Below are 114,126 nucleotides of genomic sequence, written 5' to 3'. Positions count from 1 at the left end.
GCGGCAAGCCGGCGCCGGACGTCTACCTGAGCGTGGCCCGGCGGCTCGGCCTCGACCCGACGCGCTGTGTGGCGGTGGAGGATTCCTCGAACGGGGTCCGTTCGGCGGCTGCCGCCGGCATGACGGTGGTGGCGGTGCCGCACGGGGCGTACCCACTGGATCCGGACGCTCGACGGCTGGCCGTGACGGTGCTGGAGTCGATCGACGAGTTGACTCCGGAGGTCGTCGACCGGCTGGGCTGAACCGCCACCGGGCGGTCCCCGGCCCGCCTACGGTCGGTGACATGAAGGCGATGGTGTACGAGCGCACCGGTGATCCCTCCGTGCTCCAGCTGGTCGATCGGCCGGTGCCGGATCCCGGTCCGGGCGAGGTGCTGGTGCGGGTCGCGGCGTCCGGGGTGAATCCGACGGACTGGAAGTCGCGCCGGCAGGGCCCGTTGCCGGCCGGCTGGCAGACGCCCGGCCAGGACGGCGCCGGGGTGGTCGAGGCGGTCGGCGAGGGGGTCGACCAGGCACTGATCGGCGAGCGGGTGTGGGTCTGGGAGGCCGCCTGGCAGCGGCCCTGGGGGACCGCCGCCGAGTACACCCTGGTCCCGGTCCGCCAGGCGGTACGCCTGGGCGACGCCTCCTTCGAAATGGGTGCCTGCCTGGGCATTCCCTTCCTGACGGCGCACCGCTGCCTGACCGCCGGAGAGTATCTGCCGAACAGCCTGCGCCCGGGTGCGCTCAGCGATCACACGGTGCTGGTGCAGGGCGGGGCCGGTGCCGTGGGCAACGCGGCGATCCAGCTGGCGGCCTGGGCCGACGCCTGCGTGATCGCCACGGTGAGCAGTGCCGAGAAGGCTCAGCTGGCGGCGGCGGCCGGTGCCTCGGCGGTGGTCAACTACCGGGAGCAGGACGTGGTGGAGGAGGTCCACAAGCTCGCGCCCGACGGGGTGCACGCAATCGTGGAGGTCTCGCCCGCGCGCAACGCGGCCACCGACGTACGGCTGCTGCGTCCCGGTGGCGTGGTCTGCGTGTACGCCGACGACGGCGGTGACGAGGTGACGTTGCCGGTCCGACCACTTATGGCACCGAACGCCCGCTGGCAGTTCGTGCTTGTCTACACGATGCCGAAGGCGGCCAAGGCGCAGGCGGTGGTGGACGTCGCGGCGTCCGCCGCGCAGGGCGGGATCCGGGTCGGCGAGGACGCGGGCCTGCCGTTGCACTCCTATCCGTTGTCGGCGACCGCTGCCGCCCATCAGGCGGTGGAGGACTCGGTGGTCGGCAAGGTGCTGCTCAGCGCCGGCGAATAAGCGGTCCGACCTGGGAGTTTTCGCCGTCTGCAGGACAGAGGCGAACAAGTCTCGCAATACTGGCATTGCGGGTCGCCCCGCAAGGAACGGGCGGCCCCGGCGCGGTGCGAACGCCGGGGCCGCCCACCGGAGAGAGGTCTGTGCAGGCCACTACTCCCAATGGCGATGATGCTCCGAAAAACGTTACGGCGTGGCCAGTTCCCGCACATTCAGGTCGCCGTCGGCGTACCGGGAGCGCACCACCTTCTTGTCGAACTTGCCGACGCTTGTCTTCGGCACGGCCTCGATGAAAGCCCACCGCTCCGGCAACTGCCAGCGCGCCACCGACCCGGCCAGGAAGTCGCGCAACTCCTCCGGGGTCGCCGAGGCACCCTCCCGGAGCACCACGGTGGCCAACGGCCGCTCGTCCCACCGCTGGTCCGGTACGCCCACCACGCAGGCCTCCAGCACCGCGGGGTGGGCCATCAGCGCGTTCTCCAGCTCCACCGAGGAGATCCACTCGCCGCCGGACTTGATCACGTCCTTGGCCCGGTCGGTGAGGGTGATGTAGCCGTCCGCCGACAGCGTGCCCACGTCACCGGTACGCAGCCAGCCGTCGCGGAACTTCTCCGGGTCCGGCGCGTCGTCCCCGACGTACCGGGCGGTGATCCACGGCCCACGGACCTCCAACTCACCGACGGAGGTCCCGTCCGCGGGCAGCGGCTCCCCGGCCGGACCCACGATGCGGGCCCGTACCCCCGCCGGCACCCGGCCCTGCGTGTACCGGTACCGCCAGGCGTCGTCGCCGCTCGCCCCGGCCGGTGGGCGCGACACCGAGCCCAGCGGCGACATCTCGGTCATCCCCCAGGCGTGGATCACATCGACGCCGTGCCGCTCGTCGAACGCGTGCATCAGCGACGGCGGACAGGCCGAACCACCGACGATCACCTCCTTGAGCGAGGCGGTATCGACGTCGTGGCCGTCCAGGTAGGCCAGCAGGTCGGTCCAGATGGTCGGCACCGCACCGGCCAGGGTCGGCCGCTCCGCGGCGATCATCTCGGCGATCGGCGCGGCCTGGAGGAAACGGTCCGGCATCACCAGCGACGCGCCGGAGAGGAAGGCCGCGAACGGCAGCCCCCACGACATCGCGTGGAACATCGGGACGATGGCCAGTTCCCGGTCGGTCGGCCCGAGCCCGAACCCCTCCGGCATGCAGATCTGCAACGAGTGCAGGTAGATCGAGCGGTGCGAGTAGGCCACCCCCTTGGGGTTGCCGGTGGTGCCGGAGGTGTAGCAGAGGGCGGCGGCGTCGCGTTCGTCCACCTCGGGCCAGTCGTACACCTCGGGGCGGTCGGCCAGCAGCGCGTCCCAGTGATGTACGGCGATCCGGTCACCCGCCGCCGCCACCAGCGGAGCGGGATCGCCGCCACCGACCACCACCACGTGCCGCACGCTGGTCATGCCACCGAGGGACTTCGCCAGCAGCGGGATCAGCGTCGAGTCGACAAGCACCACCCGGTCCTCGGCGTGGTTGGCGATGTAAGTGACCTGGTCGGGAAAGAGCCGGATGTTCAGCGTGTGCAGCACCGCACCCATGCTGGGCACGGCGAAGTACGCCACCAGGTGCTCGGTGTTGTTCCACATGAAGGTGGCGACCCGCTCGTCGCCGGTCACCCCGCACTCCGCCCGCAGGGCGTGCGCGAGCCGGGCGGCGTCCCGCCCGACGTCGGCGTACGTGCTGCGCCGTGGCTCGGCGCCGGTCCACGTCACCACCTCGGCCGCGCCGTGCACGGTGGCGCCGTGTTCGAGGATCCGGGAGACCTGGAGAGGGGCGTCCATCATCGTGCTACGCATGGGTAACAAGTTAGTGTCGCCGGTCACACGTTGGGAACCCCCGTAAATTGTCCGGGTGAGCATCTCCTGGGCTGATTCGTACGTCGGGCAGCTGCGCGCCCTGGCCGGCGACCGGACGCTGATGTTCGTCGGGGCGCGAGCCGTGGTGCGCGACAACTCGGCCCGCATCCTGCTGATCCGCCGCTCCGACAACGGCCAGTGGGCACTGCCCGCCGGCGCCATGGAGCTGGGCGAGTCGATCGCGGACTGCGCCGTGCGGGAGGTACGCGAGGAGACCGGGCTGCGGGCCCTCCGGGTCAGCGCTTTCGCCCTCTACACCGGCCCGGACCGCACCCACACCAACATGTACGGCCACACCTATCAGATCTTCACCACCGCGTTCCGGGTCGAGGAGTGGGACGGCCGGCTGGCCCGGGTCACCGACGAGACGATCGACGCGGGCTTCTTCCACCGCGAGGCGATGCCCCAGCCGCTCTCGGCCAGCGTCCTGGAGACCCTGGCCGACCTGGACGTCTTCGAGCAGACCAACCGCCTGATCCTGAAGTGACAGGCAGCGCGGTGGCCTCGCCCGAGCGGGCGAGGCCACCGAACGAGCGCTGCCGCAGGATCAGTGCCGACCCTCGGCGAACTCCTCGACGATCTTGGCGCAGAAGGCCGGCAGGTCGTCGGGCTTACGGCTGCTCACCAGCCCGTTGTCGGTCACGACCTCCTCATCGACCCACTCCGCGCCGGCATTGACCAGGTCGGTACGCAGGCTGGGCCAGCTGGTCAGCCGACGCCCCCGCACCACGTCCGCCTCGACAAGCGTCCACGGACCGTGGCAGATCACCCCGACCGGCTTGCCGGCGTCGAAGAACGACCGCACGAACCGGACGGCGTCGGCATCGGTACGCAGGAAGTCCGGGTTGGCCACCCCACCGGGCAGCACCAGCGCGTCGTACCGGGCGGGATCCGCGTCGGCCGCGCTCACATCCACCTCGTACGTGGTGGAGGGGTCCAGGTGCTCGAAGGAGGTGATCTTTCCAGGCTTGATCGACACCAGTTCGGCGGTCGCGCCGGCCTGCTCGACGGCCTGACGCGGCTGGACGTACTCGATCTCCTCCACGCCGTCGGTGGCCAGGAAGGCGACCCGCTTGCCCTGCAACGTCGCTGCCATGACGTTCTCCTCTCCGGGGGTTCGTCCATATCCGTTCCCGACGCCAACGTCACGAAACGCGGCGGGTCGGTGGCCCAGCACACGTCGCCGCCAGCGGGTGCCTGGCCGGCAGGTTTGACCCCGCCGACCGGAGGGGAACCGCCGGCATGGCACGAGCAGCAGCGGAACAGCTCCGGCTCGCCGACGTCGTGCAGAGCTGGCTCGGGCGTCCGGTCCTGGTGATCGGTGACGCCATGCTCGACGAGTGGCGGTTCGCCGACTCCGACCGGTTGTGCCGGGAGGCCCCTGCCCCGGTCCTCACCCTGCGCCGCCGTATCTCGGCGGCGGGCGGCGCCGCCAACACCGCCGTCAACATCGCCACGTTGGGCGGGCGCTCGGTGCTGGTCGCACCCGTGGGGGCCGATGCGGCCGGCGACGAGCTGCACGACTGTCTCGACCGGGCCGGTGTCTGGGACCGCACGGTCAGCCAGCCCGGGCGACCCACCCCGGTCAAGCGCCGGATGCTGGCCGGTGACCAGATCCTGCTGCGGGAGGACTCCGGCGACCCGGACGACCCGCTCAGCGACCTGGGGGTGGACTGCCTGCTCACCGCCCTGGACTGCGCGAGTGCGGAACTGCGGGCCGCCAGCGGGGGCGAGAAGCCGACCCTGGTGGTCTGCGACTACGGTCTGGGCGCGCTGCCCGCGCCGGTCCGCGCCTGGCTGGTCGAGCATCGGGACCGGTACGCCACGGTCGCGCTCGACGCGCACGACCTCGCCGACTGGCGGGGCCTCGCCCCGACCGTGGTGACCCCTAGCTTCGCGGAGGCCACCCGCCTGCTCGCCCGCGCGGGCGTGGTCGGACCGACCACGAACCCAGCCCCCGCCGACCCGGCCGGCACCGCGACGACCGGTGGGCACGAGTTGCACCTGGAGCATCCCGAGGTCGATCCGGCCGACGGCCCGTCCGAGCTGACCGTGGGAACGGCGCCGGGTGAGGCCGGGATGCGGCGTACCGACGGGCCCACCGGGGAGCCCACCCCGGGCGAGAGCCGGGTGGCGATGACCCGCGACGGACTCAGCGTGACCGGCACCGGAGTGACAGTGAACGCCGAGATCGGTGCCGGCGTGGACCGGGCCGTCCTGGCCGAGTCCCGCCTCGCCGAGCTGCGCGCCCACACCGGCGCGGCCGTGGTCGCGGTGACCCTGGACACCGAGGGCGCGGTGGTCGGCGGGATCGACGGCGAACCCGCCCGCAGCCACACCACACCCGTGCCCGCCAGCCACACCGTCGGTGCCGGCGACGCTTATCTGGCGGCGATGACGCTCGCGCTGGCCGCCGACGCTCCACTGTCCACCGCCGCCCAACTGGCCCAGCTCGCCGCGACGAGCACCGTCGCCGGCACCGGCACCTGCGTGTGCCGCCGCGAAGACCTGCTGGCCGCGCTGGGCCGGCCGACACCCGACGACCGGCAGGTGCTTGTCGACACCGGGCACCTGGCGGAGATCGTGGCCGGGCACCGGCGCGCCGGACGCTCGATCGTCTTCACGAACGGCTGCTTCGACGTGTTGCACCGGGGGCACGTGCGCTACCTGGAACAGGCCCGCGCCCTGGGCGACCTGCTGGTGGTGGCGGTCAACTCCGACGGCAGCGTACGCCGGTTGAAGGGTGCGGACCGGCCGGTGAACCCGATCGAGGACCGAGCCGCCCTGCTCGCCGCGCTGACCTGCGTCGATCACGTGGTGGTGTTCGAGGAGGACTCCCCGGCCGCCCTCATCGAAGCCGTCCGGCCGGACGTCTACGTCAAGGGCGGCGACTACCCGCCCGAGCTGGTGCCGGAGGCGCCGCTGGTGCACCGGCTGGGCGGTCAGGTACGCACTCTCGGGTACGTGCCGGACCGCTCCACCTCGGCGATCATCGACCGCATCCGCGCGTACGGCCAGGAGGGCCTGACCGGCGCGGAGGCCGGGCCGACCGCGCCCGCTCCTGAGGTGGAGACCTCCGGAACGACCGGAGCCACCGGTGCGGACGCGCCGCCACTGACCGGCAAGGCGCCGTGAACCGACCCCTCGACGCCGGCGCGCCCGCGCAGTTCCGCGTCGACCGGCTGGTCGACGTGCTCGTCCCGACCCGTAACCGGCCCACCGAACTCGCCGTCACCCTCTCCGGGCTCGCCGCCCAGGAGGGGGTGCCGGGATTCGGCGTGGTGGTCAGCGACCAGTCCGACGGCGACCCCGGGTACGCCCATCCGGCGGCGGCCACCATGGTCCGGGCCCTGCGTCACCGGGGACATCCGGTGCTGCTGACCCGACGGCTGCCCCGGCGAGGGCTCGCCGAACACCGCAGTTTCCTGCTCGCCACCTCCACCGCCCGGTACGTGCTCTTCCTCGACGACGACGTCTGGCTGGAACCGGGAACGCTGCGCCGGCTGGTGACCGCGATCGGCGAGCTGGGCTGCGGTTTCGTCGGCAACGGGGTGCACGGACTGTCCTACCTGGACGACGTCCGGCCGCACACGCACCGGCACTACCGGGAGTGGCCGGGACGACCGGTGCCGGAGCGGATCCGCCCGGGCACGCCCGAGTGGGACCGGGCGCAGATCCATTCGGCGGCGAACCTGCTGCACGTGACGGCGTCGCTGACGCTGGCGGACGACGAATGGCGGGCGTACCAGGTGTCCTGGGTCGGCGGTTGCGTGCTCTACGACCGGGCGAAGCTGGTCGACGCGGGCGGCTTCGACTTCTGGCGTCGGGTGCCGGTGCGGCACCAGGGCGAGGACGTCGCCGCGCAGCTCGCCGTGCTGGCCCGGCACGGCGGCGCCGGTGTCCTGCCCAGCGGCGCCTACCACCTGGAGTCGCCGACCACGGTCACCGAACGCGATGTGGAGGCGTGGGAGGTCGTCCTCGCCGACCCGGACGCCTGAGCCAGCGGATCTCTTCAGCGGAACAGCAGCTCCCGGGCGGCTTCGAGCACCTCGGGGACCGGCACGTCAACGACGAAGGAGTCGCGGTGCGGGCAGTCGCCGTCGCCCGGACGGTGCGGGTAGATGCCGGGGGTGCAGTCCACCCCGCAGACCGGACAGTGCACCGTCCACGAGGTGATCGGCCGATGCCGGCCCCGCAGCACCGGAGCGGTGGTGATCAGGTTGCCGACCCAGAAGATGCCGACGGTGGGGGTACCGACGGCGGCAGCCAGGTGCAGCGGACCGGTGTCGTTGGAGACCACCAGCTCACAGCCGCGGTAACAGCCGGCCAGCCCACCAAGACTGAGCGTGCCCACCTGCGGCCGGACCGGCACACCGGCGGTGGCGACCACCCGGTCGACCACCTCCTGCTCGGCCGGGGTGCCGGTGACCAGCACCTCGTACCCGTCGGTGTGCAGCGTCCGGGCCACCTCCCCGAAACGGTCGGCGGGCCAGCGCCGGCGGGTGTCGGTGGCCCCGGGATGCAGCGCCACCCGGGGACGCTCCGGCTCGCCGAGCACGGCCCGCGCCTCGGCCCGGTCGGCTTCGGTGACCGCCAACGCCGGCGTAATCGTGGTGGTCGGAGCACCCACCAGAGCCACCGCCTCCAGATAGCGGATCACCTCGTGCTGGTAGTAGACGTAGCGCAGCCAGCGGTCCAGCGGCGGCGCGTCCTCGGCCCGCAGGCCGGCGGTGACCCGGGCACCGAGCGCGGCCACCAGCGGGTTGGAGTTGGCACCGCCGCCGTGCAGTTGCATCGCCACGTCGAACCGTTCCGCGCGGGCGGCGGCCAGGAAGTCGACCATGCTGGACTCTGGCTCGCCGTCGGTCGCCGTCCGGATCCCCGGCGCGGGCGGCACCACGATTACCCGGTCGACCGGGCCCGGCCGGTCCCGCCACAGCTGCGCGTGCCAGGGCGCGCCGAGCAACACGATCTCCGCTTGGGGGTACGCGGCCCGCAGCGCCTCCAGCGCGGGTAGCACAAAGATGAAGTCACCGAGCGCGTTGGCGCGCAGCACGGCGATCCGGGCCACGTCGGGCACCCGGTCGGCAGCCTCTTCCAGCACGGCCCGGGCCACGGAACGCGCTACCGACCGGAATCGCCGGTGGCGACGTCCGGCTGGTGCAGTTCCCGGTCCGCCGCCGGGTCGACGCTGCTCGGCACACCGCCGGACGCGCCGGCCGGACGTGGGCCGGTACGACCGACGGTGATGGTGCGTGGCGCGGGCCGGTTCGCCCGGGGCAGCCGTACCCGCAGCAGACCGTGGTCCATCACCGCGTCGATCGCCTCAGGGTCCACTCGCGACGGCAACTGCACGCGGTACTCGAAGCCCCGGGTCTCGAACCCGCCGGGAATGCCATGGTCGGCGTTGACCTCGGCCTCCGTACGCGCCCGTACGCACAGCTCGCGGTCGTCCAGTTCCACCGCGACCTCCTCCGGAGCGACGCCGGGCAGCCGGACGACCACCTCCCAGCCGTCGCTGGTCTCGCCCAGCTCCACCTCGGGCGGACCCGGTCGACCACCGACCAGCCGGCTCAGCTCGGCCCGCAGCGACTGCAACTCGCCCATCGGATCCCAGCCCTGCTGACCGCCCCGCCAGCCGCGTCCCGGCCTGGTCATCGCGCATCTCCCATCCGTTGACTGGCGGCCACCGGCCGCAGGGAACTCGGCGCGTCGAGGCTGGCCTCCCGGTCGACCCCGACCCCGAGCCGGTCGACGAGTTCACCACCGAGCCAGCCGCCGACCCCGAGGATGCCGAGCGCCACCACCTCGATGGCGATCAGTGCCCCGCCCGCGCCGCGCGAGTCGGCGTTGAGCCGTACCACCCAGACGGCGGCGAAGAGCAGGATCACCGCGACGTTCGCGGCGGCGTGGGTCAGCGCCACCCGCTTGGCGCGGGTACCGGAAGGGATGGCCAGCAGGTCGAACGTCCCGGCCGCCGCGGCCAGCAGGCCGCCGATCAGGCCGACGGTGAGGTTCCAGTACGCCACCTCGCCGAGGAAGTCCGGCCCGCCGACCGTGTCGATGACGTCAAAGAGCACGGCCGTGACCAGCAGGGCGAACGGAAACATCACGAGCATCGGATGGACGGGATGCCCCAGGATCTTGAGCCGACTCTCCATCTCCGGGCCTCCACTGCTCTCCGAGGGCGCTCAGTGGGCCGGTACCCCGGTCACCGAGGGACAAACCTCACGGGCGGGCGCGACTAGACTGACCGTGGCGGTTTCCCGCCCGGGTGCCGCCACCACGGTCAACTCCATGGGGAGGCACCCAGTGACGGTGGAGATCACATCCGCAGCCGAATTGACCGAGCTGCTCGGCACCCCGGCACCCCGCGCAGTCGCCAAGGAGCGCACCGAACTGCACGAGCGTGACCGGCAGTGGCTCGCCGCGTCGCCGTTCTGTCTGGTGGCCACCGCCGGAGCGGACGGCACCTGCGACGTCTCACCCAAGGGCGACCCGGCGGGTTTCGCGCATGTGCTGGACGAGCGGACCATCGCCATTCCGGAGCGTCCCGGCAACAAGCGCGCCGACGGCTACCGCAACATCCTGGCGAATCCGCACGTCGGCCTGATCTTCCTCATCCCAGGGCGCACCGACACCCTGCGGATCAACGGCCGGGCGCGGCTGCTCCGTGACGCGCCCTGGTTCGACGCCATGGTGGTCAAGGGGCACCGGCCGGTGCTCGCCGTGGTGGTCGAGATCGAGCAGATCTTCTACCACTGCGCGAAGGCGTTTCTCCGGTCCCAGCTCTGGCAGCCGGAGACCTGGCCAGCGGACCCGCTGCCCAGCCGGGCCCGCCTGATCAAGGAGGTCGAGGCCCCGGCGGACACCCTCGTCGACCTCGAACGCCACTACGGCCCCCAGTACGCCGCAAACCTCTACACCTGACCCGTCCCCGCCGGCTCCCGGCCCGCAACTTCGGTGATGCTGCTGCCTGCGGTCCACAAGACACGACAACATCCGCGAAGTTGCAGGCTGGGTTACCCGGGCGGGTCAGCTGCGGGGGATCACGGTGGTGACGATGACACTGTTGACGACGGTCGCGGTCATGGTCCGGGTCACGGCTTCCGCTGCGGCACCGGCCCCCCAGTTGCCCTGCTCAAGTTCCTTCGCTCGTTTGATCACGGGTGTGGTCCACGGGATGTCGCGGTAGAACTGGGGAAGAGTCCCGCTGCCCGACAGCAGTGCCGCCAGCGCAGCTACCCGGGCCGACGGTTCCGCGCCGTCCACGAGGACCTGCCTGACCTCCTCCAGCAGACGCGCGCGGCGTCCGGTGCCACCGTCGCGCAGCGCAGTCGTACGGAACAGGCCGAGCATCTTCCGATCCTCCCGGGTGATGTCGCCGCGTTCGACGAGCCGTTCCAACACCGGCTTGCGCAGCTCCGGGCCGATCGCGGCGAGCACCGTCTGAACGCCGCGGGGTTTCTCGGAGAGGTAGTCCCACGCCGACCGGAGAAGATCATCCGACGGTGCCTGACCCTCGACGATCTTCACCTTGCGTCGGTCCGCCATCGTCACCCGGTCGGCAAGGGCGAGATCTGCGAGTACGGCCCCGGCGAGGACGTAGAAGAGGATGTTCTCTCCGGCGATGGTGCCCGACCTTGGTTGGAACAGCAGGAGTAGCAGATCCTCGACCAGAGTCGGCGCCGTCTCGGCAGGCGTGCCTGAGGAATTGTCGGGTTGCCGGGTCATCGGTCAGACCTCTCTTGAGATGGCTGGAGGAGTCAAGGTCACTCCTTCGGCGTACGTCTTTCTCGGCGGTGTGCGGTCTGGTCGGATCGGCGTTCGGGGAATCGCCAGGGCGCCCCACAGGGCTTGGCACCTCAGCGGCGGGGCTCCCAGTTGAAGAGACGGGTGGCCAGCACGACGGCGACGACCACCCAGCCCAACGTCGGGGCCAGCAGGAGCAGGGAGTCGGTCACCGCGACGCCACCGTTCCAGGCGTTCATCACCATCTCGGTCGCGGAACCACCGGGCAGCAGCCGCTTGAGCAGGGCGAGGTCCTCGGTGCCGCTGATGCCCACCCAGCTGGCGACACCGATCACACCGAGCATGACGGGCAGGGTGGTGACCTGGGCGTGCTCGGGTGAATTCGTCAGGCCGGCGGTGGCCAGTCCCAGGCCGATCAGCATGGCCACGGTCGCGACGATCGCTACCACCAGCAAGGGAATGTTGGCCGGCCCGCCGGCGACCATGGCCAGCGCGGTCAGGATCGCAGCCACCTGCACCACGGCGATCAACGTGGCGGGCAGCAGGAGGCCGGCGAGAATGCCAGCGTCCCCGATGGCCGTGGAGCGCAGCCGTTTGAGGAAGAGATTCTGCCGCCGGGACGCCAGGGTGGTCACAGTCGTGGCATAGAGCCCGAACGCGGCAACTGTGAACAGCACGATCGCCGCGATGTAGCCGAGACTGCCAAGGGCGGCGAAGGTTTCGTGCTGACGGACGAAGTACGCGGAGACGACCACCGGAATGATGAAGCTGGTGACCAGCACCAGCCGGTTCCGGAAGATCTGGATCAGCTCACTGAAGGCGATGGGGAGCACGGGAAGGTTTCCTCTCGGGAAGCGAGTCAGCCACTTATGGCGCGGAAGACGTTGTCGAGGCGGGTCGGCCCGGCCTCCAGGTCCCGCAGCTCCACGGCGTTGTCCTGCGCCCAGGAGAGCAGGATGTGCAGGTCCTTCTGCAGGCCGAAGGTCTCGATCACGACCTTGCCGTCACCGTCCCTGGTCGCCTGCAACGGCAGCGCCGGGACCGTCGGTGGCAGCGAGAAGCGGATGACCGCCGGCAGGGTCCGGGTCAGTTCGGAGACGGTTCCCTCCCGGTGGAAGGTGCCCTCGTGCATGAGCCCGATCCGGTCGGCGCGCTCCTGTGCCTCCTCCAGGTAGTGCGTGGTGAGCACGATTGTCGCGCCGTTCTCCCGGAGCCGGTCCACGGTCGTCCACAGGTGGTCGCGCGACTGGACGTCCAGGCCGGTGGTCGGCTCGTCCAGAAAGATCAGCTCCGGGGTGCCGTAGACGGCGGTGGCGAAGTCCAGCCGCCGCTTCTCCCCGCCGGAGAGCTGGGAGACCTTCCGGCCGGCCTTGCTGGTGAGATCGACGACGTCGAGCACCCGGTCGACGTCGTCGGTCCGCCGGGTGAGGGTGCCGATCAGCCGGACCGATTCGCGGACCGTGAGGTCCGGGGAGAAACCACTCTCCTGGAGCATGACACCCATCCGGGGACGTACCAGCCGGCGGTCACCCGGTTGGTGCCCGAAGACGCGCACGCTGCCGGAGGTCGGCGTCCGATGCCCCTCGATGGTCTCCAGGGTCGAGGTCTTCCCCGCCCCGTTCGTGCCGAGCAGCGCGTACAGTTCCCCACGCCGGACCTCGAAGGACAGGTCCTTCACGGCGTGGAAGTCGCCGTACCTGACGTTGAGCCGTTCGACTTCGATGACTGGTGTCGTGGACATGCCCCAATGACAGCAGCGGTCGCTCCGATCCATCAGTGGTGCCACGTCACGGGTACATGTGACGTGGTGTCACTGCCGCCGAGCAGGATCGGCAGAATACTGGGCAGGTGACCGCGAGATCGCCGGCCTTCACCAAGACGACGCAGAGGCGGCTGCGCCGGATCAATCTCCTCACGTCACTTCCGCCGGTCGTGTTCGCCGCGGTGATTCTCCTGGCCATCGACGCGCACACCTGGTGGCATCTCATCGTTCTGGCCCCGGGTGCCGTGGCTGCGGTGGTGGCCTTCGAACGCTGGACGGCGGACGACCTCGCCCGGGTCGCCCTGCCCTGCACGATCGTCGGGGCTGTGGTGTGGCCGCTCGGGGTGCTGCTGACCGGCAGCCCCAACGCCTACTGGGGCGTCTGCGCCGTGGGGTCTCTCGCCCTCCGCCAGGTACGACGCCGGGCCCTGGCAGCGGTCGGGCTGTTCAGCTACGTCGCCGCCGTCGGCGCGATGCGGTTCCTGGTGCAGCAGGACGACGTCCGCGGCGTCCTGATCACCTACGTTTTCGTCCCGACCGGACTCACCATCCTGGTGACCGTCCTGACGATCGTCGGCGAGCGCTTCTACGACCTCATCCGGGAACTCGATCACGCCCGGGAACGTGAAGCGGAACTGGCGGTCATCCGCGAACGCGTCCGCTTCGCCAGCGATCTGCACGACATCCAGGGCCACACCCTGCACGTGGTCAAGCTGAAGATCGCGCTGGCCCGGAAGCTGATGCTCCGCGACACCGATCGTGCCGAGAAGGAACTGCGGGAGACGTACGCTCTGGTCAGCGACACCATCGCCCAGACCAAGGAGCTGGCGTACGCCCAACGCCGGCTCAACCTCTCGGCGGAACTCGAAAATGCGAAGAACCTGTTCGAGGCGGCGGGCATCCGGGTCCGGGTGACCCGGGAGGCCGAGGTGGGCCCGCGCAGCAGCGAACTGCTCGGTCAGGTCCTGCGCGAGACCACCACCAACATCCTGCGACACGCACAGGCCACCCAGGTGCAGATCACGCTCTCCGAAGCCGGCATCGCGATCGTCAACGACGGCGTGAGCAGCGATACGCTGCCTGAACTCCGAGGACTGTCCAGCCTCCGACAACGGTTGGCGGCCGACGGCGGCGAACTGACCGTGCAACAGCAGGACGGGCGCTTCCTGACCGCCGCGAGCTTCCCGCCCGCTCGTGCCGATGCCGCCGCCGGCGGCGCTGCGGAGGAGGACCGATGACCACCGCCATCGTGCTCGCTGACGACGAGGCCCTGCTGCGTAAGGCGCTGGCCGCGCTGCTGCCGCTCGAAGGCGACATCGACATCGTTGCCGAGGCGACCGACGGCGAAACCGCCGTCGAGGCCACCCTGCGGCACCGGCCCGACGTGCTCGTCATCGACCTGGAGATGCCGGGCGTGGACGGCCTCGGCGCCATCACGCAGATCCGCCGCGTCCGACCGGAGCAGGTGGTTCTCATGCTGACCCGGCATGCTCGGCCCGGCGTGCTGCGAAAGGCACTGAAGCTCGGCGTCCAGGGCTTCGTCAGCAAGTCGGCCGAGCCGGCCCACATCGCCGCCGTCATCACCGACTTGCACGCGGGCAAACGGTGGATCGACCCGGACGTCTCCGCGCTCGCCATCGTCGACGACTGCCCACTCACCGAGCGCGAACTCGACGTGTTGCGGGTCACCAGCGAGGGCTACTCGGTCGCTGACATCGCCGCCCGGCTCCACCTCGCTCAAGGCACCGTCCGCAACTACCTCTCCAACGCCATGCAGAAGACCCAGACCCACACCCGTCATGAGGCCGCGCGCTACGCCCGCGAACACGACTGGCTGTGACCCGGAACGCCACATTAGGAGATATCGGATGTTGAACCCGGTCCAGACGCAGCGCATCGAAAGCGTTGTCGTGGCAGCCTTCGCCGTCGTGGTCATCGTCGCCGTCGGGTACGCCTGGTGGTGGTTGCTCGCCCTCTTCCTCATCTTCGACCTGTCGATGGTCGGTTATCTGCGCGGTCCGCGGGTGGGTGCCGTCTGCTACAACCTGGTGCACTCGTACGCGCTGCCGGCGCTGCTCGGCGCGGTCGCGGTGGCCTTCGCGGCGTTCCGTGACCCGATCGACTGGCTCGGCATCCTCGCCATCGCGTGGGCGTTCCACATCGCCGTCGATCGCGCCCTCGGTTACGGCCTCAAGACGACCGAGGGGTTCGAGCACACCCACCTCGGCCGGATCGGCAAGGCCAAGCGGTCCGCCAACTGATCAGCTCGGCGGTCGTCCCGCCTCGTCCGCCGCGCACCTTGAGCAGGTGCGCGGCGGATGACGGACCATCAGTCGAAGGTTTGTACAACGCCCGGCTGGACGTGGATGCCGTCGGCGAACTCGACGATGTCCTGCTGGGTCCAGCCCCGGGCGTCCCAGATCTGCACAAGCAGCCAGACGCCGTCGGGCTGCTTGACCAACAGGTTCTTGCAGCCGTGAGTGCCATCGCAGTTATCGAGCACGCCCGGCTTGCCGCCGACGTCAAGCTGCGTACCGGTCGGGGTGGAGTGGTCGCTCCCTGACCGCAGGGTGATGAGGACCTTGTCTATGTAGACGTTTGGGCTCTTGTTCGCCGCGTTCTCCGGGGCGATCGTCAGGGTGGCGGCGTCGCCGCCCTGGATCTCCCAGCCCGCTGGGACTTTGTCGATCGTGAAGCCTTGAGGCTGCTCGCCCTCGTAGGCCACGAGGCGGGTAGCCACGGCTTCGGCCGGCGCGTCGTCGGGAGTGGTGGCGGTCGGGCCGGCCTGGGTGCCGATGGTGACGGCGACGGCCAGCGCGACGACCGCGAAGGCTGAGGTACCGAGCGCGCGGGCGGACCGGCGGCGGCGCAGCGCCCGGCGGCCCCGAGCCAGGTCGGCGTCGGCCTCGGCGACCGACGGCTCGGCGACTGGGCCGGCGATCCGGTCGAGCCGGTCGTGCAGATCCATCATCGGGCGACTCCTGTCAGGGAAGATTCGTCAAGGGCGGCCCGCAACCGGTCCAGGGCGCGGGCGGTCTGGCTTTTCACCGTTCCCTCGGAGCAGCCGAGGGCGTCGGCGGTGTCGGCTACGGAAAGGTCGTAGAAGTAGCGGAAAACCACCGCGGCGCGCATCTTCGGTGGCAGGTCGCGGAGGGCCGCCCGCAGGCCGTCGTCGAGGTCGCCGCCGCTGCCCGGGTCGGCTCGGGAACGGTCCGGAAGTTCCGCGACCGAGCGTTCGTGGCGGCGCCACCACCGCCGGCGTTCGTCGGTGAGCGCGTTGACCAGGGTCCGGCGCAGGTAGCCCTCGATGTTGTCCGCCCGCTGGACCGCCGGCCAGGCGACGTACAGCTTGGTCAGCGTGGACTGGACCAGATCCTCGGCCAGATGTGCGTCGCCACCGGTCAGCAGCGTCGCCGTTCGTACCAGCCCGGAGCGCCGGCTGAGCACGAAGCTGTGGAACTGCTCGTCACGGTCACATTTCACACAGTCTCTCCTTCACTCTCACAGCCCCCTGACGATTCGCGAGCGAACGGGGTTGCATGGCGGAGAGTGAATGCCCCAATGCCTCGGCCGCGCCGAACAGGTCCCCTTCGCGGGTTGTCGACCTGAGAAACGGCGAAGCCCAGGTCGTTGACCTGGGCTTCTTTACCGAGCCGCCTGACGGAATCGAACCGTCGACCTACGCATTACGAGTGCGTCGCTCTGCCGACTGAGCTAAGGCGGCAACGGTGGTCAAGTGTACGGCACGCTCCGCTGTGGGGCCGAGCGGGATTGCTGCCGGGTCGAACGAACCGGGCGTCCGGGGCGTTTCCGGGGTCGTCGGGTCAGCCGGGCCGCACTACGCTGCGGCGAATGACCGACGATCACACCTCTCGCGACGAACCGGGCGATGTCGGGCCCTCGCCCGGCGATCGGATTCAGCCGCAGGGGCCGTACGCCGGGGAGGCCACCGGAGGTCGGGCGGCGCGGCGACCCCGCAGCACCGATCCGCTGGAGCTGGGTTTCACGCCCCGCAAGCCGGTGCCGTGGCTCGCGCCGTTCCTGCTGATCAGCACCGGCCTGCGTACGCTGCTGGCGATGCTGTTCGGGGCCTACCTGGACAAGCGGGAGCTGCAGAAGGCGCTGGACGCGGAGATCTCCCGGCAGGTGGGGCCGGACGGGGGGCTCTGGCTCGACTACGTGGCCGACCTGGGTGACGGGTTCAACGCCACCTACTCGGTGGCCTACCTGCTCGCCCAGCGGGAGATCATCGTGGACGGGCACCGGCTGCCCAGGGCACAGACCCTGGTCATGGGTGGCGACCAGGTCTACCCGTCGGCGGAGTACGCGGCGTACGAGGACCGGTGCAAGGGGCCGTACCAGGCGGCACTGCCGGCCACCCCGGCGGAGCAGCCGACGATCTTCGCGGTGCCCGGCAATCACGACTGGTACGACGGGCTGACCGCTTTCCTGCGGCTGTTCGTCCGTACCCGGGACCGGCACTTCGGCGGCTGGCGTACCGGCCAGTCCCGGTCGTACTTCGCCGCCGAACTGCCGGCGGACTGGTGGCTGCTCGGTCTCGACGACCAGTCCGGCTCGTACGTCGACGACCCGCAGCTCACCTACTTCGACGCGGTCGCGAAGCGGCTGGGGCCGCAGAGCCGGGTGATCCTGGCGGTGCCGGCTCCGGCCTGGGTGAAGGCCGTCGACCAGCCGACCGCGTACGACTCGATCGACTACTTCATCCGGACCATCGTCGCGCCCACCGGCGCCCAGGTCCGGCTGCTGATCTCCGGCGACCTGCACCACTACGCGCGGTACACCGGGCCGGACGGGCGGCAGCTGGTCACCTCCGGCAGCGGTGGCGCCTACCTGTACCCGACGCACAAGCTGCCCGAGCGCATCGAGGTGCCACCGCCCGACACGCTGGCCCGCCGGTCCAGCCCGTCGCAGGCGTACGAGTTGGCGGGCCGCTACCCCGACGCTGCCCGCTCCCGCCGGTACGGCTGGGGGATCTTCGCCCGGCTGCCGCGCCGCAACCCGGGCTTCTCGACGTTGCTGGGCGTGCTGCAAACCCTGCTGATGCTCTCCATGGCCGGCGTGACCGACTTCCGGTCCGAAGCCTCCGAGCAGCGGCTGTTCAGCGTGCCGTTGGTGCTGATGGTGCTGGTGACGGTGCTCGCGGCGGCGATGTTCGCGAAGCCGCCCAGTTCCAGCGGCAAGCGGCACGCCCGGCACTGGATCCTCGGCGTCGGGCACGGGTTGGCGCACGTCGGGTTGGCCGCCGTCGGCACCTGGGCCTGGCTCGCCCTGCCGTTCCACGACTGGTCCTGGCCGCTGCCGGCGGTAGCCGCGGCAGTGGTCTATCTGCCGGTGATCGGTCTGGTTGCCAGCCAACTTGTGGCCGCGTACCTGCTGCTCGCGAGCGCTTTCGGGGTGAACGTCAATGAGCTGTTCGCCGGGCAGGGAATCGAGGACGCCAAGGGCTTCGTCAGGATGCGCATCGATCCGGACGGCACCCTCACCCTCTACCCGATCGCCGTCGACCGGGTAGCCCGCGGCTGGCAGGTCAACCCCGACCAGTCCTCCGACTCCTCCTGGCTGACCCCCACCACCCCCCTGACCCCCCGCCTAGCCGAACCCCCCGTAACCCTCACCTGACCACCCGACCCGTCGAGGTGATCAAGAAGTTTGCGCCCTCCGCAGCGCCGTTCCAGGGCCAAAACTTCTTGATCACCGCGGCTGGGGGCGGGGTCAGCGTGCCGGGGTCGCGGGGGGTGGGGTGTGGGTTTGGTCGTAGGCGCGGCGGGAGCCGCAGACGTCGGCGCGGGAGCACCTGGAGCGCGAGCCGTCGGCGTCCAGACGGACGGTGACCGCGTCCCTCGGGACGCTGTGACCGACCACTCGGCCCTCCCCCTCCGGCGTGGTGACGCGGGCGCCGATCGCCGGGGCGGATTCGGCGAAGTTGGCGTACAGGGGATGTTCGTACTTCAGGCAGCACATCAGCCGACCGCACGCGCCGGAGATGCGCAGCGGGTTGAGGGGAAGATCCTGGTCCTTGGCCATCCGGATGGTGACCGGCTCGAAGTCGTTGAGGAAGGTGGCGCAGCACAGATCCCGGCCGCAGGAGCCGATGCCACCCTGCACCCGTGCGGAATCGCGGGCTGACAGCTGGCGCAGCTCCACCCGGCAGTGCAGGGTCGCGCCGAGATCGCGGACCAGGGAGCGGAAGTCCACCCGGTGCGGGGCGGTGAAGTAGATGGTGCTGCGCTCACCGCCACCCTCACCGTTGCCGAGCACGTGGTCGACCGCCACCACCTTCATCGGCAGGCCGTGCTCGCGGATCAGCCGTTTGGCCGCGACCTTCGCCTCGGCCTTGCGCCGCCGCAGTTCCTCGTCGCGGCGCAGGTCCTCCTCCTGAGCGATCCCGGCCAGCCGGGGAAAACCCGCCGTGTCGTCGGTGACCCACTGCGCCGCCCACACGCACTCCGCCACCTCGGGGCCGTCGTCGGTGGGCACCAGCACCTTGTCGCCCACCTGCGGACTCAGGTCGCCGGGGTCGAGGTAGTAGAGACGCCCGTACCGCTGAAAGCTGACCGCGCAGAGCATGCCCATCCCCTCACCCTACGTCGCGCGGGCGGGAACGCGCCGGGTCGATCGGCGGCAGCGTTCCAGCAGAGCCCGCGCCGCCGGCACACCACGCAGCCATCCACGATTGTCGACTCGACCGACCCCCATCCCAACCACCGGTACGACGATGCCGCCCGGACGGCTGAAACCTGCGTCACGGGCGGGACAAGACCGACCCGAACGCGTTGAGTGGAGAGCAGACCTGCGGGGGGTGCAGGGAAGGTCACGGCGTCGCTGACGGGCCACTCGCAAGGGTGCCCGCGAGCGGCGCCGTGCACCCTGTGCACGCGCGAGCCCCGGCATCGGCGACGGTGTTGACGACGCCCGACGACGACCGGATGGTCTCGTCGGCCTCACCAGCCGACGCGGGTCGTCCGACCGCCAGCCGGGCCGTTACCGGTGTCCGGGCGGAACCGCCCGCCCCCCGGCCGCCACGGCGACTCGGCGAGGCTCGGTGACCACTGCCGCAACAGGGTCTCCGCGCCGTCGTACGCGACGCAGAGCACCGCCAGCAGCCGGGCGCCGATCTCGGCGGCGGCCACCCCACCCGACCCGGACGCCCCGGAGCCCGCCGCCGTCCGGTGGACCGAGGTGGCGGCGACGACGGCTACCGCCTCGGCCGAGCCGATCGCCTCGGCCAGGGCCCGGGCCACGGCGAGCCGGCTGCCTTCCACCCAGTCGGCGAGCGCGTCGGCGTAGCCGGCGGTGGCTTCCAGCCGCCCGACCAGGCTCTCGGGGCCCTCGTCAAGGTGCCGCAGGAGCGCCGCCCGGGACTGGCCGTACGCCATGGCGGCCGAGCCGGACCAGAGCAACGGGTCGGTCAGCGCGGCGCAGGCGTGGTCGTAGCCGTGCACGTGCCGGCGGACGGCGTGCCCGGCGGTGGCCAGCGGCCCCGGCCGCAGGTCGAGGAAGCCGCGCAGCGCGTCACCGGGCAGCACCTGCATCCGGCGCAGCAGCGGCCAGACCCGGTGCCCCTCGGGAGCACCCGCCGCGAGCAGCGTGTCCACCCGCCCCAGCAGGTCAAGGCCGGGCTCGGCGAGCCGGTCGAGGAAATCCATCACGCCTCACCGGCGAGCCGGCGGGAGACGGCGGAATCGATGTCAGAGTAGCGGTCGGCGGCCTCGCGCAGCGCGGCGGCCACGGACGCCACCTGCGCGGCAGCGGTGTGCGCCTCCCGGGCCCGATCACCGGTGGCGGCCACCCACTGCCTGTGCAACGCCCGACCAATCTCGCCCGGTCGGCCGGGGGCGTCGGCGCCGAACGCCACCTGCGCCGGGTCCCCGGCGGTGACCGATCGGGAGAGCGCGGTAAGCGTGGCGCTGGCCTCGTCGAGGCGGCCAGCCAGGATGCGAAGGCTGTCCATCTCAGGCCCCCGTCAGCGGTCGGTAGGCGGTGAAGGTCTCGTTGTGCAGCTTTTCCCTCGCCCACTCGGCAGCGTCGGCGGCGGCGGTGACCGCGGCCCGCACCGAGTCGGCGACGTCACGCGGTGCCCGGGTGTGCAGGGGGCCGAGGAAGCGCACGTCGGTGATCCGGCCGCCGGCGGTGACCACCACCTCGACCAGGCCGTCCGGTGAGCGGACGGTGACTTCGACCGTCGCCACGGCCTGGTCGAACTCGGCCTGGAGGGACTCGATGCGGCGGTAGCGCCGGACCGCCTCCTCGATCCACGCCTCGTCGATCTCACCCCGCGGCATCGCCGGACTCCTCCCGGTTTCATCACTGTGCGTGCCGCCACCGTCACCGCGGCACACCGGACCGTACCGCACGTGAATTGCGCCTGTCGATGCCTGTGGACAACGGTCCAGCCACGGGCTGGCCGGGGGCGCGAGGGCACGGCCGTTCGCCGAGGTGTTGCGCCGGACCGGCGGCGGTCAGCCCTTCCAGAGGGCGAGCATCATCGCCTCGACGGCGATCCGGGGCTTGACGTTGGCCTCGATCGCGGCGCGACAGGTGAGCACCGCCTCCAGGCGCCGCAGCGCCCCCTCCGCCTGCCAGCTACGAGCGCCCGCCTCGGCCAGCTCGGCGGTGTCGGAGTGCACGGGCGACACCGGCGCACCCAGCGCCATGGTCAACGCGTCGCGGTAGAAGGCGGCGAGGTCCACCAGAGCCCGGTCCAGCGCGTCCCGTTGGGCCCGGGTCGCCCGTGACTTCTGGCGTCGTTCCAGGTCCTTCAGTTGCCCGGCGGCTCCTCGGGCGGCACCGGCCGCCCCCCGACCGGTGCCGCCAGCGCCGAGTGCCGTCTCCAGCGCCGCGCGCTCCGCGGTATCGATCTCCGCGACCGACGCCTCGGCCTCCGCCTCGGCGGCCTCGATCAGCGCGGACGCCGCGTCGAAGGCGGCACCCACCCCGGTGAGCCGACGCGGCACCGCGAGCACCGCCTCCCGCCGGGCCCGAGCCTGCGGATCACGCGCCAGCCGGCGGGCCCGCCCCACATGGCCCTGGGTGGCGGCCGCCGTCCAGCGCGCCACGTCGGGGGCGATCCCGTCCCGGCGGACGAGTACGTCGGCCACCGCCTCGGCCGCCGGCTGCCGCAACGGCACCACCCGGCACCGCGACCGGATGGTCACCGAGATGTCGTCCGGGTGGGTGGACGGCGTGCAGAGCAGGAAGACCGTACGCGGCGGCGGCTCCTCCACCGCCTTGAGCAGTGCGTTGCCGGCCGCCTCGGTCAACCGGTCGGCGTCTTCGATGATGACGACCTGCCAGCGCCCACCGGACGGCGTACTGGCCGCGCGGAGCACCAGGGCCCGCATCTCGTTCACCCCGATGGAGAGCCCATCGGGCACCACCAGCCGGACGTCGGCGTGGGTGCCGGCGAGGGTGGTGTGGCAGCCGGGGCACTCGCCGCAGCCGGTGCCGTGCACGCACTGCAACGCGGCGGCGAAGGCCCGTGCCGCGACCGACCGGCCCGAGCCGGGCGGTCCGGTGAAGATCCAGGCGTGGGTCATCCCCCCGCCCGGGTCAGCGCCGACGGCCGCCTCGGGTTCGCCGGTTTCGCGCAGCGCGGCGGCGGCGGCCGAGGCAGCCCGGCGCAGCGTCTGCACCGCCTCGTCCTGCCCGACCAGGTCGGCGAAGGCGTCCGGCATCAGGTCCGCTCCGTCGTCACCAGCTCCGACGGGGATAACTCGGGCTGCACCGAGGTGTCCGGACCGTGCGCCCGACCCGGGTGGTCGATCCCGTCGGCGCTGCCGAGCAGTTCCTCCACCCGGCGGGCGACCCGCTCGGCGATCTCCTCGACCGAGCGGGCGGCGTCGAGGACCAGGTAACGCTTCGGGTCGGCGGCAGCGAGATCGAGGAAGGCGTACCGGACCCGGTCGTGGAAGGTGATCGACTCGGCCTCCAGGCGGTCGGCGCTCTCCGCGCGCGCCGCGACCCGGGACAGCCCGGTACGCGGGTCGACGTCGAGCAGCACCACCAGATCGGGCTTGAGCCCGCCGGTGGCCCAGGAGGAGAGCCAGGACACCTCGTCGACCGGCAGCGTCCGGCCGGCACCCTGGTAGGCCAGGGACGAGTCGACGTACCGGTCGCTGATCACGACCGCGCCCCGGGTCAGCGCGGGCCGGACCACGGTGGCCACATGATGCGCCCGGTCGGCGGCGTAGAGCAGCGCCTCGGCGCGCGGGGAGGGTGCCTCGTCGGGCGTGGTGTCCAGCACCAGTGACCTGATCCGGGCACCGACGCCGGTGGCGCCCGGTTCCCGGGTGACAACCACGTCCCGTCCCTGGCCGCGCAGCAGCTCAGCCAGCTTGCCGAGCTGGGTCGACTTGCCGGCGCCCTCGCCGCCCTCGAACACCACGAAGAGTCCGGCCGAGACGAACGGCTCGGCCGGCATCAGCGGACGGCCCCGGATCGACCCCCACAGGTCGGCCAGGACCGGCACGCCCTTCTTGTCGTCCATCTGCCCGAAGGCGCTGATCCCGGCGAAGATGCCGGCCGCGCCGGCAGCGAGCAGCAGCAGGCGGGTGGAGGAGACGGAGATGCCGAGGTCGGCGATGGTAAGCGTGCGGGAGCCACCGACACCGGCCAGCAGGCTCCCGAGCGCGATCGCCAGGATCAGCACGAGCCGGGTACCGATCTGCACCACGGCGAAGACCCGGCCGCGTACCTCGTCGGCGACCTCGCCGCCGAGCAGGGTGGTGCCGGAGAGGAAGGCCATTCCGGCGCCGGCTCCGACGAAGACCGCACCGACCAGCGCCATGGACAGGTGGATGGCGAAGGCCAGCGTCATCACCGAGGCGCTGGCCAGCACGATGCTCATGCCGAACCAGCGACGTCGGGACATCTCCCGCACGATCATCGGCCCGAGCCCGATACCGATCGCCAGGCCGATGAAGATCGCGCCGAACAGCAGGTAGAACGCGGCGTCACCGGCGCCGAGCGAGTCGGCGAAGAACCGGGCCGTGCCGATGACGATGCCGCCGCCGGCGAAGGCACCGAGGATGCCGAGGACCAGTCCGCGCACCAGCGGGGTCTGCCCGATGAACCGCCAGCCCTCGGTGAACTGGCGCATCATGCTCTGCTCGGTGCGCTCCCGTTCGTCGGTCTGCCCCTGGCTGATCTCCTTGATGCCGAAGGCCACCACGACGGCGGTGGCAAGCCGGGAGAACGCGTTGAACCAGAGCGCGAGTTGGGCCGGCTGGGCCCAGTCCGGCATCTCGCCGCCGGTGGCACCCCGGATGATGCCGTCGAGCGACGAGAGCACGATCGCGGCGAAGACCGGGGTCAGGCCGTACGTGGTGATCAGGGTGAGCTGGTTGGCCGTCTCCAGCCGGGCCCGCGGGATGAGGTTCGGTACCGCGGCTTCCTTGGCCGGGATCCAGAGCAGGGTGACCGTCTCGATCAGGAAGGTGGCGATCGCCGCCCAACTGACCACCCGCGCGCCGCTGGCACCGGTCAGCGCGTAGAGCGGGATGGAGGCGAAGAGCACGAACCGCAGCAGGTCGCAGATGACCATCGTCCAGCGTCGGTCGAACCGGTCGGCGAGCACTCCGGCGACCGGGCCGAGCAGCAGGGCGGGCAGCAGCCGGATAGCGATCACGCCACCGAAGGCCGCGCCCTTGGCGGTGCTCCCCTCCACCTGGGCGGCGGCGAAGACGCTTGTGGCGAGCAGGCCGAGCCAGTCACCGAAGGAGGCTGCGCCGAGCACGATCCAGAGCCGCCGGAACGGCCGGATGCGCAGCACCGAGCGGATCGCGCCGTACCCGGTCAGGTCGGGTTGGCCGCCAGGGCCGCCCGACGGGCTCTGCGTCCCCGCCTTGCCGGACTGGTTCGTGGCACCGCCGGACTGGCCGGTCGCGCCGGTGGGCTGCCCGGCTGTGCCGGCAGGTTGGTCCGTGGACGGCGACACGCCGGACGACTCGCCGTTGAACTCGCTTTCGATGGCCGTACCTCCACGTGCCGGCCCATCGCTGGGCACCCCCGGTGGAACACTCTAGACCCGGCAAGGACGTCCTCCCGCCCTGCACCGCCTGCTCGCCGAGCCTAGGCCGCCGTGGCCAGCCCGACCCGGGCAACGCGGACGCGAGGGTATTTCGCATTCACCGTTTCACAGTTAGCGTGCACACGTGGCTACCGACAGCGAGAATCTGCGCCACCGGCTGGACCGGGCGACCGCGCACCTCGACCCGCCGTACGCGGTGGTCGACCTCGGCGCCTTCGACGCCAACGCCGCCGCCCTCGTCGACCTGGCCGGCGGCAAGCCGCTGCGGGTCGCCAGCAAATCGGTGCGCAGCCGCGACCTGATCGCCCGCACGCTGGCCGGGCCGGGCTGGCACGCGGTGATGGCGTTCACCCTGCCCGAGGCGATCTGGCTGGTCCGCACCGGGATCAGCGCCGACGTGCTGGTGGCGTACCCCACCGCCGACCGAGGCGCGCTTACCGAACTCGGTGCCGATCCGGTGCTGGCCGCCGCGATCACCCTCATGGTCGACGACCCGGACCAACTGGACTTCTGTGACGCGGTGTCGCCCCCGGGGCGCCGGTCCGAGCTGCGCATCTGCCTGGACCTGGACGCCTCGTGGCGGCTGCTCGGCGGGCGGCTGCACGTCGGCGTCCGCCGGTCACCCGTGCACAGCGCCCGGGCGGCCGGCCGGTTGGCCGCCACCGTCGCCGGCCGCCCGGGCTTCCGCCTGGTCGGGCTGATGTCGTACGAGGCGCAGATCGCCGGCCTGGGCGACGCACCGCCCGGGCGGGCGGCGCTCGGCAGCGCGATCCGGTTGGCCCAACGCGGTTCGTACCGGGAGCTGCTGGTCCGCCGGAGCGCGGCGGTGGCCGCCGTACGCGAGCACGCCGACCTGGAGTTCGTCAATGGCGGCGGCACCGGCAGCGTGGCCGCGACCCGCGCCGATCCCGCGGTGACCGAGATCACCGCGGGATCGGGCCTGTACGGGCCGACGCTGTTCGACGCCTACCGCGCCTGGCGCCCCACCCCGGCGGCCTTCTTCGCCTGCGGGGTGGTCCGGCGCCCGACGCCCGACCTGGCCACCGTGCTGGGCGGTGGCTGGATCGCCTCCGGCTCGGCCGACCGCAGCCGGCTGCCCCGCCCGTGGTTGCCCGCCGGGCTCAGCCTGCTCGGCGCCGAAGGTGCCGGCGAGGTGCAGACCCCGCTGACCGGCGCACCCGCCGCCCACCTGCGCGTCGGCGACCGGGTCTGGTTCCGGCACGCGAAGTCGGGCGAACTGTGCGAACGGGTGAACGAGCTGCACCTGGTGGACGGCGACCAGGTGGTGGCGACGGTGCCGACCTACCGGGGCGAGGGTCGGGCCTTTCTCTGACCGTCTGGCCGGTGGCCGTCTCGGCCCGGCTTGGCCGGCCCAGGTGGGTCGGTGTCAGGCGCGGGTCGGTGTCAGGCGGGTTGGGCCGCCGGCTGCGCGGGCTCGGTGTCGGCGACGATCTGGTCGTCGGCCGGCTTCGCCGGCTGCACCACCGGCCGGCGACCGGCGTCACCCCGAGCGTTGACCTGCCGGTGCAGGTACTCCCGGATCAGCGCCTTCGCCTCGGTCAGCACCCGGTCGTCCCCGTCCGGCTTGCGCCGGAACGCCAGCTTGATCAGGGCGTCGGCCGCCTCCACCGCGATCTCCAGATGGAAACGCAGGTCCGGCACGTCGGCCAGCCCGAATCGCTCGGTGAGCACCCGGGCCAGCTGGTCGGCGATCACCCCGTTGTTGTCCCGCTGCTCATCGAGCAGATGCAGGTCGACCACGTCGCCGAAGTGCAGGGTACGGAACCCGGGAACGGTGCGGTGCATCGTGATGTATTCATCGATCCCCGCGTCGACCCCGTCCCACCAGTGGGTCAGGTCGTCCGAGGCGAAGCGTTCATCGAGCCGCTGGAGGTAGGACTCCATCGTGCGCAGCGTCAGCGCCTGCACGATCGCCCGCTTGTCCGGAAAGAACTGGTAGACCGACCCGATCGCCACCTCGGCCCGCTCGGCGAGCAGGGTGGTGGTCAGCCCCTCGTACCCCACCTCGTCGACGAGTTCGGCGCAGGCGTCCAGCATCCGCTGGACCCGCGCGACACTACGACCCTGCACTGGTACTCGACGCAGTGGCCCGGTCGTGGCGGCTGAAGTGGACACTCGCCACCCCCTCTCGACGGATGAACATATCTGCACGTCACGAGTCCGTGACTACCGGTACAACGAGCGGACCTCGATTGCGGTGTTTACCAGGGACAACGTTCCTGATATGAATTCGGTTCATATTCACCTTGAGGAGCGGGCCCATGGCCGAGAGCACCGCCACCAGGACCGCCGCCTGGTCGAACTGGGCAGGCAACCAACGCGGCGTGGCCACCGCCGTACTACGGCCGTCCTCGGTTGACGAGGCCGCCGAGCAGATCCGACGTGCCGCCGAAACCGGTGAGCGGATCCGCCCGGTCGGCAGCGGCCACTCCTTCACCCCCGTCGCGGTCAGCGACGGGCAGCGGATGGACCTGACCCGACTCGCCATCGACGTACGTGTGGACGTCGATCGACGCCTCGTCACCGTACCGGCCGCGATGACGCTACGGGAGGTGAATGCGCTACTCGCCGGCCACCGACTGGCGCTGCCCAACCTCGGTGACATCGACGCGCAGACCGTGGCCGGCGCCATCTCCACCGGCACCCACGGCACGGGTGCGACCTACGGCGGCCTGGCCACCTTCGTCGAGGCGTTGACCCTGCTCACCGCAACCGGGGAGGTGCTGCGCTGTTCCGCCGAGGAGCACCCGGAGGTGTTCGACGCCGCCCGGGTCGCGCTCGGCTCGCTCGGCGTACTGGTCGAGGTGACGCTGCGCTGTGTGGACGCCTTCGTCCTGCTGGCTCACGAACGGCCGGCATCGCTGGATGCGGTGCTGGCGCAACTGCCCGACCTGGTCGACGCGCACGATCATCTGGAATTCTTCTGGTTTCCCTACACAGACCGGGTGCAGCTCAAGACCAATGACCGGGTACCCGTCGACGACCGCCCGCTGTCCCGCTGGCGCGGTTGGTTGGACGACGACTTCCTGGCCAACACCGTCTTTGCCGGAGCCTGCCGGCTCGGCCGCGCCGTGCCGGGCCTGGCGCCGGGCATCAGCGCGATCTCCGCGCGGGCGCTCAGCGAGCGTCGCTACACCGGTCGCTCCGACGCCGTCTTCTGCAGCCCACGCCGGGTCCGCTTCCTGGAGATGGAGTACGCGCTGCCACGCGAGGCGCTGGCCGAGGCGCTGGCGGCGGTGCGCCGCATCATCGACGGGTTGCCGTTCAAGGTGCTCTTCCCGGTCGAGGTTCGCTTCAGCGCGGGTGACGGCATCTGGTTGTCACCCGCCTACGGCCGTGATTCGGCGTACCTCGCCCTGCACCAGTACGTCGGCATGCCGTTCGAGCCGTACTTCCGAGCCTTCGAGGCGGTGGCGACCGGGCTGGGCGGCCGACCGCACTGGGGCAAGCTGCACTGGCGCGACGCCGCCTCGCTCGCCACCGCCTATCCCCGCTGGCCCGACTTCCAGCGTATCCGCGCCCACCTCGACCCCCACCGCACCTTCACCACCCCCTACCTCACCAGCCTCCTCGGCTGAACCCACCCCGGATCTTGGTCCGAATCCGCCCCCTGAGGGGCGTTCTCGGACCAAGATCTGCCGGCTATCCACAGGGGCAGCGCGGGGAGAAGGTGCCCGGGCAGGGTGGTCGCATGGGAAGTCGGGGTGCGGGACCAGTGGAGGGGCCATCCGTTCAAGGCGGATCAGCGGGGCACGGGGTGGGACCGGGGCACCGACGAGACGAGCGAGCGGTCCAGCGGGCACACCAACGCCGGCGTGGACGGAATCCGAGGGCTGGCTGGCGAGACGGTTGGGTCCGTGACCCGAGGGCGGCGTTCCGCGGCCGGGGGTCAGGGCTTCCGAGGGACGACGCGGATGAGCTGACCTGGTTGCTGTTCCACCAGGAGCAGGTGCTCAGCCTCGATCAGGCCCGCCGGCACCTGTCACCGAAGGCCATCCGGCACCGGGTCACGTCCGGTCGTTGGCGGCAGGTGCATCGAGCCGTTTACGTGACGCACAACGGTCCTTTGACACCTACGCAACTGCCGTGGATCGCCGTTCTGTCCGCCGGCCCGGCGGCGATGCTCGGTGGGTTGAGCGCCGCCCTGGCGTGGGGCCTACGCAGACATGACGACGGATTCGTGCACCTGCTCATACCGGCCGGGCACCGGCCGCGTGCGATGCCACCCGGTGTCCGGGTGCACCGCACCACCATTCTGGCCGACGAGGACGATCTCCACGTCGGGCAACCGCGTCGGACTATGCCGGCTCGGTCGATCGTGGACGCAGCGCAATGGGCGGCCGATGACCATGAGGCGTGTGCCATCATCGCGGCCGGATTTCAGCAGCGCCTCGTTGGCGGCGACGATGTCCAGCGCGTACTCGATCGCCTGCCCCGCGCCCGACGGCGCAGCCTGATCCGGCGGACGGCCGTCGACGCGGCCGGTGGCGCTCACTCCCTGCCGGAGTTGGAGTTCCTCGCCCTCGTCCGGCGCGCCGGGTTGCCCGAGCCGACCCGGCAGGCGGTCCGGCGGGATGCCGCCGGCCGGCGCCGCTACCTGGACGCGCTGTTCGAGGAGTGGGGAGTGCTCGTGGAGATCGACGGCGGCCAGCATCTCCATCCGGCCGCGGCGTGGGCGGACATGCGCCGGCAGAACGACCTGTGGCAGCGCGGCGACCGGGTGCTCCGCTTCCCGGCCTGGGCCATCCGCCAAGCGCCCACCCAGGTCATCACCCAACTCCGCACCGCCCTGACAGCGGCGGGTTGGCACCCCTGACGACGCCGATCTTGGTCCGCGAGCGCCCCTCAGGGGGCGGTTTCGGACCATGATCCGGCGAGGTCAGTCGGTGGTGCGGGCCTTTGCCGGGGTGGACTTGGTGGCGGGGGTCTTCTTTGCCGCTGCCTTGGTGGCGGTGGTCTTCGTGGCCTTGGTGGCGGTGGACTTGGTCGCCTTCTTCGCCGTCGCCTTCTTGGCCGGGGCCTTCTTCGCCGCGGCCTTCTTCTTCGGGGCCGGACCCTTTGCCCGCTTCTCGGCGAGCATCTCGGAGGCCTCCTCAAGGCTCAACGCCTCGGGGGTCTGGCCGCGTCGCAATGAGGCGTTGGTCTCCCCGTCGGTGACGTACGGGCCGAACCGACCGTCCTTGATGACCAGGGGCTTCTCGGTCAGCGGGTCGTTGCCCATCTCCCGCAGCGGCGGGGCGGCGGCCCGCCGCTGGCGGGTCTTCGGTGCGGCCAGCAACGCCAGGGCCTCGTCCAGCGTGACGGTGAACATCTTGTCTTCCGAGTCCAGCGACCGGAACTCGTCACCGCGCTTGACGTACGGGCCGTAGCGGCCGTTGTTGGCGAACACCTCCGCGCCATCCGGGCCGACCCCGACCAGCCGGGGCAGGCTGAGCAGCTTGAGTGCCTGATCGAGGGTGAGCGAGTCGGGCGACTGGGAGCGCAGCAGCGAGGACTTGCGCTCGCCGCTGGCCACGTACGGACCGAACCGGCCGGACTTGAGCAGGATCGGCTCGCCGGTCGCCGGGTCGTCGCCCAGCTTGCGTTCGCCCCCGCCGCCGAGGAACAGCTCGTGCACCTTCTCCGGGGTCAGTTCGTCCGGCGCGAGCCCTTCCGGGATCGGCGCCCGGTCGCCCGGGGTGGTCGCCTCCTCGCCCTCCGCGGCGGGTGCCTGCTCCTCGCCGGGCACCGAGCGTTGCAGGTACGGCCCGTACCGGCCGACCCGCACCACCACCTCACGCCCGTCGTCGTCGGTGAACAGCGGAATCGAGTTGACGCTGCGCGCGTCGATCTCGCTGAGGTTCTCGGTTACCAGCTTCTTCAGCCCGCCCGCGTGCGCGATGGCCTGGTCGCCGGTGCCGTTGCTGCTGCCGAAGTAGAACGCGGTGAGGAAATCGACGGCGGCGTGGTCGCCACCGGCGATCTCGTCCAGCTCGTTCTCCATGCTGGCGGTGAAGTCGTAGTCGATCAGACGCGGGTAGTGCCGCTCCATCAGCCCGATCACCGCGAAGGCCAGGAACGACGGGATCATCGCCTGGCCGCGCTTGAAGACGTACCCGCGGTCCTGGATCGTCTGCATGATCGACGCGTAGGTCGACGGGCGGCCGATGCCCAGCTCCTCCAGGGCCTTCACCAGCGACGCCTCGGTGTAGCGGGCCGGCGGCTGGGTGTGGTGGCCCTGCGCGGCCAGTTGGTCGGCGGTCAGCGGCTGGTCCTTGACCAGGTTCGGCAGCCGACGCTCGGCGTCCTCGGCCTCGGCGTTCTCGTCGTCGCTGGACTCGACGTACGCCCGCAGGAAGCCCGGGTCGGTGATGGTCTTGCCGGTGGCGCCGAAGTCGGCCTCCTCGCCGCCGGAGGTGGTCGCCCGGATCCGCACCGAGACACTGGAGCCCACCGCGTCGGTCATCTGCGAGGCGATGGTGCGCCGCCAGATCAGCTCGTAGAGCTTGAACTCCTCGGCCGACAACTCCTTGGCCACGTCGCCCGGGGTGCGGAAGTTGTCGCCCGCCGGACGGATCGCCTCGTGGGCCTCCTGCGCGTTCTTCACCTTGCCGGTGTAGCGGCGCGGCTCCGGCGGCACGCTGCGCTCGCCGTACAGCTCGACGATCTGCCGGCGGGCCGCGGCGATGGCGGTGTCCGACAGGTTCACCGAGTCGGTACGCATGTAGGTGATGTAGCCGTTCTCGTAGAGCCGCTGCGCGGTGCGCATCGTCTGCTGCGACGAGAACCGCAACTTCCGGGCCGCCTCCTGCTGGAGCGTGGAGGTGATGAAGGGGGCGTACGGGCGGCGTCGGTACGGCTTCTCCTCGACCCGGGTGACGGCGAACGGCCGCCCCTCCAGGCGGGCGGCGAGCCCTCGGGCGCCGCCCTCGTCGAGGTGGACCACACCGGCACCGGGCCGGACCCGGCCGGTGGTCGGCTCGAAGTCCTTGCCGGTGGCGATCCGGTCGCCGTTCAGCGCGACCAGGGTGGCGTTGAAGCTGCGCGGCCCCTCGCCCGGGTTGGTCACGGCGAGCGTGGCCAGGATGTCCCAGTACTCGGCGGTGCGGAAGGCCATCCGCTGCCGTTCCCGCTCGACCACGATCCGGGTGGCCACGGACTGCACCCGGCCCGCCGAGAGCTTCGGCATGACCTTCTTCCACAGCACCGGGGAGACCTCGTAGCCGTAGAGCCGGTCGAGGATGCGCCGGGCCTCCTGGGCGTCGACCAGATCCCGGTCGATCTCCCGGGGGTTGGCCACCGCCGCCTGGATCGCCGGCTTGGTGATCTCGTGGAACACCATCCGCCGGACCGGCACCTTGGGCTTGAGCGTCTCCACCAGGTGCCAGGCGATCGCCTCGCCCTCGCGGTCCTCGTCCGTGGCCAGGAAGATCTCGTCGACCTCCTTGGCCAGCTTGGTCAGCTTGCTGATCTGCTGCTTGCGGTCGGCGGAGACGACGTAGAGGGCGTGGAAGCCGTTGTCGACGTCGACGCCGAGCCGCGCCCACGACTCGCCCTTGTAGCGGGCTGGCACGTCGGCGGCGTTGCGGGGCAGGTCACGGACGTGCCCGAAGCTGGCCTCCACGACATACCCCGGGCCCAGGTAGCCCGAGATCGTCTTGGCCTTCGCCGGAGACTCGACGATGACCAGACGGGTGGTTCCAGCGTTGCTCGGCACGTCTGTATCGACCTCATTCCCACTCAATGGCCGCGCCTGGCCGGCTTGGGGCGCACTCGGCCCACCGGTGCCCGGCGGTCCGGATGTCCAACGTAACGCGCCGTCCGTGTTTCGGGTTTCGCGGGCGGCAATCCGCCCCGGACGATCCGTGGTCACGCCAGACGGCGTCACCGTACACCCTGGGTAGGGTGACGAGCGGGCCGCTGTGACCATGGCAGCCCCTCAGTGGAGGTCAAACCCGGCCGATTCTCCCTGTGTTCCCCGACACCTGGCTGTCTCCGATCGGACAGCCGCCCGACCGTCAGGCCCGGGTCGGCCAGGCCGACGGCGGGCTCGCGGGCGGGCGCTCACCGACCAGCTCGGCCAGCCGCTGCGTCCCGCGACGGCCCGCGATCCGGTACGCGGGGCCGCCCGGTCCGGCCTCGACCAGCTCACCGGTCAGCCCGGCCGTGGCCAGGGCCGCACCGACCGCAGCCCACCGCGTCGGGTCACTACCGCCGAGGTGGAGCAGAAAATCGGGCGGATCGGCCACGCCGGCCGCGGCGAGCCAGAGACGCAGCCGCCGGCCGTCGAGCTGGAACCCGGGCGGCGGATGCTGCGTCGGGCCGCGCAGCCAGGCCGCCGCGAGCGGCACGATCGTCCGGGTGTACGCGGTCCGCACCGCGTAACGCTGGTCCTCGGTGGGTGCCCAACTGCTCCGGACACCCCGCTGGGCCAGCTCAGCGATGAGCACGTGCACCCGCCACGCCGCCTCCACCACCACCGACAACCGGGCCGTGCCGCCCATCCGGTGCACCTCGCCCGGGCCGGCGAGCAGCCCGGCCAGGTCGGCCACGGAGGGCTCACCGGTCTCCGCGCCGAAGAAGACCAGTTGCCGATCGGCACCGGTGACACCGCCCGGCACCGGTGTCGGCCGGTCCGCAGCGTCGTGGTCGGCCGGCGGGTCGACGGGGGCGGATCGACGGCCGGTCGGCCGACGACGGCGCACCGGTGAGGTCTCGTCGGGCGGTGGGAAGGACACCGGCAGCGGTTGCGCCGCCGGTGTCTCGCCGGAACCGCTCAGCGGCATTCGGGTACCTCGTCGAAGGCGCGCTTCAACTCCTCGGAGTCGAGCCGGCTGGTGTCCAGCGCGCTCGCGTCGTACTCCTGCTGGAGGGTTTCCACGGCGGCCTGGACACCTTCGTAGAAAGTGCTGGCCTCACCGGTGCCCAGGCCGTCGATGGTGGTCCGGGCCCGGCCGTAGGCGTCCCGCATCGACGCGAGCGAGGCGCGGAAGCCGGCGGAGACCTCCTCGCCATGCTCGACCTCGGGCACCCCGGCCTGCTCCACCTTGCGCCGGGCGGTCTCGCTGGCCTGCTCGGCGCCGCCGAAGAGCCGGACCAGGTTCTCCTTGGCCTGCGCCGGGGTGGTCTGCGCGGTCATCTGCTGGTCGGTGCTGTTGGTCAGCTTGCTGATCTCGGCCCGCCAGGGAGTGAGCGCCGAACAGACCGAGGCGGCCCAGGCCCGCGGACTGGGGCCATCGGAGCCGCAGGCGACCAACATCATCAGCGTGGCCAGGACCACCGTGAACTTTCCGGCGGCTGCCGCCCGGCACGTACGCATGCGTTGCAGCGTACGGCTTCTCTCCCCGGTCGGCACCGGTCATCGGTACCGGGTCCGGACAGGCGACGGCCCCGGCCGGCAGACAGCTGCCGACCGGGGACCGTTTGTGCCACGCGTCAGGCCTTGATCTCCTCCGGACGCGGGTCCGCGCTGCCGGAACCGCTGTCGGCGTCGTCGCCCATCGCGATGCTCTTGCGCTTGCTGAACACCACCGCCGCGACGACGATCAACGTCGCCACCACCGCGATGGTGACCCGCAGGCCGACGTTGCGGTCGTCGCCCACGCTCCACGCCACCACGGCCGGCGCGATCAGCAGCGCCACCAGGTTCATCACCTTGATCAGCGGGTTGATCGCGGGGCCGGCGGTGTCCTTGAACGGGTCGCCGACGGTGTCACCGATGACGGTCGCGGAGTGCGACTCGGAACCCTTGCCGCCGTACGCGCCGTCCTCGACCATCTTCTTGGCGTTGTCCCAGGCACCACCGGAGTTGGCCAGGAAGACCGCCATCAGGGTGCCGGCACCGATCGCACCGGCCAGATACGACGCCAGCGCGCCAGGCCCGAGGCCGAAGCCGACCGCGATCGGTGCCAGGATCGCCAGCAGGCCGGGGGTGAGCAGCTCACGCTGCGCGTCGCGGGTGCAGATGTCGACGACCTTGCCGTACTCCGGACGCTGGGTGCGGTCCATGATCCCGGGCAGCTCGCGGAACTGCCGACGGACCTCCATCACCACGGCACCCGCCGAACGGGAGACCGCGTTGATGGCCAGACCGGAGAAGAGGAACACCACCGCCGCGCCGATGATCAGGCCGACCAGGTTCTGCGGGTTCGACACGTTCAACGCGTTGAGGATCTCGGCACCCACGTCGGTCACCCCGGCGTCGGCGTACGCGGTTCGCAGCGTGTCGGTGTAGGAGCCGAAGAGCGCGGTCGCGGCCAGCACCGCGGTGGCGATCGCGATGCCCTTGGTGATCGCCTTGGTGGTGTTGCCGACGGCGTCCAGCTCGGTGAGCGTACGGGCGCCGTGCTCGTCGATGTCGCCGGACATCTCGGCCACACCCTGGGCGTTGTCGGAGATCGGGCCGAACGTGTCCATCGCGACGATCACGCCGACGGTGGTGAGCAGTCCGGTACCGGCCAGCGCCACGGCGAACAGCGACAGGGTGATGGAGCCGCCACCCAGCAGGAAGGCGCCGAAGACACCGGCACCGATGAGCAGCGCCGAGTAGACCGCCGACTCCAGGCCGACGCTGATGCCGGCCAGGATGACGGTGGCCGGACCGGTCTGCGAGCTCTTGCCGATGTCCTGCACCGGGCGCCGGTTGGTCTCGGTGAAGTAACCGGTCAGCGCCTGGATGGCGGCGGCCAGCACGATACCGATGATCACCGCACCGATGACCACGCCACGGGGGCCGAAGAGCGGGTCGCCGCCGTTGACGCCGAGGGTGGTCCGCCAGTCGTCGCCGAGCTGCGCCGTCCAGGACGGCTGGAGGTAGGCGAACGAGGCCACCGCGACCAGCACCGCAGAGATCAGCGCGGAGAGGTAGAAGGCCCGGTTGATCGCGGTCAGGCCGTTGCGGTCGGAGGCGCGCAGCCGGGTGATGAAGACGCCGATGATGGCGACCAGCACACCGATCGTGGAGATGATCAGCGGCAGCACCAGGCCGTCAGTGCCGAACGCGGCCCGGCCCAGGATGAGCGCGGCGACCAGGGTGACCGCGTACGACTCGAAGAGGTCGGCGGCCATGCCGGCGCAGTCGCCGACGTTGTCGCCCACGTTGTCGGCGATGGTGGCGGCGTTGCGCGGGTCGTCCTCGGGGATACCCTGCTCGACCTTGCCGACCAGGTCGGCGCCGACGTCGGCGGCCTTGGTGAAGATGCCGCCACCGACCCGCATGAACATGGCCAGCAGCGCGGCGCCGAAGCCGAAGCCCTCCAGCACCGTCGGCGCGTCACCCCGGAAGATCAGGACGACGAGCGCGGCGCCGAAGAGGCCGAGACCGACGGTGAGGAAGCCGACCACGCCACCGGTCCGGAAGGCGATCTTCATGGCCGACTCCCGGCCGCCTTCCCGCTCCCGGGCGGCGGCCGCCACCCGCAGGTTGGCCCGGGTCGCCAGCCACATGCCCGCGCCACCGATGAAGGCGCTGAACAGGGCACCGACCACGAAGAAGAGCGAGCGACCGATCTTCACCGCGACTTCGCTGCCGTCGGTGTCGTGCACCGGCAGCAGGAACAGCAGCACCACGGCGATCACCACGAAGATCGCCAGGGTCCGGAACTGCCGGAACAGGTAGGCCGAGGCGCCCTCCTGCACGGCCCCGGAGATCTCCTGCATGTTTGTGGTGCCCTTGCCGGCGGCCAGCACCGTTTTCGTCAAGGCGGCGGCGAAGGCGAGCGCGACCAGCGCGATCACCGCGGCGATGACGACGTACGTGACATTGGCTCCGGTGAGGGAGATCCCGCCGCCCTCGGCGGCCAAGGTGTCGGACATCTGTGTCCTCCTGTGCCGAACAACGCGCCGGCCGGTGGAGACGCACCGTCCGGCGCCTGGATGCGAATTCGCAAGCGCGCGCCGATCCACCCGACGAACCAGCGCTCCACGCCCATCTGCGCTGGGTGCCGGGTGGATCACTTGCTGACAACCCGCGTACTCTAGCCGCCCCCAGTGTTCGAGGTCACACCGAGGTGGCGGCGGGTCTGGATGATCTCCGTCGCTGTGTTATGAACCGAAATCTGATATAGGAAGCGGTCCATGGTGATCCGGCAGCGGTCGTCCGGGGCGGCCAGGCCCTCGGTTCAGTGGTTGACCGGCCAGACCATCCGCACCTCGGTGCCGACGCCCTCGTCGACCGGACGGACCTGAAGATCCTCGACGAATCCGGCGAGCAGAGCGAAGCCGACACCGGTGGTCAGGTCGTCCTCGTTCAGCGACTCGTTGGCCAACTGGTCGGCATCGAGCGCGGCCAGACCGATGCTCGCCTCGATCGGCGCCCGATCCACCACCCGCACCGAGTACGCCCCCGAGTCGGACATCTCCACCAGCACCGGCGCGGCGACCCCGTACTGGCGGTGCAGGGCGACCGCCCGGGTGCACGCCTCACCGATGGCCAGGCGGACCTCGTCGAGCAGATCCTCGCGAACGCCCGCCCGCCGAGCCACCGCGACGCCGACCAGGCGGGCGGTACGCACGTGCACCGGCGCGGGCGAGAAGGAGAGCCGGACCGTGGCCATCACTGGTTGGCGCCGGTCGCTGCTTCGACCGTCGGATACAGCGGAAACACCTGATCCAGCGCGGTGATCCGGAAGATCTTGAGCAGCGGCTCCTTGTCACAGACCAGGGCGAAGGTGCCGTCCGCGGTACGCAGCCGCTTGAGCGCGCCGACCAGCACACCCAGCCCGGTGGAGTCGAGGAAATCCACCCTGCCCAGGTCGACGACCACGTGCCGGGCCCCGGCGTCGATCAGTTCCAGGAGCCGTTCGCGCAGCCGGGGGGCGGTGTAGACGTCCACCTCACCGCCGACCTCGAGCACCGTGTGCTCACCCACGGTCCGGGTCGCCAGTGACAGCTCCATCCGTCCTCCTCAGGCAGCCGTAAACTCTCTTGGCATCTAACCACTACCCCAGGGTCCGGCCGACGACTCACCGGGGCAGGTCCATCCGTACCCGGCACGCCGATTTCCCATTTCCGAACACCAGTGCGAGAGTGCAGGACGTGACCTCGGCAGCCACCGTATCCGCCGGCAGCGGCCCCGAGCGACCGACCGGTGCGGTCCCGACCGGTGCGGTCCCGCCCGGCGCGGTCCCGGTCGTGTCGCCGGGGGAACTGCTGCGCCGGCTACGCCAGCGACACCCCGCCGATCCGGTCACCCACGTCGAGCGGGTACCGCCCCGGGCCGGAGCGCCGGCACCGTGGCCGTCCTGGGTTCCGGAGGACCTACGCGCGGCGTACGCCCGACGCGGAGTGGCGACACCGTGGCGGCACCAGGCCGAGGCGGCCGACCTGGCGTACGACAGCCGGCATGTCGTGGTGGCCACCGGCACCGCGTCCGGCAAGTCCCTGGCGTACCAGCTGCCGGCGCTGGCCACGCTGCTCGCCGACCCGCGCGCCACCGTGCTCTACCTGGCACCGACCAAGGCGCTCGCCGCCGACCAGCTACGCGCCGTCGCCGCGTTGGAGATCGAGGGCGTACGCCCGGCCTGCTACGACGGCGACACCCCGCGCGCCGAGCGGGAGTGGATCCGGCGGCACTCCCGGTTCGTGCTGACCAATCCCGACATGCTGCACCACGGCATCCTGCCCGGGCACGCCCAGTGGTCCGGTTTCCTGCGTCGACTGGCGTACGTGGTGGTCGACGAGTGCCACGTCTACCGGGGCGTGTTCGGCTCGCACGTCGCCCACGTGCTGCGCCGGCTGCGGCGGCAGCGTGCCCGGTACGGTCGCGCCGCCGGACCGACGTTCGTGCTGGCCTCGGCGACGTCGGGCGATCCGGCCGCGGCGGCCGGCCGGTTGACCGGCCTCCCGGTGACGGCCGTCACCGAGGACACCTCGCCCCAGGCAGGGGTCACCTTCGCCCTCTGGGAGCCGCCGCTGCTCCCGCCGGACCCGTCGGCCGCCGGGTCCGACGAGCCCGCTGCGGCGTCCGATCTGACCCAGGTACGCCGATCGGCGCTGCGGGAGACCGCCGACCTGCTCGCCGACACCGTCGCCGCCGGGGTACGCACGCTGGCCTTCGTCCGCTCCCGCCGGGGTGCCGAGGTGGTGGCGACAAGCGCCCGGCGCAGCCTCGACGAGGCGGTGCCGGGGCTCGGCGACCGGGTGGCCGCCTACCGGGCCGGCTACCTGCGCGAGGAGCGTCGCGAGCTGGAGCGGGCGCTGCTGTACGGCGAGCTGCTGGGGCTGGCCTCGACCAACGCTCTGGAGCTGGGGGTCGACCTGATCGGGCTGGACGCGGTCATGATCTGTGGCTATCCGGGCACCCGGGCGTCGCTGTGGCAGCAGGCTGGCCGGGCCGGACGCTCAGGTCAGGAGGCCCTCGCGGTGCTGGTGGCCCGGGACGACCCGCTGGACACCTACCTGGTGCACCATCCGGAGGCGGTCTTCGGTGCGCCGGTGGAGGCGACCGTGCTCGACCCGGCCAACCCGTACGTGCTCGGCCCGCAGCTGGCCTGTGCGGCGGCGGAGGCTCCGTTGACCACGGCCGACCTGGAGCTTTTCGGTGACGGCGCCAAGGAGGCCGTGGCGGCGCTTGTCGAAGCGGGTGCGCTGCGCCAACGGCCGACCGGCTGGTACTGGCGGCACCGGGAACGGCCCGAGGTGGATCTGCGCGGCGAGGGCGGCGCCCCGGTGTGCGTGGTGGAGGCGGCGACCGGCCGGCTGCTCGGTACGGTCGACGGCGGCTCCGCGCACTTCCTGCTGCACACCGGCGCGGTCTACCTGCATCAGGGCGTGTCGTACGTGGTCGACTCACTCGACCTGGACGACGGATGCGCGCTGGTGCGCCCCGAGGAGCCGGACTGGTCGACCCATGCCCGCGACGTCACCTCACTGTCGGTGGTCTCGGTGCGCTCCTACGTCGACGCCGGCCCGGTCGGGCTCTTCCTCGGCGAGGTGGACGTCACCAGTCAGGTGGTCTCCTACCAGCGGCGACGGATCGCCACCGGCGAGGTGATCGACACTCGTCCGCTGGACCTGCCGGCGCGTGAGCTGCGTACCGTCGCGGTCTGGTTCACCCTCTCCCCCGAGTCGCTGATCGCCGCCGGGGTGGATCCGGCCGACGTGCCGGGGGCGCTGCACGCGGCCGAGCATGCCGCGATCGGGCTGCTGCCGCTCGTCGCCACCTGCGACCGGTGGGACATCGGCGGGCTCTCCACGGCGGTGCACCCGGACACCGAGGCCCCGACCGTCTTCGTCTACGACGGCCATCCGGGGGGAGCGGGCTTCGCCGAGCGGGCCTACGGCATGGCGGCGTCCTGGCTACGGGCCACCCGTGACGCGATCGCCGAGTGCGGCTGCGAGGCCGGCTGCCCGTCCTGCGTGCAGTCACCCAAGTGCGGCAACGGCAACAATCCGCTGTCCAAACCGGATGCGATCCGGGTGCTCGACGTGGTGCTCACCAACCTGCCGGAATGACCGGGCCGGGTATGAAAACCGGGGCGGCCGGGCAATGATGGTGGGAGCGCTTCCATAGAGCGCCGTGCTTGCCGTTCACCGTCCTTGCCAGCATGGAGGAGAGGCCGTGGCCGACACCATCGCCGAGACCGTCGACCTGCTCTACACCATCGACCAGGAGAAGCTCGACATCAACCAGCAGATCGCGCTGGGGACCGCGCTCGCCACCCTGGCCCAGGCCGAACGGCTGGATCAGATCAACGAACGTCTGCGCACCATCCATCTGCTGTTGACCACCATGACCCACCGTTCGGGCGTCGACGGCGTCCGCTGACCGGCGGACCCTGGACGGAGCCGTTGTCCGACTGTGCGACACTCCGGCGCACCACAATCGAGGAGTTCTCATGCAGCTCGACAGCTTGCAGGCGCAGCATCAGTTCCACATCCGCCAACGAGTGCGGTTCATGGTCAACCAGTACGAGGTGCACAGCGTCGCACCGGACGGTTCCGAGGGCGGGGTGTTGGCGTTCGCCCAGCAGAAGCGACTCGCCTTCAAGGAGCAGGTGACGATCTACACCGACGAGTCCAAGCAGCAGCCGCTGCTCGGCTTCAAGGCGCGCCAACGCCTCGACCTCGGTGCCACGTACGACGTCACCGACGACGCCGGCAACCCGATCGGCCTGTTCCGGAAGGACTTCGCGCAGTCCCTGCTCCGCTCGACGTGGCACGTCGAGCAGGCCGGCCTGCCCAACGTCACCGGTCAGGAGCGCAGCATGCCGGTGGCGCTGCTGCGCCGTTTCGTCGACTCGCTGTCCTGGTTGCCGTACCACTTCGACTTCGTCGCGGACGGCCAGCCCGTCTTCTCCGTGGTCAAGAAGTGGGGTCTGCGCGACCGGTACATCGTCGAAATCCAGCACCCGCAGATCGACCGCCGCCTGGTGATCGCCATGGCCGTCGCCCTCGACGCCCTCCAGGGCCGCTGACGCCGGCCCCGACCTGCGATCCACCTGGCCCCCGGGTCGGCCCGCTCGACCACCACGCCGAGCGAGCCGGCCCACCGGGACAGGTGGGGTCGCAATGCGAGGCGGCCGGGACAGCGCCAGGTTCGCGTCCGGCCGCCCGCTTCACGCCACGCAGCCACCGCACCGACCGCCATCTGCCGGTACCCGGTCAGCCGCGCAGCGGACCGGCCCGGCTGGTTGCCCTGGCGGACCGGGTCATCCCCGGCAAGGGGCTCACGATCACCTCAGCGGTGACCAGCACGTCCAGCCCATCGATCCGACACTGCACCATCCGGGCAGCGTTCGCGGCCACCAACTCAGCTGCCCGCGCGCACGTCACCGGCTCGTCCTGAAGGACCCGAGCCGCACCCGCGAGAGCGCCGAGATCGGCGGCCACCCGGGCCTGCTGTCGCGCCACCCGGGCCGCGCCCGCCCCCGCGCCGAAAAGACCCGCCACGACGAACAGCAGCCCCACGCCGAGCAGGCAGATCGTGGCGCCACCCCGCTCACCCCCTCCGGTCGCCCTCCGGGTCAGCCAGCTCAGCTTCCACCCCAGCCAAAGCTGCCACCGGGTAGGACGGCGCAGCCGGCGGGTGTCAAGGCAGCGTCCGGGGGCGGTGCCGGCGGGACGAGCTGCGACGACGCTCACGGTTGCGGCTCCGGCGCACCCGGTTCGACCGCGGCGACGACCGTCGCCACGACGTTGATCGTGGGCAGATCGGTACCGAGGGCGCGGACGGAGGCCCGGACCGTCGCCCGGACGTGCTCACCGTCCGACGCGACGACCACCTCCGCACCGGCCGGTGCGTGCCGGCTGCCGGCGGCGGTGCCCGGCTCTCCCCGAGAGGCGGCCAGCGCCGCCTCCCGGGCCGCATCCAGGCACGCCGCCTTGGTGCTCACCGCGTTGATCGTGGTCAGCCCGGTGAGTAGGAGCAGCACCAGCGCCGGCAGGCCGGCCGCCATCTCGGCCGTGAACGATCCCCGGTCGTGGCCGGCCGGCCGGCGCCCGGTCACTTCAGTGCCCGGTCGATGACGGCGGTCAGCGCGGACTGCACTCCGTCGGAGGTCAGCACCTTGAGCAGGACTCCGCCGAAGGCCACCGCGGCGAGCGTTCCTACCGCGTACTCCGCCGTGTTCATCCCGGCGTCCCCGCGAAGGCGGGCGAGGATTCTGCGCACGTGTTCGTCCTTTCTCGATGGATTCACAGCACGTCGCCAAGGACAGCGACGATCACCGGCACCAGACCGGCGAGAATGAAGGCGGGCAGGAAGCAGAGCCCCAGCGGCAACACGATCAGCACGCCCGAACGGCGAGCGGCCGCCTCAAGTGCGACGGCCCGGTCTGCCCTCAGGTCGTCGGCGAGCCGGGTGAGCGCCCCGGCCAGGGCAGCGCCACTGCTCGCCGAGCGGATCGCGGCCGTGGCCACGCGGTGCGCTCCCGGAACCGCCGCCAGATGTCCCCACGCCTCCTGGGGACCACCTCCGAGTTGCAGGGTCCGACCGACCCGGGCAAGTTGCCGGCCCAGCGGCCCGCCGAGCGCGTCAGCCACGGCGAGCAGCGAGCGTTCCACGGGTGCCCCGGCCCGCAGCGCCGCCGCCAACAGGTCAGCGGCGAGTGGTAGGTCCGCTGCGGCCCGCAGTCGGCGACGGCGTACGGCCGGCGGCTCGATCCGCCGGAGCAGCCGGTCGAGCAGCACCGCCGTGGGCAGTGCCGCCACCGTGCCGGCCCAGCCTTCGACCACTACCGCCACCGCCAGCCCGGACAGCCCAGCGGTCAGCCGGACCAGGTCAGGCCGCCACTGGCTCGAACCTCGTGACTCGGCTGCCGAAGCCTGCGCCGGGTGCTCGCCAGCTGACCCGTACCGCTGGACGGCCGCTGGCACCCGGCGTGACCTGGCCGGTCGGGGCATCGAAGGCCAGAACCGCTGACCTGTCCGGCTGGCCGTCACGTGGCTGGACAGCCGGCGCAACCGACGCCGGGGCCGGTACCGGCCGACCGCGAGCGTGGCGACCAGGGTTGCACCGGCCAGACCACAGACGACCAGTGGCGTCCCGGACATCAGCTGTCTCCGGACGAGGTGACCGCGAGACGCTCCGCCCAGAGCAGCCCGATCACCTGAAGGCCCACGGCAGCGATCGCGCAAGCGCCGCCGACCGGGGTGTGCAGCAGCACGTGAAGTGGGTCCGCCCCGATTCCGTAGCCCAGGCCAATCCCGCCCAGCGGCAAGGCAGCCAGCAACCAGGCGGTGGCGCGGGCACCGGAAGCCTGGGCCGTGGCCGCAGCCAACCCTCGGTCCGTCGATCGGGCATCGGCCTCGATCCGCTCCACCAGATCGGCCAGCGGCGCTCCCGTACGCTCGGCCAGCCGTACCGCAGCCCCGGCCAGTCGCCCGAGGCGGTCTCCCGCCGAACCGGGCACGGCGCTGTCGGAGAGACGCTGCTCGGGCCCGACCGGCTGGCCTACGTCGCTGACGGCCTCGTCCGGCTGGCTCAGTTGCGCCACACCTGCGACGGCACTGGGTGCCGAATTGGTAAGCACCTGCGCGGCCACCGGCACCGGCAGACCCACCCGCAGGTCCCCGGCCAGGGCACACAGTTGATCCAACCGCTCCCGGCGCTCCCGGTCGGCCCGACCCACGGTTGCCCGACGGAGCATCGCCCGCACACCAAGGGTGCCGTAACCGGCAAGCGCCGTCGCGGCCACCGGACCGGCGAGCAGCGCCCCGACCCCCGCACCAAGCAGGCAGGTCAGCACCAGGATGCGCCGCGGCGTCGCGAGCAGCGCCGGCGGTCGGCTCAGCCTCGGTGGGCGCTGGTCGGGCTGTTCACGGTGATCCGTCTGCTCGCGATGGTCGGCCGGCACCCGGTGATCGAGGCCCCCGGCGGCGATCTGCTCCTCGTCGAGCACCGCCGTGCCGAGCGGCCGTGCCGTCAGCTTCACGGCGGGGGTTGTTTTCCGTACGACCACACCGGGCACGCCACCAGGCCGATTCGGCCGCCGGCTGCCATGCGGCCCCGGCGGACGGGACGCGGCCGGTGCTGTCGGCGGCCCCGACGTGGGCCAGGCGATCGGGGAAGCAGCCGGCCTGACCGGGTGGACCACCACCGAGGACGGCCGCGCCCCCGTCGTCGGCCAACCGACACCGGTCGGCTCCGGACTGCTCCGGGGCGGGCCCTGCGGCTCCTCACCGGCACGCCAACCGCCCGCCTCCCGCAGGGCAACGACCCAAGCGACCAGCGCATCGTCGGCTGCCTTCCCGCCGTCCCCGGACCACCTCGGAACACGCCGCCCACGCATCCGGTGGGCGAGTGCCAGCAGGACCGGCACCACCGACACCGCCCACCACCACGCGCTGCTCACGACGACACCGCCGACGCTGGCCACGGCTCGCACAGGATCGGCGGCACCGGCACATCGCGGTTGCGGATCAGCGTGCCGAGCGCCCGGGCCGCCAGGCCGAGCCCTCGGTTGCGGATCCACGCCGGGACGGCGGTCACCAGCCGGTCGGGCCCTTCCGGCAGCAGCAGACAGATGGACTCCAACACGCGACCCTGCGGCGTACGGCGGATCTGAAACACCACCTGAAGCGCCGCCGCCACCTGGGCGTGCAGCGCCGGACGTGGCAGCCCACCGAGCAGACCGAGCGCCTCCAGCCGGGCCGGCACGTCCGACGGGGTGTTGGCGTGCAGCGTCCCCGCCCCGCCCTCGTGCCCGGTGTTGAGGGCAGCCAGCAGGTCGACCACCTCCGCACCCCGACACTCGCCGACCACCAGGCGATCCGGCCGCATCCGCAGCGCCTGCCGGACCAGCTCGCTCAGGCCGACCGCGCCCGATCCCTCCACGTTGGCCGTACGCGTCTGCAGACCCACCACGTGCGGGTGCACCGGCCGCAACTCGGAGGCGTCCTCGACCAGCACGATCCGCTCGGTGGTCGGGACCAGGCCAAGCAGCGTGTTCAACAGAGTCGTCTTGCCGGAGCCGGTGCCGCCGATCACCAGATAGGCGAGCCGGGCCGCCACCACGGCGGCCAGCACTGGCGCCACCGGCCGGGCCACCGCGCCCTGTGCGACCAGTTCGTCCAGCGTGAACGGCCGCTGCCGGAAGGTACGCAGGGACAGGTACGGCCCCTCGGTCGCCACCGGCGGTAGCACCGCGTGCAGCCGCGTACCGTCGGCCAACCTGGCGTCGGCGCACGGCGAACCGTCATCCAGCCGACGACCGGCCCCAGCCGCCAGCCGCTGCGCGAGTCGGCGAACGTCGTCCGGAGTGCCCACCGGCACCGGCACCTGGTGCAGCCCCTGCCCACGGTCGACCCACACCCGCGCCCCGTTGACAAGTACGTCCGTCACCTCGGGGTCGGCCAGCAGTACGGCCAGCGGGCCCGCGCCCACCAGGTCGTCGCGGACCCGGTCGGCCATCCGCAGCAGGGCATTGTCACCGAGTACGGCGGCGTCGGGCTCGGCGCGTACCGCGGAAACGATCGCGGCCGGGGTGACCGGCGTGGTGGTCGCGGCGATCCGCTGCCGTACCCGGGCCGCGAGGTTCTCCCCGGTCATGCCACACCCGCCGTGGGCTGGCCGCTGAGTTCGCTGACGATCCGCTGGCAGAGCTCGGCGAGCGGGCCGCGCCCACCGGCCGCCGGGGCCTCGCCCCGTTCCAGTGCCCGGCACAACCCCGGCTCAGGCCGTAGCGAACCAGCCAGTGGTAGACCGAGCGCTTTGGCGACCTCGGTGGCGCGCAGCCGGCCGGGAGCGGGACCCCGGACGATGACGGACAGGTCGGAACAGTGCGGTGCGACCGCAGTGACCACTCGGGCCGCCGCGGCGGTCGCCCGCAGTTCGGCGGGTACCACCACGAACGCCCGGTCGGCCGCCTGAAGTGCGGTCACCGCGGCGTCGTCCAGGTGGCGAGGCAGGTCGACGACCACGAAGTCCCGGCCCCGCCGGGCAGCATCCAGGGTGGCGGCCACCGCCTCGGCCGGCACGGCGATCAGGTCGCCACGGTCCCAGGAAAGCACCACCAGATCGCCCCGGCTGGGCAACGCTCGCACCAGGGCCGGCGCGTCGACCCGCCCGTCCGCCCCGGTCAGCGCCGGCCACCGCAGCCCTTCCATCTGTTCCCAGCCGAGCACCAGATCCAGGCCACCGCCGAGCGGATCGGCGTCGAGCAGGAGGGTACGCAGCCGTGCCCGAGCTGCGGTGACGGCGAGGCCACCGGCGAGAATGCTGGCACCGGCTCCGCCCCGCCCACCGACCAGCGCGACCATCCGGGCCGAGACGGTGACCGCGCCCTCGACGCCGCATTCGGCGAACCGGTCCACCAGCCACGGCTCGGCCGCCGGCAACACGGCGACGTGCTCGGCACCGAGCAGGTCGGCCACCTGCCAACCGGACTCGACGTCGCCGGCACGTCCCACCAGGACCAGCCCGGAACGCCGGGGAAGCCGCGCCCGCAGGCAGGGCTGCGCCTGGTCGCTGCCGACGAGAACCAACGGGGATGGCCGCCAGCGGGTGCGGGCGGCCGCCGGATCGGCGGCGACCTCCACCTCGACTCCGCCTGCGGCAGCGAGCCGGAGCAGGTCGTCGAGCAGGTCACCGTCCGAGGTGACGACCAGCGGCAGGCGTCGGTCCGGTGGGACGGAGGTACGGGATGGCATCGCGGCCTCCAAGCGGTCGGCGCGGGTTCACTGGGTCGAACCCTGCCGCCGCTGCCGCCCCGAGCGCCGCCCCTGCCGGCTGGCCTGTGGACAACGAACCGCTCTGTGGACAACGCCCACAAGGGGCGTTGATCTGTTATGGGGACGGGCCGCACATCGCGCCTATCTCGACCGTCGCCAACCGTGGCGGAACGTGACGCGCAACACGCATAATCGACGTCCTGTGCCGTCGGCAGAGAACGGCATCCCTCGCCGGATCGAGGTCATGACGCAGTCCCCAGATCACGAACATGCCCGTGTCGAGCCGAGGCTGCGGGTCGGCCCCTGGCTGTTCGACCCACGTTCCCGCGCCCGGCAGTTGGCGGCGCGCCCGGTTCCGCGGGCACTTCCGCCAGCGCCCGAGCCACCTGGCGGGCCGGCCGTTCCGCCCCCGCCCATACGGTCAGCTGCCGTCTCCGTCGAACCTGCCCACCGCGCTCCCGGTCGCATGTCGCACCGACTGGTGCTGGCCGGCCTCGCGGCCGCCACGCTCGGGCTCATGCTCACCGTGCTGTGGCCGGCGACCGAGCCACCGACGGTCGCGGCCCCCGATGTGCCGTCGGACTGGGTACCTCCTCCTCCCGGCAGCCCCGGGTCCAACCTGGACGAGATTGCGTCCGCCGACGTGCCATCGCCGTCGGCCGCGTCGTCCGTCGGTGGGGTCTCGTCCTCCCGACCGCAGCTCAGCCGCAGGGCGACGCCGGCTCCTTCGCCCAGCCGGCCCGACTCGTCGACCGTGCCCGCCACACCAAGCACCCGCCCGAACCCCTCACCGAGCCGTCCGGCGAAACCGCCATCGACCACTCGGCCGCCCCAGCCGGAGCACCTGACCCCGTTACCGGCATGGCGGGAGCGCGGGCTGCGATCGGTCAGCGGCGGCAGCGAAACCAGCATCGAGTTCGTCAACCATCGCTCGCGATCGGTGATCGTGTACTGGTTGGACCACCATGGGCAGCGGAGGCAGTACGCCGTGCTGCACCCGAGCGAGTCATACCGGCAGCACACGTACGTCGGTCATCCCTGGGTGGTGACCGACCGGCGAGGTCGCGCGCTGGTCTGCTTCGAACCGAAGCGCACACCCGCCCGCGCCGTGATCGGATGACCGGGGTCTTTCCGGCCGTCCAACTGACCCGCTGCTTTCCCGAAGCCCACGGGTTCGTGCTGCTCAACCCCGCGCGCCTGGACCAGCATCTCGGCGCGAGCAGCACGGGGCGCGACCTGCTGGAGCTGTTCAGTACCACCGAGGCCGGTGACACCGTCGCCCGGGCGGGAATAGCGCTACCGCTGACGGGTGTAACTGCGGGGTACTACACCGTGCTGGTGCGACATGCCGTAGACCGTTCACCATGCTCCACTGCGGCCGTCTCCTCGCCGGGCTGGGTCCTGGGGTCGGAGACCGGCTCGCTGTTGCTCTGCGGCCTCGGCCACCTCCGCCACTGGAGGCCCGATCATTCGGAACACCGCCGCGTGGCAGTGCCACCTGGCTGGTACGAAATTGAAGTCCGAGCACACCCACACGCCGAGGGGTCCGACGACGGCACGTACGAGTTCGTGCTGACCCCCACCCCGACCCAACCCACCTTCCGCGCCGATCCGACCCGACAGCTCGCGATCCTCTGACGCACGATCGGCCGGCCGAACCCAAGCCCGAGAGCAAACGACCGGGTAGCTGAGGAGCATCCTCGGGCGGAACGACCGCGCCTTGCACGTCGACCCCTCGGGCGGCTCCGCTACCGGAGCACTCACGGCGCAAAGGGACGACCCCCGTCGGGGGGAGACGGGGGTCGTCGGAGGTTCGGCTCCGGGGGGGTCGAGCCGAACCCGCTCAGCGGTCACGGGGGGTGCAACCGCCGAGGGTCTGCGGGTGTACGAGATATGAATGCTCGTGCTGCGAACAAGTCTGCCTGAGCGGACCTGTGTACGTCGAGTGGTGTAGCCTCCACTCCCTGCGAAATCCTGTTCGCAGCGTGTGACCGCGGTCACTGTTCGCAGGCGGGTGGGGGCGGGCCCGCAGGTCCGAGTGCACTTCAGCCCCCGGGCACCCGCCGACCATAGACCATCGGGCTAGACTTTCGCGCCGTGGGCCGAAGTGCCGCTTTCTTCGATCTGGACAAGACCGTCATCGCCAAGTCGAGCGCCTTGGCGTTCGGCAGGCCGTTCTACCGGGACGGCCTGATCACTCGGCGTGACGTGGTCAAGTCGGCGTACGCGCAGCTGATGTTCCGGCTGGGCGGCACCGACGAGCAGACCATGGCCCGGACCCGCGACTATCTCGCCACGCTCTGCAAGGGGTGGCCGGTGGAGCAGGTCCGTCAGATCGTCGCGGAGACGCTGCACGAGCTGATCAACCCTTATGTGTACGCGGAGGCCGCCGCGCTGATCGAGGAGCATCAGGCCGCCGGTCGGGACGTGGTGCTGGTCTCCGCCTCGGGCGAGGAGATGGTGCGCCCCATCGGTGCGTTGCTCGGGGTGACCGACGTGATCGCCACCCGGATGGGCGTGGTCGACGGTCGGTACAGCGGCGAGGTCGAGTTCTACGCCGCCGGTCCCAGCAAGGTCGAGGCGGTAAGCGAACTCGCCACCGCCCGCGGCTACGACCTGGCCGACTCGTACGCCTACTCCGACTCGTACAGCGATCGTCCACTGCTGGAGTGCGTGGGTCATCCGTCGGTGGTCAACCCGGACCGGCAGCTACGCCGCCTGGCGGTCGAGAACGCCTGGCCGGTGCTTGAGTTCCGGCACCCGGTACCGCTGGGCCGGCGACTGCGCGAGCGGCCCGCCGTTCCGGTCGCCGCGGCGGCGCTCGGCGTCGGCGTCGGGGTGGCGATCGGTATCGCCTGGTACGGCCGGCACCGCCGCACCCGTGCCGCCGCCTCGCCTGCCTGACCTGGTCGCAGAGGCACCGCCGCAGGCGGACTCGGTCGCCGCTCCACCGCAGGCCCGGCCCGTCGGCGCCAATCGGACGAGCAGCCGGTACCGGTCAGGCGGCCAGGATCTCGTCGCCGATCGCGGTGAGCTGGTCGGCGCCCACCTCGACGGCGGACATGTAGTGGCGGAGCCAGGAGCGCAGGCCGTCCGGGGTGCCGGTGGCGAAGGCGCCGGCCGCACCGACGTACTCCGGCTCGCGTTCCCGGTGCCCGACATCGACGGCGAGCAGGCCACGGGGGTCGAATCCGGTGGAGAGCAACACGAGACGGGCCGCGCCCCGGGCCACCACGCCCGACGGGCCGGCGAAGGGCCGCAGGTTGAGCAGTTCACCGTGCACGACGGCGGCCAGCACCAGTGGGGTGACCTGGGTGCCGCCGGCCACCAGCGTGGCCAGGGCGTCTAGCCGGGTGGCGACCACCGGGTCGTTGACCGGGCGGCCCAGCTCGGCCTCGGTGACCACCTCGCGGGCGGCGAGCACGTGCAGCTTCGCCAACGCCTGCCGGGGCGCCTTCGGCCAGAGTTCACTGAGCCCGGGCAGGGTGCCGGCCACCCGCAGCGCACCCTGGAGCACCGGTTCGGTGACGGTGCCGGCGCGTACCGTCTCCCGCTCGTGGTGGTGGCCCTCCAGCCCGGCGCTGGCCACCGCGGAGCGCAGGCTCACCTCGGCGGCGACCTGGCCGCCGTGGCGCCGCAGCGCCCGGTGGCCCAGTGCCCGGTCGAACCGGTCGCGGGCACGTTCCACGGCGGCGGCGATGTCGGCGAGGTCGAGCAGCGGCGCGAGCGGATCGGCGGTCACCCCGACACGTTAGCGACGATGCCGACGGCACCGGGCGGGAGTCACCGGCAACGCGATCCCCGCCACCCACCCGGCCCGGCAGGGACCACCCGCCCGACCGGGGCCGCGCCGACCGGGGGGCCGCGCCGGGGGCCGCAGTCGCGGGGCCGCAGTCGCGACATGCGGCATGTCGGGCTTTCACGTTGGCGGGAAGGCCCGACATGCCGCAACCCGCGACAGCAACCTGCCGCCACCCGGGACAGCAACCTGCCGCCACCCGGGACAGCGACGGATCTGCCCTGCACCTCGGCGCGTGGGAGGGGCCGTTGAGCGACGGGCGCGTCGGGGATCGGTCGCCTCGCTCGGCCGCCGCGACTAACCTGCCCGGGAGAGACCCAGGTCACCCGAGCAACGAGGAGTCACCGCATGAGCGAGCGGCAGCGAGCGAATCATCAATGCAGCGCGCTGGTGCCTCAGGGCGGCACGAAGCGAAGCGGAGTGCCGGCATGAGCGAGGCATTGGCCAACCTGCTGAACGAGACGCGCCAGTTCCCGCCGCCGGCCGAACTCGCCGCTGACGCCAACGTCACCGCGGACGCGTACGCCGAGGCGGAGGCCGACCGGCTCGCCTTCTGGGAGCGTCAGGCGGCCCGGCTGGCCTGGACCAAGCAGTGGGACCAGGTGCTGGACTGGTCCCGGCCGCCGTTCGCGAAGTGGTTCGTCGGCGGGCAGTTGAACGTGGCCTACAACTGTCTCGACCGGCACGTGGAGGCCGGCCGGGGCGACAAGGTGGCGATCCACTGGGAGGGCGAGCCCGGCGACAGCCGCACGATCACCTACGCCGACCTGCACAGGATGACCTGCCAGGCGGCGAACGCGCTCACCGACCTCGGGGTGACGGCCGGTGACCGGGTGGCGATCTACCTGCCGATGATCCCGGAGGCCGCGGTCGCGATGCTGGCCTGCGCCCGGATCGGCGCCACGCACAGCGTGGTCTTCGGCGGCTTCTCCGCGGACGCGCTCACCAACCGGATCCAGGACGCCTCGGCGAAGGTGGTCATCACCGCCGACGGCGGGTATCGGCGCGGCAAGCCCTCCGCGCTCAAGCCGACCGTCGACGAGGCGGTGGCGAACTGTCCGTCGGTCGAACACGTCCTGGTGGTCCGGCGTACCGGCGAGGACGTCGGCTGGTCCGAGCGGGACCACTGGTGGCACGAGACGGTGGAGCAGGCGTCGGCCGAGCACACCGCGCAGTCGTTCGACTCCGAGCACCCGCTGTTCATCCTGTACACCAGCGGCACCACCGCCCGCCCGAAGGGCATCCTGCACACCACCGGCGGTTACCTGACCCAGGCGGCGTACACCTCGTACGCGGTCTTCGACCTGAAGCCGGACTCCGACGTCTACTGGTGCACGGCGGACATCGGCTGGGTGACAGGTCACTCCTACATCGTCTACGGCCCGCTCTCCAATGGCGTGACCCAGGTGATGTACGAGGGCACCCCGGACACTCCGCACAAGGGCCGTTTCTGGGAGATCGTCGACCGGTACCGGGTGACCATTCTCTACACCGCGCCGACGCTGATCCGCACGATGATGAAGTGGGGTGAGGAGATTCCGGCTGAGTACAACCTCTCCTCGCTGCGGCTGCTCGGTAGTGTCGGCGAGCCCATCAACCCCGAGGCCTGGATGTGGTACAGGCAGCACGTCGGGCGAGGTGAGCTGCCCATCGTGGACACCTGGTGGCAGACCGAGACCGGCAGCATGATGATCTCGCCGCTGCCGGGCGTGACCGCCGCCAAGCCGGGTTCGGCGATGACGCCGCTGCCGGGCGTCGTCGCGGACGTGGTGGACGACCAGGGCCAGTCGGTGCCCAATGGCGGCGGCGGTTACCTCGTGCTGCGCGAGCCGTGGCCGTCGATGCTGCGCACCATCTGGGGTGACGACAACCGGTTCATCGAGACGTACTGGTCGCGGTTCGGCGCGGGTGCCAGTGGCGATGCCAACGCCCCGTGGATCTACTTCGCCGGTGACGGCGCGAAGAAGGACGACGACGGCCACGTCTGGCTGCTCGGCCGGGTCGACGACGTGATGCTGGTGTCGGGGCACAACATCTCCACCACGGAGGTGGAGTCGGCGCTGGTCTCGCACCCGTCGGTGGCGGAGGCGGCGGTGGTCGGCGCGACCGACCCGACCACCGGGCAGGCGATCGTCGCGTTCGCCATCCCCCGGGGCAGCACCGAGATCTCCGGCGAGGCCGGCGAGCAACTCATCGCAGAGCTGCGCAACCACGTGGCGAAGACGCTCGGCCCGATCGCCAAGCCCCGGCAGATCATGCTGGTGCCGGAGTTGCCGAAGACCCGCTCCGGCAAGATCATGCGGCGGTTGCTGCGGGACGTGGCGGAGAACCGCTCGCTGGGCGACGTGACCACGTTGCAGGATTCGTCCGTGATGGACCTGATCGCCTCCGGCATGAGCGGCGGCAAGTCCGACGAGGACTGACGACAGGCGTACGACCCGAAGGGTGGCGGTCCGGCATCGGGCCGCCACCCTTCGTCATGTCGAGGTACGCCGCAACCGGATCGAGATGTGACAGTGAAAACGCCTGCCAACAAAAAGGTGCAACAAATTCGGCTGCGACTCTTCCCACCAGCCCCAGTAGTCCCTAGGTTCACCACTGGCCCCATTCACGGGGGCCATTTTCACCGACCCGCAACCCCCCGACGGGTCGGTTCCCTCAATCCGGAGGTACCACGTGCGGAAAGTCGCAGTGGGTCTGCTCGGGCTCTCGTTGACGGCGACAGGACTGACGGTCGGCTCATCCGCCGCCGCAGCCGCGCCGCAGCCGGAGACCCCGGCGGCCGCCCCGTCCATCGCGGAGCCCGCCCACGCCGAACACGACCTACCGAACCCGCTGGAGGCCAAGCGCCGCGCCCTGCGTCAGGAGGGCCTCAGCGAGGTGCTGTCGGGCCGAGCCAAGGCCGAACGGATCAACGGCAGCACGGTGGTCAAGGTCGGCGAGCGGGCGGCCCGTGGCGGTGAGGCCGGTCGCAACGCCAAGGCCACCAAGCGCGGCCGGGGCCCCACCGAGAAGCAGTACGTCGAGCTGTCCCGGGAGAAGACCGACCAGATCTTCGTGATCCTCGCCGAGTTCGGCAACGACCGGCACCCGGACTACCCGGACCAGGACACCGACCCGGAGATCCCCGGGCCGACGAAGTTCGACGGGCCACTGCACAACGAGATCCCCGAGCCGGACCGGTCGGTGGACAACTCCACCGTCTGGCAGGCGGACTACGACGCCGACCACTACCGGAAGCTCTACTTCGGCACCGAACCCGGTGACGAGTCGGTGAAGCAGTACTACGAGGCCCAGTCCTCGGGCCGGTACAGCGTCGACGGCGTGGTCACCGACTGGGTCAAGGTCCAGTACAACGAGGCCCGGTACGGCCGCTCCAGCGGCTACCCGTGCGACGGGATCGTCTGCAACAACGTCTGGGCGCTGGTGCGCGACGCCGCCAACCAGTGGGTCGGCGACCAGAAGGCCGCCGGGCGGACCGACGAGGAGATCGCCGCTGACGTGCGGGCGATGGACGAGTGGGACCGCTACGACCACGACGGTGACGGCGACTTCAACGAGCCGGACGGCTACATCGACCACTTCCAGATCGTGCACGCCGGTGGCGACATGGCCGACGGCGACCCGATCCAGGGCGAGGACGCCATCTGGAGCCACCGCTGGTACGCGTACGCCTCCGACCAGGGCCGCACCGGGCCGTCGAACTTCCCGGCGGGCGGTACCCAGATCGGCGACACCGGCGTCTGGATCGGTGACTACACCATCCAGCCGGAGAACGGCGGTCGCAGCGTCTTCTACCACGAGTACGCCCACGACCTCGGCCTGCCGGACGACTACAACGTCATCAGCGGCGGCGACAACAACAACGAGCACTGGACGCTGATGGCCCAGAGCCGGCTCGGCGCCAAGAACGACGGCGGCATCGGCGAGCGCGGCGGCGACCTCGGCGCCTGGAACAAGCTCCAGCTCGGCTGGCTCGACTACGAGGTGATCGTGGCCGGGCAGAAGCGGACGCTGACCCTGGGCCCGCAGGAGTACAACACCAAGGAGGCCCAGGCCGCCGTGGTGGTGCTGCCCGAGCGGGAGTACACCTTCGACAACGGCGCGCCGTTCGAGGGTGAAAAGCAGTTCTTCTCCGGCAACGCGGACGACCTCAACAGCACCATGACCCGGACGTTCGACCTGACCGGGAAGTCGTCGGCGACCCTGTCGATGAAGGGCCGTTACAGCATCGAGGCGGACTACGACTACCTCTTCTTCGAGACCTCGGTCGACGGTGGACAGACCTGGACGTCGCAGCCCGGCACTGTCGACGGCGAGCCGCTGAAGGAGATCTCCCCCGGCCGCTTCGCGCTGGACGGCAGTTCCGACGACGAGTGGGTCGACATCGCGATCCCGCTGGACCAGGTGGCGGGGAACAGCGTCGGATTTCGGTTGCGCTACCAGACCGACGGCGGTGTCTCCGAGGGCGGCTTCTTCGGTGACGCGGTGACGCTGACCGCCGACGGCGAGACCGTCTTCACCGACGGTGCGGAGTCCGACGCGGGCGGCTGGACGTTGGCCGGCGGGTTCGAGGTGGTTGAGGCAACGTACACGCGGAGCTTCGCGAACTACTACATCGCCGGCACCCGGCAGTACATCTCGTACGACAGGTACCTCAAGACCGGCCCGTACTTCTTCGGGTACGACAACACCAAGCCGGACTACGTGGACCACTACGCGTACCAGGAGGGGTTGCTGATCTCGTACTGGAACACCCGGTGGGCGGACAACGACACGTTCGCGCACCCGGGCGAGGGCCGGAACATGATCATCGATGCGCATCCGCGGCCGATCTACAACCTCACCGGGCAGCCCTGGCGGGCCCGCATCCAGGTCTACGACGCGCCGTTCAGCCTGAAGAAGGCGGACTCGTTCACGCTGCACCTGAACAGCCAGCCGCAGTACATCCGTGGGCAGGCCGCGCAGCCGCTGTTCGACGACACCAAGAAGTACTGGTTCCCGGAGCTGCCGAACCACGGCGTGAAGCTCCCGGCCACCGGCACCAAGATCAAGGTGCTGGAGCAAAAGGGGATCTACACCAAGGTCCGCTTCTCCTGATCCGTTGGACCGATGACGTGCTGCCCCGGGCGGACCACCCGCCCGGGGCAGCACGCTTCTCGGCACCGGCCCCGACCGGCAGGGAACCGCCGCGAGCCTGCTCACGTCGTACCTCGGTGCCCACCATCAACCGCATCCGAGTGCCGGCAGCCTGTCTCGCCATGCTGCTGGCCCTGGCCGGTTGCGGCGAGTCGGACGGAGGCACCGTGACCGCCGACCAGGGCCCCACCGCAACCGGCAGCTCACCGGCCGGCAGCCCCGACCGCCCGGCCGGCGATGCCGGCGCGCAGCCTCCCGTCGGGCGTACCGGCAGCCCCCCGTCACCCACCGAACCGCCGCTGATCGGCACCCCGACGGCACCGCCGCGCCATCCCACCGAGCTGCGCAAGTCAAACGTCCTGGCCGGCCGGCTCAGCCGGGGCGGCAGCGGCCCCTGCTACACCCTGGTCACCGACGACGGCCGGGAGTACGCGTTGCACGGCACCGACAAGGGCACCTTCGCCACCGGAACCTGGGTACGGGTGACCACCGCTCCGGCCGCGGCCGAGGTGGACTGCGGCCCGGGAATCCCGCTCAGCATCCTCAAGATGAGCCCGGTCGGTTGACCGTCCGCGCCGTTCGCTCGGACCGACCGGGCATCCACGCCGACGGCACGAACCGGCGGATGCACCGACAACGCCGCCGGGGCCCGTCGCAGCCCGGTGATGATCGACAGGACGGGGCCCTAGGCTGTCGGACATGACCGAGCAGCGTGACGAGGCCGTCGACGAGTCCTGCGTACTCACCGAGGGGCCGTGGACGCACCGGTTCGTGGGTGCCAACGGCAGCCGCTTCCACGTCGTGGAGGCGGGTACCGGGCCGATGGTGCTCTTCCTGCACGGCTTCCCCGAGCACTGGTGGGCCTGGCACCGGATGCTGCCGGCGGTCGCCGACGCCGGCTTCCGCGCCGTCGCGATGGACCTGCGCGGCTACGGCGCCAGCGACAAACCACCCCGGGGGTACGACGGCTACACCCTCGCGGCCGACGTCGCCGGGCTGATCCGGGCGCTGGGCGAGCGCTCGGCCACCCTGATCGGCACCGGTGCCGGTGGCATGATCGCCTGGACCGCGGCGTCGTTCCACCCCAACCTGGTGCGCCGCCTGGTGGTGCTCGGCGCCCCGCACCCACTGCGGCTGCGGGCCGCCATCTTCGCCGATCCACGCGGTCAGTTCGCCGCGTCGACCCCCGCGCTGAGGTTCCAGCTGCCCCGGTACGAACACCTCCTCACCCGTGACAACGGCCGCGCGGTGGAGGAGATGCTGCGCCGCTGGGGCGGCCACCGCTGGGTCACCGGCCCGGACTTCGCCGACTACGCGCGGCGCTACCGGGAGGCCATGCGGATCCCGCAAGCCGCCTTCTGCGCGCTGGAGGGCTACCGGTGGGCGTTCCGATCGGTACTGCGGCTGCACGGCTACCGGTTCGTGAAGCTGATGCAACGACCGATTACCGCTCCCACGCTGCAACTGCACGGCGCGCGGGACGTGGCCTCGTTGCCGCGTACCGCCCAGGGCTCCGGGCGCTACGTCAGCGCACCGTACGAGTGGCGACTGCTCGACGAGGTCGGGCACTTCCCCCACCTGGAGGCACCGGAACTGGTGCTCGGCGAGATCCTGCGCTGGGCGAAGTCCTGACCCGCGCGGACGCGCCTCAGACCCGCTGCTCGCGTACGTCGGTGACCTCGCCGACGGGAGCCCAACCCTGGTAGACGCCGAAGTCGAACGCCTCCAGCCGCATCGCCTGCGCCACCGGCCAGCGTCCACCGGTGTACTCGACTCGCAGCCAACCGTCGTGCTCGGCCAGCACGATGAACGGCTGCCCCTTCCAGGTGCAGGTGGTGCGGACGTACGCCAGTTCCTCGATCTCGCTGGCCGGCACGACCCGGACGTGCCGGCCGGGGCGCACCTCGGTGAAACCCTCGGTCGGCTCCGGCTGGTACAGCCGAACCTCGCCGCCGTCCGGGCTGGCCTGGAACTCCCGCCCGCGCCAGCGCGCCACGTAGCCGTCGCGCATCACCGCTCGCCGACCTCCTGCCAGGAGAGCGTGTCGGCGTCGAGCACGGCGATCAGCCGCTCGGCGCCCGAGGCATCGATGCACACCAGTTGGGCACCGTGCGGCAGCCGGACGCTGTCCACCTTGAACTCGGCAAGCACCTCGCTGCCGGAGCCGGGGGCGAAGCCGTTGCCCCGGAACGGGGGCCGTTCGATCACCCAACCCTCCATCGCCCGCATGGCCGCCTCGTTCTGCCCGCCGTAGGGGATGCGGTACAGGCTCGGCCGGTACGCGGGCCACCGGAGCACGTAGATCTGTTCGGCGTCCGCTGCGAAGGGCGACTCGGGATGGTTGAGGCCGAGCGCCTGGTAAAGGGCGGTCGGGGTGGTGAGGTGCGCCAACTCGCTCGCCCGGTGGACGAATCCGGAAACCCGGTCGTAGCCCCGTTCCAGGTAGTAGCCGAGCTGGCTCGGGGCGATCGCCTTCTGCATCACGATCGGCCGGGCCAGGTCACCCGAGGGGGCCGCCTGCCGTGGACTGCTCGCCGGTGCGGGGGCCTCGACGGTCGGCTCGGGCTCGCCCTCAGCGTCGTCGCCGAGGCCGAGTTCGGCCGCCCAGTTGGCCAGCCCGACGATCTGCTCACCGGGCAGCTTCGCGCCCACCGGAGTGCCGGGGTTGACCGCGAACGACCACGAAGGGTCGGGCCACCTCCGGATCAGCTGGACGAAGCGGACCTGGACCGTCTCGGCCGCCGGATCGGTGTGGTCGGCGAGGCGCTGCGGAGAGGTGTAGGCCACCACGAAGGTCTGCCCGTCCAACTGCACGGCCGGCCAGACGAAACCCGGGTCGCCGGGGCGGCTACCAGGGGCGGAGTCGGCCGCAACCGGCATGAGGACCCGGGCCAGCAGGAGCGTGGAGAGGAAGGTGTCGGTGCTGCCGGCCTCGGCGGCGGCGTACAGGTCGTCCTCCACCTCGTTGGCGGGCCGGAAGGGCGGACCGACGACGGGCGCGGTGACCGGGCCGGACGCGGGGTCGGGAACCGGGGGTTCGGCAGCCGCGGGCACTTCCGTGGCCGGCGCGGTTGACGCGGGTGCCGGAGTGTGCGACGCCGCTGACGGCGGTGCGGACACCGGGGTGAACAGCGAGGGCGTCTCCGTGACCGGGGCGGCCGCCGGGTGGGCGTCGGCCGGTGGTGCCGCAGCAGCGTCGGCGTCCGTCCGGGCCTGGCTGGGCGGTGCCGGGGCGGCCGTCGGAGCTGCGGTCGCCGGTTCGGGCGTAACCGGCCGCCCCGGAACGGTCGGATCGGGCGTCACCGTCCGGACCGGAACGGTCGATTCGGGCGTCGCTGTCGGCGCGGCCACGGTCGGCTCAGCTCCCGACGCTGTCGGCTCCGGGCGGGGCGTCGGGAAGCGTACCGTCGGCTCCGGCTCGACGGCTGTCGGCTCCGGTGCCGGCACGGGCGGAGTCGCCACCTCGGTGTCTTCAGGTGCCGGACGAGCGGACGGTGTCTCCGCCTGGGGCACGGGCCCGCTGCCGCCGTGCGGTGCCCCGCCGGTCTGACCCGGCCGACCGTTGGTCGAGGTGAGGTCCCGAGCCTCGATGATGGTGCCTTCTATGACGATCGGAGTGAATCCGCGGCGCGGCGCGGGCGGCGCGGAGATCGGCTCGGCCGCCGAGGTCGGCTCTTCCTCGACCGGCTGGCGCTGGGGCAGCGCCTGGGTCGGGTCACCGCCGCCGGCGGTCGGATCACCGCCGCCCGGTGCCGCCCAGCCCGCGGGAGTGCTCACCCGCAGCGGCCGGACCGGCCCGTCGGGCGGCGGCAGCGGTTGGGTCGCCTCCTCGTTCGCTACGGGTTGCGGCCGGGCGGTGGCCTGGTCGTTCTCGCTGAACACGAAGGCACGCGTCGGCCCGTCGGAGGGTGGCTCGCCGGCTGATCCACGCCGGGGAAACGGCTGACCGCCCCGAAACCGGGACGGTGGCGCGGCCCGCTCGGCAAGGCGGTCACCGCGATGCGTCGAGCGACCGTTCGCGGGCTCGAAGAAGGAACGCTGGGCCGGCGGCTCGGAACCGGCCGGACGTCCGTTGCTGGGCGTTCCGGGCCGCTCCGGCGCCACGGGCCATCCCGGCCCGGCGGAGGTCGGCTCCTCGTTCCGGCCCGGCGACGGCCGCCGCGGCGGCATGCCGTCTCTGCTGGGGCCATCCGGCCGGACACCGCCGAGATCACCGGGCAGCCGGGGGCCGCCCGCACCGGCACGGCCCGTCCCGCTGCTGTCCGGCCGGGCCGGGCGGGGCGGGGCGGGTGCCCGCTCGGCGGGCTCCGGTCGGTGCGGACCGGCGACCGTGCCCGACGCCACCGACGGCACCTCGGGAACATGGAAGGCCGCCGGCACCACCGGCGGCGCCGGGGAGAGCTGTGTCGGCCGGACCGGGCCCGGTTGTCGCGGTGGGGACGGCGGGTTCAGCGGTGCCGGAGGGGGTGCCGCCGAGGCGGCGTCGCGAGCCCGATTCAGCGCCTCCACCCGTTCCAACCGGGCGCGAGCGCCCACCGTACGGCCGGGTAGCCGGACGTCACCTCGGGAGAGCTGAGAGACGTACCAGGCGGGCAGGTAGCCCTCGATGGGCAGGCCCGGGTTCACCGCCAACCACCACTCGTGGTTCGGCCAGCTCGCGGCGAGTTCGGCGTAGCCGGTGCGTCGGCTGGGGCCGGCGTGCTCACCGAGACAGGCCCGCATCGCCTCGGCCGAGGTGAACGCCAGCACGTGCGTCCGGCCGCCGGTCGTCCAGGTGCCCCAGCCCACCGGTGTGTGCCCTGCGGCCGCTTGGGCGGAGACCGGCAGCAGCAGCTCGACACCGGACAGGATGCGGAAGTAAAGCTGCTGGTCATTGCCGTGCAGCGCGTCGCGCATCGCCGCCTCGGCCCCGGTGGCCGGCTCCCAGTCGGTCACGGCCACCCCTCCTCCCGGGCACAGGCCATAGGTATCGGGTACAACCTACAAGGTGATCACAAGATCACAATGCCAGGCTGGCGCTGGCCCGCCCGGTTCACCAGCTACCGATAACATCCCGTTCCGGTGTCGACACGATACGGAGGCGGTCGATGTACCGGGTACCCGGGGCGCGGTGGCACCGGCGGGGTGCTCGGCGCCTGCCGTACCTGCTCCTGGCGGGACTGGTCGCTGCCCTGCTGGCCGGCCCGATGACGCCGGGCGCGGTGACGCCGGCCCGCGCCGCGCCGGGATGTGCGTCGCCACCGGCACCGGCCAGGCCGGTCGCCGCGACCCCGTGGGCCCAGCAACGGTACGCCCCGGAGCGCCTCGCCCGGCTGGCCACCGGAGCCGGAGTGACTGTGGCGGTGGTCGATTCGGGCGTGGACCTACGGCATCCCCAACTGGCCGGGCGGGTGCTCGCCGGCACCGACCTGCTCGATGTCGGCGGCGACGGTGGCCTCGACTGTGTCGGTCACGGCACCGGCGTGGCGAGCATCATCGCCGCCACACCACGCGACGGGACCAGCTTCCGTGGGCTGGCACCGGAGGCCCGGATCCTGCCGGTCCGGGTCAGTGAGCAGCAGGTGGTGGACGGGCGCGGGACGGGCCGCACGGCAGCGCCCGGCGACCTCGGCCGGGCCATCCGCTGGGCGGTCGACCAGGGCGCCACCGTGGTCAACCTCTCCGTGGTGCTCTACGCCGACCATCCCACGGTCCGCGCGGCGGTCGGGTACGCGCTCAGCCGGGACGTGGTCGTGGTGGCCGCCGCCGGCAACCTGTCCGATGGCGGCGAACGCCGCCCGTATCCGGCCAGGTATGACGGGGTGCTCGGAGTCGGTGCAATCGGCGTGGACGGGGCGCGGGCCGACTTCTCGCAGACCGGCGACCACGTGGATCTCGTCGCTCCCGGTGTCGATGTGCTTATCGCCGCCCCCGGACGCGGTCACCGCAGCGCCGACGGAACCAGCTACGCGGTGCCCTTCGTCGCCGCCACCGCCGCCCTGCTGCGCCAGTACCGCCCGGACCTCAGCGCGGTCGAGGTGGCTCGGCGGATCATCGCCACCGCCGATCCGGCACCCGGCGGCGGGTACGGCGCGGGGGTGCTCAATCCGTACCGGGCGGTGACCGAGGCCGGATCGGTGCCGGGGCACGCGCGGCCGGTGGCCGGGCTGGCCGAGGATCGGCCCGATCCGACGTTGCTGGCGCGGCAGGACCGTCGGAGCGACGCATGGCGCCGCGCACTGCTGCTTGCCGGGGTGGGGGTGCCGATGGCGGCTGCCGTCGTGCTGGCCGCGGCGGTGTTGCCCCGGGGGGCACGCCGACGATGGCGTCCGGCCCACCATGACCACGACGCGGGGTGACGCCGATCCGCGCCACCCCGCGATCCGTGCGGAGCGGTTCACTGGAAGAGGCTGGTGTTCCGCTTCTCGGTGTCGAGATAGTCGGCCGCGGACTCGTCCACCGCGAGCTTGATGTCGCGCAGCATCACCTGGAGATCCTGCGAGGCGTTACGCCACCGAGCCTGCCGCTGTTCGTAGGCCTGCTGGGCCGCGCCGGACCAGCTGGCGACCAGTGGCGCCGCGTCGCGCTCCAACTGGCCGAGTTGGGCGTCCAGTGTGTTCAACGCCCGTTGGATGTCCGCGCTGGCCTGTTGCAGCGCAGCGAAATTGACGACCAGCACACCGTGCTCCATCGGATTCTTCTCCCTGGGGTCGTGGGCTAGAGCGGCAGTTGGATGCCGCCTCGGTTGGTGGCGGTCACCCGGGCGGCCGCCTCGGCGTCCGACGCGTCGTACCGCGTGCCGGCGGCACGGATCGCACCCGCCGTCTCCCGCAGCGCCTGCTGCAACCCGGCCTGGTCCTCCGCCCACTTCCGTTTGACCTGCTCGAACGACCGGCCACCAGCCCCGCGCCAGGCCTGCTGAAGGATCTCCAGCTGGACCAGCAGTCCACTGAGCATCGACTGCAACGACTGGTCGGTCTGCTCGAACTTCGCCGCGGTCTGCTGCATCACCGCGGCCTCTGCCTGGGTCTGGGACACCTTGGACGTCACCTCGTCTCCTCGATCGTGGCTGGCCCGACGGCGGATACGCACCACCCACGACGCCGGAGGGGGAGCACGACGCGGGATGGGCCAACGAGAACTCGTCGCTGAGAGTAGCGACACGATCGCGGTTCTGCTACCCCGGCGCGTTCCCCTGTGGACAACGCGATCGCTCGCCGGTAATTACGATGGGCGGTGACAATATCGCGATGGGTGACCGGTTTCGGGGGAGGTGTGGTGGCGGTGACACTCACTCCCACCCACCCGGATGCGGCCGTCCTCCGTCGCCCGGACGATCTGCCTGCCGGCCCCGGGCCTCGGTTCCGCCCCACCGGAGCACGGCGACGCACCGGCCGCCGGAGGCGGGCGGTGCGTCTTCGGTCGGGGCAGATCGTCGCGACCCAGGTGGTGGCGGCGACGATCGTCGCCGTACCGGGCCGGGGTTCCCTGGCGACTGTTGCCACGACACTGGTGGCGGCCGCGCTGCTCGCCGTGACGTGGTGCCGGGTTCGCCGGCGGTGGTTGCACGAGTGGCTTGTCATCGGCGTCGGCTATCTGGCCCGACGGCGGGCGACCAGAGTCCGCTCCGGTCCGACCGAGCTGCTCGACCTGGTGGACCCGCACGCCGTGATCCGTCCCGTCGAGCTGGGCGACGGTACGGCCGCGGTGTTGGACGACCCGGCCGGCCTGGTGGCGCTGCTGGAGATCGGCGACCCGGCCGACCTGCTCGGTGACGGCGAACTGGCACTACCGTCACCCGCGTCGCTGCTCCCGGTCGAGACCGACCAGGCACCACCCGTACGCGTACAACTCCTCCTGACCGGCACGCCGGCACCGGCGGTCGGTGCCGGGGGCGGCGCGGCGGCCGTCTCCTACCGTCAGCTCACCGACGGGCAGCTGGCCGGCCGGGAGCGGGCGGTGCTGGCGGTGCGGGTGTCGCGGACGCGGGGCTGGCCGGAGGAGGCGCTGCGGCACGCCCTCGCGGGTACCGTCCGGCGCATCGTCCGGCGGCTCCGGCCGGTGACCGTGCGACCGATGGGCGAGCAGCCGATCCGGCGGGTGCTCGCCGAGTTCGCCCACCACGACGGACGTCCGGTGCGGGAGTCCTGGCAGGCGGTCCGATGCGGCGGCCTGCTGCAGACCACCTTCCGGTTGAGCCGGTGGCCGGGCGGGGACGCGGCCACGCTCGTGCCCCGGCTGTGGAAACTGCCGGCGACGGCGATCACCGTGTCGCTGCACACCGGGACGGAGCGGCCGGCGGCCGCCGGGCTGCTCGTCCGGCTGGCCGCGGCGACGCCCGCCGAGCTTTCCGCGGCGGCCCGGCAGTTACGGCGGGCGGTGGCCACCGACGGCGCAACGGTGGAGCGGCTCGACGGCGGCCAGTTGGGCGGGCTCGCCGAAACGCTGCCGTTGGCCCTGCCCGGGGTGTCGCCGCTGACCGGGAAACCGGAGCGGGAGGTGCCGATCGGCAGCGAGGACCTGGCGCGCGAGCTGCCGTTCGGTGCTGCCGGGCTGATGCTCGGCGTCAACCGGCGCGGCCACGCCGTCACCGTCCGGCTGTTCCGGCCGGAGAGCACCCGACTGATGCTCGTCGGCGGGGTACCCGCCGCCCAACTGGTCGTGGCACGCGCGATGGCACTCGGTGCCCGGGTAATCGTCCAGACCGCCCGGCCACCCGCCTGGGAGCGGTTCGTCCGGGGCGTCGGCTGGCCGGGCGGGCCGGTTCGGCTGACACCACCGGACCGCCCGGTGGCCGGGGAACCCGGCACACCACTGACCCCGGTGCTCGTGGTGCTGGACGAGCCAGCGCCGGCCGGTCCCCGGCCGGGCACCGCCTGGCACACCACGCTGCTGGTCCGCGACGTGCTGACCCCGGCCGACGCGGACGCGTTGGGCCGGGCCGACCTGGCGGTGTTCCAGCCGCTCAGCCCGGCGGAAGCCACCGTCGCGGGCAACGCGCTGGGGCTCGGCGACGCGGCGAAGCTGCTGACCCGGATCCGGCACGACATGGTCGCCGTGGTCAACCGACGGGCCCTGCGTTGGGCTCTGCTCGCCTGCACCGCGATCGAGGCACAGCTCATCGGAGCCCGACCCGCCGCCCGGCCGGATGATCTCGCGGGTTCCGCCCACGCGCCCGCCGTGGCACCATGCCCGCCATGGGTTTTCTGAAAGGTCTACTGATCCGGGTCGGCGCCACGGCGGTGGCCTTCTGGCTGGCCACACTGCTTATCCCCGGTATCTCGCTCGACACGGAATCGGTCTCCGAGACGATCCTGACCCTGATCCTCGTCGCGGTCATCTTCGGGGTCGTCAACGGGGTGCTCCAGCCGATCATCAAGACCGTCGGCTGTGGTTTCTACCTGCTCACCCTCGGCCTGATCGCACTTGTGGTCAACGGCCTGCTCTTCCTGCTCACCGGCTGGATCGCGGATCAGGCCGGGCTGCCCTTCGACGTCGACGGCTTCTGGCCGGCCGCGGTGCTGGGGGCGCTCTTCGTCGGTGTCGTCACGTGGATCCTCGGCGCCATCCTCGACCGCGACTGACCGCCTCTGGAAACCGCTCGCGCCCGGCCGGCAGCCACCGGCCCGGCGCGAGCGGCGGCCATATCCCGGGAATTGGCTGCCGAAACGCCCAGGTTGAGGCACTAGCTTCGGCGGAGTGTTCACTCTCGCCCGCGATGACGGCTACACGATCAGCACCGATCCCGCCCGGCTCGACCTGGATCTCGTGCACACCTGGCTCAGCCGGGACGCGTACTGGGCGCTCGGGCGGGACCGGGAGACGGTGACGCGGGCGTTCGCCGGATCCGTCGGGTTCGGCGTGTACCGGCCGGCGGACGGCCAGCAGGTCGCCGTCGCCCGGGTCATCACCGACCGGGCCACCTTCGCCTACCTCTGCGACGTCTACGTCGACCGGGTCGAACGGGGCCGAGGGCTGGGCACCTGGCTGGCCGGCGCGGTCCGTGACCACCTGGCCGAGCTTGGCGTACGCCGGATCCTGCTGGCCACCAACGACGCCCACGGGGTGTACGCGAAGGTCGGCTTCAGCGGCGTACGCGCCGACCGGTGGATGGAGTTCGACCAGCGCGACCAGGTCGTGAGCCCGCTCACCAGCAAGGATCGACAGCCCAGTACGCCCCTTACGGTGGAGCCGTGACGTCGCTTCGCCTCGGATACCTCTACGGATTGGGTGCGTACCTGCTGTGGGGGTTTTTCCCGCTCTACTTCAAGCTGCTGCGCCCGGCCGGTCCGCTGGAGATCCTGGCCCACCGGGTGGTGTGGTCCGTCGCCTTCGTCGCCCTGCTGCTCGTCGCGCTGCGCAACATCGGCTTCCTGCGGGCGTTGCTACGCCGGCCCCGGACCCTCGCGGGTATCGGCGCCGCAGCCACGCTTATCGCGGTCAACTGGTTCACCTACATCTACGGCGTCAACTCCGACCGGGTGGTGGAGACCGCCCTCGGCTACTTCATCAACCCGCTGGTGGTGGTCCTGCTCGGGGTGCTGGTGCTCCGCGAGCGACTGCGCCCGGCGCAGTGGTCGGCCCTCGGCGTCGGTGCCCTGGCCGTGGCCGTGCTCACCGTCGACTACGGCCGGCTGCCGTACCTCGCGCTCATTCTGGCGTTCAGCTTCGGCGGGTACAGCCTGGTGAAGAAGCGCCTGGGCCTGCCTGCGGCGGAGGGCCTGTTCGTCGAGTCGGCCGTGCTGTCGCTGCCTGCGCTGGGCTACCTCGGCTGGCTCGCCGCCACCGGTGACGCCGCGTTCGGCCACGTCTCGGCCGGGCACACGGCCCTGTTGGTGCTCGCCGGAGCGCTGACCGCCATTCCGCTGCTGCTCTTCGCCGGTGCCGCCAACCGGCTGCCACTGTCCGCCCTCGGCATGCTCCAGTACGTGGCGCCGATCCTCCAACTCGGCTGCGGTGTACTGATCTTCCACGAGCCGATGCCGCCGGCCCGGCTGGCCGGTTTCGCCCTGGTCTGGCTCGCGCTGATCGTCTTCACCGCCGACGCCGTACGCCAGGCGCGGCACACCCGCCGCCTGCGCCTGGACGGCACCGTGCCACCCACGCCGGCGGTCGCCACCAGCCGCTGACGCTCAGGCCCGGTTCAGCGGACCTCGTAGGCGAGCACGGGAGTGCCGTCGGCACGGATCAGTTCCAGCCGGACCAGTTGGGCGTTTGTGAACCGGGTCGCCCCGGTGATCCGCAGGTCGTCGCCGGGCGCCGCCAGCCAGGAGCCGATCTGCTCCTGCGAACCGTCCCCGGCGTGCGCCACCAGTCGGAAGGCGTTCGCCTTTCCGTACCCGGCCCGCTCGTCGTAGCCGCAGTGCATGGTGACCTCGGTGCCCCAGTTGGTGCCGGTCAGGCCGATCTCGGCGTGCACCGGCACCGTGCCGGCCACCGGTTGCATCTGCACCATCCGGACCTGGGCCGCCGGCCCGTTCGGCCCCTGCCCGGGCAGGACCGTGGCCACCCCGAGGCCGACCACCAGAGCGAACGCGGCGGCGGCCAGCCCGATGACCGCGTACCGCAGCCGGCTGGCCTGCCGCTCACGGCGTCGGCGCTCCCGCGCGGCATTGAGCAGCTCGGGCACCCGGGGGTTCTCCGGCGGCGGCAGGAACTGTTCGAGGCTGGCCGGGTCCAGCCGGCCGAGCAGGCCGGGCAGTACGGCGATCTCGGAGACCGACTGCTGGCAGGCCGGGCAGTCGACGAGATGCCGTTCGTAGGCCACCCGGTCGGCGGGAGAGAGCGCGCCCAGCACGTACGCCCCGTCGTCGTACGCGAACTCGCAACGGCTCATCCGGTCACCCCCATCTCGGCCAGGACCAGCCGTAGGGAGCGCAGCGCGTAATGGGTGCGGGACTTCACCGTGCCCGGCGGCACGCCCAGCCGGGAGGCCGCCTCGGAAACCGACCGTCCCTGGTAGAAGCACTCCACCAGGACATCGCGGTGCGAGGGACTGAGCCGGTTGAGCGCCTCCGCGACCGTCCACGCCTCGACGGCCCGCTCGGTTTCGTCAACGACCTCCGGCGGCTCGGGAAGTTCATCGGTGTAGACCTCGCCGACCCGGGTGGAACGCCGCCGCCAGGCGTCGATCGCGAGGTTGCGGGCGGTGGTGAAGAGCCAGGCCCGTACCGAACCGCGCCGGGGGTCGAGCGACTCCGGATGCCGCCAGGCCCGCAGCAGCGTCTCCTGCACCAGGTCCTCGGCCCGCTGCCGGTCGCCGTTGACCAGCCGCAGCGCGTGCGCGTACAGCGCCTCGGCATGCTCGTCATGCAGGGCGCGCAGCAGGTGGGCGTCGTGGTCGCTGATGGTCTTCTCCTCGCTCTCGGCGCGAGCGGGCGCGGTGTTACGACCAGAGATACGTGCTGTCACGCCGAACGGTTCATTCCCAGCTCAACCTGGGATTCCCGGGGAGGGGAGTTCATCGCTGGTTCACATCGACGCTGACCCGCGCTCACCGCGCCGCCCTAGCGTCCGGCGGGTACGCGTCGGTGACCTGCACCGACGTGCACCGACCCTCAGGAGGATCCTCCCCATGAGCGACCGTCCTCGGCTGCTTCCGCTGCTGGGCACCCCCCGCCACGGCAGCCGCGACGCCATGACCTGCCTATACCGCTGCGGCAACGCCTGTGACCACCCGGTACCCAACACCTCCGACAACGCGTACTTCGGTGACGTGGTGAACGCCGAGGTCAGCCGCCGCGGCGTGATCCGCGCCGGGGCGGTCGGTGCCCTGGTGCTCGGTTTCAGCGGCGCTGCGGCCGGCGCGCTGGCCGGCGCGGCGCCCGCCGCCGCGGCCCCGGTCCCGCCGGTGCCCCCGGCCGGTCAGGCGGCGGCGGCCGGCCGTCGTCCGGGCAGCGGTGCCCTGAGCTTCAAGCCGATCCCGCCGAACACCCTCGACACCTTCGTCGTCCCGAACGGCTACGACCACGCCGTAATCATCCGCTGGGGCGACCCGGTGGTGCCCGGTGCGCCGGAGTTCAATCTGCGCCGGCAGACCGCCGCCGCGCAGGCCAAGCAGTTCGGCTACAACAACGACTTCGTCGGTGTGCTGCCCTTGGACAAGCGCGGTAAGCGGGCGCTGCTCGTGGTCAACCACGAGTACACCAACGAGGACCTGATGTTCCCCGGCTTCACCAGCCAGGACGCCCTCAGCGTCGAGCAGGTGAAGGTGGCGATGGCAGCACACGGCATGTCCGTGGTGGAGATCGAGCGGGTCGCCGGCACCGGCCAGTGGCAGGTCGCCGACTCCGGCCGCCGGCCGTACAACCGCCGCGTCGACGCGCTGAGCAGCAAGTTCGAGCTGACCGGCCCGGCCGCCGGCTCGTCGTTCCTGAAGACGGCCGCCGATCCGAAGGGGCGTACGGTCATCGGCACGCTCAACAACTGCGCCGGTGGGGTCACCCCCTGGGGCACGGTGCTCTCCGGTGAGGAGAACTTCAACCAGTACTTCGTCGGCGGCGACGCGGCGCCGGAGTCGGAGAAGGCTCGGCTGGCGCGCTACGGGATCAGCACCACCGCCCGCTACCCCAGCGGCAGCCGCAAGTGGGACCGGGCCGCCGAGCGCTTCGACCTCGCCAAGCACCCCAACGAGGCCAACCGGCACGGCTGGGTCGTGGAGATCGACCCGTTCGACCCGGAGAGCCGCCCGCGCAAGCACACCGCGCTCGGCCGGTTCAAGCACGAGGGCGCGAACGTCATCGTCGCGCGCAACGGGCACGTGGTCGCCTACATGGGCGACGACGAACGCTTCGACTACCTCTACAAGTTCGTCTCGGACAAGAAGTTCATGAAGGGTGACTCCTGGGTCGCCCGCAAGCACAACCTGACGCTGCTGGAGTCGGGCACCCTCTACGTCGCCAGACTCGACCAGACCAGCGCCGAGGAGATCGACGGCTCCGGCACCCTGCCCAGCGACGGCGCCTTCAACGGCCGGGGCCGCTGGATCAAGCTGGTCAGCGGCAACCGTTCCTACGTGGACGGGATGACCGCCGCCGAGGTGCTGACCTTCACCCGGTTCGCCGGTGACAAGGTCGGCGCGACCAAGATGGACCGTCCGGAGGACGTCGAGCCGAGCCTGCTCACCGGCAAGGTGTACGTGGCGCTAACCAACAACTCCGCCCGTGGAGTCGGCAGCAACCCGGCGCCAGACGAGGCCAACCCCCGTGCCGCGAACCGGCACGGGCAGATCCTGGAGCTGGTCGAGGACCGGGGGGACAACACCTCCGACACGTTCCGGTGGTCGCTGCCGATCGTCTGCGGCGACCCGGCGGACCCGTCGACCTACTTCGCCGGGTACGACAAGACCAAGGTCTCGCCGATCTCCTGCCCGGACAACGTGGCCTTCGACGCCACCGGCAACCTCTGGATCTCCACCGACGGCAACGCGTTGGGCAGCAACGATGGCCTCTTCGCCACCGCGACCGAAGGCCCGGAGCGCGGCCACCTGAAGCAGTTCCTGACCGTGCCGGTCGGTGCGGAGACCTGCGGTCCGTTCATCACCGAGGACAACCGCTCGGTCTTCGTCGCCGTGCAGCACCCGGGTGAGATCACCGGTGCCACGGTGGACAACCCGGCCTCCACCTGGCCGGACGGCGACTACGCCAAGCCGGGCGTGGTGGTGACCTGGCGGCTGGACGGCGGACCGGTCGGTAGCTGACCCCGCTCCGGCATCGCGCCGGCCGCCCATCCGACGGCCCTCTCCCCACCAGGGAGGGGGCCGTCTCGGCAGGCGCCGAGGGTCAGTTGTCGGCGGCCAGGCCGTCGGCGATGGCGCGCGCGGCGGTGAGCAGTTTCGTCCGCACCACCCGGGCGGAGGTCATCATCTCGCTGGCGGGCAGCGCGCAGGCCAGCACCGTCCGCCGTTCCATGTCCTTGTCCGGGCACACCAGTACGGCGGCGCAGGCCACGCCCTGCCGGAACTGGCCCAACTCCAGCTGCATCCCGCGTCGGTCCCCCGCCGACAGGTCGGCCTCGAAGGCCTCCGGGGTGGTGAGGGTGGCGCTGGTGAACGGACGCATGCCGTACTCGCGCAGGTAACGGTGGCGCTGCTCGGCGGTGAGCGTGGCGAGCAGCGCCTTGCCGAGCGCGGTCGCATGCGCGCCCTCGTCGAACCCGGGGACGAGATCCTCCAGGTACGGCGAGCGGTGCCCCTCCGCCACTGCGGTGATCGCCACCTGGCCACCCACGAACCGGCCCAGGAAGTGGCTCCAGCCGGTCTCCAGGGCCGCCCGCCGCAGGCTCTCCCCGATGGCCGGTGAGCCACGGAAAGCGGCGACCAGCTCCCGGTACCGGTCGGCCACCTCCAGACCCACGATGTACGTGCCGTCCTCCCGACGGATCACATAGCCCTCGTAGGCGAGGGTGCGGACCAGGTGGTACGTGGTGGCCACGGTCAGCTCACAGCGGCGGGCGATCTGTTTGACCGTCAGGCCCCGCGGGGCACGACCGACCGACTCGAGCACTCGAAGCGCGCGGGAGACACTTCGGATCAGGTCCGAAGGTTCCGCCAGGGGGTCACGCACAACCACCTCCGCCACCGGGGACTTACACCATATGAAAAAGCGGCCCGGCGCGAAACGCCTGATCGGGTGGATGATCCAAGGGAATCGAATACGCGATGTGACGTACGCCCCACTTTCCGTCGCCGAGATGCGGCTGGCGTAGGTTGGCCGCACCATGACCCGCATCGCCCCTCCACACACCTCGGCGGCCGCCGCACGACCCGTCCGGGCCAGTGCGGTCGCGGTCACCGTCACGATCGTCTGTGTCCTGCCGGTATTCCTGGTCGGCGGGCTCGCCGTACAACTGCGGGAGGAGTTGGGCTTCTCCCCCGCCGGTCTGGGACTCGTCGTGGCGGTCTACTTCGCTGTCGGTGCCCTCGCCTCGGTGCCGTCCGGTGCGCTGGTGGAGCGGTGGGGTGCCGCCGTGGTGGCTCGGACCGGCATCGTGGTGTCCGCCGGCGCCCTGCTGGCCGTGGCGGTGGCTGCCCGGTCGTATCCGGTGCTGGTCGGTCTGCTCGCCGTGGCCGGCACCGCGAACGCGCTCGGTCAACTGTCCAGCAACGCCCTGCTCGCCCGGCACGTCCCGCCCCGTCGGCAGGGGCTCTCGTTCGGCGTCAAGCAGGCGGCCATCCCGGTCTCCACCCTGCTGGCCGGTGTGGCGGTACCCACCCTCGCGTTGACCGTCGGTTGGCGTTGGGCCTTCGTGGCGGCCGCCGGTGCGGCGCTGGCCGCGCTGCCGGCCGTACCCGCGCAGGGCGCTCCGCCGGCACGGCGGCGCACTGGACGGGCCGGCGGCGCGAGCCCGGGCCTGGTCCTCGTCGGGGTGGCCGCGACGCTGGCCGCGGGCGCGGCGAACGCGCTCGGCACCTTCGTGGTCGACGCCTCGGTCGACCGGGGCCTAGGTCCGGGCATGGCCGGGCTAACCCTGACTCTCGGCAGCGCGGTCTGCGTAGCGGCCCGGGTCGGGGTCGGCTGGTTGGCCGACCGACGCACCGGCGGACACATCGCGGTGATCGCTGGTCTGCTGGTGGCCGGCGCGGTGGGGCTGGGCCTGCTCGCGGTGGCCGGCCCCGGGCCGTTGGTGGCCGGCGTGGTGCTCGGCTTCGGTCTCGGCTGGTCCTGGCCCGGGCTGATGAACTTCGCGGTGGTGCAACTGCATCCGCAGGCACCGGCCGCAGCCACCTCGATCACCCAGACCGGGGTGTACGCGGGCGGCTGTCTCGGCCCGCTCGCCCTCGGCCCGCTCGCCGCCGCAGCCGGCTATCCAACGATGTGGCTGACGGCCGCCGCAGCCATGCTCGCCGCCGCCATCCTCATGCTCACCGCCACCCACCTCCTCCCCACCCCCCACCTCCCGGAAGGTTGATCAAGAAGTTTGCGTCGGGATTCGCGCGGACAGCGACCAAAACTTCTTGATCACCCCGTTGGGGTAGGGCCCGGTGGGGTGGGTTAGCTGGTGCGGTCGGCTATGTGGTCGCAGAGGGATTCGAGGGCGCGGCGGGCCGGGCCGGGTGGGAGGGGTGCGAGGTGGGCGCGGGCGTCCTCGGCGAAGCTGCGGACGGTTTCGCGGGCGCGCTTGAGCGCCGGACTCTCCCGGAGCAGACCGAGCGCCTCGGCGTGCAGGGTGTCGTCGGTCAGCGGGCCGGTGGCCAGGATCTCCCGCAGGCGCACGGAGGCGGCGTCCGCGTCGTCGGAGGCGAGAGCGTAGAGCACCGGCAGGGTGGGCACGCCCTCCCGCAGATCCGTGCCGGGCGTCTTGCCTGACTCCGTCGACTCGCTGGCGATGTCGAGCAGGTCGTCGGAGAGCTGGAAGGCCACCCCGATGGTCTCGCCGTACCCGGCCAGCGCCGCCACCTGGTCCGGGGCGGCCCCGCTGAACTGGGCGCCGAAATGAACGCTGGTGGCGATCAGGGAACCGGTCTTTTCGGCGATCACCCGCAGATAGTGCGCCACCGGATCATCACCGGCCCGTGGGCCGATGGTCTCGGCGATCTGCCCGTGGACCAGCCGGGCGAAGGTTCGCGCCTGCAGGCGTACCGCTTCGGGACCCAGCTCGGCCGCGACGTCCGCGGCCCGAGCGAAGAGGTAGTCACCGACCAGAATGGCCACCGAATTGGTCCATCGGGAGTTTGCGCTGGGTGCGCCCCGGCGCACCGACGCCTCGTCCATGACGTCGTCGTGGTAGAGCGTGGCCAGGTGAGTCAGCTCCACCACCACGGCCGCCGAGACGACCTCGGCTCGCGTCGGGTCGCCGAACTGGGCGCCCAGGGCCACCAGCAGCGGCCGGAACCGCTTGCCGCCGGCCTCCACCAGGTGCCGGGCCGCCTCGGTGACGAACGGGTCGGCGCTGGCGATGCTCGCCAACAGCTCCGCCTCGACCGCCGCCAACACGCCGAGCACGGACTCCTCAGTGCGCGGATCGGCGAGGTGAAGGCCGAGCGCGCCGAACTGAGCCGCGCCGGACCGGCTCCGGCGACCACCGGAGCCGGTGACGCCTGAACCCTCGCCACCCCTAATCACCACGCCTCCAACCATGCCACACACGTTCTACCTGCAACGGACCGGGGATACGCGGCGAGGGCCGGCCCACAGCGCGTGGACCGGCCCTCGTTCGGCAGGTCAGCCGTTACCTGACGAAGTCGGCGGCTGAGGACGCGAGGTCGAGCAGCGGCGACGGCGCGACGCCGAGAACCAGCGTGGCGAGCACCCCGATCACCAGGGCGGCCGAGGTGAGCCCGCCGGGAACGGCCACCGTCGGCGTGGAGTCACCCGGTTCGGAGAGCCACATCAGCACCACGACCCGCAGGTACGGGAAGGCCAGCACCATGCTGGTCAACACGCCCGCGATGACCAGCCACACCTGCCCGCCGTCCAACGCCGGGCCGAAGACGGCGAACTTGCTGGTGAAGCCACTGGTCATCGGGATACCCGCGAAGGCGAGCAGGACGAAGGTGAAGACCGAGGCGTAGACCGGCGACCGCCGGCCCAGCCCGGCCCAGCGGGACAGGTGGGTCGCTTCGCCGTCGGCGTCGCGTACCAACGTCACCACCGCGAACGCGGCAAGCACCGTGAAGCCGTACGCGACCAGGTAGAACATGGTGCCGGAAAGGCCCTCGCTGCCCGGTGCTAGCACACCGACCAGCAGATAGCCGGCGTTGGCGATCGACGAGTACGCAAGCAGCCGCTTGATGTCGGTCTGCGTCACCGCGAACAGCGCGCCGACCAGCATGGTGAGCACCGCCACAGCGCCCAGCACCGGAGTGAAGTCCCAGCGGGCCCCCTCGAAGGCCACGTGGAACACCCGCAGCAGGGCACCGAACGCGGCGACCTTGGTGCAGGCCGCCATGAAACCGGTCAGCGGCGTCGGCGCGCCCTGGTAGACGTCCGGCGTCCAGACGTGGAACGGTGCAGCGGCCGCCTTGAACAGCAGCCCGATGGCGACAAGCGCCATACCGGCGAAGAGCAGCACCGGGCTGGCCGTCGAGTTCGCCACGGCCGCGTTGACGGTGGCGAAGTCCACCCCGGCCGCCCGGTCGCCCAGGCCGGCGGTGAAGCCGTAGATCAGCGCCAGGCCGAACAGGAAGAAGGCCGAGGCGTACGCGCCAAGCAGGAAGTACTTCATCGCCGCCTCCTGGCTCAGCAGCCGCCGGCGACGGGCCAGGGCGCAGAGCAGGTAGAGCGGCAGCGAGAAGACTTCCAGCGCGATGAACATGGTCAGCAGGTCGTTCGCCGACACGAAGATCAGCATGCCGCCGATGGCGAACGTGGTGAGTGGGTACACCTCGCCCGCGCCACCGGCGTTCTCCGCCTGCTGGCGGTCCTCCGGCGAGTCGGCGGTCACCGCGGCCTGCGCGACGAACGCGCCGCCGCGCTCGACAACCCGCTCGCCGAGCAGCAACAGCGCCACCGCCGACAGGGCGAGGATCGCGCCCTGAAGGAACAGCGTCGGCCCGTCGACGGCGATCACCCCGATGGTGATCACCCGCTTGTCGGCGTTGACCACCACCATGGTCAACGCTGCCAGCACCGCCAGCAGCGCCAGGGGCAACTGCACTGGGTGCCGCAGTCGCCGGGGCACGAACGCCTCGACCAGCACCCCGACCACCGCCGCGCCCAACATGATCAGGATCGGCGCGATCGCCGCGTAGTCGATCGGCGGCAGTTCAAGCTCGGTCACTGGACCAGCCTTTCGTTCGCGACTGCGGGGCTCGCAAGCTCACTCCTCGCGCTCACCCAACCAGCCTTTCGTTCGCGACTGCGGGGCTCACCGACTCGCCTCCTGGACGGTGTCTGCCGACGGGGCCGGGTCGGTCCGGCCGACGTCCTCCATGGTCGCCTGGATGGCGGGGTTGATCACGTCCGTCACCGGCTTCGGATAGAAGCCGAGCAGCACGATCAGCGCGATCAGCGGCGCCACGACGACCTTCTCGCGGAGGTTGAGGTCGCGCTTCATGCCGTCGATCTCGGTCAACGCCGGGTTCAGCGTGCCCTGCGTGGTGCGCTGCACCATCCACAGCACGTACGCCGCCGCCAGGATGATGCCCAGCGTGGCGATCACCGCGACCGGCTTGTTGACCGTGAACGTGCCGATCAGCACCAGGAACTCGGAGACGAACGGCGCGGTACCGGGCAGCGCCAGCGACGCGAGACCAGCGAAGAAGAGCACCCCGGCCAGCACCGGCACCAGCTTGCCCGCACCCCCGAAGTCACTTACCAGCGCCGAGCCCCGACGCGCGATCAGCATGCCCACCACCAGGAAGAGCAGGCCGGTGGCGAGGCCGTGGTTGACCATGTACAGCACGGCTCCGGTGCCCGCCTGGGTGGTGAAGGCGAAGATGCCCACACCGATGAAGCCGAAGTGGGCGATCGAGGTGTACGACACCAACCGCTTGAGGTCGTTCTGCCCGACGGCCAACAGCGCCGCGTAGATGATCCCGATGACCGCCAGGGCCAACGCCCACGGCGCGAACCACTGGGCCGCGTCCGGGAACAGCGGCAGGCAGTAGCGCAGGATGCCGAAGGTGCCGACCTTGTCCAGGACGCCGACCAGGAGTGCGGCGGCACCGGCGGGTGCCGCGCCACCGGCGTCCGGCAGCCAGGTGTGGAAGGGGAAGAACGGTGCCTTGATCGCGAAGGCGATGAAGAAGCCGAGGAAGAGCCAGCGCTCGGCACCGGTGGAGATGTCCACCTCCGACAGCGCCACCCAGTCGAAGGTCTTGCCGCCGACCACCCACAGGCCGATCACGGCGGCCAGCATGAACAGGCCGCCGACAAGCGAGTAGAGGAAGAACTTCACCGCCGCGTACTGCCGCTGGTGGCCGCCGTAGCTGCCGATCAGGAAGTACATCGGCACCAGCATGACCTCGAAGAACACGTAGAACAGGAAGACGTCGGCGGCGGCGAAGACGCCGAGCATCGTGCATTCGAGAACGAGCAGCAGCGCGAAGTAGACCGGCACCGACCGCTTGGACGACTCCGCGTCGTGCCAGGAGGCGAGGATCACCAGCGGCACCAGCACCGCGATCAGCATCAGCATCACCAGCGCGATGCCGTCGGCGGCGAAGGTGAAGTTGACGCCCCAGGTCGGGATCCACGGGTACGACTCGCGGAACTGGAAGCGCTGGCCATCCACCTGCCAGGTCACCCACATGACCACCGACAGCGCCAGCACCAGCAGCGACCAGCCGAGCGCGACCTGCTTCGCCAGCGTCGGCCGGCTGCGCGGCAGGAGGGCGACGACCACGGCGCCGACCAGCGGCGCCACGGTGAGCACCGAGAGGAACGGGAAGTCGGACATTATGCGGCCTTACCTCCGTCGTCACTGTGCGGTCCGCCGGCGACGGCCGCCTGTGAGGCCGAGAGCCTCAAGAGGTCGATCACGCGAACCACCCCGCCTGTACGGCCAGGAAGGCGGCTACCACCAGGAGCGCACCGGTCAGGATCGAGGTGGCGTACGACCGGACGAAGCCGGTCTGCAACCGCCGGAGCCGGCCCGATCCACCGCCGACGCCTGCGGCCAGGCCGTTGATCAGCCCGTCGATGCCACGGTTGTCGAGGTAGACAAGCGCCCGGGTGAGGAAGATGCCCGGCTTTTCGAAGACCGCCTCGTTGACCGCGTCGGTGTAGAGGTTCTTGCGGGCCGCGGTGACCAGCACCCCGGCCGGCTGCGGCGAGGTCGCCGTCCCGTTGCGGAACAGGAACCAGCCCAGCGCCGCACCGAGCACGGTGACTCCCAGCGACAGGACCACGATCGCCCAGTGCGGCAGCACCGCGTCGTGGTGCGCCTCGGCCGTGCCGAGCCCGGCGGTGGTGGTCAGCCAGTCCGGCACGGACGTGGCCAGCAGCCAACCCGCACCCAGCGAGCCGATGCCGAGCAGGACCAGCGGGATCGTCATCAGCGCCGGCGACTCGTGCGGGTGCTCGATGTCCTCGGTCCACCGCTTCGGCCCGTGGAAGGTCAGCACGAAGAGCCGGGTCATGTAGAAGGCGGTCAACGCGGCGCCGAGCACCGCCGCACCACCGAACAGCCAGGCCGTCCATCCCTCCCGCTCGAAGGCGGCGGCGATGATCGGCTCCTTCGAGAAGTAGCCGGAGAAGGGGAACATGCCGATGATGGCCAGCCATCCCGCGCCGAAGGTCAGCCAGGTGATCCTCATGTACTTCGACAGACCGCCGAAGCGACGGATGTCGACCTGGTCCTTCATGCCGTGCATGACCGAGCCGGCGCCGAGGAACATGTTGGCCTTGAAGAAGCCGTGCGCCAGCAGGTGCACGATGGCCAGCGCGTACGCCGCGCCGCCCAGCCCGACACCGAGGAACATGTAGCCGATCTGGCTGACCGTGGACCAGGCCAGCACCCGCTTGATGTCGTCCTTGGCGCACCCGATGACGGCGCCGATCAGCAGGGTCAGCGCGCCGACGCTGACCACCACCAGCTGCAACGTGGCGTTGGCCGAGAAGATGATGTTGGAGCGGGCGATCAGGTACACACCGGCGGTGACCATCGTCGCGGCGTGGATCAGCGCCGACACCGGGGTCGGGCCCTCCATCGCGTCCGGCAACCACGCCTGGAGCGGGAACTGACCGGACTTGCCGGCCGCACCGAGCAGCAGCAGCAGGCCGAGCACCAGCACGGTGCCGCCAGCCAGCGCGCCGATCCCATTGAACACCTCGTCGTACTGCGTGGTGCCGAGGGTGGCGAACATGATGAAGATCGCGATGGCCAGGCCGGCGTCGCCGACCCGGTTCATCAGGAACGCCTTCTTACCGGCGGTGGCGGCGGCCGGCTTGGTGTACCAAAAGGAGATCAGCAGGTACGACGCCAGACCGACGCCCTCCCAGCCGAAGTAGAGCATCACGTAGTTGTTGCCGAGCACCAGCAGCAACATCGCCGCGATGAACAGGTTGAAGTACGCGAAGAAGCGACGCCGGCCGGCGTCGTGCGCCATGTACTCGACGGCGTACAGGTGGATCAGGAAGCCCACACCGGTGATCAGCAGGACGAAGACCCCGGCCAACGGGTCGAACAGCAGGCCGAAGTCCACGTGCAGGCCGCCGACCGCGATGAAGTCCCAGAGGCTCAGTTGGACCGACCTGTTCTCCAGGCCGCGCAGGCCGAGGAAGTAGCTCAGGCCGAGCAGGAAGGCGGCACCGACGGCGGCCACCCCGAGCCAGTGTCCCCACCTGTCGGCCCGCCGGCCGAGCAGCAGCAGGATCGTCGCGCTGACCAGCGGGATGGCCACCAGCAGCCAGACGCTGCTCAGCAGCCCGTCCGCCGTCGCGTACGAGACGGTCTCGGCCGGAGCAGCCTGGGCGTACGTCATGATTTCGTCCACCGGTGGGCCCCTCTAGTACTTCAGCAGGTTGGCGTCGTCGACGCTGGCGGAGCGTCGGGTGCGGAAGATCGCCATGATGATGGCCAACCCGACCACGACCTCGGCCGCCGCCACCACCATCACGAAGAACGCCATGATCTGGCCGTTGAGGTCACCGTTCATCCGGCTGAAGGTGACCAACGCCAGGTTGGCCGCGTTGAGCATCAGCTCGACACACATGAACAGCACGATCGCGTTGCGCCGGACCAGCACCCCAGCGGCGCCGATGGTGAACAGCACCGCGGCGAGGACCAGGTAGTAGTTCGGCTCGACCGAGAAGAAGTCACTCATTTCTCAGTGCCCTTCAGCGTGGTCTCCTCGGCGGTCAGCTCCCGTACCGGCAGGATGTCCGGCGTGCTGCGGTCGCTCAGCCGCCCGTCCGGCAGGCGGGCCGGGGTGGCGACCGACGAGGAGGTGGCGAAGACACCCGGGCCGGGCTTCGGGCCGGGGTAGTTGCCGGGCGCGAAGCGGGCCTTCATGGTGGCCACCTGGTCGCGCTTGTCCTCCTTGCGCCGCTCGACGTGCGCGAGGATCATGCCGCCGATGGTGGCGGTGATCAGCAGCGCCGCGGTGAGTTCGAAGGCGAAGATGTAGTCGGTGAAGAGCAACCGGGCGATGCCCTCCACGTTGCCGCCCGCGTTGGCCTGCTCCAGGCCGAGCGGGGTGCTGCCCTGCGTGGCCCGGTAGACCCCGCTGCCGAGCAGGCCGGCGAAGCCGAGCCCCAGCCCGATCGCCGCGATCCGCTGGCCGCGCAGCACCTCGATCAGCGAGTCGGACGCCTCCCGGCCGACGAGCATCAGCACGAACAGGAAGAGCATCATGATCGCGCCGGTGTAGACGATGATCTGCACCATGCCGATGAACGGTCCCGCCTGGAGCACGTAGAACACCCCGAGGCTGAGCATGGTCAGCACCAGCCAGAGCGCCGAGTGCACCGCGTTGCGGGCGACGACCATGCCGATCGCACCGGCCAGTGCGAGCGGAGCCAGGATCCAGAAGGTCACCGCCTCGCCGCCGGAGACCGCACCGGAGGCGGCGAGCAGCGTCGAGGTGTTCATGCCGACTCCCCCTTCTCCGCCTCGGCCCGCGCGGCGGCCTGCTCGGCACCGGGGAAGGTGACGCCCGGGTGCTCGTCGACCTGGTAGCGGCCCGGTCCCATCGGGGAGCGCTCCGCCCCGGCGGAGGTGCCCGGGTTCGTCAGGCTCCCGACGTAGTAGTCCTTCTCGCTGTCGCCCAGCCGCATCGGGTGGGGCGGCTGCTCCATCCCCGGCAGCAGCGGCGCCAGCAACTGCTCCTTGGTGAAGATCAGGTCCTGGCGGTTGTCCCGGGCCAGCTCGTACTCGTTGCTCATGGTCAACGAGCGGGTGGGGCAGGCCTCGATGCAGAGTCCGCAGAAGATGCACCGGGCGTAGTTGATCTGGTAGACGCTGGCGTACCGCTCACCCGGTGAGAACCGCTGCTCGTCGGTGTTGTCGCCACCCTCGACGTAGATCGCGTCCGCCGGGCAGGCCCAGGCGCACAATTCACAGCCGATGCACTTCTCCAGCCCGTCCGGGTGCCGGTTGAGGATGTGCCGCCCGTGGTAGCGGGGGGCCGGCGTCGGTGGGGTGAACGGGTAGTCGGTGGTGACGACCTTCTTGAACATGTGCGAGAAGGTGACCCCGAAGCCCTTGAACGTTCCGGTGATCGCGCCCACGTCACACCTCCTCAGAGTCCTGGCCGGCGGGGGCGTTGGCCGGCTCCCGCTCGGCGACCATGCGCCGGGTACGCGGGCTCGGTGGTACCTGCAGATCCAGCGGGGGCAGCGGGAAGCTGCCCGGGGGCCGGTTGTCGACCTGCTCGGCGAGGGTCGGCTTCGGTGCCGCCTTGCGGCTCGGCCAGAACAGCGCGGCGAGCAGCACGATGCCGGCCGGGATGCCGATGGCGTACATCCGGCTCTGGGTGTCCCAGTCGTCGATGGTGCGCAGGCCGGCGAGGATCACGATCCAGACCAGGCTGATCGGGATGAGCACCTTCCAGCCGAAGCGCATCAGCTGGTCGTACCGCAGCCGGGGCAGCGTGCCGCGCAGCCAGACGAAGACGAAGACCAGCAGGATGACCTTGCCGAAGAACCAGAGCATCGGCCACCAACCGGAGTTGGCCCCGGACCATATGGTGATCGGCCACGGTGCGTGCCAGCCGCCCAGGAAGAGCGTCACGGTGAAGGCCGACATGGTCACCATCGCGACGTACTCGCTGAGCATGATCAGCGCGAACTTGAGCGAGCTGTACTCGGTCATGAAGCCGGCCACCAGCTCCGACTCCGCCTCCGGCAGGTCGAACGGCGGCCGGTTGGTCTCACCGACGATGGAGATGAAGAAGACGATGAAGCTCGGGAAGAGCAGCAGCGCGTACCAGCCCGGCGTCTGGATGTCGGCGCCGAACAGGGTCAGCTCGGTCGTGCTGCCCTGGGCGGCCACGATCTCGCTCGTGGACATCGTGCCGGCGAGCATGAACACCGCCACGATGGACAGCCCCAGCGCCACCTCGTACGAGATCAGCTGGGCGGCGGACCGCAGGCCGCCGAGCAGCGGGTAGGTCGAGCCGGACGCCCAGCCGGCGAGCACGATGCCGTAGACCGCCATCGAGGAGAGAGCGAGCACCACGAGCACCGCCACCGGCACGTCGGTGACCTGCAACGGCGTCTGGTGGCCGAAGATGCTCACCATCGGGCCGAACGGGATCACCGACAGCGCGGTGACCGCGCAGATCACCGAGATGGCCGGGGCGAAGAAGTAGATGACCTTGTCCGCCGACTTCGGGAGGATGTCCTCCTTGAAGGCCATCTTCAGGCCGTCGGCGAGGGTCTGCAGCAGACCGAACGGACCGAGCTGGTTGGGGCCGGGGCGGACGGCCATCCGCCCCACCACCCGCCGCTCGAACCAGACGCCGAGCAGGGTGCCGAGCAGAGCCACCACGAAGGCGAAGACGATCTTGCCGAGGACCAGCCACCACGGGTCGTGGCCGAAGTCGCTCAGCGACGGCGCCTGGGCGATGACGTTCATGCGACACCCCCGGAGGAGTTGAGGAGCGGGCCCGGACGGTCGGCCGCGTCGGCGGCGACCGGCTCCGTCACGCCGGGCGCGGAGATCCGCACCATCGCGCCGGAGGTCGCGCCGAGGCTGCGCCGCACCGTCGAGCCGGGCGAGTTGGTGGGTAGCCAGACCACACCGTCCGGCATCTCGGTGATCGCCGCCGGCAGGGTCACCGCACCCCGGTCGGTACCCACCGTCACCGGGTCACCGTCGGCCACACCGAGCGCCTCCGCGCTGCCCTTGCCCAGCCGGATCACCGGCGGGCGGGCGGTGCCACCCAGGTGCTCGTCGCCGTCGGTGAGGCTGCCCAGGTCGATCAGCTGATGCCAGGTCGCCAGCACCGCCTCACCGGCGCCCGGCTGCGGCACCGAGCCCGGCTGCACCGTGGGCGCGGCCGGGCGCTCAGCACGGGTCACCGGCAGGCTGCCCAGCTCACGCCGGACGGTCAGCACGTCCCCGGTGCCCAGCCGTACGTCCAGCTGGGCGGCGAGCGCGTCGAGCACCCGACCGTCGGTCATCGCGGCGGTGTCCAGCACCGCGTCGAACGGACGCAGCCGGCCCTCCCAGTCCAGGAAGCTGCCGGCCTTCTCGACCACCGGTGCGACCGGCAGGACCACGTTCGCCCGACGGGTGACCGCGCTGGCCCGCAGCTCCAGGCTGACCAGGAACGGCACCGCGTCCAGGGCCTGCTCGGCCAGGCGCGGATCGGCCAGGTCGGCCGGATCCACCCCGGCCACCACCAGCGCGCTGACCTGGCCTCCGGCGGCGGCAGCGAGGATGCCGTCGGTGTCCCGGCCGGCCTGACTCGGGATCACCCCGGCGGGGATGTCCCACGCCTCGCCCAGCTCGGCACGCGCGCCCGGCTCGGTGACCAGGCGACCGCCGGGCAGCAGGTTGGGCAGGCAACCGGTGTCGACGGCACCGCGGTCACCCGCGCGTCGCGGCACCCAGGCCAGCTTCGCCCCGGTGCGCGCGGCCACCTCGGCGGCGGCGGAGAGTCCACCCGGAACGGTGGCCAGCCGCTCGCCGACGATCAGGATCGCCCCTTCGGCGCTGAGCGCCTCGGCGACGGTGGCGTGCTCGGCGAGCACCCCGGCCTCCTCGCCCGGCACCACCCGGGCCAGCTTGGCGCCGAGCTTCTCCAGGCCACGGGTCGCGAACGGGGCGATCGCGTACACCTTCAGCTTGTTCTTCAGGTACGCCTTGCGCAGCCGCAGGAAGAGGATCGGGCACTCCTCCTCCGGCTCCAAGCCGACCAGCACCACCGCCGGTGCGTTCTCGACGTCGGTGTAGGTGACCTCGGTGCTGCCGGCGACCGTGCTGGCCAGGAAGTCGGCCTCCTCGCGGGAGACCGGGCGGGCCCGGAAGTCGATGTCGTTGGTGTGCAACGCGACCCGGGCGAACTTGGCGTACGCGTACGCGTCCTCGACGGTCAGCCGACCACCGGTGAGCACCGCGGCGCCCTGGCCGGTGTCCCGGGCGGCGCGCAGCCCTTCGGCGGCCACGCTGAGCGCCTCACTCCAGGACGCCTCCCGCAGCTCGCCGGTGTGCTCGTCGCGCACCAGCGGGGTGGTGAGCCGGTCGGCGGCGCGGGCGTACTGGAAGCCCCAGCGCCCCTTGTCGCAGTTCCACTCCTCGTTGACCTGCGGGTCGTCCCCGGCCAGTCGGCGCTGCACCTTGCCCCGCCGCCAGTCGGTGCGCTGGGCACAGCCGGCTGAGCAGTGCTCGCACACGCTCGGGCTGGAAACCAGGTCGAACGGGCGGGCGCGGAAGCGGTACTGGGTGCCGGTGAGCGCGCCGACCGGGCAGATCTGCACGGTGTTGCCGGAGAAGTACGAGTTGAACGGGACGTCGCCGTCCTCGCCCTCGGTCCCGTAGTCCTCGTCCCGGTAGATGTTGATTTCCTCGGCGGAGGAGCGGTTCATCAGGTCGATGAACTTGTCGCCCGCGATCTCCTCGGAGAACCGGGTGCACCGCTGGCAGAGCACGCACCGCTCGCGGTCGAGCAGGACCTGGGTGCTGATCGGCAGCGGCTTCGGGTACTCCCGCTTGTGCTCGTGGAACCGGGAGTCGGTGCGACCTGTCGACATCGCCTGGTTCTGCAGCGGGCACTCGCCGCCCTTGTCACACATCGGGCAGTCGAGCGGGTGATTCACCAGCAGCAGCTCCATGATCCCCTCCTGCGCCTTCTTGGCGACCGGAGAGGTGAGCTGGGTGCGGACCACCATGCCGTCGGCGACCGTCTGGGTGCAGGAGGCGACGGGCTTGCGCTGCCCCTCCACCTCCACCAGGCACTGCCGGCAGGCGCCGGCCGGAGCCAGCAGCGGGTGGTCGCAGAACCGGGGGATCTCGGTGCCCATCTGCTCGGCGACCCGGATCAGCAGCGCTCCCTTGGGGGCGGTGACCTCGACGCCGTCGATGGTGAGGGTGACCGTCTCGGTCGGCTTGGCAACGTCCGTCATTAGTGGGCTCCCACCAACTGCTTGTCGGACAACTTCGGCGCGGTACGTCCCTCGATGTAGTCGAGGTAGTCCTGCTTGAAGTACTTCAGCGACGAGGTCACCGGGCTGGTGGCACCGTCACCCAGACCGCAGAACGAGCGGCCGAGGATGTTGTCACAGGTGTCGAGCAGGGTGTCCAGGTCGTCCTGGGTGCCCTGACCGGCGAGGATGCGCCGGTAGACCCGGACCATCCAGTAGTTGCCCTCCCGGCACGGGGTGCACTTTCCGCACGACTCGTGGTGGTAGAACTCCAGCCACCGGTAGGTCGCGTAGACCGGGCAGTCCTGGTCGGAGAAGATCTGCGTGGCGGTGGTGCCGAGGATCGACCCGGCGGCGGCTACCCCCTCGAAGTCCAGCGGCACGTCCAGGTGCTCGGCGGTGAGCAGCGGCGTCGACGACCCGCCCGGCGTCCAGAACTTCAGGTTGTGGCCCGGCTGCATCCCGCCGGCCAGCTCGATCAGCTCCCGCAGCGTGATGCCGAGGCCGCACTCGTACTGGCCGGGGTTGGCGATCCGGCCGGAGAGCGAGTAGATCATCGGGCCGGCCGACTTCTCGGTGCCCATCGACTTCCACCAGTCCGCGCCGCCGAGCACGATGTACGGCACGCTGGCGATGGTGCCCACGTTGTTGACCACGGTGGGGCTGGCGTACAACCCGTGGGTGGCCGGGAACGGCGGACGCAACCGGGGCTGACCACGGAAGCCCTCCAGGGAGTCCAGTAGCGCCGTCTCCTCCCCGCAGATGTACGCGCCGGCACCCGAGTGGACCACCAGGTCCAGGTCGAAGCCGGAGCCGAGGATGTCGCGACCCAGGTAGCCCTTGGCGTACGCCTCGTTCACCGCGTTGCGCAGCCGGCGGGCGGCGTGCACCGCCTCGCCCCGGATGTAGATGTAGGCGCGGTTGGCCCGGATCGCGTACGAGGCGATGATGACCCCCTCGACCAGCGAGTGCGGGTCGTGCGTCATCAACGGCAGGTCCTTGCAGGTGCCGGGCTCACCCTCGTCGGCGTTGACCACGAGGTAGTGCGGCTTACCGTCGCCCTGCGGGATGAAGCCCCACTTGAGACCGGTGGGGAAGCCGGCGCCGCCGCGACCGCGCAGCCCGGAATCCTTCACCAACTGGATCAGGTCGTCCGGGTGCGCCTTGATCGCCTTACGCAGCGCCGCGTAGCCGTCCAGCTTCTCGTAGGTGTCGAGCCGCCAGGCGTCCGGGGACAGCCAGCGCTTGGTGAGCACGGGCGTCAACTTGGCCAGGGTCTCCGGCGCAGGCGTGGTCACTTCTGAGCCCCCTTGTCGTGCGCGGAGTCCTGGCTGTCGCCGGTGGACTCCGCTTCCCTGAGGTTGCGCTCCTGCGCCCCGGTGTCGTCACCGGCCGGCTTGCCGTCGCCCGCCGGCTTGTTGGCCGCCGCACCGGCGGCCTCCGCAGCCCGGGCGTCGCCCGCCGCGGGCGGCTGCCCGTCGACGGGGACCTTGGTGCCGGGCGCGTCCGGCACTGCGGTCTTGGCGTCCGGCTGCCGGGTCTCGGCGGTACGCACCTGCGGCGACTTGCGGTCCGGCGCCGGTACGTCGGGCGCGGTGCTGCCGGTCGGGGCGGCCTTCGCCGGGGTGGCCGGGGCGGGCTTGTCGCCCGCCTTGCCGCTGCGGATCGGGGTGTTCGGGTCGAAGCCCGGTGCCGAGATGCCGTGCTGCTGGGCCAGTCGCAGACCGCGCAGGGTCGGCTCGCCCGGCACCCCGTCGGCGACGGCGCCCTCCCGCTCGTCGGCGAAGCCGGCGAGCTGGACCGCCATCTCCTTCAACGTGCACAGCCGGGCACCCCGGCTCGGCGTGGGCCGCCCACCGGCGCGCAGCTCGTCGACCACCCCGACCGCGGTCTGCGGGTCGACGCCGTCGAAGAAGTCGTAGTTGACGGTCATCACCGGGCCGTAGTCGCAGGCGGCGAGGCACTCGGCGTGCTCCAGGGTGATCTTGCCGTCGGCGGTGGTCTCGTCGTGCCCGACGCCCAGGTGCTCGGTGAGCGTGTCGTAGACCTCCTGGCCACCGAGCACGTTGCACATGGTGTTGGTACAGACGCTGACCAGCCAGTCACCGGTGGGGCGGCGCTTGTACATCGTGTAGAAGCTGGCCACCGCGCCGACCTGGGCCTTGTTCAGGCCGAGCACCTCGGCGCAGAACGCCACGCCGGCCGGGGAGACGTAACCCTCCTCGGCCTGCACGAGGTGCAGCAGCGGCAGCAGGGCCGAGCGGGACCGGTCCGCCGGGTAGCGGGCGATGATCTCCCGAGCCCTGGTCCGCGTCTCGTCAGTGAAGACAGTCACCGGTCACAACCTCCCATGACGGGGTCCAGCGAGGCGCCGCCGGCGATCACGTCGGCGATCAGGCCGCCTTCGGCCATCGCCGGCAGCGCCTGGAGGTTGACGAAGCTCGGCTCCCGGTAGTGCACCCGGTACGGCCGGGTCCCGCCGTCGGAGACCGCGTGCACGCCCAACTCGCCGCGCGGCGACTCGACGCCGACGTACACCTGACCCGGAGGCACCCGGAAGCCCTCCGTCACCAGCTTGAAGTGGTGGATGAGGGACTCCATCGACTGGCCCATGATCTTCGCGACGTGCTCCAGCGAGTTGCCCATGCCGTCGACGCCGATGGCCAGCTGCGCCGGCCAGGCGATCTTCTTGTCGGCCACCATCACCGGCCCCGGCTTGAGCCGGTCGAGCGCCTGCTCCACCAGCTTGAGCGACTCGCGGATCTCCGCGTTCCGAACCAGGTAGCGGCCCCACACGTCGCCGTCGGAGTGGGTCGGCACGTCGAACTCGTACGTCTCGTAGCCGCAGTACGGCATCGTCTTGCGCAGGTCCCAGGCCAGCCCAGCCGAGCGCAGCACCGGCCCGGTGACGCCGAGCGCCACACAGCCGGTCACGTCCAGCACCGCGACGTTCTGCGTCCGCTCCAGCCAGATCGGCTGCCCGGAGAGCAGGTCCTCGTACTCCTTGAGCCGCTTCGGCATGAGCTTGAGGAAGTCGCGGATCTTGACGATCGCCTCGTCCGGCACGTCCTGAGCGACGCCGCCCGGCCGGACGTACGCGTGGTTCATCCGCAGACCAGTGATCAGCTCGAAGATCTCCAGGATGTACTCGCGCTCCCGGAAGCCGTAGAGCATCATGTTGATCGCGCCCAGCTCCATCGCCGTGGTGGCCAGCCAGACCAGGTGCGAGGAGATCCGGTTCAGCTCCATCATGAGCACCCGGATGGTGGTGGCCCGCTCGGTGATCTGCTCCTCGATGCCGAGCAGCTTCTCCACGGCCAGCGAGTACGCCGTCTCGTTGAACAGCGGGGAGAGGTAGTCCATCCGGGTCACGAAGGTCGAACCCTGCACCCAGTTGCGGTACTCCAGGTTCTTCTCGATGCCGGTGTGCAGGTAGCCGACGACCGAGCGGGCCTCCCGGACCGTCTCGCCCTCCAGCTCCAGGATCAACCGGAGCACACCGTGCGTGGACGGGTGCTGGGGGCCCATGTTGACGACGATCCGACCCTCGTTGATCGGGTCGACGCCGGAGACGACGTCGTCCCAGTCCCCGCCGGTGACCGTGAAGACGCGGCCCTCGGTCGTCTCGCGCTCGGTGGCGTAGTTCGACGTGGTCATTGGTAAGACCTCCGCTTGTCGGGCGGCGGGATCTCGGCACCCTTGTACTCCACGGGCACGCCGCCGAGGGGGTAGTCCTTGCGCTGCGGGTGACCCTCCCAGTCGTCCGGCATGAGAATGCGGGTCAGCGCCGGGTGGCCGTCGAAGACGACGCCGAACATGTCGTACGTCTCCCGCTCCTGCCAGTCGGCGGTCGGGTAGACGGCTGTGACGCTGGGCAGGTGGGGCTCCTCGACGCTGACGGCGGCCTCCAGCCGGACCCGCCGCCGGTAGGTCATCGAGGTGAGCTGGTAGACGACGTGCAGCCGGCGGGCATCGGCACCCAGGTAGTCCACGCCGGACACCGACGAGCACAGCTCGAAACGCAGCGCCGGATCGTCCCGCATCACCTGGCAGACCTCGGCGATCCGCTCCGGGCGGATGTGCAGGGTCAGCTCGCCCCGGTCGACCACGACCTTCTCGATCGCCTCGCCGAACGCCGGGTACGCCTCCTCCAGCGCGTCCCGGACCTCGTCGAAGTAGCCGCCGTACGGCCGCGGTGAGTCCTCGACCGTGTGGTGCTGCCGGACCAGTCCGCCGAACCCGGAGACGTCGCCGCTGCCCTGGTTGCCGAACATGCCCCGGCCGGCGGGTGCGGCCGGCGGGAACTCGGCGGGGGCGCCACTCGTCGCGCCGGCCGGCGGCACCGGAACCGGCACGCCGCCGGTGGTGGGCTTGTCGTCAGTCACTTGATCCCCCCGTACGGGTGGAGGTGGTTCTGGGCCTTCATCCAGTTCTCGATCCGCAGCTGCTCCTCGCGGCCCTCGCGGACGGCCTTCGTCCACTCGGCCCGCCGGGCCTTGTCGCTGCGGTACGACGACGGCATCGAGCCGTACGGCACCACCGGCACGTCACCGCGCGCCTCGCGGGCCGCCAGCATCTTGCGGCCGTTCGGGCCGAGCGGCTCGTGGCCGATCTTCTCGCGCAGCTTGAGGATCGCGTCGATGAGCATCTCCGGCCGGGGCGGACAGCCCGGGAGGTACATGTCGACAGGTACGACGTGGTCGACGCCCTGCACGATGGCGTAGTTGTTGAACATGCCGCCGCTGCTGGCGCAGACGCCCATGGAGAGCACCCAGCGGGGCTCGGCCATCTGGTCGTAGATCTGGCGCAGCACCGGGGCCATCTTCTGACTCACCCGGCCGGCGACGATCATCAGGTCGGCCTGCCGGGGCGAGGCCCGGAAGACCTCCATGCCCCACCGGCCCATGTCGTAGTGCGGACCACCGGCGGCCATCATCTCGATCGCGCAGCAGGCCAGGCCGAACGTGGCGCCCCAGACCGACGACTTGCGCGACCAGTTGACCAGCTTCTCCACCGAGGTGAGCAGGACGCCAGCGGGAAGTTTCTCCTCGATACCCATAGCCGTTCCTCCCTCAGTCCCAGTCCAGGCCGCCGCGTCGCCACTCGTAGGCGTACGCGACGAAGACGGCACCGATGAACACCAACATGGCGACGAACCCGAAGACCGGCAGGATGTCGAAGGAGACAGCCCACGGGTACAGGAAGATCATCTCCACGTCGAAGACGATGAAGAGCATCGCCGTCAGGTAGAACTTGACCGGAAACCGGCTACCGCCGATCGGCTGCGGGCTAGGCTCGATGCCACACTCGTAGGCTTCGAGCTTGGCCTTGTTGTAGCGGTGGGGGCCGGCGAACCGGGCGGCGGCTATCGAGAACAGCGCGAAACCCGCGGCGAGGGCGAACAGCCCGATGATGGGTACGTAAGGCGAGAGCGACATGTTTTCTCCTGCTCGTCCTTCCCTGCCCTCGGTGGTTGGCGAAATTCACACTATTCACATCCCACCCCGCGCCCTTCGGCGGGGGTGGACCTTGCCTGCTCCGCGCCCCTACACGGCGGGCGCGACCCGGGTCATCGCATTGATCACCCGGTCCATTGCGTCACCGCCGCGCGGGTCGGTGAGGTTGGCCAGCAGCTTGAGCACGAAACGCATGAGCGTGGGGTGGGGCATGCCGTGCTTGGTCGCCACCCGCATGATCTCCGGACGGCCGATCAGCTTCACGAAGACCCCGCCCAGCCGGTAGTAGCCGCCGAACCGGGTCTTCAGCTCCTGCGGGTACGCCATCAGGGCCCGCTCCCGCTCGGCACCGGCCGGCCGGGCGAGCGCCTGGACCGCGACCTCCGCGGCCAGTTCACCGGACTCCATCGCGTACGCGATGCCCTCGCCGTTGAACGGGTTCACCATGCCGCCCGAGTCGCCGACGAGCATGACCCCCCGGGTGTAGTGCGGCACCCGGTTGAAACCCATCGGCAGCGCGGCACCGAGGATCGAACCCTCGGCGTTTGCCTCGTCGGTCATCCCCCACTCCGGCGGCGTGTTGGCCAGCCAGTCGGTGAGCAGCCGCCGGTAGTTCGTCTTGCCGAACGCCGAGGACGAGTTGAGGATGCCGAGCCCCACGTTGACCCGGCCGTCACCGAGGCCGAAGATCCAGCCGTACCCGGGCAGCAGTTCGTTGGTGCCCTTGGCCCGCAACTCCAGCCAGGACTCCAGGTAGTCGTCGTCGTGGCGGGCCTCGGACCGGTAGTAGCGCCGGACGGCGACACCGATCGGGCGGTCCTCCCGCTTGGCCAGCCCGAGGGCGAGCGGGAACCGGCCCGAGACACCGTCCGCAGCCACCACCAGCGGGGCGTGGAAGGTGACGGGTGCCTTGTCCGGCCCGTCCTCGCCCTGCACCCCGATCACCCGGCCGTCGCCGTCCAACACCGGGCCGATGACGTTCACGCTGGTACGCAGCTTGGCACCGGCCGACACCGCGCGCTGGGCGAGCAGGTCGTCGAAGTCGAGTCGGGTGCGCACCAGGCCGTAGTTCGGGAAGCTGGCCAGATCCGGCCAGTCCAGTTCCAGCCGGACGCCGCCGCCGATCACTCGCAGGCCGCGGTTGTGCAGCCAGCCGGCCTCGGGGGAGGTGTCCACCCCCATCCGGATCAACTGCCGCACGGCACGCGGGGTCAGCCCGTCGCCGCAGACCTTCTCCCGGGGGAACTCGGTCTTCTCCAGCAGCAGCACGCGTACGCCGTGCCGAGCCAGGTGGTACGCGGTCGCCGAACCACCGGGACCGGCGCCCACGACGATCACGTCGGCGTCGTTCTCCACCGCGGTCATTAGCGCCTCCTCCCCGCCCTGCTCGTGAAATGCTTCACAAGCCAGCCGGGACGAGTCTATGACCGGCACCGTAAGCTCGCCTTGTTAGGTCGACCTAACCTGCTGGACGCGGGAAAGGGCCCCGGTCACCAGAGCGGGCTCCTGCCGGTCAGCTCTCGCTGCGCAGCACTCAGGGACGCGCCGATGCGGCGCCGTCCAGGCTGGCGCGGATGGTCTCCGGCAGTTGCTCACGCAAGGTGCCACCGGCGGCCCGGTCCAGGGCCGCGAGCACCTCGGTCACCACCTGGCGGACGTCGGCGGGATCCGCTCCGGCCAGGCCCCTGAGCTGCTCGACCAGCTCCGCGGCATCTCCTATGGCCACATTCTTCGGATCCGTCATGTCGGCCAGCCTAAGCCGCAAAGGCAACATAATCGCCTTATTTCCCTAAATGGCGGTATTACCCTGGCGCGACAGGCACAGGGTAAGTAGCGCTCACGTCCGGACCGCGCGGTGCAGGGCCACCACGCCGCCGGTCAGGTTGCGCCACGCCACCCGGCCCCAGCCCGCGGCGGCCACCCGCGCCGCCAGCGCCGGCTGGTCCGGCCAGGCCCGGATCGACTCGGCAAGATAGACGTACGCGTCAGGGTTGCTGGAGACCGTCCGGGCCACGGCCGGCAGGGAACGCATCAGGTACGACAGGTACACGGTGCGGAACGCGGGATTGACCGGGGTGCTGAACTCGCAGATCACCAGCCGGCCGCCCGGACGGGTCACCCGGGCCAGCTCAGCCAGCGCGGCGTCGGTGTCGTTGACGTTGCGCAGGGCGAAGGAGATGGTCACCGCGTCGAAGCTGGCGTCGGCGAAGGGCAACCGCAGCGCATCTCCGGCCAGCAACGGCACCTGCGGGCGGGTGCGCTTGCCGGCGTACAGCATGCCGAGGGACAGGTCCGCCCCGACCGCGTACGCCCCGGACTGGGCGAGTTCCTCGGTGGAGACACCGGTGCCCGCGCCCACGTCCAGCACCCGGTCGCCGGGTCGCAGGTCGAGCGCGGCACGGGTGGCCCGTCGCCAGAACCGGTCCTGACCGAACGACAGGACGGTGTTGGTCAGGTCGTAACGGGCCGCGACACCGTCGAACATCGCGGCGACCTCGTGCGGCTGCTTGTCCAGACTGGCGCGCTGGCCCTGCGGGGTACGGCTCACCCCTTCACTCTGCCAGCCCGGTGGACGGCGGCCCGCCCAGGGTCGAGCGACACAGTGAGGGCGGGATGGTCACCCATCCCGCCCTCACTGCCGTGCGTTATGTGAACGGCCCGCGCGGGCCGATAGAGGACGAACCTCAGGCGTTCGTCTTCTCGTCACCCGGGGTCACCAGGACCACCCGGCGACGGCGGGAAACCAGGAACATGGCCACACCGGCGGCCAGCACGGCCGCGCCGACGCCGCCGATCAGGCCAACCTGCACACCGGTGACCGGCAGGCCGGGGCCGTCACCGTCGCCACCACCGGTGCCGCCCTTGGCGGCCACGACAACCGCGAAGTCGTCGGTGTTGTCGCTCGGGTCGACGTCGTTGCCCGCGACGCCGGTGGCGTTCTCCGGCAGAGCCGAGGTGGCGGCGGTCCGGAGGGCGCTGGGGGCCTCCTGCGCGCCCAGCGATTCGATGGTGACCTTGCCACCGGTCAGGCTGCTCGGCTTCACACCGTCGGCGACCTTCACCAGGTTGTAGAAGCGAGCACCGGAGTAGAGGTCGTCACCGTCCTTGTCCTGCGCGGTCGGGATGAGGACAGCCTTGGTGTACTCGCAGGTCAGCGAGGTCATCGCGGCGTTGTAGGTGCAGTCCGGCTCCTTCTCGGCGAAGGTTGCGCCCTTGGGCAGCTGCACCTCGATGCGGAGACCCCTGGCAGCCTGGTCACCCTGGTTGAAGGCACCGTAGATCAGCTGACCGGTGTTGCCCGCGTACAGGTCGCCGACCTCGGTGATCGTGCCGCCCTCGACCTTGACGGCCTTGCGGACGTCGTCGGCGACGACGGTCAGGTCCGGCCCGGTGCCCTCGACCTTGACGTCCACGGTCACGGCGTTGTCGGACTCGTCCGGGTCCGGGCCGCCGTGCAGGATCACCGCGGTGATGGAGCCGGCCGAGCCGACCTCGGCGCCCTTGCGGGTCAACGGGAAGAACCAGTCGACGTCCTCGCCGGCACGGATGGTGTCACCCTCGATGCCACAGAGGATCCAGCCGTCCTCGCGCGGGTTGCAGCCGCTCTCGTCGATGTCGACGAGGTCGGTCTTCAGCTTGCTGATGTCGAGGGCGACGAGCACGTTCTTGGCGTCGACCTTGCTCTTGTTGAGCAGCGAGACGCTGGCGTCCTTGCCCGGTGCGCCGACCGCGATGGTGGTGCCGGTCGCCTTGATGGCGAGATCCGCGGTGTCGTCCGCCAGAGCCGGCGCGGCGAAGCTGCCGGCCGCGAGGACACCGGCGGCACCGGCACCCAGATACGCGGCAGCCCGGTTACGGAAAATCATCTGAGGTGTCTCCCCCGTGGGGTAAAGGAAACGTACGGGCGGGGACGTTAGCGGTCAGCGATCACCCGCGCCACCCTGCATCACACCCGCCACAAGCTGCTCAGCTAATGGCAACTTAAGGATTGTCCGGATTGATGGGCCTTGCTACCTGGTCACGCCTGGGCGCATGGCCGGAGCGGCCCGACGCTTCAAACCGGATGGATGATCCACCTGAGCCGTTCGGCTGACAACCAATCGAGCCACCACTGTGACGCAACGCCCGAACCACAGTGACCCATAGTGATCCCTCGCCCGCTGGGCACCCCACCCGACGACGCCGCCCGCCCGACGAGGGCCCGAGATGCCGCAACTCGCGGCCTCCCGACGACCGGATGGGCCAACATGCCGCAACTCGCTGCGCCCCGCCGCCCGCCGCCCCGGGCCGATCCGGTACGCCGCAAGCTCGCGCGTCCCCACCGCCCGGAGACACGAGATGCCGCAACTCGCGCCATCCCCTCGACCGGAAGGGCCAACATGCCGCAAGTCGCGCGTCCCGTCGAGCGGAAGGGGCGGGCGGTGCAGGGTGCCGATCGGCGTCGGTTCGACTGGTCGGGTTGGGCGTCGGTCAGGTTGCCTGGACCAGGGGCAGCGAACGGCCGGCACCGCCGCCGGGCAGGGCGATCGACGAGAAGTGCGAGACCACCCGGTCGTCGCTCGGGTCGTCGTCGGGCGTGTGGTGCACGGCCAGTCTGTTGTAGAGCGTGTCGCGCTGAGCGGGGATCCGGCCGGCGGAACGGATCATCCCGATCAGCTCGTGCAGGTTGGACCGGTGTCGGGCGCCCGCCGAGGAGATGACGTTCTCTTCCAGCATGATCGAGCCGAGGTCGTCCACACCCATGTGCAGCGCCAGCTGACCGACGTCCTTGCCGGTGGTCAGCCAGGACGCTTGCAGGTGCGGCACGGTTTCGAAGAACAGCCGGGCCACCGCCACCAGCCGCAGGTACTCCAGGGTCGTCGCCTGGGTGCGGCCCTTGAGGTGGTTGTTCTCCGGCTGGTACGTCCACGGGATGAAGGCCCGGAAGCCCTGCGTACGATCCTGCACCTCGCGGATCATCCGCAGGTGCTCGATCCGCTCGGCGGCCGTCTCGCCGGTCCCCATCATCATCGTGGCGGTCGACTCGACGCCCTGCCGGTGCGCGAGTTCCATGACCTCCAGCCAGCGCTCGCCCGACTCCTTGAGCGGCGCGATCGCCTTGCGGGGTCGCTGCGGCAGCATCTCGGCGCCCGCACCGGCGATCGAGTCGAGCCCGGCGGCCTTGATCCGGGCGATGGCCTCGTCGAGGCTCACCCCGGAGACCTTCGCCATGTGCAGGATCTCGCTCGGCCCGATCGAGTGGATGGCCAGCTGCGGGTACGCCTTCTTCACCGAGGAGAACAGCTCCTCGTAGTACTCCACGCCGTAGTCCGGGTGGTGGCCGCCCTGGAGCATGACCTGGGTGGCGCCCAGCTCGACCGCCTCGCCGCAGCGACGCAGGATCTCCTCGGTCGGGTGGGTCCACCCTTCCTTGTGCTTCGGTGCCCGGTAGAAGGCACAGAACTTGCACGCCGTCACGCAGACGTTCGTGTAGTTGATGTTGCGGTCGATCAGGTACGTGACGATGTTGTCCGGGTACCGCCGCCGACGGACCGCGTCCGCCGCCTCGCCGAGGGCGTGGAAGGGGGCGTCGGTGTAAAGCAGCAGGGCCTCCTCGGGCGTGACCCGCCCGCCGTCGGCACCGCGCTGCAGGATGTCGTCGATCTCCCGATTCACCGTCACGTACCCGAGGGTACGCCGACCACCCGCTCAGCTCTCAGCGGCGCACTTGACCTGTGATCCATCCCCCTGCCCAACCAGGAATCATGTTCGCAAGATCCTCATAAGATATGTCGTGGTCCGTTGACAATTTGCACAGGCGTGGTGCTGGGCCAAGCGGGGACGATGGCGGACGGCCGTGCAACGCATGGTCGATGAGGCACACGAGGTGTGAGTACGCGAAACCCGGCCCACCCACCGTCCGGAAGGCTGCCGGGTCCACTTCCAAAGAGCTACTGCTCCTGGCAGCCACCAAGATACCGCCCCGGGTCGGATCACGATCAGTCCGGGGTTCCCGGCGGAGCAGCTTGATGACGGCCGCCGAGTCGAAGCGTCACGCGTCGTAGTCGATGGTGAGGGTGTCGGTCAGCGGGCTGGACTGGCAGGTCAGCACATAACCGGCGGCCACCTCGTCGGGCTCCAGGGCGTAGTTGCGGGCCATCTCCACCTCACCGGAGACGACCTTGGCCCGGCAGGTCGAGCAGACCCCGCCCTTGCAGGCGTACGGCAGCTCGCCGCGGACCTTCAGCGCCGCGTCCAACACGCGTTCGTCGCGGCGCATGGTGAAGCTCGACGATCGTCCGTCGAGCATGATCGTCACGTCGGTACCGCCGGACGCGTCGTCCGTCCGGCGCACCGGCTCGGGCGGCGCGTCGACGTGGAACAGCTCGGTGTGCACCGCCGACTCCGCGACACCCCGCGCGGTGAGCACCGCACGAGCGTCCACCACCAGTCCGTACGGGCCGCAGAGGAACCACTCCTCGATCACCTCGCTGGGCACGATGGTCTCCAGCAGCCGACCCAGCCGCTCTGCGTCGATCCGCCCCGACAGCAGCGGCGAATCGCCCTGTTCGCGGGAGAGCACATGCACCAGGTGCAGCCGGGTCGGGTAGCGGTCCTTCAGGTCTGCCAGTTCCTCGGCGAACATCACGCTGCCGGCCGTGCGGTTGCCGTACACCAGCGTGAAGGTGCTGGCCGGCTCGACAGCCAGCGCGGTGGCGACCAGCGACAGCACCGGGGTGATGCCCGAGCCGGCGACCACCGCACCGTAGCGGCGAGCCCGGTCCGGTGCGAAGGCGGTGGTGAAGTGCCCCAGCGGCGGCAGCACCTCGATGGTGTCGCCGTGCCGCAGCGCCCCGCAGGCGTAGCCGGAGAAGGCCCCGCCCGGGATCTCCCGCACGCCGATCCGCAACCGCCCGTGCCGCGCCAGGTCCGCCGGGGTGGAGCAGATCGAGTACGAGCGACGCACGTCCCCGCCGCCGTCACTCTCCGCCGTACCGGCTGCCGCCGGCAGCCGTACGGTCAGGTGCTGGCCGGCGCGGAAGGCGAAGGTCTCGCGCAGTTCCTCCGGCACCCCGAAGGTGATCGCGACGGCGTCGGCGGTGAGCCGGTCCACGGCGACGACGGGCAGCGGGTGGAACACCGGCCGGCGGCGGACCGGGTGGGTGATGGTGACAGTCACAGGGCCTTCACATGGTCGAAGGGTTCGGCGCAGGAGCGGCAACGCCACAGCGCCTTGCACGCGGTCGAGCCGAAGCGGCTGAGCTGCTCGGTCTCCGGCGACCCGCAGCGTGGGCAGCGCACCGCCAGGGTGAGCGGAACGACGCCGTCGCGCCGGACCGGGGCGGGCGGGGCGATGCCGGCAGCGGCCAGCTTGGCCCGTCCGGCGTCGCTGATCCAGTCGGTGCTCCAGGCCGGGCTGTGCACCGTACGCACCTCGGCGTCCGGATGACCGGCGGCGACCAGTGCGCGCCGGATGTCGGCGCGGATGACGTCCATCGCCGGGCAGCCGGTGTAGGTGGGGGTGATCGTCACCACCACCCGGCCGGTGGCCGGGTCCTCCTGGACCGACCGGAGGATGCCGAGATCGTCGATGGTGACCACCCGGATCTCCGGATCCACCACCGCCGCCACGGCCTGCCGTGCTCTGCTCATCGCGTCACCAGCGTGCCCCGGGGTGGGCGCGATGCACCACCTGCATCTCCGCGAGCAGGTACGACAGGTGTTCGGTGTGCACCCCGTCGCGCCCGCCGGCCGGCGTCCAGCCGACCTCCGGGACGGTGAGCGTCGCCTCGGCTAGCACGGCGGTGACGGTGTCGTCGAACTCGGACCGCAGGGTCGCCGGGTCGACCGGCGCGTCCGGCCGTGCGGCGAACAACTCGTCGGCGTACGGCCAGACCTGGTCGATCCCGGCCTGCATCCGGCGGTGCGACTCCTCGGTCCCGTCGCCCAGCCGCCTCACCCACAGCGCGGCGTGGTCCAGGTGGTACGCGGACTCCTTGCGGGCCTTGCCGCCGATGGCGGCCAACCGCTCGTCCGGGCAGCCGGCCAGGGCGGTGTAGAGCGGCACCTGGTACGCCGACAAGACGAGTAGCTTCGCCATTGTCACCGCGAAGTCACCGTTCGGCAGCTCGACCAGCAGGCAGTTGCGGAACTCCCGGTCGTCGCGCAGGTACGCCAACGCGTCCTCGTCCCGGCCGGCGCCCTCCAGCTCGCCCGCGTACGACAGCAGGAGCCGGGCGGCACCGAGCTGGTCCAGGGCGATGTTGGACAGCGCGATGTCCTCCTCCATCTCCGGCGCCCGGGTGCTCCACTCGGCCAGCCGCTGCGCCGCGATGAGCGCATCGTCACCGAGGGCGAGGGTGAAGGGGAAGAGCTCGCTCACAGGTGTGCCACCCCGTCGGGTACCTCGTAGAAGGTGGGGTGGCGGTAGACCTTGTCGGCGGCCGGGTCGAAGAAGGCGTCCTTCTCGTCCGGGCTGGAGGCGGTGATGGCGCTCGCCGGCACCACCCAGATCGACACGCCCTCCTGCCGTCGGGTGTAGAGGTCACGGGCGTTACGCAGGGCCAGTTCCGCGTCGGGCGCGTGCAGGCTGCCGACGTGGGTGTGCGCCAGCCCGCGCCGGGCCCGGACGAAGACCTCCCAGAGCGGGGTGTGTTGCCGGCTCACGCTGCCACCTTCTCCTTTTCCTTCACCGCACGCTTGGCGGCGTACGCGGCGGCCGCCTCACGCACCCAGGCGCCCTCGCTGTGCGCGCGGCGCCGGTGCTCCATCCGCTGCCGGTTGCACGGCCCGTTGCCCTTGATCACCCGCATCAGCTCGTCGTAGTCGGGCTGGGTGAAGTCGTACGCCTGGCGCTCGTCGTTCCAGCGCAGCTCCGGATCGGGAAGGCGCAACCCGAGCGCTTCGGCCTGGCCGACGCACATGTCCACGAAGCGCTGGCGCAGCTCGTCGTTGGAGAAACGCTTGATCTTCCAGGCCATCGACTGCGCGGAGTGGGTGGAATCGCCGTCGGGTGGGCCGAACATGGCCAGGGAGGGGTACCACCAGCGGTCCACCGAGTCCTGGGCCATCGCCTTCTGCGCCGCGGTGCCGTGCGCCAGGGTGTGCAGGATCTCGTAGCCCTGACGCTGATGGAAGGACTCTTCCTTGCAGACCCGGATCATGGCCCGGGCGTACGGGCCGTACGAACAGCGGCACAGCGGCACCTGGTTGACGATCGCGGCACCGTCCACCAACCAACCGATCGCGCCGACGTCGGCCCAGCTCAGCGTGGGGTAGTTGAAGATCGAGCTGTACTTCTGCCGGCCGTCGAGCAGCAGGTCGACCAGCTCGTCCCGGCTCACGCCGAGAGTCTCGGCGGCGGCGTAGAGGTAGAGACCGTGTCCGGCCTCGTCCTGCACCTTGGCCAGCAGGATCGCCTTGCGCTTGAGGGAGGGAGCGCGACTGATCCAGTTGCCCTCCGGCTGCATGCCGATGATCTCCGAGTGGGCGTGCTGGGCGATCTGCCGGATCAACGTCCGCCGGTACGCCTCCGGCATCCAGTCACGGGGCTCGATCTTCTGGTCGGCGTCGACGACCTCGGCGAAGTAGGCGGCCAGGTCGCTGCCCGGCTCGGCGGCGGCACGGCCGCGTTCCGCGGCCGCACGCAACGCCGCCTCTGCGGCCTCGACCTCACCGAGCAGGCCGCCGGGCGCGTCCTCGCCCGGGAAGTCATTGCCATACATGTCCCCAGTGTTACAGCTGAGGGTAGAAGACGCCAGGGGGTGTCATACAAATTCGAGGCACCCTACTGTTACCCCCTGTTCGCCGTCCGTGGCGCAGGTAACTATGAATTAGGTCACGAATCAGCGACAAATCCTCGCAACGACCGCATAGCGGTTCGTTATCCCGCCTTCACGGCGAGTTGCCCGGTGTCGAGTCCTGGCATAACGCCGATCCGCACGTAGACTTCCCCCGTCACACCGATCGGCTGACGACGATCGCCAGCTCAGGCCGCTTCCCCCGGCCCAGGTGATCCGCACCGGTCAGTCCTGGCAACAAGCCGGTCCCCCCGGCCCCGACATCTGGAGCTCACCCGCTCATGCGACCTCGCGTGACCATGGTGCTCGCCGCGACGGCGGTACTGCTCGGCGGCGTCATGCTGGTGCCGGCCGCCTACGCCCGACTCTCGGCCGGCGAGGCGGAGGCCAGCCCGGAGAGCGTCGCCGCGCCCACACCCGCGCCACCGCCGCCGCCGACCCTTGCCGCCGGCAAGGTCTCGGTGAACTTCAAGGGCGAGTTCTTCTCCTGGGCACTGCTGGACCGGGAGACCGACCAACTCTCCGGCTCCAAGAACATGGCCGCGACGAGCTCGACCGAGTCGATGCTCAAGGCCTGGATCGTCGCCGACTACCTGCGCCAGCTCGGCGACAAGGAGCCGCCCGCGTCGATGAAGAAGGCTGCCAGCCTGGCCATCCGGGACAGCAACGACGACGCGGCCAACAAGGTCTACGCCGCCGCGGGCGGTTCCTACCGCGCGCCCGGGAACGGGCAGCCCGGTCCGGTGCTCAAGGCGGCGATCAAGCTGTGCGGCCTCACCGATACCAAGCCCGGCAACGTCAAGGGCTACGAGGGTTGGTGGAGCTTCACCCGGATGTCCCCGCGCGACGCGGTACGGCTCGGCGACTGCATCGCCGACGGCACCGCCGCCGGACCCAAGTGGACGAAGTGGCTGCTCACCGAGATGAGCAAGGTTCGCGGCAGCACCGCCGCCAAGGACCAGAAGCCCCGAGAGGGCGGCGGCCGATGGGGCATCATCGACGGCCTGCCGGAGTCGATCACCAGTCAGGGTCCGGTCAGCATCAAGAACGGCTGGACCGTCCTCAACTACGACGGCAACTGGCACGTCAACTGCCTGGCCGTGACTGAGAAATGGAGCCTCGCGGTGATGCTGCGCTACCCCCGGCAGAGCGAGCTCGACTACGGGGCGGACGTCTGCGCGAGCGTCGCGAGCCAGTTGGTGACGCCGCAGCCCGGCGGTGCCCTCAAGGTGCCCCAGCAGCCGATCGGAAAGCTCTGATGGCCGGCCGCAGCCGCAACGGCGAGACATCGCCGCTGCGTCTGATCGCCATCGCCGCCGTACTGATCGGGCTGGTGCTGGTGTCGCTGCGCCTGCTGCCCGGGTCGCCCTTCGAGTCCACGGCCGCCGCCCAGTGGGGACGCGGCGAGTCACCGGCGGCCCGGGACGGCGCGCTGACCGACCGGAGCGCACGGCCGTCGCCGTCGCCCAGTCCCTCGCCGGAGCCCGAGCCGCTGCCGTTCGAGGCGAAGGAGATCGACCTGGACATCGACGGCTGGTACGCGTGGAGCGTGCTGGACCGCCGTTCGGGGGAGATCATCGGCTCGGACGACATGGATGAGACCAGCACCACCGCCTCTCTGATCAAGGCCTGGATCGTCGCGGACTACCTGCGCCGTACCGCCGACGCCGGGCAGACCCCGAGCGACGCGAAGCTGGCCGACCTGACCCGGATCATCCGGGACAGCGACAACACCCGCACCGAGCAGCTCTACACCCAGATCGGCCGGTCGGCCTCGATCAAGCGGCTGTTGTCCACCTGCGAGCTGACCGACAGCAAGGTGTCCAGTGATCTCGGCTGGAGCCGTACCGAACTCTCCCCCCGGGACACCGCCCGCCTCGGCAACTGCATCGCCGACGGCACCGCCGCCGGCCCGAAGTGGACCAAGTGGCTGCTCAGCGAGATGCGTCAGGTACGCGGTGCCGGCGACTTCGGCATCCGTAAGGCGTTCCCGGCCGCCGAGGCGAAGAAGATCGCCATCAAGAACGGCTGGGTCGACCGCACCCGCGAGCAGGAGATGCACGTCAACTGCCTGGCGATCGGCGACACCTGGACGATGGGCGTGATGCTCCAGTACCCGATCAACAAGGGCTACGAGTACGGCATGAAGAACTGCGAGAAGATCACCGAGGCCCTGCTCACCAGCAGCCCGTGAGCCTGCCGCACCCGCGGCTCAGCGGGTGAAGAAGGCGGGACCGGTGGGGGGCAGGGGCGGGGTTTCGCCGTGGGCGGCGGCGCGGCGGGCGAACTCGCGGATGCCGGCGACCTGACGTTCGCCGAGGGAGAAGTCCAGGGCGCGGAAGTACTCCGCGAGCGTGCTCGCGTCGAACGGCTCCCACCGGGCGGCCGACTCGGCGACCTGGTCCAGCTCGGCCAGGCACAGGTCGCGCGAGCGCAGGAACGCCTCGTGCACCTCCTTGACCAACCCGGGATGCGCTGCGGCGAAGTCACGGCGGACCGCCCAGACGGCGAAGACCATCGGCAGCCCGGTCCACTCCCGCCACGCCTGACCCAGGTCGGTCACGGTCAGCCCCTGCCGGGGTGCCTCGTACATCGCCCGCAGCGCCACGTCGCCGATCAACACCGCGGCGTCGGCCTCCAGCAGCATCTGGGTCAGGTCCGGCGGACACCTGAAGTACTCCGGGCGGACCCCGTACCGCTCGCGCAGCAGCAACTGGGCGAGCAGCACTCCGGTGCGCGAGGTGGAGCCCAGCGCCACCCGTGCGCCGTCGAGGTCGGCCAACGGCCGGGTGCTCACCAAATTGACCGACAGCACCGGCCCGTCGCTGCCCACGGCCAGGTCGGGCAGGAGCAGCAGTTCGTCGGCGTGCTTCAGGTACTCGACGAAGGTGATCGGCCCGATGTCCAGGTCTCCGGCGACGAGTTGGGCGCTGAGCCGGTCCGGCGAGTCCTTGCGCAGATCGACATCGAGCAGGGCACCGGAGCGCATCAGCCCCCAGTAGATGGGCAGGCAGTTGAGGAACTGGATGTGCCCCACGCGGGGGCGGGCGAGGCGCTCGACCATGCCCCGACCGTATCCCCACCGCCCGTGACCTGCTCAGCCGGACGTCGCGGAAGTGGCCAACCCCGCACCCGCCGCTGCCTGGGCCGGGAAGAAAACCGGTTGTCCACGGCACGCCCTCCAGTAGGCTGTTCGTTCCGCCCGACGGCCGGGGTGAGTAGCACCGCAGCGGACGTCCCCGCGCCGACCCACGAGTCGGAAACGCGAGCGGCAGCCTTCTTCCCGTGTCGAGGAGTCCGTGGATGAGCCTGCACGCCGAAAAAATCCCCCAGCCACCCGCGCTGGACGACGAACTGGCCGCCGAACGGGCGCACCTGACCCGCTCGCGGGCGGCGCTGCACCGGATGCGGGAACGCGCCGAGGCGCTCTTCGCCACCGGCGACAAGGTGGCCGGGGACGCGTACACCGCCGAGCAGCTCGGCCGGCACCTTGCCCGGCGGGTCGCCGAACTGGCCGACGACCCGCGCACGCCGCTCTTCTTCGGCCGGCTCGACTTCGGCGACGCGGATGCCGAACACGCCGGCCGCCGCTACCACGTCGGCCGCCGGCACGTCACCGACGAGCAGGGCGAACCGTTGGTGCTGGACTGGCGGGCACCGGTCTCGCGCGCGTTCTACCGGGCAAGTGCCCGCGATCCGCAGGGCCTGGCGGTACGCCGCCGGTTCGGTTTCAACGACGGCAAGCTGACCAGCTTCGAGGACGAGCACCTGGACCGGGGCGAGGAACTCGGCACGGCCAGCCGGATCCTCACCGCCGAGATCGAGCGTCCCCGGGTCGGGCCGATGCGGGACATCGTCGCCACCATCCAACCCGAGCAGGACGAACTCGTCCGGGCCGACCTGGCCGACTCGATCTGCGTGCAGGGTGCCCCGGGCACCGGCAAGACCGCCGTCGGGTTGCACCGGGCGGCGTACCTGCTCTACCTGCACCGGGAACGGCTACGACGGTCGAAGGTGCTGGTCGTGGGCCCGAACCGGGCGTTCCTCGGCTACATCGCGGCGGTGCTGCCCGCGCTCGGTGAGGTCGAGGTGGAGCAGGCCACCGTGGAGGACCTGGTCGGCCGGGTGCCGGTACGCGCGGTGGACCCGCCGGTCGTGGCCACGCTCAAGCACGACGCCCGAATGGCCGAGGTGCTGCGCCGGGCCGTCGACGCGTACGTCGGCGAGCCGACGGAACCGGTGCTCGTCTCCGACGGCTCGTTCCGCTGGCGGATCGGACTGGAGCCGCTGCACCGGCTGGTCCAGGACACCCGCGCGGAGCGTCTGCCGTACGCCGTCGGGCGGGACCGGGTCCGGGCCCGGGTGGTCGGACTGCTGCAACGGCAGGCCGAGGCGCGGCGCGCGGAGTCGCCGAGTGATGCGTGGCTGCGCCGGATGAGCCGGTCGAAGCCGGTCGCCGGGTTCCTGGACGCCGTGTGGCCCGCGCTCACGCCGGACGGCCTGCTGCACGCGCTGTACACCGAGCCGGACCGGCTCGCCCAGGCCGCTGACGGCCTGCTCAGTGCCGACGAGCAGCGGCTGCTGACCAGTGCCGGGTCCGGCCGTACCACCACCGGAACCGGATTGGGGCGGACGGCGAAGGCGACCCGGTGGACGGCCGCCGACGCCGTGCTGGTCGACGAGGCGGCCGGCCTGCTCGAACGACCGGCCGGCTACGGACATGTCGTGGTGGACGAGGCCCAGGACCTCTCAGCGATGCAGTGCCGGGTCATCGCCCGACGCAGTGAGCACGGCTCGCTCACGCTCCTCGGCGACCTGGCGCAGGCCACCGCGCCGTGGGCCGCCAGCGACTGGCGGGACAGCCTGCGCCATCTGGGCAAGCCGGACGCGACGGTGGTGCCGTTGACCATCGGTTTCCGGGTGCCCGCCGCCGTGCTGGCCTTCGCCAACCGGCTGCTTCCGGCGCTGGCTGTCGACGTGCCGCCGGCCGAGTCGCTGCGCAGCGACGGCGCGCTCGCGGTGCGTACCGTCAGCGATCTGGCGGCCGCGACGGTGGCCGAGGTGCGGACGGCGCTCACGCACGAAGGGTCGATCGCCGTCATCGCCGCCGACGACACCGTGGACGGGCTGCGGGCGGCGCTGGCCGAGGCGGGGGTGGAGACCGCGACCGCCGACGGGCCGGCAGCCGGGGCGCGCGTCACGGTGATGCCCGCGACCCTGGTCAAGGGTCTGGAGTACGACCACGTCATCGCGGTCGAACCGGCCGCCATCGCGACCGCCGAGTCACGCGGCCTGAACCGGCTGTACGTGGTGCTCACCCGGGCGGTGTCCCGGCTGTCCGTGCTGCACGCCGCGCCGCTGCCCGCACCGCTCGGCTGACCTCGACCGGCGGGAGCGGAGTCGCCGGTTCAGTTGACGTTCCCCCGGTTTCCACCCCGAACAGCGGCGGGCCGGTGCCACCATGCCGAGAAGGGCGGCCGGCCGGTGGTCGCCGCAGGTCGGAAAGGGGTGGCCGTGGTCAGCGTCGCACCGGGTACGCCCTGTTGGGCCGACCTGGCGACGCCGGGGCTCGACGCGGCCCGAAGGTTCTACCCGGAACTGTTCGGCTGGACCGGCCGGATCGACCCCGAGCCGGAGGCCGGCGGGTACACGGTCTTCCTGCTGGGTGGCCGGGCGGTGGCCGGGGCAGGCCCACCGGCGGTGCCGGATCAGGTGCCGATCTGGTCGACGTACGTGGCCACCGACGACGCCGATCTGGTCGCCGGCCGGGTGGAGCGGGCCGGCGGACAGGTCGTGGTGCCTCCGTTCGAGGTCTTCGACCGGGGTCGGATGGCGGTCTTCACCGATCCCGCAGGAGCCGCCTTCAGTGTCTGGCAGCCGATGGCCTTCGCCGGGGCCGAGGTGTTCGACGTGCCCGGTGCGATGAGCTGGACCGAACTGGTGACCCCCGATCCGGACGGGGCACGGATCTTCTACGAGCTGGTCTTCGGTTGGCAGCCGGAGGAGGAGCCGATGGGTCAGGTCGCGTACACCGGGTGGCGGCTGGGCGATCGGCTGGTGGCGGGCATGATGCCGCCGCTGGGCGAGGAGTTCCCGACCGACTCGCCGGCCTACTGGACGCTGTACTTCTCCGTCGCCGACGCCGACGCCACCGCCGCCCGCGCCGCCGAACTGGGTGGCACCATCCTGGTACCACCGCGCGACATCCCCGCCGGCCGCGTTACCGCCCTCCGCGACCCCCACGGAGCCCTCTTCTCCCTAATCTCCCTAACCACCCCCACACCCCCACCCCCACGCCCCACGCGTTGATCAAGAAGTTTGCGTCTGGATCCGCGTCCTCCCGCGACCAAAACTTCTTGATCAACGCGACTTGAGGGTGGGGCGGGTGGGGAGGACGAGGGGGCCGTGGGGGCCGGGGATGACGCGGACGTGGGCGCGGTAGTGGCGGGCGAGCAGGTCCTCGGTGAGGACCTCGTCGGGGGGGCCGGAGGCGACGACGCGGCCGTCGGCCAGCAGCACCATGCGGTCGGCGTACTCGCCGGCGATGGAGAGGTCGTGCATGGTGGCCAGCACCGTCAGGCCGTGCGTCCGACGTAGCTGGTCGACCAGTTCGAGAACCTCCTGCTGATGGCCGATGTCGAGGGCGCTGGTCGGCTCGTCGAGCAGCAGCAGGGTGGCGCCCTGGGCCAGCGCCCGGGCCAGGAAGACCCGCTGCCGCTCACCGCCGGAGAGGGTGGCCAACTCCCGGGCGTGGAAGCCGGCGAGGTCCAGCCGGTCGAGCACCTCGTGCACCACGGCCAGGTCGGCGGCGGACTCCCGGCCCAACGGCGGGATGTACGGGTTACGACCGAGCAGCACGTAGTCCAGCACCGCCATGCCGGGCGGTACGACAGGCGACTGGGCGACCGTGGCCACCACCCGGGCCCGTTCCCGGCGACGCAGCTCGCCCAGTGGCGTACCGAAGAGGCGGACGGCGTCCGGTGCGGGGAGCAGGCCGCCGACGGCGCGCAGCAACGTCGACTTGCCCGCGCCGTTGGGGCCGATCACCGTGACCCACTCGCCGGTGGCGACGGTCAGGTCGACGCCCGCGAGGATCGGCGTACCGTCCAGGCTGATCCGCAGGTCGCGTAGGTCGACGGCGGGGGCGGCCGACGAGCCGCTCACGTCAGCACCCGCCGGGCGGAGCGCAGCACCACCACGAAGAACGGGCCGCCCAGCAGCGCGGTCACCACCCCGATCGGGATCTCCTGCGGTGCGGCGGCGGTCCGCGCCACCACGTCGGTCAGGGCGAGGAAGGCCCCCCCGAACAGCAGCGACAGCGGCAGGATCACCCGGTAACTCGCCCCGGCGAGCATCCGTACGGTGTGCGGCACGATGATGCCGACGAAGCCGATCAGGCCGGAGGCGGAGACGGCGGCGGCGGTGCCCAGCGAGGCGGCGGCGATCAGCAGGTACCGGGACCGCTGCGGATGCAGGCCGAGGCTGGCCGCCTCGTCGTCGCCGACCGACAGCACGTCCAGCTCCCGTCGGTGCAGCAGGATGATCAGGCTGGTCAGCAGGAAGTACGGCAGCACCAGCCGGACGTCCTGCCAGCCGGCGGTGGCCAGCCGCCCGAGCAGCCAGGAGTACACCTGCTGGATGCTCTCCGCGTTTCGTTGCAGCAGGTACGTCTGCCCGGCGCTGAGGAACGCGGAGACGGCCACCCCGGCCAGGATCAGGGTGGCCGGGGAGCGGCTGCGTCCGCCGGCAGAGCCGAGCAGGTAGGTCATCGCCACCGCGCCGAGGGAGCCGACGAAGGCGGCCAGCGGGATGGTGACCGGCAGCCCGCTCAACGCGCCGCCCACGCCCACTCCCAAGGTCAGCACCACGGTGACCGCCAGCCCGGCCCCGGCCGCTACTCCGAGCAGGTACGGGTCGGCCAACGGGTTGCGGAACACCCCCTGGTACGCGCCGCCGGCCAGGGCGAGCAGCCCACCGACCAGCAGACCCAGCACCGCCCGGGGCAGCCGTAGCTCGGTGACGATGGCGATCTCCCGCTCGGTCAATCCGCTGTCCAGGCTTACCCCGGGCAGCAGATTGAGCAGTTCGATCGCGACGCTGCCGGGCGGCAGGCTGACCGGGCCGAGCGAGACCCCGGCCACCAGCGCGACGAGCACGGCGAGCACTCCGGCGGCGAGCCAGCGTTTCCGCAGGCCCGCCGGCCGGGGCGGGGTGGCCGCCCCGGCCGGCGCGACGGGGCGACCGCGCTTCAGCACGTCGTGCATGACCCGGTCAGCGCCCGGCGGCCATCGTCACTGGGACACCTTGGCGGTGGCGTCCACGATGGTCCGCAACAGGTCCACCACACGCGGCCCCCACCGGGAGGCGATGTCGTCGTCGAGCTCCACGACCTGGTCCTGCTGCACCGCGGTGAGCGAACTCCAGCCGCTGCGCGCCTTGACCGTCGCGGTGCTCTGCTGGCAGCACTTGACGTCGGAGAGGAAGACGAAGTCGGGGTTGGCCTTGACGATCACTTCCTGGGACAGCTGCGGGTAGCCGCCGTTCTTTCCGTCGGCGTCGGACGCGTCGGCGATGTTCTCCAGCCCGGCGAGGCTGTAGATCGAGCCGATGAAGGTCTTGCTGGTCGCGGTGTACAGCTCCGGACCCAGCTCGTGGAAGTAGGTGGGCGCCTCGGCGCGCTGCGGCACCTCGGCCACGATCTTCGTGATGTCGTCCTTCATCCGCTGGACCACGTCGGCCGCCGCGTCGGCGTTGCCGGTGAGCGTGCCCAGCTCGGTGAGCTGCCGGTACGAGTCGTCGAGGGTCTGCGCCGCCGGAGTCAGGTAGACCGGGATCTTGAGCGTGGTGAGCTGCTCGACGATCTTGTTGCGGTCGTCGCTGAGCACCACCAGGTCGGGGTTCTTCGCGGCGACCGCCTCGGCGTTCGGCTGGTAGCCGGAGAGGTCCGTCTTCGGCGCGTCGGCCGGGAAGTTGGACTGGTCGTCCACCGCGGCGACCTGCGGACCGGCGCCGATCGCGAAGAGCATCTCGGTGGCCGTCGCCGAAAGCGAGACGATCTTCTCCGGTCGCTGTTCCAAGGTCAGCGAACCGACGGTGACGGGGAAGGTGGCGGCGCTGGGGCTGCCGCTGGCGGCGGGGGTGTCGGGGGTCTGCTCGGCGCAGGCGCCGAGCGCGAGCGCAGCCGCCGCCAGGCTGGCGGCGAAGACCACGGGGGTACGTCTGAACATCGGTCCTCCTGTCGGTCGAGGATGTGCTGCTTCGCCGACAGGGAGCCGAGGCACCCGTCCGCGAGGCGCCCTTCCTCGAGAGCGCGAATCGCGACCGCGCCCCAGGCGACCTGGCTCGTCCCCGGTAACGGGGCATCACAGTTGCGGGACAGCGCCGGTGTCGCACCGGCTTCGCTGGAACGGGTCGGTAAGACCGTAGCGCACGTCGCTTCTGCGCCCCGTTGAGCTGGCGGGTCGCGCTGCCGGAGGCCCGGCGGTGAGCGCCGGGAGAAAGCCGGTCTGCCCGTTTGGTCCCTGGAACGGGGCCCCGCGCGAGGGGATGGCGGGGCCCCGTCCGATTTCAGGAGGAGGTGATGGTGACGTTGTCCACAGCCGCTTCGACGAGGCTGGCGGTCGAGGTGTCCGCGGCCTCCACCAGGATCCGGATGGACTGGCCGGCGTACGGAGTGAGGTTGAGGTTCGACACCGTCCAGGCACCGTTGCGGTTGCTGGCCGCGCCGGCCTGGGTGAGCAGCGCCGTGGTGCCGCCGCTGTGCACCACGCTGACCCGGAAGTAGTCCGCCGACGACGAGTTGGAGCCGTGCGCCAGGTACCACGCCAGCGACAAGGTCAACGTGCCGCTGGCTGGCAGCGCGACAGCCGGCGAGCGGGCGCTTGTCACCCCGCCGTCGATGTCGTAGTCACCCGCGCCGCTGCCGGCCAGGCGGCCGGTCACCAGGTCGTTGCTGCCCGCGTACGGGGTGAGCTGCTTGGCCCCGCTGGAGCTGGTGGCCTGCGCGGCGCCCCGTTCCCACTGCCCGGTGGTCGCGGTGTCGGTGCCGTTGGGGTTTGTCGTCCAGCCGGTCGAGGTCTCGAAGGTGTCCGACCAGACCGTGGTCCCTCCGCCACCGCTGCCGCAGTACTGGGCCTGCTTGCCGATGGCCCGGTACGGGCAGTCGGCGTACTCGGAGAGGATCAGCACCGCCTCGCGGTTGCGCGAGGTCTGCTGCGGGATGACCTCGTCGGGCGGGTAGAAGCCGCCACCGGAGGCCGAGCCCGGATACAGCTCGAAGGTGTACGCCCAGATGCCGTGCGTCGCCCACATCCAGTCGATGCTGCTGCCGTCGGTGACGTACAGGTCGCTTGACTGCTGCGGGGTGAAGCCGTTGGTCGCCGCCATCTGCTGGCCGATGGTGGCGAAGGTGTTGTACTGGTCGGCGCTCATCCCCGGGGCGGTGTTGTTGTAGGTGTAGCCGTACGGCCAGAGCACCAGCTCGGAGTAGGTGTGGAAGTCGATGTTCGCCTTAATCTGCTGTACTCCGCCGACGACCCGGCTGTTGACGAAGTTGCGCAGCGCCTGCGTCTCGGGGGCGGAGAACGCCGACGGACCCCGGTAGGTGTCCGAGGAGGTGGAGCCGGACGAGCCGCCGCAGCAGCCCCAGTTGTAGCTCCAGTTCCGGTTCAGGTCGGTGCCGACGTACGACGATCCGCTGTTGGGTTGGCGGTTCTTGCGCCACGACCGGTAGGAGCCGGTGGCGATGTCGTACTCGCTGCCGTCCGGGTTGACCGAGGGCACGACCCAGATCTCCCGGTTGTTGACCAGGCTGGTGATGCGGGAGTCGGAGCCGTAGTTGTCGGTGAAGAGGTTGAGCAGGTAGAGCGCCATCTCGACGGTCAGGTGCTCCCGGGCGTGCTGCTGGGCGTTGAACAGGATCTCCGGCTCGTTCTCGTCGGTGGCGACGTTGTCGGAGATCTTCACCGCGACCAGGTCGCGGCCCTCGTAGGAGCTGCCGATGCTGACCTTCCGCGCGAGCGTCGGGTGATCGGCCACCACCTTGTTCACCGCCGCGATCATCTCCGGGTAGTCGTGGTAGTTGGAGTCGGCCGACGGGAAGCCGAGGAGCCCGACGTCGCCTTCCGCCTGTCCCCGTTCGGTCGGCAGCGCGGCGATCGCCTCCAGCCGGAACCCGAGCCGGGTGATGGCGGCGGCTTCGGCTCGGGTGGCCGAGACGTGCAGCACCCCGTGCTCGGAGTAGTCGATGGCGGCACCCGTACGGGCGACCGCGCTGCGATCGGCGAGCGTCTTCGGGCCGAGTACCCGGTAGGGCACGGCGGCCGGTTGTTGATCCCGGTTGGGCGCCGGTTCGGCGGAGACCGGTGGCGCGGCGATGGTGAGCAGGCCGAGCCCGGCGGCGACGATGAGCGCCAGGGCACGGCGGACGGGGATGGAACGGAAGGCCATGGACAACCTCCTGGAGGCGCGGGGATCCCCCGCTCGGTAGCGGACAGCCCACCACCTGTCACATGGTCATATCAACATTGATCGCTGTTTGGCCCATCCCAACCGGATACTCATGTCCGCGACATGTTCCCGTCGACCGCACGCCACGTAACCGGAGACCAGGTCGCCGGGGCGCTCAGCCCTTCTCGTCGGTGGGCCGGTCACCCGTCGCGCCGTCGGCCTGGTCGTCGCCGGCCAGGGCGGACCGCAGCCGCTCCTTCTCCACGCGACGACGCTCGGCGGCGGCGGCCATCTCCTCGGCCATCTCGTCACGCCAGCCTTTGAGCAGGAAGAACGAGAGCGCTGCGGAGAACAGCAGCGCCAGGATCAACTTGAGGAAGATGTCCATGTCGACCGGCCAGAGGGCCGCCACCACGACCACGAACAGACCGATCCGGCCGAGCGTGTACTTGACCGCCGCACTCACGTTCGTTCGCTCCGCTCGCTCACGTCGTCACTCTGCCTCAGCCGGTCCGGTTGGCCAGCCAGCGCACGCCGGGAAACCAGATCATCGCGTACACCACGGTGAACGTGGTCGCGGCGAGCACGCCGGACAGCAGCGGCGGCAGCGTCGTGGCCACACCGGCCACCAGCAGCCCGGAGACCACCGCCATCGCCACGGCCACCAGCGCCGCCACCACCCGGGGCGCCCCGAAATCCCAGGCCCGGAAGTCCTCCCAGAACAGCCAGGCGGGCAGGATCACGGCGAGCCAGCCGTTGGCCTGGCCGAACTCACCGGCACCGAACCAGGCGAAGGCCACGTCGAAGATCACCAACACCAGCAGCCCGATGACCACCCCGGCCAGACCGACACCCACCAGGTCACCCAGGGTCCGGATCCGCCCCTCGGCGTCCCGGCGGGGAAATGCGCTCTGCTGCTCGGTCATCGTCGTGCCAGGGTACGCGTCGGATCAGGCCCAGACCTGCTGCGGCTCGGCCCGACGCTCGGCCAGCGTGGGTGCGGCGTCGTACTCGCGGACCACCTCGTAGCGGGTGTTGCGCTCGACCGGGCGGAACCCGGCGTCCCAGATGAGGTGCAGCAGGTCGTCGCGGTGCATGGTGTTCGGCGTCCCGTACGAGTCGGCGTCGTGGGTGATCTTGTATTCCACGACCGAGCCGTCCAGGTCGTCGACACCGAAGTTGAGCGAGAGCTGGGCCACCGACAGGCCGTGCATGACCCAGAAGCACTTGACGTGCGGGACGTTGTCGAACAGCAGCCGAGAGACCGCGAAGGTCTTCAGCGACTCGGCCGGCGAGGCCATGGTGGTGCGGGCCTGGATCCGGTTACGGATCTTCCCGTCCGCCGAGTCGACGAAATCGTGCTGGTAGCGCAGCGGGATGAAGACCAGGAAGCCGCCGGTCTCGTCCTGCAACTCACGCAGCCGCAGCACGTGGTCGACCCGGTGCCGGGGCTCCTCGATGTGGCCGTAGAGCATGGTCGACGGGGTCTTCATCCCCTTGCTGTGCGCCAGCCGGTGGATCCGGGACCAGTCCTCCCAGTGGCAGGCGTGGTCGACGATGTGCTGGCGGATCTCCCAGTCGAAGATCTCCGCGCCGCCACCGGTCAGCGACTCCAGGCCCGCGTCCATCAACTCGTCGAGGATCTCGTCGGCGCCCAGCCCGCTGATCTTCTCGAACCACTGCACCTCGGTCGCGGTGAACGCCTTCAGCTTGACGTTCGGCAGCGCGGCCTTCAGCTCGCGCAGGACCTTGGGGTAGTAACGCCAGGGCAGGGTCGGGTGCAGGCCGTTGACGATGTGCAGCTCGGTGAGCTGCTCGTCCTCCATCTCCTTGGCCTTGCGGACCGCCTCGTCGATGCGCATGGTGTACGCGTCCTTCTCGCCCGGCTTGCGCTGGAAGGAGCAGTACGCGCAGCTCGCGCTGCACACGTTTGTGAGGTTCAGGTGCCGGTTGACGTTGAACATCACCCGGTCACCGTTCATCTCGGTGCGCCTGTGGTGGGCCAGTCGCCCCAACCAGGTCAGGTCGTCGCTGGAGTAGAGGGCGATCCCGTCCTCACGAGTCAGCCGCTCCCCCGCGTACACCTTCGCTTCGAGCTCGCGCTTGAGTCCGGCGTCCATCGAAAGCCCCGTCCCCTTCCACCTGCGGTCGCGACCGGAACACGGTCGCCACCCGAGCCTACGTCGGCCGCGTCGGCAACTCACACCGTGGTGGTCAGCAGCGAACTCTCAGCCTCCCGTTATCCGGCCAGACATCGACATCAGTGCACCGCGTGAGGTAAGACAGGGTGGGGCACGACACACACTGGTAGCGTCCCGAACCGCCGCGCCGACCGAGCGTGGCAAAGCAGCGCCGGACGGGGAGCGGAATGATCGACAGCGCGGACGGACGGCAGCGGCGACGAGGTCCGGTGGTCTCTCCGGTGCTCCGGCCGGCGCTCTGGTCCGCCCTGCTCGCCGCGGTCGCCAGTACGGTCCTCGCCGCACCGGCGTACGCCGAGCCCGGCATACCCGTCACGGTGCCCGACACCGGTTCCCGGCCCACGGCCACCGGGCCTCTCCAACTACCCGGCATGCCCGCCGGAACGACCCCGGGCCTGACGCCACCGGCGCTCGGCACTCCGGGTGCCAGCGCGTTGGAAACCAGGATCACCGCCGCGGAGGCGCGGGTCGCCGAGTTGGGCACCCGACTGCTCG

General features: G+C 71.1%; 106 protein-coding genes, 1 tRNA gene and 1 riboswitch (2 of these 108 running past the window's edge). Of the genes, 35 read left to right on the top strand and 72 right to left on the bottom strand.

Annotation, left to right across the window (positions count from 1 at the left end; all coding sequences use genetic code 11):
* Together ACN26Z_RS04320 and ACN26Z_RS04315 are read left to right on the top strand one after the other, a co-directional pair.
* Positions 1-242: the 3' portion of an HAD family hydrolase gene (locus ACN26Z_RS04320; protein ID WP_093404104.1), read on the top strand. It extends 412 nt beyond the left edge of the window; only the last 242 of its 654 coding nucleotides appear in the window; its start codon lies beyond the left edge, outside the window; it ends in the stop codon at positions 240-242.
* Positions 243-283: 41 nt separating this feature from the next.
* Positions 284-1,294: an NADPH:quinone reductase gene (locus tag ACN26Z_RS04315; protein ID WP_421459935.1), complete on the top strand. Its 1,011-nt coding sequence runs from the start codon at positions 284-286 to the stop codon at positions 1,292-1,294.
* A gap of 183 nt (positions 1,295-1,477) precedes the next feature.
* Here the strand turns inward: ACN26Z_RS04315 and ACN26Z_RS04310 are convergent, their stop codons facing one another.
* Positions 1,478-3,127 carry a long-chain fatty acid--CoA ligase gene (locus ACN26Z_RS04310; protein ID WP_282240226.1) on the bottom strand — a complete coding sequence of 550 codons (1,650 nt, stop codon included), beginning with the start codon at positions 3,125-3,127 and terminating at the stop codon, positions 1,478-1,480.
* A gap of 55 nt (positions 3,128-3,182) precedes the next feature.
* On the opposite strand from ACN26Z_RS04310, the gene ACN26Z_RS04305 reads away from it, so the two are divergent.
* Positions 3,183-3,674, top strand: coding sequence for an NUDIX domain-containing protein (locus tag ACN26Z_RS04305; protein ID WP_093404100.1), 492 nt, complete (start codon positions 3,183-3,185; stop codon positions 3,672-3,674).
* A 60-nt stretch (positions 3,675-3,734) separates the two neighbouring features.
* Here ACN26Z_RS04305 and ACN26Z_RS04300 read toward each other — a convergent pair whose 3' ends face one another.
* Positions 3,735-4,283 carry a type 1 glutamine amidotransferase domain-containing protein gene (locus tag ACN26Z_RS04300; protein WP_093404098.1) on the bottom strand — a complete coding sequence of 183 codons (549 nt, stop codon included), beginning with the start codon at positions 4,281-4,283 and terminating at the stop codon, positions 3,735-3,737.
* Between the two features lie 146 nt (positions 4,284-4,429).
* Here ACN26Z_RS04300 and rfaE2 point away from each other — a divergent pair, with 146 nt between their 5' ends.
* Positions 4,430-6,322, top strand: a complete 1,893-nt coding sequence (rfaE2, locus tag ACN26Z_RS04295; RefSeq protein ID WP_282240227.1) for a D-glycero-beta-D-manno-heptose 1-phosphate adenylyltransferase — start codon at positions 4,430-4,432, stop codon at positions 6,320-6,322.
* On the top strand, positions 6,319-7,185 hold the full coding sequence (locus ACN26Z_RS04290) for a glycosyltransferase family 2 protein (RefSeq protein ID WP_093404096.1): 867 nt from the start codon (positions 6,319-6,321) through the stop codon (positions 7,183-7,185). Before rfaE2 ends, ACN26Z_RS04290 begins: the two co-directional genes overlap by 4 nt.
* Positions 7,186-7,199: 14 nt before the next feature.
* On the opposite strand, the gene ACN26Z_RS04285 is transcribed toward ACN26Z_RS04290, so the two are convergent.
* The 3 genes from ACN26Z_RS04285 to ACN26Z_RS04275 are packed head-to-tail and all read right to left on the bottom strand — an operon-like array spanning position 7,200 to position 9,348.
* Positions 7,200-8,291 (bottom strand): glycosyltransferase family 9 protein, encoded by a 1,092-nt coding sequence (locus tag ACN26Z_RS04285; RefSeq protein ID WP_421459932.1) that lies wholly within the window; start codon positions 8,289-8,291, stop codon positions 7,200-7,202.
* Between the two features lie 20 nt (positions 8,292-8,311).
* On the bottom strand, positions 8,312-8,845 hold the full coding sequence (locus ACN26Z_RS04280) for an Hsp20/alpha crystallin family protein (protein WP_093404093.1): 534 nt from the start codon (positions 8,843-8,845) through the stop codon (positions 8,312-8,314).
* On the bottom strand, positions 8,842-9,348 hold the full coding sequence (locus ACN26Z_RS04275; RefSeq protein WP_093404092.1) for a DUF2231 domain-containing protein: 507 nt from the start codon (positions 9,346-9,348) through the stop codon (positions 8,842-8,844). The genes ACN26Z_RS04280 and ACN26Z_RS04275 overlap by 4 nt, the downstream gene beginning before the upstream one ends.
* Positions 9,349-9,499: 151 nt before the next feature.
* Between ACN26Z_RS04275 and ACN26Z_RS04270 the strand changes: the two genes are divergently transcribed.
* Complete coding sequence (locus ACN26Z_RS04270) at positions 9,500-10,117, top strand: pyridoxamine 5'-phosphate oxidase family protein (RefSeq protein ID WP_282240621.1); 618 nt, start codon at positions 9,500-9,502, stop codon at positions 10,115-10,117.
* A gap of 105 nt (positions 10,118-10,222) precedes the next feature.
* Here ACN26Z_RS04270 and ACN26Z_RS04265 read toward each other — a convergent pair whose 3' ends face one another.
* The 3 genes from ACN26Z_RS04265 to ACN26Z_RS04255 all read right to left on the bottom strand — a co-directional run bounded on the left by ACN26Z_RS04265 (position 10,223) and on the right by ACN26Z_RS04255 (position 12,680).
* Positions 10,223-10,921, bottom strand: coding sequence for a GOLPH3/VPS74 family protein (locus ACN26Z_RS04265; protein WP_421459930.1), 699 nt, complete (start codon positions 10,919-10,921; stop codon positions 10,223-10,225).
* A gap of 131 nt (positions 10,922-11,052) precedes the next feature.
* Positions 11,053-11,772, bottom strand: coding sequence for an ABC transporter permease (locus ACN26Z_RS04260; RefSeq protein ID WP_093404089.1), 720 nt, complete (start codon positions 11,770-11,772; stop codon positions 11,053-11,055).
* A 26-nt stretch (positions 11,773-11,798) separates the two neighbouring features.
* On the bottom strand, positions 11,799-12,680 hold the full coding sequence (locus ACN26Z_RS04255) for an ABC transporter ATP-binding protein (RefSeq protein ID WP_093404087.1): 882 nt from the start codon (positions 12,678-12,680) through the stop codon (positions 11,799-11,801).
* 107 nt (positions 12,681-12,787) lie between these two features.
* On the opposite strand from ACN26Z_RS04255, the gene ACN26Z_RS04250 reads away from it, so the two are divergent.
* Genes ACN26Z_RS04250 through ACN26Z_RS04240 form a run of 3 tightly spaced genes read left to right on the top strand, consistent with a single transcriptional unit; the run spans position 12,788 to position 14,962 of the window.
* Entirely contained in the window at positions 12,788-13,939 is a 1,152-nt protein-coding gene (locus tag ACN26Z_RS04250) for a sensor histidine kinase (RefSeq protein WP_421459927.1), read from the top strand.
* Entirely contained in the window at positions 13,936-14,541 is a 606-nt protein-coding gene (locus tag ACN26Z_RS04245) for a response regulator (protein WP_282240231.1), read from the top strand. Before ACN26Z_RS04250 ends, ACN26Z_RS04245 begins: the two co-directional genes overlap by 4 nt.
* 28 nt (positions 14,542-14,569) lie before the next feature.
* On the top strand, positions 14,570-14,962 hold the full coding sequence (locus ACN26Z_RS04240; RefSeq protein WP_421459925.1) for a DUF4260 domain-containing protein: 393 nt from the start codon (positions 14,570-14,572) through the stop codon (positions 14,960-14,962).
* 68 nt (positions 14,963-15,030) lie between these two features.
* Here the strand turns inward: ACN26Z_RS04240 and ACN26Z_RS04235 are convergent, their stop codons facing one another.
* From ACN26Z_RS04235 to ACN26Z_RS04225, 3 genes are all read right to left on the bottom strand, one after another.
* The gene (locus ACN26Z_RS04235; protein ID WP_421459923.1) at positions 15,031-15,672 is read right to left on the bottom strand and encodes a hypothetical protein; all 642 of its coding nucleotides are present in this window, start codon (positions 15,670-15,672) and stop codon (positions 15,031-15,033) included.
* Positions 15,669-16,184: a SigE family RNA polymerase sigma factor gene (locus ACN26Z_RS04230; protein ID WP_093404082.1), complete on the bottom strand. Its 516-nt coding sequence runs from the start codon at positions 16,182-16,184 to the stop codon at positions 15,669-15,671. Before ACN26Z_RS04230 ends, ACN26Z_RS04235 begins: the two co-directional genes overlap by 4 nt.
* A 168-nt stretch (positions 16,185-16,352) precedes the next feature.
* Positions 16,353-16,425 (bottom strand) — tRNA-Thr (locus ACN26Z_RS04225).
* Positions 16,426-16,553: 128 nt separating this feature from the next.
* On the opposite strand from ACN26Z_RS04225, the gene ACN26Z_RS04220 reads away from it, so the two are divergent.
* The gene (locus ACN26Z_RS04220; RefSeq protein WP_421459921.1) at positions 16,554-18,341 is read left to right on the top strand and encodes a metallophosphoesterase family protein; all 1,788 of its coding nucleotides are present in this window, start codon (positions 16,554-16,556) and stop codon (positions 18,339-18,341) included.
* Positions 18,342-18,434: 93 nt separating this feature from the next.
* Here ACN26Z_RS04220 and ACN26Z_RS04215 read toward each other — a convergent pair whose 3' ends face one another.
* From ACN26Z_RS04215 to tmk, 6 genes are all read right to left on the bottom strand, one after another.
* A complete protein-coding gene (locus ACN26Z_RS04215) occupies positions 18,435-19,295 on the bottom strand; it encodes a PSP1 domain-containing protein (RefSeq protein WP_093404080.1) in 861 nt (286 codons plus the stop codon).
* A gap of 368 nt (positions 19,296-19,663) precedes the next feature.
* Positions 19,664-20,368, bottom strand: a complete 705-nt coding sequence (locus tag ACN26Z_RS04210) for a hypothetical protein (RefSeq protein WP_093404213.1) — start codon at positions 20,366-20,368, stop codon at positions 19,664-19,666.
* The gene (locus tag ACN26Z_RS04205) at positions 20,368-20,673 is read right to left on the bottom strand and encodes a hypothetical protein (protein WP_093404079.1); all 306 of its coding nucleotides are present in this window, start codon (positions 20,671-20,673) and stop codon (positions 20,368-20,370) included. The genes ACN26Z_RS04210 and ACN26Z_RS04205 overlap by 1 nt, the downstream gene beginning before the upstream one ends.
* A 1-nt stretch (position 20,674) precedes the next feature.
* Positions 20,675-21,004, bottom strand: coding sequence for a YbaB/EbfC family nucleoid-associated protein (locus tag ACN26Z_RS04200; RefSeq protein WP_093404078.1), 330 nt, complete (start codon positions 21,002-21,004; stop codon positions 20,675-20,677).
* A 177-nt stretch (positions 21,005-21,181) separates the two neighbouring features.
* Entirely contained in the window at positions 21,182-22,396 is a 1,215-nt protein-coding gene (locus ACN26Z_RS04195; protein WP_093404077.1) for a DNA polymerase III subunit delta', read from the bottom strand.
* Complete coding sequence (gene tmk / locus ACN26Z_RS04190) at positions 22,396-24,726, bottom strand: dTMP kinase (RefSeq protein WP_373870667.1); 2,331 nt, start codon at positions 24,724-24,726, stop codon at positions 22,396-22,398. The genes ACN26Z_RS04195 and tmk overlap by 1 nt, the downstream gene beginning before the upstream one ends.
* Positions 24,727-24,874: 148 nt before the next feature.
* Here tmk and ACN26Z_RS04185 point away from each other — a divergent pair, with 148 nt between their 5' ends.
* On the top strand, positions 24,875-26,083 hold the full coding sequence (locus tag ACN26Z_RS04185; RefSeq protein WP_282240306.1) for an amino acid deaminase/aldolase: 1,209 nt from the start codon (positions 24,875-24,877) through the stop codon (positions 26,081-26,083).
* A 71-nt stretch (positions 26,084-26,154) separates the two neighbouring features.
* On the opposite strand, the gene ACN26Z_RS04180 is transcribed toward ACN26Z_RS04185, so the two are convergent.
* Entirely contained in the window at positions 26,155-26,808 is a 654-nt protein-coding gene (locus tag ACN26Z_RS04180; RefSeq protein ID WP_282240623.1) for a TetR family transcriptional regulator, read from the bottom strand.
* 224 nt (positions 26,809-27,032) lie between these two features.
* On the opposite strand from ACN26Z_RS04180, the gene ACN26Z_RS04175 reads away from it, so the two are divergent.
* Both ACN26Z_RS04175 and ACN26Z_RS04170 read left to right on the top strand, forming a co-directional pair.
* Complete coding sequence (locus tag ACN26Z_RS04175) at positions 27,033-28,349, top strand: D-arabinono-1,4-lactone oxidase (RefSeq protein WP_421459916.1); 1,317 nt, start codon at positions 27,033-27,035, stop codon at positions 28,347-28,349.
* Between the two features lie 350 nt (positions 28,350-28,699).
* Positions 28,700-29,587 (top strand): DUF559 domain-containing protein, encoded by an 888-nt coding sequence (locus tag ACN26Z_RS04170; protein WP_421459914.1) that lies wholly within the window; start codon positions 28,700-28,702, stop codon positions 29,585-29,587.
* Between the two features lie 63 nt (positions 29,588-29,650).
* Here the strand turns inward: ACN26Z_RS04170 and topA are convergent, their stop codons facing one another.
* From topA to ACN26Z_RS04140, 6 genes are all read right to left on the bottom strand, one after another.
* Positions 29,651-32,467 carry a type I DNA topoisomerase gene (gene topA / locus ACN26Z_RS04165; RefSeq protein WP_421459912.1) on the bottom strand — a complete coding sequence of 939 codons (2,817 nt, stop codon included), beginning with the start codon at positions 32,465-32,467 and terminating at the stop codon, positions 29,651-29,653.
* A 301-nt stretch (positions 32,468-32,768) separates the two neighbouring features.
* The gene (locus tag ACN26Z_RS04160; protein WP_282240310.1) at positions 32,769-33,536 is read right to left on the bottom strand and encodes a hypothetical protein; all 768 of its coding nucleotides are present in this window, start codon (positions 33,534-33,536) and stop codon (positions 32,769-32,771) included.
* Positions 33,527-34,069 carry a hypothetical protein gene (locus ACN26Z_RS04155; protein WP_093404071.1) on the bottom strand — a complete coding sequence of 181 codons (543 nt, stop codon included), beginning with the start codon at positions 34,067-34,069 and terminating at the stop codon, positions 33,527-33,529. Before ACN26Z_RS04155 ends, ACN26Z_RS04160 begins: the two co-directional genes overlap by 10 nt.
* A gap of 116 nt (positions 34,070-34,185) precedes the next feature.
* Positions 34,186-36,564 (bottom strand): sodium-translocating pyrophosphatase, encoded by a 2,379-nt coding sequence (locus ACN26Z_RS04150; protein WP_282240311.1) that lies wholly within the window; start codon positions 36,562-36,564, stop codon positions 34,186-34,188.
* A gap of 305 nt (positions 36,565-36,869) precedes the next feature.
* Positions 36,870-37,304, bottom strand: a complete 435-nt coding sequence (locus ACN26Z_RS04145) for an ATP-binding protein (RefSeq protein WP_282240312.1) — start codon at positions 37,302-37,304, stop codon at positions 36,870-36,872.
* Positions 37,304-37,645, bottom strand: coding sequence for an STAS domain-containing protein (locus ACN26Z_RS04140; RefSeq protein ID WP_093404068.1), 342 nt, complete (start codon positions 37,643-37,645; stop codon positions 37,304-37,306). Before ACN26Z_RS04140 ends, ACN26Z_RS04145 begins: the two co-directional genes overlap by 1 nt.
* Positions 37,646-37,785: 140 nt before the next feature.
* Between ACN26Z_RS04140 and ACN26Z_RS04135 the strand changes: the two genes are divergently transcribed.
* From ACN26Z_RS04135 to ACN26Z_RS04125, 3 genes are all read left to right on the top strand, one after another.
* Positions 37,786-40,203, top strand: coding sequence for a DEAD/DEAH box helicase (locus ACN26Z_RS04135; RefSeq protein ID WP_421459909.1), 2,418 nt, complete (start codon positions 37,786-37,788; stop codon positions 40,201-40,203).
* A gap of 106 nt (positions 40,204-40,309) precedes the next feature.
* Positions 40,310-40,516 (top strand): hypothetical protein, encoded by a 207-nt coding sequence (locus ACN26Z_RS04130; RefSeq protein ID WP_093404067.1) that lies wholly within the window; start codon positions 40,310-40,312, stop codon positions 40,514-40,516.
* A 70-nt stretch (positions 40,517-40,586) separates the two neighbouring features.
* Complete coding sequence (locus ACN26Z_RS04125; protein WP_282240314.1) at positions 40,587-41,165, top strand: hypothetical protein; 579 nt, start codon at positions 40,587-40,589, stop codon at positions 41,163-41,165.
* A gap of 187 nt (positions 41,166-41,352) precedes the next feature.
* Here ACN26Z_RS04125 and ACN26Z_RS04120 read toward each other — a convergent pair whose 3' ends face one another.
* The 7 genes from ACN26Z_RS04120 to ssd all read right to left on the bottom strand — a co-directional run bounded on the left by ACN26Z_RS04120 (position 41,353) and on the right by ssd (position 46,839).
* Positions 41,353-41,832 carry an Rv3654c family TadE-like protein gene (locus ACN26Z_RS04120; RefSeq protein WP_421459907.1) on the bottom strand — a complete coding sequence of 160 codons (480 nt, stop codon included), beginning with the start codon at positions 41,830-41,832 and terminating at the stop codon, positions 41,353-41,355.
* Positions 41,829-42,197 (bottom strand): TadE family type IV pilus minor pilin, encoded by a 369-nt coding sequence (locus ACN26Z_RS04115; RefSeq protein WP_093404065.1) that lies wholly within the window; start codon positions 42,195-42,197, stop codon positions 41,829-41,831. Before ACN26Z_RS04115 ends, ACN26Z_RS04120 begins: the two co-directional genes overlap by 4 nt.
* Complete coding sequence (locus tag ACN26Z_RS04110; protein WP_205808979.1) at positions 42,194-42,322, bottom strand: DUF4244 domain-containing protein; 129 nt, start codon at positions 42,320-42,322, stop codon at positions 42,194-42,196. Before ACN26Z_RS04110 ends, ACN26Z_RS04115 begins: the two co-directional genes overlap by 4 nt.
* A 62-nt stretch (positions 42,323-42,384) precedes the next feature.
* A complete protein-coding gene (locus ACN26Z_RS04105) occupies positions 42,385-43,092 on the bottom strand; it encodes a type II secretion system F family protein (RefSeq protein ID WP_282240624.1) in 708 nt (235 codons plus the stop codon).
* 149 nt (positions 43,093-43,241) lie between these two features.
* Positions 43,242-44,123, bottom strand: a complete 882-nt coding sequence (locus ACN26Z_RS04100) for a type II secretion system F family protein (protein WP_421459906.1) — start codon at positions 44,121-44,123, stop codon at positions 43,242-43,244.
* Positions 44,124-44,539: 416 nt separating this feature from the next.
* On the bottom strand, positions 44,540-45,739 hold the full coding sequence (locus ACN26Z_RS04095) for a TadA family conjugal transfer-associated ATPase (RefSeq protein WP_421459905.1): 1,200 nt from the start codon (positions 45,737-45,739) through the stop codon (positions 44,540-44,542).
* Positions 45,736-46,839 (bottom strand): septum site-determining protein Ssd, encoded by a 1,104-nt coding sequence (ssd, locus tag ACN26Z_RS04090; protein ID WP_421459903.1) that lies wholly within the window; start codon positions 46,837-46,839, stop codon positions 45,736-45,738. Before ssd ends, ACN26Z_RS04095 begins: the two co-directional genes overlap by 4 nt.
* Before the next feature lie 487 nt (positions 46,840-47,326).
* Here ssd and ACN26Z_RS04085 point away from each other — a divergent pair, with 487 nt between their 5' ends.
* The 3 genes from ACN26Z_RS04085 to ACN26Z_RS04075 all read left to right on the top strand — a co-directional run bounded on the left by ACN26Z_RS04085 (position 47,327) and on the right by ACN26Z_RS04075 (position 49,764).
* A complete protein-coding gene (locus tag ACN26Z_RS04085; RefSeq protein ID WP_396887325.1) occupies positions 47,327-47,980 on the top strand; it encodes a hypothetical protein in 654 nt (217 codons plus the stop codon).
* On the top strand, positions 47,977-48,498 hold the full coding sequence (locus tag ACN26Z_RS04080) for a hypothetical protein (protein WP_421459902.1): 522 nt from the start codon (positions 47,977-47,979) through the stop codon (positions 48,496-48,498). The genes ACN26Z_RS04085 and ACN26Z_RS04080 overlap by 4 nt, the downstream gene beginning before the upstream one ends.
* 459 nt (positions 48,499-48,957) lie before the next feature.
* Positions 48,958-49,764, top strand: a complete 807-nt coding sequence (locus ACN26Z_RS04075) for an HAD family hydrolase (protein ID WP_093404060.1) — start codon at positions 48,958-48,960, stop codon at positions 49,762-49,764.
* 94 nt (positions 49,765-49,858) lie between these two features.
* Here ACN26Z_RS04075 and ACN26Z_RS04070 read toward each other — a convergent pair whose 3' ends face one another.
* A complete protein-coding gene (locus ACN26Z_RS04070; RefSeq protein WP_421459901.1) occupies positions 49,859-50,602 on the bottom strand; it encodes an oxidoreductase in 744 nt (247 codons plus the stop codon).
* A 485-nt stretch (positions 50,603-51,087) separates the two neighbouring features.
* Between ACN26Z_RS04070 and acs the strand changes: the two genes are divergently transcribed.
* The 4 genes from acs to ACN26Z_RS04050 all read left to right on the top strand — a co-directional run bounded on the left by acs (position 51,088) and on the right by ACN26Z_RS04050 (position 57,430).
* Positions 51,088-53,082, top strand: coding sequence for an acetate--CoA ligase (gene acs, locus ACN26Z_RS04065; protein ID WP_421459900.1), 1,995 nt, complete (start codon positions 51,088-51,090; stop codon positions 53,080-53,082).
* A gap of 268 nt (positions 53,083-53,350) precedes the next feature.
* Positions 53,351-55,759 carry an immune inhibitor A domain-containing protein gene (locus ACN26Z_RS04060; RefSeq protein ID WP_421464519.1) on the top strand — a complete coding sequence of 803 codons (2,409 nt, stop codon included), beginning with the start codon at positions 53,351-53,353 and terminating at the stop codon, positions 55,757-55,759.
* A 116-nt stretch (positions 55,760-55,875) separates the two neighbouring features.
* Complete coding sequence (locus ACN26Z_RS04055) at positions 55,876-56,364, top strand: DUF5818 domain-containing protein (protein ID WP_421459899.1); 489 nt, start codon at positions 55,876-55,878, stop codon at positions 56,362-56,364.
* A 133-nt stretch (positions 56,365-56,497) separates the two neighbouring features.
* The gene (locus tag ACN26Z_RS04050) at positions 56,498-57,430 is read left to right on the top strand and encodes an alpha/beta fold hydrolase (RefSeq protein WP_282240323.1); all 933 of its coding nucleotides are present in this window, start codon (positions 56,498-56,500) and stop codon (positions 57,428-57,430) included.
* 16 nt (positions 57,431-57,446) lie between these two features.
* Here ACN26Z_RS04050 and ACN26Z_RS04045 read toward each other — a convergent pair whose 3' ends face one another.
* Complete coding sequence (locus ACN26Z_RS04045; RefSeq protein ID WP_421459897.1) at positions 57,447-57,812, bottom strand: hypothetical protein; 366 nt, start codon at positions 57,810-57,812, stop codon at positions 57,447-57,449.
* The gene (locus ACN26Z_RS04040) at positions 57,809-60,733 is read right to left on the bottom strand and encodes an SseB family protein (protein ID WP_421459896.1); all 2,925 of its coding nucleotides are present in this window, start codon (positions 60,731-60,733) and stop codon (positions 57,809-57,811) included. Before ACN26Z_RS04040 ends, ACN26Z_RS04045 begins: the two co-directional genes overlap by 4 nt.
* Before the next feature lie 152 nt (positions 60,734-60,885).
* On the opposite strand from ACN26Z_RS04040, the gene mycP reads away from it, so the two are divergent.
* A complete protein-coding gene (mycP, locus tag ACN26Z_RS04035) occupies positions 60,886-62,136 on the top strand; it encodes a type VII secretion-associated serine protease mycosin (RefSeq protein WP_421459895.1) in 1,251 nt (416 codons plus the stop codon).
* Between the two features lie 38 nt (positions 62,137-62,174).
* Here mycP and ACN26Z_RS04030 read toward each other — a convergent pair whose 3' ends face one another.
* Positions 62,175-62,468: a WXG100 family type VII secretion target gene (locus ACN26Z_RS04030; RefSeq protein WP_093404050.1), complete on the bottom strand. Its 294-nt coding sequence runs from the start codon at positions 62,466-62,468 to the stop codon at positions 62,175-62,177.
* Between the two features lie 26 nt (positions 62,469-62,494).
* Positions 62,495-62,815: a WXG100 family type VII secretion target gene (locus ACN26Z_RS04025; RefSeq protein ID WP_093404200.1), complete on the bottom strand. Its 321-nt coding sequence runs from the start codon at positions 62,813-62,815 to the stop codon at positions 62,495-62,497.
* 372 nt (positions 62,816-63,187) lie between these two features.
* On the opposite strand from ACN26Z_RS04025, the gene eccE reads away from it, so the two are divergent.
* The 4 genes from eccE (at position 63,188) to rarD (ending at position 66,906) form a co-directional block, all read left to right on the top strand.
* The gene (eccE, locus tag ACN26Z_RS04020; RefSeq protein WP_421459893.1) at positions 63,188-64,987 is read left to right on the top strand and encodes a type VII secretion protein EccE; all 1,800 of its coding nucleotides are present in this window, start codon (positions 63,188-63,190) and stop codon (positions 64,985-64,987) included.
* Positions 64,975-65,361: a phage holin family protein gene (locus tag ACN26Z_RS04015; protein WP_093404048.1), complete on the top strand. Its 387-nt coding sequence runs from the start codon at positions 64,975-64,977 to the stop codon at positions 65,359-65,361. The genes eccE and ACN26Z_RS04015 overlap by 13 nt, the downstream gene beginning before the upstream one ends.
* Before the next feature lie 115 nt (positions 65,362-65,476).
* Positions 65,477-65,974, top strand: coding sequence for a GNAT family N-acetyltransferase (locus tag ACN26Z_RS04010; RefSeq protein WP_421459892.1), 498 nt, complete (start codon positions 65,477-65,479; stop codon positions 65,972-65,974).
* The gene (gene rarD, locus ACN26Z_RS04005) at positions 65,971-66,906 is read left to right on the top strand and encodes an EamA family transporter RarD (RefSeq protein ID WP_093404045.1); all 936 of its coding nucleotides are present in this window, start codon (positions 65,971-65,973) and stop codon (positions 66,904-66,906) included. Before ACN26Z_RS04010 ends, rarD begins: the two co-directional genes overlap by 4 nt.
* Positions 66,907-66,920: 14 nt before the next feature.
* Here the strand turns inward: rarD and ACN26Z_RS04000 are convergent, their stop codons facing one another.
* Positions 66,921-67,613, bottom strand: coding sequence for an anti-sigma factor family protein (locus ACN26Z_RS04000; RefSeq protein WP_093404044.1), 693 nt, complete (start codon positions 67,611-67,613; stop codon positions 66,921-66,923).
* Positions 67,610-68,104 carry a sigma-70 family RNA polymerase sigma factor gene (locus tag ACN26Z_RS03995; RefSeq protein WP_232511229.1) on the bottom strand — a complete coding sequence of 165 codons (495 nt, stop codon included), beginning with the start codon at positions 68,102-68,104 and terminating at the stop codon, positions 67,610-67,612. The genes ACN26Z_RS04000 and ACN26Z_RS03995 overlap by 4 nt, the downstream gene beginning before the upstream one ends.
* Before the next feature lie 247 nt (positions 68,105-68,351).
* Between ACN26Z_RS03995 and ACN26Z_RS03990 the strand changes: the two genes are divergently transcribed.
* Positions 68,352-70,475: a PhoX family protein gene (locus ACN26Z_RS03990; protein ID WP_421459890.1), complete on the top strand. Its 2,124-nt coding sequence runs from the start codon at positions 68,352-68,354 to the stop codon at positions 70,473-70,475.
* A gap of 82 nt (positions 70,476-70,557) precedes the next feature.
* Here the strand turns inward: ACN26Z_RS03990 and ACN26Z_RS03985 are convergent, their stop codons facing one another.
* Positions 70,558-71,340: an IclR family transcriptional regulator gene (locus tag ACN26Z_RS03985; protein WP_093404196.1), complete on the bottom strand. Its 783-nt coding sequence runs from the start codon at positions 71,338-71,340 to the stop codon at positions 70,558-70,560.
* Positions 71,341-71,494: 154 nt separating this feature from the next.
* Between ACN26Z_RS03985 and ACN26Z_RS03980 the strand changes: the two genes are divergently transcribed.
* Positions 71,495-72,685 (top strand): MFS transporter, encoded by a 1,191-nt coding sequence (locus ACN26Z_RS03980; RefSeq protein ID WP_421459888.1) that lies wholly within the window; start codon positions 71,495-71,497, stop codon positions 72,683-72,685.
* A gap of 83 nt (positions 72,686-72,768) precedes the next feature.
* Here the strand turns inward: ACN26Z_RS03980 and ACN26Z_RS03975 are convergent, their stop codons facing one another.
* The 25 genes from ACN26Z_RS03975 to paaA form a co-directional block, all read right to left on the bottom strand.
* Positions 72,769-73,854 (bottom strand): polyprenyl synthetase family protein, encoded by a 1,086-nt coding sequence (locus ACN26Z_RS03975; RefSeq protein WP_282240330.1) that lies wholly within the window; start codon positions 73,852-73,854, stop codon positions 72,769-72,771.
* Positions 73,855-73,945: 91 nt separating this feature from the next.
* Positions 73,946-75,496 (bottom strand): NADH-quinone oxidoreductase subunit NuoN, encoded by a 1,551-nt coding sequence (gene nuoN / locus ACN26Z_RS03970; protein WP_093404037.1) that lies wholly within the window; start codon positions 75,494-75,496, stop codon positions 73,946-73,948.
* 87 nt (positions 75,497-75,583) lie between these two features.
* Positions 75,584-77,116 carry an NADH-quinone oxidoreductase subunit M gene (locus tag ACN26Z_RS03965; protein ID WP_093404034.1) on the bottom strand — a complete coding sequence of 511 codons (1,533 nt, stop codon included), beginning with the start codon at positions 77,114-77,116 and terminating at the stop codon, positions 75,584-75,586.
* Between the two features lie 79 nt (positions 77,117-77,195).
* Positions 77,196-79,142, bottom strand: a complete 1,947-nt coding sequence (gene nuoL, locus ACN26Z_RS03960; RefSeq protein WP_282240626.1) for an NADH-quinone oxidoreductase subunit L — start codon at positions 79,140-79,142, stop codon at positions 77,196-77,198.
* 24 nt (positions 79,143-79,166) lie between these two features.
* Complete coding sequence (gene nuoK / locus ACN26Z_RS03955) at positions 79,167-79,484, bottom strand: NADH-quinone oxidoreductase subunit NuoK (RefSeq protein ID WP_013731028.1); 318 nt, start codon at positions 79,482-79,484, stop codon at positions 79,167-79,169.
* Positions 79,481-80,251 (bottom strand): NADH-quinone oxidoreductase subunit J, encoded by a 771-nt coding sequence (locus ACN26Z_RS03950; protein WP_093404033.1) that lies wholly within the window; start codon positions 80,249-80,251, stop codon positions 79,481-79,483. The genes nuoK and ACN26Z_RS03950 overlap by 4 nt, the downstream gene beginning before the upstream one ends.
* The gene (nuoI, locus tag ACN26Z_RS03945) at positions 80,248-80,889 is read right to left on the bottom strand and encodes an NADH-quinone oxidoreductase subunit NuoI (protein ID WP_093404032.1); all 642 of its coding nucleotides are present in this window, start codon (positions 80,887-80,889) and stop codon (positions 80,248-80,250) included. The genes ACN26Z_RS03950 and nuoI overlap by 4 nt, the downstream gene beginning before the upstream one ends.
* Before the next feature lies 1 nt (position 80,890).
* A complete protein-coding gene (gene nuoH / locus ACN26Z_RS03940; RefSeq protein ID WP_282240331.1) occupies positions 80,891-82,237 on the bottom strand; it encodes an NADH-quinone oxidoreductase subunit NuoH in 1,347 nt (448 codons plus the stop codon).
* Complete coding sequence (locus tag ACN26Z_RS03935; protein ID WP_421459885.1) at positions 82,234-84,729, bottom strand: NADH-quinone oxidoreductase subunit G; 2,496 nt, start codon at positions 84,727-84,729, stop codon at positions 82,234-82,236. The genes nuoH and ACN26Z_RS03935 overlap by 4 nt, the downstream gene beginning before the upstream one ends.
* Complete coding sequence (gene nuoF / locus ACN26Z_RS03930; protein ID WP_093404027.1) at positions 84,729-86,045, bottom strand: NADH-quinone oxidoreductase subunit NuoF; 1,317 nt, start codon at positions 86,043-86,045, stop codon at positions 84,729-84,731. The genes ACN26Z_RS03935 and nuoF overlap by 1 nt, the downstream gene beginning before the upstream one ends.
* Complete coding sequence (nuoE, locus tag ACN26Z_RS03925; RefSeq protein WP_282240334.1) at positions 86,042-87,082, bottom strand: NADH-quinone oxidoreductase subunit NuoE; 1,041 nt, start codon at positions 87,080-87,082, stop codon at positions 86,042-86,044. Before nuoE ends, nuoF begins: the two co-directional genes overlap by 4 nt.
* On the bottom strand, positions 87,079-88,404 hold the full coding sequence (locus tag ACN26Z_RS03920; RefSeq protein ID WP_093404024.1) for an NADH-quinone oxidoreductase subunit D: 1,326 nt from the start codon (positions 88,402-88,404) through the stop codon (positions 87,079-87,081). The genes nuoE and ACN26Z_RS03920 overlap by 4 nt, the downstream gene beginning before the upstream one ends.
* The gene (locus ACN26Z_RS03915; RefSeq protein ID WP_093404022.1) at positions 88,401-89,132 is read right to left on the bottom strand and encodes an NADH-quinone oxidoreductase subunit C; all 732 of its coding nucleotides are present in this window, start codon (positions 89,130-89,132) and stop codon (positions 88,401-88,403) included. Before ACN26Z_RS03915 ends, ACN26Z_RS03920 begins: the two co-directional genes overlap by 4 nt.
* On the bottom strand, positions 89,129-89,806 hold the full coding sequence (locus ACN26Z_RS03910) for a NuoB/complex I 20 kDa subunit family protein (RefSeq protein ID WP_093404021.1): 678 nt from the start codon (positions 89,804-89,806) through the stop codon (positions 89,129-89,131). The genes ACN26Z_RS03915 and ACN26Z_RS03910 overlap by 4 nt, the downstream gene beginning before the upstream one ends.
* A gap of 13 nt (positions 89,807-89,819) precedes the next feature.
* Positions 89,820-90,185 carry an NADH-quinone oxidoreductase subunit A gene (locus ACN26Z_RS03905; protein WP_093404019.1) on the bottom strand — a complete coding sequence of 122 codons (366 nt, stop codon included), beginning with the start codon at positions 90,183-90,185 and terminating at the stop codon, positions 89,820-89,822.
* A 108-nt stretch (positions 90,186-90,293) separates the two neighbouring features.
* Positions 90,294-91,568, bottom strand: a complete 1,275-nt coding sequence (locus ACN26Z_RS03900) for a geranylgeranyl reductase family protein (protein WP_282240335.1) — start codon at positions 91,566-91,568, stop codon at positions 90,294-90,296.
* Positions 91,569-91,737: 169 nt separating this feature from the next.
* Complete coding sequence (locus tag ACN26Z_RS03895; protein WP_093404016.1) at positions 91,738-91,947, bottom strand: hypothetical protein; 210 nt, start codon at positions 91,945-91,947, stop codon at positions 91,738-91,740.
* Positions 91,948-92,040: 93 nt separating this feature from the next.
* Positions 92,041-92,751 carry a demethylmenaquinone methyltransferase gene (locus ACN26Z_RS03890; RefSeq protein ID WP_093404015.1) on the bottom strand — a complete coding sequence of 237 codons (711 nt, stop codon included), beginning with the start codon at positions 92,749-92,751 and terminating at the stop codon, positions 92,041-92,043.
* A 136-nt stretch (positions 92,752-92,887) separates the two neighbouring features.
* Entirely contained in the window at positions 92,888-94,069 is a 1,182-nt protein-coding gene (locus ACN26Z_RS03885) for a cell wall anchor protein (RefSeq protein WP_282240336.1), read from the bottom strand.
* A gap of 604 nt (positions 94,070-94,673) precedes the next feature.
* Positions 94,674-95,864, bottom strand: a complete 1,191-nt coding sequence (gene mqnC, locus ACN26Z_RS03880; RefSeq protein WP_282240337.1) for a cyclic dehypoxanthinyl futalosine synthase — start codon at positions 95,862-95,864, stop codon at positions 94,674-94,676.
* A gap of 370 nt (positions 95,865-96,234) precedes the next feature.
* The gene (gene paaE, locus ACN26Z_RS03875; protein WP_421459881.1) at positions 96,235-97,362 is read right to left on the bottom strand and encodes a 1,2-phenylacetyl-CoA epoxidase subunit PaaE; all 1,128 of its coding nucleotides are present in this window, start codon (positions 97,360-97,362) and stop codon (positions 96,235-96,237) included.
* Complete coding sequence (paaD, locus tag ACN26Z_RS03870) at positions 97,359-97,835, bottom strand: 1,2-phenylacetyl-CoA epoxidase subunit PaaD (RefSeq protein ID WP_093404007.1); 477 nt, start codon at positions 97,833-97,835, stop codon at positions 97,359-97,361. Before paaD ends, paaE begins: the two co-directional genes overlap by 4 nt.
* A 4-nt stretch (positions 97,836-97,839) precedes the next feature.
* On the bottom strand, positions 97,840-98,565 hold the full coding sequence (gene paaC, locus ACN26Z_RS03865) for a 1,2-phenylacetyl-CoA epoxidase subunit PaaC (RefSeq protein ID WP_421459878.1): 726 nt from the start codon (positions 98,563-98,565) through the stop codon (positions 97,840-97,842).
* Positions 98,562-98,849 (bottom strand): 1,2-phenylacetyl-CoA epoxidase subunit PaaB, encoded by a 288-nt coding sequence (gene paaB / locus ACN26Z_RS03860; protein WP_093404003.1) that lies wholly within the window; start codon positions 98,847-98,849, stop codon positions 98,562-98,564. Before paaB ends, paaC begins: the two co-directional genes overlap by 4 nt.
* Positions 98,846-99,907, bottom strand: a complete 1,062-nt coding sequence (gene paaA / locus ACN26Z_RS03855) for a 1,2-phenylacetyl-CoA epoxidase subunit PaaA (RefSeq protein WP_093404001.1) — start codon at positions 99,905-99,907, stop codon at positions 98,846-98,848. Before paaA ends, paaB begins: the two co-directional genes overlap by 4 nt.
* Before the next feature lie 356 nt (positions 99,908-100,263).
* Between paaA and ACN26Z_RS03850 the strand changes: the two genes are divergently transcribed.
* The gene (locus ACN26Z_RS03850; protein ID WP_421459875.1) at positions 100,264-101,241 is read left to right on the top strand and encodes a hypothetical protein; all 978 of its coding nucleotides are present in this window, start codon (positions 100,264-100,266) and stop codon (positions 101,239-101,241) included.
* Positions 101,241-102,176: a serine hydrolase gene (locus tag ACN26Z_RS03845; protein WP_282240341.1), complete on the top strand. Its 936-nt coding sequence runs from the start codon at positions 101,241-101,243 to the stop codon at positions 102,174-102,176. The genes ACN26Z_RS03850 and ACN26Z_RS03845 overlap by 1 nt, the downstream gene beginning before the upstream one ends.
* Positions 102,177-102,194: 18 nt before the next feature.
* Here the strand turns inward: ACN26Z_RS03845 and ACN26Z_RS03840 are convergent, their stop codons facing one another.
* A complete protein-coding gene (locus tag ACN26Z_RS03840) occupies positions 102,195-103,046 on the bottom strand; it encodes a menaquinone biosynthetic enzyme MqnA/MqnD family protein (RefSeq protein ID WP_210940005.1) in 852 nt (283 codons plus the stop codon).
* Positions 103,047-103,285: 239 nt separating this feature from the next.
* On the opposite strand from ACN26Z_RS03840, the gene ACN26Z_RS03835 reads away from it, so the two are divergent.
* Positions 103,286-105,361: a HelD family protein gene (locus ACN26Z_RS03835; RefSeq protein ID WP_282240342.1), complete on the top strand. Its 2,076-nt coding sequence runs from the start codon at positions 103,286-103,288 to the stop codon at positions 105,359-105,361.
* Positions 105,362-105,496: 135 nt separating this feature from the next.
* Positions 105,497-106,291: a VOC family protein gene (locus tag ACN26Z_RS03830; protein ID WP_421459873.1), complete on the top strand. Its 795-nt coding sequence runs from the start codon at positions 105,497-105,499 to the stop codon at positions 106,289-106,291.
* A gap of 51 nt (positions 106,292-106,342) precedes the next feature.
* Here ACN26Z_RS03830 and ACN26Z_RS03825 read toward each other — a convergent pair whose 3' ends face one another.
* The 7 genes from ACN26Z_RS03825 to mqnE all read right to left on the bottom strand — a co-directional run bounded on the left by ACN26Z_RS03825 (position 106,343) and on the right by mqnE (position 113,550).
* A complete protein-coding gene (locus tag ACN26Z_RS03825; protein WP_282240344.1) occupies positions 106,343-107,146 on the bottom strand; it encodes an ABC transporter ATP-binding protein in 804 nt (267 codons plus the stop codon).
* Complete coding sequence (locus ACN26Z_RS03820) at positions 107,143-108,246, bottom strand: FecCD family ABC transporter permease (protein WP_282240345.1); 1,104 nt, start codon at positions 108,244-108,246, stop codon at positions 107,143-107,145. Before ACN26Z_RS03820 ends, ACN26Z_RS03825 begins: the two co-directional genes overlap by 4 nt.
* Positions 108,247-108,273: 27 nt before the next feature.
* Positions 108,274-109,209: an ABC transporter substrate-binding protein gene (locus ACN26Z_RS03815; RefSeq protein WP_421459872.1), complete on the bottom strand. Its 936-nt coding sequence runs from the start codon at positions 109,207-109,209 to the stop codon at positions 108,274-108,276.
* A 109-nt stretch (positions 109,210-109,318) separates the two neighbouring features.
* A riboswitch (cobalamin riboswitch) is annotated at positions 109,319-109,379 on the bottom strand.
* 170 nt (positions 109,380-109,549) lie between these two features.
* Positions 109,550-111,430, bottom strand: a complete 1,881-nt coding sequence (locus ACN26Z_RS03810; RefSeq protein WP_421459871.1) for a M14 family zinc carboxypeptidase — start codon at positions 111,428-111,430, stop codon at positions 109,550-109,552.
* 175 nt (positions 111,431-111,605) lie between these two features.
* Positions 111,606-111,896 carry a DUF4229 domain-containing protein gene (locus ACN26Z_RS03805; protein ID WP_093403985.1) on the bottom strand — a complete coding sequence of 97 codons (291 nt, stop codon included), beginning with the start codon at positions 111,894-111,896 and terminating at the stop codon, positions 111,606-111,608.
* 37 nt (positions 111,897-111,933) lie between these two features.
* Positions 111,934-112,356, bottom strand: coding sequence for a hypothetical protein (locus ACN26Z_RS03800; protein ID WP_093403983.1), 423 nt, complete (start codon positions 112,354-112,356; stop codon positions 111,934-111,936).
* A gap of 24 nt (positions 112,357-112,380) precedes the next feature.
* Entirely contained in the window at positions 112,381-113,550 is a 1,170-nt protein-coding gene (mqnE, locus tag ACN26Z_RS03795) for an aminofutalosine synthase MqnE (RefSeq protein WP_093403982.1), read from the bottom strand.
* Between the two features lie 248 nt (positions 113,551-113,798).
* On the opposite strand from mqnE, the gene ACN26Z_RS03790 reads away from it, so the two are divergent.
* A protein-coding gene (locus ACN26Z_RS03790; RefSeq protein WP_421459870.1) for an NlpC/P60 family protein crosses the window boundary here: on the top strand, positions 113,799-114,126 show its start. Its footprint extends 1,277 nt past the window's final position; 328 of the gene's 1,605 nt are visible here — the first part of the coding sequence; the start codon lies at positions 113,799-113,801; its stop codon lies off the right edge, out of view.

It is taken from the genome of Verrucosispora sp. WMMD703, from assembly GCF_049178935.1.
Classification (GTDB): Bacteria; Actinomycetota; Actinomycetes; order Mycobacteriales; family Micromonosporaceae; genus Micromonospora; species Micromonospora sediminimaris.
The sequence above is the reverse complement of the archived record's forward strand: the minus strand, read 5'-3'. Positions and strand labels throughout refer to the sequence as shown.

Coding starts and splice junctions, on each gene's coding strand:
- ACN26Z_RS04315 (WP_421459935.1), top strand. CDS start 284: ATGAAGGCGATGGTGTACGAGCGCACCGGTGATCCCTCCGTGCTCCAG.
- ACN26Z_RS04310 (WP_282240226.1), bottom strand. CDS start 3,127: ATGCGTAGCACGATGATGGACGCCCCTCTCCAGGTCTCCCGGATCCTC.
- ACN26Z_RS04300 (WP_093404098.1), bottom strand. CDS start 4,283: ATGGCAGCGACGTTGCAGGGCAAGCGGGTCGCCTTCCTGGCCACCGAC.
- rfaE2 (WP_282240227.1), top strand. CDS start 4,430: ATGGCACGAGCAGCAGCGGAACAGCTCCGGCTCGCCGACGTCGTGCAG.
- ACN26Z_RS04280 (WP_093404093.1), bottom strand. CDS start 8,845: ATGACCAGGCCGGGACGCGGCTGGCGGGGCGGTCAGCAGGGCTGGGAT.
- ACN26Z_RS04275 (WP_093404092.1), bottom strand. CDS start 9,348: ATGGAGAGTCGGCTCAAGATCCTGGGGCATCCCGTCCATCCGATGCTC.
- ACN26Z_RS04265 (WP_421459930.1), bottom strand. CDS start 10,921: ATGACCCGGCAACCCGACAATTCCTCAGGCACGCCTGCCGAGACGGCG.
- ACN26Z_RS04255 (WP_093404087.1), bottom strand. CDS start 12,680: ATGTCCACGACACCAGTCATCGAAGTCGAACGGCTCAACGTCAGGTAC.
- ACN26Z_RS04245 (WP_282240231.1), top strand. CDS start 13,936: ATGACCACCGCCATCGTGCTCGCTGACGACGAGGCCCTGCTGCGTAAG.
- ACN26Z_RS04240 (WP_421459925.1), top strand. CDS start 14,570: ATGTTGAACCCGGTCCAGACGCAGCGCATCGAAAGCGTTGTCGTGGCA.
- ACN26Z_RS04235 (WP_421459923.1), bottom strand. CDS start 15,672: ATGATGGATCTGCACGACCGGCTCGACCGGATCGCCGGCCCAGTCGCC.
- ACN26Z_RS04220 (WP_421459921.1), top strand. CDS start 16,554: ATGACCGACGATCACACCTCTCGCGACGAACCGGGCGATGTCGGGCCC.
- ACN26Z_RS04215 (WP_093404080.1), bottom strand. CDS start 19,295: ATGGGCATGCTCTGCGCGGTCAGCTTTCAGCGGTACGGGCGTCTCTAC.
- ACN26Z_RS04210 (WP_093404213.1), bottom strand. CDS start 20,368: ATGGATTTCCTCGACCGGCTCGCCGAGCCCGGCCTTGACCTGCTGGGG.
- ACN26Z_RS04205 (WP_093404079.1), bottom strand. CDS start 20,673: ATGGACAGCCTTCGCATCCTGGCTGGCCGCCTCGACGAGGCCAGCGCC.
- ACN26Z_RS04200 (WP_093404078.1), bottom strand. CDS start 21,004: ATGCCGCGGGGTGAGATCGACGAGGCGTGGATCGAGGAGGCGGTCCGG.
- ACN26Z_RS04195 (WP_093404077.1), bottom strand. CDS start 22,396: ATGCCGGACGCCTTCGCCGACCTGGTCGGGCAGGACGAGGCGGTGCAG.
- ACN26Z_RS04180 (WP_282240623.1), bottom strand. CDS start 26,808: ATGCTGGACGCCTGCGCCGAACTCGTCGACGAGGTGGGGTACGAGGGG.
- ACN26Z_RS04175 (WP_421459916.1), top strand. CDS start 27,033: ATGGCCGAGAGCACCGCCACCAGGACCGCCGCCTGGTCGAACTGGGCA.
- ACN26Z_RS04160 (WP_282240310.1), bottom strand. CDS start 33,536: ATGCCGCTGAGCGGTTCCGGCGAGACACCGGCGGCGCAACCGCTGCCG.
- ACN26Z_RS04155 (WP_093404071.1), bottom strand. CDS start 34,069: ATGCGTACGTGCCGGGCGGCAGCCGCCGGAAAGTTCACGGTGGTCCTG.
- ACN26Z_RS04150 (WP_282240311.1), bottom strand. CDS start 36,564: ATGTCCGACACCTTGGCCGCCGAGGGCGGCGGGATCTCCCTCACCGGA.
- ACN26Z_RS04145 (WP_282240312.1), bottom strand. CDS start 37,304: ATGGCCACGGTCCGGCTCTCCTTCTCGCCCGCGCCGGTGCACGTGCGT.
- ACN26Z_RS04140 (WP_093404068.1), bottom strand. CDS start 37,645: ATGGAGCTGTCACTGGCGACCCGGACCGTGGGTGAGCACACGGTGCTC.
- ACN26Z_RS04125 (WP_282240314.1), top strand. CDS start 40,587: ATGCAGCTCGACAGCTTGCAGGCGCAGCATCAGTTCCACATCCGCCAA.
- ACN26Z_RS04110 (WP_205808979.1), bottom strand. CDS start 42,322: ATGAACACGGCGGAGTACGCGGTAGGAACGCTCGCCGCGGTGGCCTTC.
- ACN26Z_RS04105 (WP_282240624.1), bottom strand. CDS start 43,092: ATGCCCCGACCGGCCAGGTCACGCCGGGTGCCAGCGGCCGTCCAGCGG.
- ACN26Z_RS04095 (WP_421459905.1), bottom strand. CDS start 45,739: ATGACCGGGGAGAACCTCGCGGCCCGGGTACGGCAGCGGATCGCCGCG.
- ssd (WP_421459903.1), bottom strand. CDS start 46,839: ATGCCATCCCGTACCTCCGTCCCACCGGACCGACGCCTGCCGCTGGTC.
- ACN26Z_RS04085 (WP_396887325.1), top strand. CDS start 47,327: ATGTCGCACCGACTGGTGCTGGCCGGCCTCGCGGCCGCCACGCTCGGG.
- ACN26Z_RS04080 (WP_421459902.1), top strand. CDS start 47,977: ATGACCGGGGTCTTTCCGGCCGTCCAACTGACCCGCTGCTTTCCCGAA.
- acs (WP_421459900.1), top strand. CDS start 51,088: ATGAGCGAGGCATTGGCCAACCTGCTGAACGAGACGCGCCAGTTCCCG.
- ACN26Z_RS04050 (WP_282240323.1), top strand. CDS start 56,498: ATGACCGAGCAGCGTGACGAGGCCGTCGACGAGTCCTGCGTACTCACC.
- mycP (WP_421459895.1), top strand. CDS start 60,886: ATGTACCGGGTACCCGGGGCGCGGTGGCACCGGCGGGGTGCTCGGCGC.
- ACN26Z_RS04030 (WP_093404050.1), bottom strand. CDS start 62,468: ATGGAGCACGGTGTGCTGGTCGTCAATTTCGCTGCGCTGCAACAGGCC.
- ACN26Z_RS04015 (WP_093404048.1), top strand. CDS start 64,975: ATGGGTTTTCTGAAAGGTCTACTGATCCGGGTCGGCGCCACGGCGGTG.
- ACN26Z_RS04000 (WP_093404044.1), bottom strand. CDS start 67,613: ATGAGCCGTTGCGAGTTCGCGTACGACGACGGGGCGTACGTGCTGGGC.
- ACN26Z_RS03990 (WP_421459890.1), top strand. CDS start 68,352: ATGAGCGACCGTCCTCGGCTGCTTCCGCTGCTGGGCACCCCCCGCCAC.
- ACN26Z_RS03980 (WP_421459888.1), top strand. CDS start 71,495: ATGACCCGCATCGCCCCTCCACACACCTCGGCGGCCGCCGCACGACCC.
- ACN26Z_RS03975 (WP_282240330.1), bottom strand. CDS start 73,854: ATGGTTGGAGGCGTGGTGATTAGGGGTGGCGAGGGTTCAGGCGTCACC.
- ACN26Z_RS03965 (WP_093404034.1), bottom strand. CDS start 77,116: ATGTCCGACTTCCCGTTCCTCTCGGTGCTCACCGTGGCGCCGCTGGTC.
- nuoL (WP_282240626.1), bottom strand. CDS start 79,142: ATGACGTACGCCCAGGCTGCTCCGGCCGAGACCGTCTCGTACGCGACG.
- nuoK (WP_013731028.1), bottom strand. CDS start 79,484: ATGAGTGACTTCTTCTCGGTCGAGCCGAACTACTACCTGGTCCTCGCC.
- ACN26Z_RS03950 (WP_093404033.1), bottom strand. CDS start 80,251: ATGAACACCTCGACGCTGCTCGCCGCCTCCGGTGCGGTCTCCGGCGGC.
- nuoH (WP_282240331.1), bottom strand. CDS start 82,237: ATGAACGTCATCGCCCAGGCGCCGTCGCTGAGCGACTTCGGCCACGAC.
- ACN26Z_RS03935 (WP_421459885.1), bottom strand. CDS start 84,729: ATGACGGACGTTGCCAAGCCGACCGAGACGGTCACCCTCACCATCGAC.
- ACN26Z_RS03920 (WP_093404024.1), bottom strand. CDS start 88,404: ATGACCACGTCGAACTACGCCACCGAGCGCGAGACGACCGAGGGCCGC.
- ACN26Z_RS03910 (WP_093404021.1), bottom strand. CDS start 89,806: ATGGGTATCGAGGAGAAACTTCCCGCTGGCGTCCTGCTCACCTCGGTG.
- ACN26Z_RS03905 (WP_093404019.1), bottom strand. CDS start 90,185: ATGTCGCTCTCGCCTTACGTACCCATCATCGGGCTGTTCGCCCTCGCC.
- ACN26Z_RS03900 (WP_282240335.1), bottom strand. CDS start 91,568: ATGACCGCGGTGGAGAACGACGCCGACGTGATCGTCGTGGGCGCCGGT.
- ACN26Z_RS03895 (WP_093404016.1), bottom strand. CDS start 91,947: ATGACGGATCCGAAGAATGTGGCCATAGGAGATGCCGCGGAGCTGGTC.
- ACN26Z_RS03885 (WP_282240336.1), bottom strand. CDS start 94,069: ATGATTTTCCGTAACCGGGCTGCCGCGTATCTGGGTGCCGGTGCCGCC.
- paaD (WP_093404007.1), bottom strand. CDS start 97,835: ATGAGCAGAGCACGGCAGGCCGTGGCGGCGGTGGTGGATCCGGAGATC.
- paaA (WP_093404001.1), bottom strand. CDS start 99,907: ATGTATGGCAATGACTTCCCGGGCGAGGACGCGCCCGGCGGCCTGCTC.
- ACN26Z_RS03850 (WP_421459875.1), top strand. CDS start 100,264: ATGCGACCTCGCGTGACCATGGTGCTCGCCGCGACGGCGGTACTGCTC.
- ACN26Z_RS03845 (WP_282240341.1), top strand. CDS start 101,241: ATGGCCGGCCGCAGCCGCAACGGCGAGACATCGCCGCTGCGTCTGATC.
- ACN26Z_RS03840 (WP_210940005.1), bottom strand. CDS start 103,046: ATGGTCGAGCGCCTCGCCCGCCCCCGCGTGGGGCACATCCAGTTCCTC.
- ACN26Z_RS03835 (WP_282240342.1), top strand. CDS start 103,286: ATGAGCCTGCACGCCGAAAAAATCCCCCAGCCACCCGCGCTGGACGAC.
- ACN26Z_RS03820 (WP_282240345.1), bottom strand. CDS start 108,246: ATGCACGACGTGCTGAAGCGCGGTCGCCCCGTCGCGCCGGCCGGGGCG.
- ACN26Z_RS03815 (WP_421459872.1), bottom strand. CDS start 109,209: ATGTTCAGACGTACCCCCGTGGTCTTCGCCGCCAGCCTGGCGGCGGCT.
- ACN26Z_RS03810 (WP_421459871.1), bottom strand. CDS start 111,430: ATGGCCTTCCGTTCCATCCCCGTCCGCCGTGCCCTGGCGCTCATCGTC.
- ACN26Z_RS03800 (WP_093403983.1), bottom strand. CDS start 112,356: ATGACCGAGCAGCAGAGCGCATTTCCCCGCCGGGACGCCGAGGGGCGG.
- mqnE (WP_093403982.1), bottom strand. CDS start 113,550: ATGGACGCCGGACTCAAGCGCGAGCTCGAAGCGAAGGTGTACGCGGGG.